The organism is Mesobacillus sp. S13 (assembly GCF_020422885.1).
Lineage (GTDB): Bacteria > Bacillota > Bacilli > Bacillales > Cytobacillaceae > Mesobacillus > Mesobacillus selenatarsenatis_A.
This window is the reverse complement of record NZ_CP084622.1, coordinates 1-115,343: the sequence shown is the minus strand read 5'-3', so window position 1 is coordinate 115,343 and position 115,343 is coordinate 1. Positions and strand designations below refer to the sequence as shown.

The following is a 115,343-nucleotide window of genomic DNA, read 5'->3' as shown; positions in this document are numbered from 1 at the left end:
GCCAAAACGTTTGATCAAATTCTCCGTGATGATCATCGGCAGACGCGGAATCTTATTCAGCATCCGATAACCTCTAGGACAGATAAACTCATCCATATGCACATATCCCTGATGGCCGAGCAGCTTGAGGATGGCTGAATCCTCGATGACTCCGGCTTTTGAAAGTTCCTGGAACCGGGCCATCACAACATCTGCCCTTACTTCCTGTTCCGCAGAATAATCTTTGATGACAAGCAATGCTTCCCTTTCCATTTCGGATAACAGTTCCTGCATTTGCAGACGGATCAGCCGCCCTTCTAATCCAAGTTCACTCAAATACGTCAAAAGCTCCGTTTTGATTCTCAGCACCATTTCAAAGCGATGGATCACCTGAAGCAAGTCATTATAGGTTACAAGATCTTCAAACTCGAGGATTCCCAGGTTGGTGATGCTTTGTTCAAGCACGACCTTATACTTTTCCAACGTCTGGATGGCCTGGTTCGCCTTCGTTAGGATAACCCCGATTTCCTGCATGGCATAACGAAGGTTCCCCTGATACAGGGTGATGACATTCCTTCGCTGGGAAATCGCGATGACGAGTGCTTTTGTTTGCCTCGCCACCCGTTCCGCTGTCCTGTGCCTCATCCCTGTCTCAGTCGAGGGTACTCCCGTATCCGGCGCTAACTGGGCGTTGGCGAATAATATTTTGCTGCCAGTCTCGTTTAAGATGATCGCGCCATCCATCTTCGCCAGTTCATAAAGATAGCTGGGACTGAACCTGCAGTTGATTTCAAATCCGCCATCCACCAGGTTTTTGACCTTTTCATTGTATCCAAACACAATCAATCCGCCTGTCTTGGCCCGGAGCACATTATCGATTCCAGCCCTTAGAGGTGTACCTGGAGCGATAAATTGAAGGATTTCACCTAACTCTTGTTCCTCAAGCTCTCTATGTTCCAATCCATCAACCCCCTAAGGTGACTTTTAATGCATGGCTGACCGATGATACCCCGATAAGCTCCACTCCCCTTGGCGGTGTCCATCCACCAAGATTATTCTCCGGTAAAATAATTCTTTCAAAGCCAAGCTTCGCGGCTTCCTGGACGCGCTGTTCAATCCTAGAGACCCTCCTGACTTCACCTGTCAGGCCTACCTCGCCGATGATGCAGTCCGAAGCGCGAGTCGGTTTATCCCTGAAGCTTGAAGCAATGCTGACTGCCACCGCAAGGTCAATCGCCGGTTCATCCAGCTTCACTCCGCCGGCGACCTTCAAATAAGCATCCTGATTAGCCAGCAGCAAACCGACACGCTTCTCCAGCACGGCCATCAGCAGCGATACACGATTATGGTCGATACCGGTAGCCATTCGCCTCGGATTCCCAAAGCTCGTTGGCGAAATCAGCGCCTGGATTTCAACCAATACAGGCCGCGTTCCTTCCATAGAAGCCACAACCGTTGAACCGGAAGCTCCCTGGGATCTTTCCTCTAAAAAAATCTCTGATGGGTTTGCCACTTCTTCCAGTCCGACTTCCTTCATTTCAAAAATACCCATTTCATTTGTCGACCCAAATCGGTTTTTTACAGCCCGGAGGATTCGATACGTATGGTGCCTCTCGCCTTCAAAATAAAGTACGGTGTCGACCATATGCTCCAGAAGTCTTGGTCCTGCAATGGACCCTTCCTTCGTAACATGCCCGACAATAAAAATCGCAATTCCCTTTGTTTTTGCAATCCTCATTAACTCTGCTGTACATTCCCTTACTTGTGACACGCTCCCTGGAGCGGAGGTCACTTCCGGATGGAAAATGGTTTGGATTGAATCCACAATAACAAAGTCAGGATTGCTGTTTTCGATCGTAAGACTGATTTCATGCAGGTTTGTTTCCGAATATACAAGCAGATTATCCGATGTTACACCAAGCCGATCCGCGCGCAGTTTCGTTTGCCTCATCGACTCCTCACCAGAAATATAAAGGACTGAATGAGCCTTTTTAGCCAGCTGGTAAGAGACCTGCAGCAATAAGGTCGATTTCCCAATACCCGGGTCCCCGCCAATCAGCACAAGTGACCCTCTGACTACCCCGCCTCCAAGTACACGGTTCAACTCATTCAAGTCTGTTGTAATGCGCGGCTCGCTTACTGTTTCAATACTGGTGATAGGAGTGGCCTTTGCGGCAACACCCGTATTTCCTGTATTGGCAAACGCACCTCTTCTTGTCGATCCAGTGCTTTCCACTTCCTCGACCATCTTATTCCATTGCCCGCAACCCGGACATTTTCCCATCCATTTCGGAGATTCATAGCCACATTCCTGGCACATGAATTTTGTTTTTCTTTTTGCCATTTTCTTAGCCTCTCAATAAAAAAAGTTATTATCTTTATAATAAAGCCAAACAAGTAATAAAAGAAATGATAGCGACTGATGTGGGTATGTAATTTTTTGCAGCACATTGTTTACTTAAAATTATGTTCATATCCAGATGATGCGATTCCAACTATTTTAGAATGAAGATTTGGGCTTTACGAATACGAAATTGCATCCGGCATTTTTATGCAATGTGGCAAATTTTTGAGGGGGATATTGATAATATTCTCTTTTAGTAAAAAAGGGGTACACGTATTTGTACGTATACCCCTTTTGTTTACTTGTTAAGCCATTTTAAGCTTTTGCCGTTTTTTCTGGAGCCTTGACAACGAATTCGCCATTTTCAACATCTATTACGACATTTTGTCCAGTGAGGACGGTTCCCTTGAGCAATTCTTCAGACAGCTGGTCTTCGATATGCTTTTGGATCGCCCTGCGTAACGGACGTGCGCCGTATTCCGGATCATAACCTTCCTCCGAAATCTTCTCTTTAGCCGCATCTGTCAGCTCTAGCGTGATTTCCTGCTCCTTCAAGCGCTTCACAAGCTGGTCGGACATCAATGTAACGATTTCTTTCAGATGTGGCTTTTCAAGCGCATGGAAGACAATAATCTCATCGATACGGTTCAGGAACTCAGGACGGAATGCTTTTTTCAGCTCCTCCATCACTTTGCCCTTCATATCTTTGTAATCCTGTTCTCCATCCTGGATATTGAAGCCGACATATTTATTCCGCTTCAACGCCTCTGCTCCTACATTGGACGTCAGGATCATGATGGTATTGCGGAAATCGACTGTCCGGCCTTTAGAGTCAGTCAAACGGCCATCCTCAAGCACCTGCAGCAGAATATTGAACACGTCTGGATGCGCTTTTTCAATCTCATCCAGCAGAATAACGGAATATGGCTTTCTGCGTACCTTTTCAGTCAATTGGCCGCCTTCATCGTATCCAACATAGCCCGGAGGTGAACCAACAAGACGTGAAGTTGAATGCTTTTCCATGTACTCTGACATATCGACGCGGATCATCGCATCTTCATCGCCAAACATGGACTCCGCAAGCGCTCTCGCTAATTCCGTTTTACCTACACCTGTTGGTCCAAGGAAGATGAAAGAACCAATTGGACGTTTCGGATCCTTCAGGCCTGCACGAGCACGTCTTACTGCCTTGGATACAGCTTTTACAGCTTCGTCCTGGCCGATGACACGTGAGTGTAGGATTTCTTCCAGGTTCAGAAGTTTATCTGTTTCTGTTTGCGCTAGCTTGGATACAGGGATATTCGTCCAGCTTGATACCACATGCGCGATATCTTCCACTGTCACTTCACTGTTCTCCTTGCCCTGCTTTTCTTTCCACGACTTCTTCGTATTTTCCAGCTGTTCACGGAGACGCTGTTCTGTATCCCTTAATGAAGCAGCCTTTTCAAACTCCTGGCTTTGTACAGAAGCGTCCTTCTCCTTGCGAACTTCCTCCAGCTTCACCTCAAGCTCCTTAAGGTTTGGCGGAGTTGTATAGGAACGCAGGCGAACCTTCGAACCAGCTTCATCAATTAAGTCAATTGCTTTATCCGGCAGGAACCGGTCAGAAATGTAACGATCTGATAATTTTACTGCTGCTTCAATTGCTTCATCCGTAATGGATACCCTGTGGTGAGCCTCATAGCGGTCACGAAGCCCTTTTAAAATTTGTACGGACTCCTCAGCCGTTGGCTCATCTACAGTGATTGGCTGGAAGCGTCGTTCAAGTGCAGCATCTTTTTCGATGTATTTACGGTATTCATCCAATGTTGTCGCACCGATACACTGCAGTTCACCGCGAGCCAATGAAGGCTTCAGGATATTGGACGCGTCGATCGCACCCTCCGCGCCACCAGCACCGATCAGTGTATGAAGCTCATCGATGAAAAGAATGATATTTCCGGCCTGACGAATTTCGTCCATGACCTTTTTCAAGCGGTCCTCAAATTCTCCGCGATATTTAGTTCCTGCAACCACCGTTCCCATATCAAGCGTCATGACACGCTTATCACGCAGGATTTCCGGCACCTCATTATTGACGATTTGCTGTGCCAATCCTTCCGCAATCGCTGTTTTACCAACCCCTGGCTCCCCAATCAATACCGGGTTGTTCTTCGTCCGGCGGCTTAGCACTTCAATGACACGCTGGATTTCCTTGCTTCGGCCGATGACCGGGTCAAGGCTGCCTTCCCTGGCGATTGCCGTTAAGTCTCTTGCCAGGCTATCAAGTGTCGGCGTATTGGCATTAGCCGTTCCGCCTCCCTGATGTCCGGAAGTTTCATTGCTGCCTAGAAGCTGAAGAACTTGCTGGCGTGCTTTGTTGAGGCTGACACCAAGATTGTTCAATACTCTTGCAGCCACGCCCTCTCCCTCACGAATCAATCCAAGGAGGATATGTTCTGTGCCAACATAGGAATGGCCCAACTTCCTTGCCTCATCCATAGAAAGCTCGATGACCTTCTTTGCTCTAGGTGTATAGTGAATCGTCTGGGAAGTTTCCTGTCCGCGGCCAATCAGATTCTCAACTTCCTTCTGGATTTTCTCCGCTCCTAGACCAAGTCCGTAAAGTGCCTTTGCCGCAATGCCCTCACCTTCACGCACCAGGCCAAGTAAGATGTGTTCTGTGCCGATATTGTTATGTCCAAGGCGGATTGCCTCTTCCTGTGCGAGTGCCAATACTTTTTGTGCTCTCTCGGTAAATCGTCCAAACATCATAAGATCATCCTCCTGACTCATCTTTTGTTTCCATTTTCAAACGTTCTCTTATTAAAGCAGCCCTGCGGATATCCCGCTCATTTGGTCTTAACGGCCCTCCTGCATATTGCTGTAAAAACCCAGGCTGAGTTAATATCATCAATTCATTCAAAATCGATTTTGATATATCTTTTATGAAACCCATATCTATACCAAGCCTTAAATCAGACAGGCAACGGGCGGCTTCCTTCGTTTCGATGATTCTGCTGTTAGAAAGTGTTCCATATGATCGAAACACTCTGTCTTCTAATTGTATGTTCGAAGTCTTCGCTAATGCTTCCCGCGCTGACCTTTCCTGAGATATAATCTGGCTTACAACACTTTTTAAATCGTCAACGATGTCCTCTTCCGATTTCCCGAGCGTTATTTGGTTCGATATTTGAAAAATATTGCCGAGCGCTTCACTGCCCTCTCCGTAAATACCTCTTACCACCAAACCAAGCTGGTTAATCGCCGGAACAATCCGGTTCATTTGCTGAGTTAAAACAAGGCCAGGCAGGTGCATCATTACCGATGCCCTAAGGCCGGTGCCCACATTCGTAGGACAGCTGGACAAGTATCCAAATTCCTCATCGAATGCATAATTGACATACTCCTCGAGCCAATCATCGATCTCATTAGCAGCCTGTAAAGCTTCACTTAACTGGAATCCTGGGAATAAACATTGAATCCTGATATGGTCTTCCTCATTGATCATGATGCTGACTTCTTCATTATCTGATAATAGGACGGCACCATGAACGGAGTTTTCTGCAAGATTTGGACTGATTAAATGCTTCTCGACCAACACCCTCTTCTGCAAAGGCGGAATATCATCCATCTTGATCGTTTCCAACTGACCAAATGCAGCTGCTGATGAATTGCTGGCACGTTCCATGATCGTACCAATCACCGCCTCTGCCTCTCCATCAGTGAATAGCGTTGGAAAATTATATTCATCAAGGTTCCTTGCAAAGCGAATGCGGGAGCTAAGGACGATATCCGAATCAGGTCCATCATCACTCATCCAGGAGCTGACAGCCTGATTGATGAACTTCTCCAATGACAAGGCTACTCCCCTCCCTCTTGGCCTTTTGATAATTTCCTTTCAAGTTCCCTGATTTGGTCCCTTGTCTCAGCAGCTTTCTCAAACTCCTCCGCTGTAATGAGGTTTTTCAAGGTTTGCTTAAGCTGATCAACTGTCTTTCTTAAATGAAGGTCGCCACCGATTCTTTTAGGGATTTTTCCATTATGGACGGAATTCCCGCTATGGAGTCTCCTGACAATCGGGATCAGCTGTTCGCGAAAAGCATCATAACAAGTCGCACAGCCAAACCTGCCTACCTTTACAAACTGCGGAAACGTCATTGAGCATTGCGGGCACTGTGCAACCTGCTCCGCTTCAAAAGCTTCCTTTTTCTTCTCCGTAAATGCAGGTTCCATATTCAGCAAACCAGCAAGCAAGCTATTGATTGAAAAAGCAGGGCCGTTGTTCATCATAAACAAATCGCCTTTTTCCTGTGCGCATATCTCACACAAGTGCAATTCTGATTTTTCTCCATTTGAATAATTCGTGAAGTGCAGCGTTGCCGGCCTTTGATTACACTCTTGGCAGATCATGCCCTCACCTCTTTATCTGCTTTGATATTATTTATACTTCAATGCCATAAGCATTGCCTTCAGCATCCTCGCACGCAGCTCATCACGCTGCGGAAGCTCTATATACAGGACGGACCTGTCAAGCACACTCAGCATGATCTTTGCCTCACGGTCAGTGACTACATCCTCCTCAACAAGACGGAAGATCACATGCTCAGCGCTGCTTTGCGAAATTCGTGTTTGAATCAAAGACAGTAAATCATCAATCAAATGTGCATGATCATATGCCTGGACCTTGATAATCCGGATGTAGCCGCCGCCACCCCGTTTGCTCTCAACAAGATAACCCCGTTCAATCGTGAACCTTGTATTGATGACATAATTGATCTGGGACGGCACGCACTGAAATTTATCGGCGATTTCACTTCGCTTGATCTCAACGATGTCCTTATCGCTCATTTCTAAAACCTGCTTGAGGTAATGTTCTATGATGTCCGATATATTCCTCACTAAACCTCCCCCAATCTGACTTTGACTATATTTGACATTAATTATACAAAAAATTTTTTCTCGACGCAATGAATGCATCCTGAACTCACTTCTCCAAAAATTATGTATGCCAAAAGATGTTATTAAGGGGATTGTTGGTTATTATACCCATTTTGAGGCAAGTGGAAACTTATATAAGGGTACATCTACGAAAAATTTGTAATCAGGAACAGGTTAGAAATGCAGCTGGCAGAGTACAGATTGAAACTGTTTTTGGAAGGGCTAAATGTATAATGGGTAAATTGATATGAAAATGGTTGATATATCTTATTGTCTGGGAATCTCACCTGTGCCTGTATCCACTAACTTGCTAACTTACCAAAGAAGATAATGAAAGCTAAAAATGCTGATAGCCCCAGAGTCAGGAAGATTGTTGAAAAACTTCTTGCCGCGCTCTTCCAATCTTTCATACCGGAAAGTCCGATGAGCCCAATAAGTAAAGTCAGTAGAGAAGCAACTAAAAGCAGGACGTGTGGATGTAATCCAAAGATGGTGTAAACATTTGGGCCTGTAGAGGAAATTACGAAAAATAGTAATACCCAGATTGTCGATAAAACGAATGACCAATAATTCAATTGTTTTGTCATTGATTCCTCCTATAGGTTTGTTAGATATTTGACCGAGGATGTTTTATTATTGGGTGACGGTTGCTTATGAATTTATAAATTCAACAAAAGATTCATTTATCCTTCCAGGACTATAAAGAAGCGGGATTAATTGTATTTTCACTATGTATAAATAACGCTCGGGTATTTGCCAACTTTAAGCCCATTTTGCCTTTTTGGACAGGAAGTGGATCTAATTTCGGATAGCTTTTTATGTTCGTGCTCCAAACTTATTCCGGAGTAGTATTAGGTTCGGATAAGTTTTTATTGTTTTCCTCTGGACTTGTCTGAAGGTGTTTCTGCTTCGGCTAACTTTTTGTTGTTTATCCCTAAACCTGTCTGAAGTTAGCTCTTCTTTTGACAGCTTTTTGTGTTTTACCTTCTAACCTGTCTTAAGTTAGCTCTTCTTTTGACAGCTTTTCGTGTTTTTCCTTCTAACCTGTCTAAAATTAGCTCTTCTTTTGACAACTTTTCGTGTTTTTCCTTCTAACCTGTCTTAAGTTAGCTCTTCTTTTGACAGCTTTTCCTGTTTTTCCTCCAAACCTGTCTGAAGTTGACTCTTCTTCTGACACCTTTTTGTGTTTTACCTCCAAACCTGTCTGAAGTTGGTTCTTCTTTTGACAGCTTTTCCTATTTTACCTTCAAACCTGGCTTAAGATGACTCTACTTCAGACAGATTTGTCTGCTTTGCCTCCAAACCTGTCTGAAGCCATTGGCATACAATCAGTTGGTGCTATATTCAGCACCTTTTATAAATCAGAACACAAAAAAAGAACAGCCATTACAGCTGTTCTTTCGCGTGCCCGGCGGCGTCCTACTCTCACAGGGGGAAACCCCCAACTACCATCGGCGCTGAGAAGCTTAACTTCCGTGTTCGGTATGGGAACGGGTGTGACCTTCTCGCCATCGCCACCAGACTATTTGGTTTGAGGTTTTAGTTATTTTGCTACCGCAAAAAACTTTATTCCCTCAAAACTAGATAATGTGTAAGAAGAATTTCAAGAAGAACGAATGATCAATTGGTTAAGTCCTCGAACGATTAGTATCAGTCAGCTCCACACGTCACCGCGCTTCCACCTCTGACCTATCAACCTGATCATCTTTCAGGGTTCTTACTAGCTTGCGCTATGGGAAATCTCATCTTGAGGGGGGCTTCATGCTTAGATGCTTTCAGCACTTATCCCGTCCGCACATAGCTACCCAGCGATGCCTTTGGCAAGACAACTGGTACACCAGCGGTGCGTCCATCCCGGTCCTCTCGTACTAAGGACAGCTCCTCTCAAATTTCCTGCGCCCACGACGGATAGGGACCGAACTGTCTCACGACGTTCTGAACCCAGCTCGCGTACCGCTTTAATGGGCGAACAGCCCAACCCTTGGGACCGACTACAGCCCCAGGATGCGATGAGCCGACATCGAGGTGCCAAACCTCCCCGTCGATGTGGACTCTTGGGGGAGATAAGCCTGTTATCCCCGGGGTAGCTTTTATCCGTTGAGCGATGGCCCTTCCATGCGGAACCACCGGATCACTAAGCCCGACTTTCGTCCCTGCTCGACTTGTAGGTCTCGCAGTCAAGCTCCCTTGTGCCTTTACACTCTGCGAATGATTTCCAACCATTCTGAGGGAACCTTTGGGCGCCTCCGTTACTCTTTAGGAGGCGACCGCCCCAGTCAAACTGCCCACCTGACACTGTCTCCCGCCCCGATCAGGGGCGTGGGTTAGAATTTCAATACAGCCAGGGTAGTATCCCACCGACGCCTCCACCGAAGCTGGCGCTCCGGTTTCTCAGGCTCCTACCTATCCTGTACAAGCTGTACCAAAATTCAATATCAGGCTACAGTAAAGCTCCACGGGGTCTTTCCGTCCTGTCGCGGGTAACCTGCATCTTCACAGGTACTATAATTTCACCGAGTCTCTCGTTGAGACAGTGCCCAGATCGTTACGCCTTTCGTGCGGGTCGGAACTTACCCGACAAGGAATTTCGCTACCTTAGGACCGTTATAGTTACGGCCGCCGTTTACTGGGGCTTCGATTCAGAGCTTCGCGTGAGCTAACCCCTCCTCTTAACCTTCCAGCACCGGGCAGGCGTCAGCCCCTATACTTCGCCTTGCGGCTTCGCAGAGACCTGTGTTTTTGCTAAACAGTCGCCTGGGCCTATTCACTGCGGCTCATCCGGGCTATTCACCCAAATGAGCACCCCTTCTCCCGAAGTTACGGGGTCATTTTGCCGAGTTCCTTAACGAGAGTTCTCTCGCTCACCTTAGGATTCTCTCCTCGCCTACCTGTGTCGGTTTGCGGTACGGGCACCTTTTATCTCGCTAGAGGCTTTTCTTGGCAGTGTGGAATCAGGAACTTCGGTACTATATTTCCCTCGCTGTCACAGCTCAGCCTTCACGCAAGCGGGATTTGCCTCACTTGCAGCCTAACTGCTTAGACGCGCATATCCAACAGCGCGCTTACCCTATCCTCCTGCGTCCCCCCGTCGCTCAAACGATAAAGAGGTGGTACAGGAATATCAACCTGTTGTCCATCGCCTACGCCTTTCGGCCTCGGCTTAGGTCCCGACTAACCCTGAGAGGACGAGCCTTCCTCAGGAAACCTTAGGCATTCGGTGGATGGGATTCTCACCCATCTTTCGCTACTCATACCGGCATTCTCACTTCTAAGCGCTCCACCAGTCCTTACGGTCTGACTTCAACGCCCTTAGAACGCTCTCCTACCACTGACATCTAAGATGTCAATCCACAGCTTCGGTGATACGTTTAGCCCCGGTACATTTTCGGCGCAGAGTCACTCGACCAGTGAGCTATTACGCACTCTTTAAATGGTGGCTGCTTCTAAGCCAACATCCTGGTTGTCTAAGCAACTCCACATCCTTTTCCACTTAACGTATACTTTGGGACCTTAGCTGGTGGTCTGGGCTGTTTCCCTTTTGACTACGGATCTTATCACTCGCAGTCTGACTCCCACGGATAAGTCTTTGGCATTCGGAGTTTGTCTGAATTCGGTAACCCGATGAGGGCCCCTAGTCCAAACAGTGCTCTACCTCCAAGACTCTTACAACGTGAGGCTAGCCCTAAAGCTATTTCGGAGAGAACCAGCTATCTCCAAGTTCGATTGGAATTTCTCCGCTACCCACACCTCATCCCCGCACTTTTCAACGTGCGTGGGTTCGGGCCTCCAGTTGGTGTTACCCAACCTTCACCCTGGACATGGGTAGATCACCTGGTTTCGGGTCTACGACCACATACTCATTCGCCCTATTCAGACTCGCTTTCGCTGCGGCTCCGTCTTCTCAACTTAACCTTGCATGTAATCGTAACTCGCCGGTTCATTCTACAAAAGGCACGCCATCACCCATGAACGGGCTCTGACTACTTGTAGGCACACGGTTTCAGGATCTCTTTCACTCCCCTTCCGGGGTGCTTTTCACCTTTCCCTCACGGTACTGGTTCACTATCGGTCACTAGGGAGTATTTAGCCTTGGGAGATGGTCCTCCCAGCTTCCGACGGGATTTCTCGTGTCCCGCCGTACTCAGGATCCACTCAGGAGGGAACGAAGTTTCAACTACAGGGTTTTTACCTTCTCTGACGGGCCTTTCCAGACCACTTCATCTACCCCGTTCCTTTGTAACTCCATGTAGAGTGTCCTACAACCCCAAGAGGCAAGCCTCTTGGTTTGGGCTATGTCCCGTTTCGCTCGCCGCTACTCAGGGAATCGCGTTTGCTTTCTCTTCCTCCGGGTACTTAGATGTTTCAGTTCCCCGGGTCTGCCTTCAATACCCTATGTATTCAGGTAAAGATACTGTTCCATTACGAACAGTGGGTTTCCCCATTCGGAAATCTCCGGATCAAAGCTTACTTACAGCTCCCCGAAGCATATCGGTGTTAGTCCCGTCCTTCATCGGCTCCTAGTGCCAAGGCATCCACCGTGCGCCCTTTCTAACTTAACCTAAAAGGTCATTTCTCTAATTGAATAGAGAGAAAACTAAAATGGCGATCACTCGGTTTTTCTTGGTTCTTCTTACTTACGATTATCTAGTTTTCAAGGAACAAAAAAGCTTTGAGAGAATTGCTCCCTCAAAACTAAACAAACAAGCAGTCAACAGTACGAACCAGAAGGTTCGCATTCCGATTGCCATTACGGCAATATCCTTAGAAAGGAGGTGATCCAGCCGCACCTTCCGATACGGCTACCTTGTTACGACTTCACCCCAATCATCTGTCCCACCTTAGGCGGCTGGCTCCAAAAGGTTACCCCACCGACTTCGGGTGTTACAAACTCTCGTGGTGTGACGGGCGGTGTGTACAAGGCCCGGGAACGTATTCACCGCGGCATGCTGATCCGCGATTACTAGCGATTCCGGCTTCATGCAGGCGAGTTGCAGCCTGCAATCCGAACTGAGAATGGATTTATGGGATTGGCTCGACCTCGCGGTTTTGCAGCCCTTTGTTCCATCCATTGTAGCACGTGTGTAGCCCAGGTCATAAGGGGCATGATGATTTGACGTCATCCCCACCTTCCTCCGGTTTGTCACCGGCAGTCACCTTAGAGTGCCCAACTGAATGCTGGCAACTAAGATCAAGGGTTGCGCTCGTTGCGGGACTTAACCCAACATCTCACGACACGAGCTGACGACAACCATGCACCACCTGTCACTCTGTCCCCCGAAGGGGAACGCCCTATCTCTAGGGTTGTCAGAGGATGTCAAGACCTGGTAAGGTTCTTCGCGTTGCTTCGAATTAAACCACATGCTCCACCGCTTGTGCGGGCCCCCGTCAATTCCTTTGAGTTTCAGCCTTGCGGCCGTACTCCCCAGGCGGAGTGCTTAATGCGTTTGCTGCAGCACTAAAGGGCGGAAACCCTCTAACACTTAGCACTCATCGTTTACGGCGTGGACTACCAGGGTATCTAATCCTGTTCGCTCCCCACGCTTTCGCGCCTCAGCGTCAGTTACAGACCAGAGAGCCGCCTTCGCCACTGGTGTTCCTCCACATCTCTACGCATTTCACCGCTACACGTGGAATTCCGCTCTCCTCTTCTGCACTCAAGTTCCCCAGTTTCCAATGACCCTCCCCGGTTGAGCCGGGGGCTTTCACATCAGACTTAAGGAACCGCCTGCGCGCGCTTTACGCCCAATAATTCCGGACAACGCTTGCCACCTACGTATTACCGCGGCTGCTGGCACGTAGTTAGCCGTGGCTTTCTGGTCAGGTACCGTCAAGGTACCGGCAGTTACTCCGGTACTTGTTCTTCCCTGACAACAGAGCTTTACGACCCGAAGGCCTTCATCGCTCACGCGGCGTTGCTCCGTCAGACTTTCGTCCATTGCGGAAGATTCCCTACTGCTGCCTCCCGTAGGAGTCTGGGCCGTGTCTCAGTCCCAGTGTGGCCGATCACCCTCTCAGGTCGGCTACGCATCGTTGCCTTGGTGAGCCGTTACCTCACCAACTAGCTAATGCGCCGCGGGCCCATCTGTAAGTGACAGCCGAAACCGTCTTTCAGCTTTCCCTCATGTGAGGGAAAGGATTATCCGGTATTAGCTCCGGTTTCCCGAAGTTATCCCAGTCTTACAGGCAGGTTGCCCACGTGTTACTCACCCGTCCGCCGCTGATCTTCAAAAGCAAGCTAATGAAGATCCGCTCGACTTGCATGTATTAGGCACGCCGCCAGCGTTCGTCCTGAGCCAGGATCAAACTCTCCAAGAAAGAGTTATGAGTTAGCTCATAAAGTTAAAACGTTGGCTCATGTTCTTCTATAATAGAAGCCATGATAATTTATTGTTTGTTGACGCTTGTTTGTTTAGTTTTCAAAGAACAATTCACCGACCAACTCATCACGTCAGCTTTAATATACTAACATGTATGTTTTATATGGTCAAATGTTTTTTTTGGTGGAGCCTAGCGGGATCGAACCGCTGACCTCCTGCGTGCAAGGCAGGCGCTCTCCCAGCTGAGCTAAGGCCCCGTGTTTTGTAAATGAAAATGGTCGGGAAGACAGGATTCGAACCTGCGACCCCTTGGTCCCAAACCAAGTGCTCTACCAAGCTGAGCTACTCCCCGTTAAATGAGAAAAATAATGGCGCGCCCGAAAGGAGTCGAACCCATAACCTTCTGATCCGTAGTCAGACGCTCTATCCAATTGAGCTACGGGCGCATATATAAAATTTTAAGCTTGCTTGGTGCCGAGGACCGGAATCGAACCGGTACGGTAGTCACCTACCGCAGGATTTTAAGTCCTGTGCGTCTGCCAGTTCCGCCACCCCGGCTAAGGAACTATGGAGCGGAAGACGGGATTCGAACCCGCGACCCCAACCTTGGCAAGGTTGTATTCTACCACTGAACTACTTCCGCATTATATTTTTTTAAAAGAAATGGTGCGGGTGAAGGGAGTCGAACCCCCACGCCTTGCGGCGCCAGATCCTAAGTCTGGTGCGTCTGCCAATTCCGCCACACCCGCATGCTATTTCAATAAAAATGGTGAGCCATGAAGGACTCGAACCTTCGACCCTCTGATTAAAAGTCAGATGCTCTACCGACTGAGCTAATGGCTCGTACAAAAGGTGCCGGCAAGAGGACTTGAACCCCCAACCTACTGATTACAAGTCAGTTGCTCTACCAATTGAGCTACACCGGCATATTTGATTTAAAGCAGAAAATATATGGTGGAGGATGACGGGATCGAACCGCCGACCCTCTGCTTGTAAGGCAGATGCTCTCCCAGCTGAGCTAATCCTCCATATATATGCCCGGCGGCGTCCTACTCTCACAGGGGGAAACCCCCAACTACCATCGGCGCTGAGAAGCTTAACTTCCGTGTTCGGTATGGGAACGGGTGTGACCTTCTCGCCATCGCCACCAGACTATTTAATTGAAAGAAAGTATTTATTCCTTCAAAACTAGATAATGTTGTAAGAAGAATTCAAGAAGAATGAATGATCAATTTGGTTAAGTCCTCGAACGATTAGTATCAGTCAGCTCCACACGTCACCGCGCTTCCACCTCTGACCTATCAACCTGATCATCTTTCAGGGTTCTTACTAGCTTGCGCTATGGGAAATCTCATCTTGAGGGGGGCTTCATGCTTAGATGCTTTCAGCACTTATCCCGTCCGCACATAGCTACCCAGCGATGCCTTTGGCAAGACAACTGGTACACCAGCGGTGCGTCCATCCCGGTCCTCTCGTACTAAGGACAGCTCCTCTCAAATTTCCTGCGCCCACGACGGATAGGGACCGAACTGTCTCACGACGTTCTGAACCCAGCTCGCGTACCGCTTTAATGGGCGAACAGCCCAACCCTTGGGACCGACTACAGCCCCAGGATGCGATGAGCCGACATCGAGGTGCCAAACCTCCCCGTCGATGTGGACTCTTGGGGGAGATAAGCCTGTTATCCCCGGGGTAGCTTTTATCCGTTGAGCGATGGCCCTTCCATGCGGAACCACCGGATCACTAAGCCCGACTTTCGTCCCTGCTCGACTTGTAGGTCTCGCAGTCAAGCTCCCTTGTGCCTTTACACTCTGCGAATGATTTCCAACCATTCTGAGGGAACCTTTGGGCGCCTCCGTTACTCTTTAGGAGGCGACCGCCCCAGTCAAACTGCCCACCTGACACTGTCTCCCGCCCCGATCAGGGGCGTGGGTTAGAATTTCAATACAGCCAGGGTAGTATCCCACCGACGCCTCCACCGAAGCTGGCGCTCCGGTTTCTCAGGCTCCTACCTATCCTGTACAAGCTGTACCAAAATTCAATATCAGGCTACAGTAAAGCTCCACGGGGTCTTTCCGTCCTGTCGCGGGTAACCTGCATCTTCACAGGTACTATAATTTCACCGAGTCTCTCGTTGAGACAGTGCCCAGATCGTTACGCCTTTCGTGCGGGTCGGAACTTACCCGACAAGGAATTTCGCTACCTTAGGACCGTTATAGTTACGGCCGCCGTTTACTGGGGCTTCGATTCAGAGCTTCGCGTGAGCTAACCCCTCCTCTTAACCTTCCAGCACCGGGCAGGCGTCAGCCCCTATACTTCGCCTTGCGGCTTCGCAGAGACCTGTGTTTTTGCTAAACAGTCGCCTGGGCCTATTCACTGCGGCTCATCCGGGCTATTCACCCAAATGAGCACCCCTTCTCCCGAAGTTACGGGGTCATTTTGCCGAGTTCCTTAACGAGAGTTCTCTCGCTCACCTTAGGATTCTCTCCTCGCCTACCTGTGTCGGTTTGCGGTACGGGCACCTTTTATCTCGCTAGAGGCTTTTCTTGGCAGTGTGGAATCAGGAACTTCGGTACTATATTTCCCTCGCTGTCACAGCTCAGCCTTCACGCAAGCGGGATTTGCCTCACTTGCAGCCTAACTGCTTAGACGCGCATATCCAACAGCGCGCTTACCCTATCCTCCTGCGTCCCCCCGTCGCTCAAACGATAAAGAGGTGGTACAGGAATATCAACCTGTTGTCCATCGCCTACGCCTTTCGGCCTCGGCTTAGGTCCCGACTAACCCTGAGAGGACGAGCCTTCCTCAGGAAACCTTAGGCATTCGGTGGATGGGATTCTCACCCATCTTTCGCTACTCATACCGGCATTCTCACTTCTAAGCGCTCCACCAGTCCTTACGGTCTGACTTCAACGCCCTTAGAACGCTCTCCTACCACTGACATCTAAGATGTCAATCCACAGCTTCGGTGATACGTTTAGCCCCGGTACATTTTCGGCGCAGAGTCACTCGACCAGTGAGCTATTACGCACTCTTTAAATGGTGGCTGCTTCTAAGCCAACATCCTGGTTGTCTAAGCAACTCCACATCCTTTTCCACTTAACGTATACTTTGGGACCTTAGCTGGTGGTCTGGGCTGTTTCCCTTTTGACTACGGATCTTATCACTCGCAGTCTGACTCCCACGGATAAGTCTTTGGCATTCGGAGTTTGTCTGAATTCGGTAACCCGATGAGGGCCCCTAGTCCAAACAGTGCTCTACCTCCAAGACTCTTACAACGTGAGGCTAGCCCTAAAGCTATTTCGGAGAGAACCAGCTATCTCCAAGTTCGATTGGAATTTCTCCGCTACCCACACCTCATCCCCGCACTTTTCAACGTGCGTGGGTTCGGGCCTCCAGTTGGTGTTACCCAACCTTCACCCTGGACATGGGTAGATCACCTGGTTTCGGGTCTACGACCACATACTCATTCGCCCTATTCAGACTCGCTTTCGCTGCGGCTCCGTCTTCTCAACTTAACCTTGCATGTAATCGTAACTCGCCGGTTCATTCTACAAAAGGCACGCCATCACCCATGAACGGGCTCTGACTACTTGTAGGCACACGGTTTCAGGATCTCTTTCACTCCCCTTCCGGGGTGCTTTTCACCTTTCCCTCACGGTACTGGTTCACTATCGGTCACTAGGGAGTATTTAGCCTTGGGAGATGGTCCTCCCAGCTTCCGACGGGATTTCTCGTGTCCCGCCGTACTCAGGATCCACTCAGGAGGGAACGAAGTTTCAACTACAGGGTTTTTACCTTCTCTGACGGGCCTTTCCAGACCACTTCATCTACCCCGTTCCTTTGTAACTCCATGTAGAGTGTCCTACAACCCCAAGAGGCAAGCCTCTTGGTTTGGGCTATGTCCCGTTTCGCTCGCCGCTACTCAGGGAATCGCGTTTGCTTTCTCTTCCTCCGGGTACTTAGATGTTTCAGTTCCCCGGGTCTGCCTTCAATACCCTATGTATTCAGGTAAAGATACTGTTCCATTACGAACAGTGGGTTTCCCCATTCGGAAATCTCCGGATCAAAGCTTACTTACAGCTCCCCGAAGCATATCGGTGTTAGTCCCGTCCTTCATCGGCTCCTAGTGCCAAGGCATCCACCGTGCGCCCTTTCTAACTTAACCTAAAAGGTCATTTCTCTAATTGAATAGAGAGAAAACTAAAATGGCGATCACTCGGTTTTTCTTGGTTCTTCTTACTTACGATTATCTAGTTTTCAAGGAACAAAAAAGCTTTGAGAGAATTGCTCCCTCAAAACTAAACAAACAAGCAGTCAACAGTACGAACCAGAAGGTTCGCATTCCGATTGCCATTACGGCAATATCCTTAGAAAGGAGGTGATCCAGCCGCACCTTCCGATACGGCTACCTTGTTACGACTTCACCCCAATCATCTGTCCCACCTTAGGCGGCTGGCTCCAAAAGGTTACCCCACCGACTTCGGGTGTTACAAACTCTCGTGGTGTGACGGGCGGTGTGTACAAGGCCCGGGAACGTATTCACCGCGGCATGCTGATCCGCGATTACTAGCGATTCCGGCTTCATGCAGGCGAGTTGCAGCCTGCAATCCGAACTGAGAATGGATTTATGGGATTGGCTCGACCTCGCGGTTTTGCAGCCCTTTGTTCCATCCATTGTAGCACGTGTGTAGCCCAGGTCATAAGGGGCATGATGATTTGACGTCATCCCCACCTTCCTCCGGTTTGTCACCGGCAGTCACCTTAGAGTGCCCAACTGAATGCTGGCAACTAAGATCAAGGGTTGCGCTCGTTGCGGGACTTAACCCAACATCTCACGACACGAGCTGACGACAACCATGCACCACCTGTCACTCTGTCCCCCGAAGGGGAACGCCCTATCTCTAGGGTTGTCAGAGGATGTCAAGACCTGGTAAGGTTCTTCGCGTTGCTTCGAATTAAACCACATGCTCCACCGCTTGTGCGGGCCCCCGTCAATTCCTTTGAGTTTCAGCCTTGCGGCCGTACTCCCCAGGCGGAGTGCTTAATGCGTTTGCTGCAGCACTAAAGGGCGGAAACCCTCTAACACTTAGCACTCATCGTTTACGGCGTGGACTACCAGGGTATCTAATCCTGTTCGCTCCCCACGCTTTCGCGCCTCAGCGTCAGTTACAGACCAGAGAGCCGCCTTCGCCACTGGTGTTCCTCCACATCTCTACGCATTTCACCGCTACACGTGGAATTCCGCTCTCCTCTTCTGCACTCAAGTTCCCCAGTTTCCAATGACCCTCCCCGGTTGAGCCGGGGGCTTTCACATCAGACTTAAGGAACCGCCTGCGCGCGCTTTACGCCCAATAATTCCGGACAACGCTTGCCACCTACGTATTACCGCGGCTGCTGGCACGTAGTTAGCCGTGGCTTTCTGGTCAGGTACCGTCAAGGTACCGGCAGTTACTCCGGTACTTGTTCTTCCCTGACAACAGAGCTTTACGACCCGAAGGCCTTCATCGCTCACGCGGCGTTGCTCCGTCAGACTTTCGTCCATTGCGGAAGATTCCCTACTGCTGCCTCCCGTAGGAGTCTGGGCCGTGTCTCAGTCCCAGTGTGGCCGATCACCCTCTCAGGTCGGCTACGCATCGTTGCCTTGGTGAGCCGTTACCTCACCAACTAGCTAATGCGCCGCGGGCCCATCTGTAAGTGACAGCCGAAACCGTCTTTCAGCTTTCCCTCATGTGAGGGAAAGGATTATCCGGTATTAGCTCCGGTTTCCCGAAGTTATCCCAGTCTTACAGGCAGGTTGCCCACGTGTTACTCACCCGTCCGCCGCTGATCTTCAAAAGCAAGCTAATGAAGATCCGCTCGACTTGCATGTATTAGGCACGCCGCCAGCGTTCGTCCTGAGCCAGGATCAAACTCTCCAAGAAAGAGTTATGAGTTAGCTCATAAAGTTAAAACGTTGGCTCATGTTCTTCTATAATAGAAGTCATGATAATTTATTGTTTGTTGACGCTTGTTTGTTTAGTTTTCAAAGAACAATTTGTTTTGCCGCTCCATTAGAAGCAACTCTTATATATTATCAGGTTGAAAACCCGATGTCAATAAGTTTTTTTATTTTCTTTGTTGCTAACTAAGTAGCTCGTAGCAACAGATATAAATATAGCACCTTTATTCTGCAATAGCAATATCTTTTTGCTATTTTTATTCGCATAATTAAAAGAAAGATAATTCATATTTCTGTGGCCAAATGTGTAAGAGAGTTTACTCTTGTTTAAGAATGATCTCAATAGCTACATAAAAGAAAAAGGCAAACCGACTTCAGCCGTTTTGCCTTTACTTCTATCTATTAACGGTGACGCATCAACGGGAATAATAGTACATCCCTGATGGATGGTGAATTAGTCAGTAGCATAACCAGTCGGTCAATTCCGATCCCCAGTCCGCCTGTTGGAGGCATACCATATTCTAAAGCTTCGATGAAATCATCATCCATTTCGTGTGCTTCATCGTTTCCTTGTTCTTTTTCTTTTAACTGTGCTTCAAATCGCTCTCTTTGGTCGATTGGATCGTTCAGCTCGGTAAATGCATTTGCATGCTCCCTTGCTACGATGAATAATTCAAAACGGTCAGTGAAGCGAGAATCATCATCATTCTTTTTAGCCAAAGGAGAAATATCAACCGGATGGCCGTAGATGAATGTTGGCTGGATTAGATGCTCTTCTACCTTTTGCTCGAAGAATTCATTGACGATGTGGCCATATTGCATATGCTCGGTGATTTCCACTCCGTGTTCCTTCGCAAGCGCACGAGCTTCTTCAGTGCTCATTTGCGGCCAGAAGTCCACTCCTGTATATTCCTTGATTGCATCTACCATATGGACTCTCTTCCACTCTGGCTTAAGATCGATTTCATACTCGCCATAATGGATTGTTGTTGTTCCGAGAACATCCTGAGCGATGTACGCAACCATGTTCTCAGTAAGGGACATGATGTCTCTCCAATCAGCATATGCCTCATAAAGCTCAAGCATGGTGAATTCCGGATTGTGTCTTGTCGATACACCTTCATTACGGAATACACGGCCGATCTCATATACTTTTTCTAGACCGCCGACAATCAGGCGCTTTAAGTGTAGTTCGATTGCGATTCGCATGTATAGCTGCATATCAAGCGCGTTATGATGCGTGATGAACGGACGTGCAGAAGCTCCGCCAGCGATGGAGTGCATCAATGGCGTTTCAACTTCTAGATAACCCTGTCCATCAAGATAGCGGCGCATCGATTGGATGATACGGCTTCGGTTGATGAAAGTCGTCTTGCTGTCGTTGCTTGTAATCAGGTCAAGGTAACGCTGGCGATAGCGCTGCTCGACATCCTTCAGTCCGTGGAACTTTTCAGGAAGCGGGCGCAGTGCCTTTGTTAAGAACACAAATTCTTGAGCCTTGATTGAAAGCTCGCCAACCTTTGTTTTGAATAGCGTTCCTTCGACACCGATAATGTCACCGAGGTCAGCTGAATCAAATACTTCGTATTGTTCTTCACCGACTGCATCCTGGCGTACATAAATCTGGATCTGGCCAGCAAGGTCTTGGATATGCGCGAATCCAGCTTTTCCTTTTCCACGCTTCGTCATGATCCGTCCAGCTATCTTCACCGAAACGCTCTTCGCTTCGATCTCTTCCTTTTCCAGTTCGCCATATTCACTAATTAGTTCTTCTGTCAGATGAGTACGCTCAAAACGTTTTCCGAATGGATCCATGCCTTTGTCACGCAATGAATTCATCTTGTCCCTTCTGACTCTGAGCTGGTCATTCAATTCTTCATGACTCATGTCGCTTTCACTCCAATATATAAAATAAATTTCTTATGTAATCCTGAGTATGTTGATGGATACTTTTATTATTTTACACAAACTATCGTATTCACACATTAAAAATCTCTATTTAATCGTCAAATAGATAAAAAACTGCCAGTTTGACCACTGGCAGTTACATTTAAGGTTAAAGGTATTATAGGAAAAGTGACGATTAATGTCAATTTTTATCCAACCTGGTTGGCTAATTGCTCTTTTGCTTCCACTTCATCCGCAAAGTTTTTCAGCAAGCTGACTAGTTCGTCTCTTTTAGAGCATTCATTGATGCCGTTACGGACAGTTGCGTTGCCGCGGATTCCCTTCAGGTACCACGCAGCATGCTTGCGCATTTCGCGGACGGCAATGTGTTCATTCTTTAAAGCAATCAAGCGGTCAAGGTGCAGGATGCTGACATCGATTTTTTCGCGTGCGCTTGGTTCACCCATTAATTCACCTGTTTCCAGGTAGTTTACCGTACGGTAGATCATCCATGGATTACCGAGTGCAGCTCGTCCGATCATGACTCCATCCGCACCTGTTTCTTCAAGCATTCTCCTGGCATCCTGAGGAGTCTGTACATCCCCATTCCCAATCACAGGAATATTGACTGCCTGCTTCACATCCCGAATGATATCCCAGTTCGCTGTTCCTTCATACATCTGAATACGTGTACGGCCGTGAAGGGCTACTGCACTTCCTCCTGCACGTTCTACAGCTCGGGCATTCTCGATGGCGAAAATATGTTCGTCATCCCAGCCCATGCGCATTTTCACCGTAACTGGCTTATCAACTGCATCTACGACTGCTGCTACCATTTCATAGATTTTGTTGGGGTCAAGCAACCATTTCGCACCTGCGTCACATTTTGTGATCTTCGGTACTGGACATCCCATATTGATATCAATGATATCGGCATTCGTATTTTTGTCTACGTATTGCGCCGCCTGGACAAGCATTTCTTTTTCACCGCCAAAAATCTGCAGGCTGAGCGGCTTTTCCCGTTCATCTATATATAACATGTCGAGTGTTCGATTGTTTTGAGAAACAATGCCTTTGTCGCTGACCATTTCAGCACATACAAGTCCTGCGCCGAATTCTTTGACGGTCAGGCGGAACGCTGAGTTACAGATGCCGGCCATTGGCGCAAGGACAACCTGGTTCTTCATTTCAATATCGCCAATCTTAAGCATGTCTGCCTCCTTTGAGTTAATCTATCTTTAAACCCTACTGCGGGGTTAATTCATCTATTTCGACACCCAGGAATTCTGCAATATTGACAATCATTCTTTCATCAGGCATCCTGTTGCCTCGTTCAATTTCTCCAAGGATGGAAACCGATACACCTAGCTCTTTAGCGAAGCGTTCCTGTGTAAAACCCTTCAGCTTTCGATAAGCGCGAATACGTCTTCCCCATTTTTCTGCTTCCATATTCGTACTCCTTCTCTATCCGGTATACTTCGTAAACAATCTTTCAGCGGCTCCTTCATGGTCGGGAGCATGAGATTCGGTTCCATTTCTAGCAATGGAAGGATTACAAATGCACGTTGTGCCATCCGAGGGTGCGGAATTGTAAGCTTCTCTGTTTCAATATTCTCGTGATTGAACAGCAAAATGTCAAGGTCCAAAGTTCTGGGACCCCATTTTATTTCCCTTTTTCTCCCAAGTTTCAACTCAATCTCCAGGCATGTATCTAGCAGTTCAACAGAGGAAAGGCTTGTCTCTACCTGAATGGCCATATTCAAAAACTGATCCTGGTCAGTATATCCTACCGGGTCTGTCTCATAGACAGAAGAAGTATTTACCACTGAAATCTTCTCATGGCTTTCCAGGAGGATGATAGCCTGTGTCAAATATCCGAACCGGTCACCCATATTGGAGCCTAGCGCAATATATGCTTTGTTTTCCACTGTCATCTACTCCTTGTGATTTCGACTGCGACCGATTTATAGTGTCCAGGAATCGGCGGGTCTGGCTTAATGACCTTTACATGGCAGAGTTCAACGAGCGAAAAGCTTTCCAGAATGGTGCTGGCGATTTTCTCAGCAATAGCTTCCACAAGCTTAAACGGTTTCCCTTCCACAATGTCCTTGCAGACTTGATACAACTCCGCATAGTTAATGGAATGCTCCAGTTCATCACTTTTTCCCGCTTTCGAAAGGTCCAGTTCCACCGTCAGATCGACTGCAAAGCGCTGACCCAGTCTTGTTTCTTCAGGAAAAACACCATGGTACCCGTAAAACTCCATTTGGTTAACATGTATTTTATCCACGATATTCACCCTTTCCCATCATCGCGTCCATCATTTTTGCCATGCGCGACATTTCTTTTACATCATGGATCCTAACAATCTGGCAGCCTTTCTGTATTCCATAACATACGGTCGCTCCTGTACCCTCTGTCCGTTCCGATACCGGAAGATCGAGGACCCCGCCGATCATAGACTTTTTCGATGTGCCAAGGAGAACCGGATATCCTAATGATACAAGTGTATCAAGGTGACGCATCATCTCTAGGTTTTCCTTAAGGTCTTTCGCAAACCCGATCCCCGGGTCAAGGATGATTTGCTCGTCGCTTACCCCTGCTTTTTTCGCGATCGAGATACTTTCATACAAATCATTCAATACGTCACGGATGAAGTTCGAATAATTGCGGTCATTGCGATTGTGCATCAAGATGATCGGAACCCCAGTTTCCGCTGCGACATCAGCGATTTCCGGATCTTCCTTCGCTCCCCAGATATCATTGATAATGGCCGCACCAGCATCGACGGCACTTTTGGCCACCTTGGATTTATAGGTATCAATCGAAATAGGAACACGTATCTCCCTTGAAATGGCTTCTATCGCTGGCACAACCCTGCTGATTTCCTCTTCGTCAGAAATCCGTTCATGCCCCGGCCTTGTCGATTCACCGCCGATGTCCAGGATGTTCGCTCCGTCTGCAATCATTTGCTTAGCATGCGTAACGGCATTTTCAAGGTGGTTGTATTTTCCGCCGTCTGAAAAAGAATCAGGTGTGACATTCAAAATTCCCATGATCAATGTTTTATCAGTAAAGTCCAGTGTATACGGACCAGCCTTTATCACGGTATTCATATTCGAGCTCCTCCATCCAATGTTGTTCTGCTCCATAATGTCTCCCGGTAAGCTTCATATTCAACAAAAAGAAGATTCGCCAGCTCTCCTGATTTCCCGGGAAACCTTCTCCCCTCGAACTCAGAAGCCGGAACGATTTCCTGAATCGAGTTTGTCAGGAATATTTCATCTGCGGCTTCTGCTTCTTCCTTTTTGTAAAAGCCTTCACGAACCTCGATGCCTGCTTTGCGGGCAAGTGCAATGACGAACCTGCGGGTGATTCCATTTAAAATTCCTGTCTCGACTGCAGGCGTAAAAAGAATGTCTTCCTTGTACCAAAAAATATTCGAGACAATTCCTTCAGCCAAAAAGCCGTCATTAGTCAGGAAAACTCCTTCTGTATCCATTGCAGGGCCTGCCTCACGCTTGGCTAGTACATTGTTGAGATAGTGATGTGACTTGAGCCGCTCTGTTCCCTCGGGTGTGTTTCTCCTCAAACCGAGCAGCATGGCTTTTTTCTCACTCATTTCTCCAGCCTGCGGCAGAGGTTTTGCAAAAACAATTATATTCGGCTCCAGGTATCTGTCCGTCTGCAAACCGATTTCGCCATTCCCCGCTGAAACATTGAAACGAATATAAGCATCCCGAAGGTTATTTTTTGCTAATAACCCATCGAGGATCTTAACACTTTGTTCCCTGGTGAAATCGGCTTCGATGTTCATAACACGCAGGCTGGCATTCAGCCTCTCCAGGTGGTCATCCAGCAAAAAAGGATGGCCATTATAGATTCTGAACGTTTCAAAGACACCTAAACCATAGAGGAATCCATGGTCAAAAGGAGAGATGCTGACCTCTTCCTTTTTCGTGAATGCTCCATTCATATATACATACATTATAAACTTACTTCCCTTGCAGTCTTGTAATGAGCAATGAAATTGCGAAGCAGCTGCTTTCCTGGCGTCGTTAAAATCGATTCTGGATGGAATTGAACACCTTCGACCGGCAGCGTTTTATGGCGGATTGCCATGATTTCGCCTTCTTCTGTCCACGCAGAAACCTCCAGGCAGTCAGGGAGGGTTTCTTTTTTTACAATGAGCGAATGGTAGCGTGCCGCGGGGAATGGATTCTCCAACCCTTCGAAAATCGTCTTACCGTCATGATAGACCATGGACGTTTTCCCATGCATGAGTCGCTCCGCACGAACCACATCGCCGCCAAATACCTGGGCGATGGACTGATGGCCGAGACACACACCAAAAACAGGCGTCTTTCCTGAAAAATTCTTGATTGCCTCCAGGCTGATGCCCGCTTCATTCGGGCTGCATGGTCCCGGTGAGATCATCAGGAACTGCGGGTCAAGCTCTGTGATTCCCTTAATGGACGTCTGGTCATTGCGGATGACTTTAAGCTCTTCGCCCATTTCGCCTAAATACTGAACAAGGTTATATGTGAATGAATCATAATTATCAATCATCAAAATCATGCTTTACCCTCCGCAAGCTCTTTCGCCTTCCAAAGAGCAATTGCTTTCTTTAAGGATTCTTTGTATTCATTGGCTGGGATGGAGTCGATGACGACACCTGCTCCTGCCTGGACATGAGCCATCCCATCCTTAATGAGCATCGTCCGGATGATGATGTTCAGTTCCATATTTCCATTAAAGCCGAACCAGCCAAGCGAACCAGTATATGGTCCACGCCTTACCGGCTCGAGTTCTTCGATGATTTCCATCGTCCTCACCTTCGGGGCACCAGTAATCGTGCCGCCCGGGAAGGTCGCATTGACAACATCGAACCATGTTTCCCCCTCTGCCAGCTCCCCTCTGACATTGGAGACGATATGCATGACATGCGAATACTTCTCAATGACCATGAACTCATTGACTTCGACACTACCGTACTTGCACACCCTTCCGAGATCATTCCTTTCAAGGTCGACAAGCATGACGTGCTCGGCACGTTCTTTTTCATTGTTGATCAGTTCATTGGCAAGCTGTAAATCTTCTTCATCTGTCCTGCCCCTCGATCTTGTGCCGGCAATTGGCCTTGTGCTGACCTCTGACCCTTTCACTTTCGCTAAAAGCTCAGGCGAACCGCTTACGAGCTGAAAATCTTCCGTATGCAGATACCCCATATAAGGAGATGGATTCAGCTTACGCAGCTGGCGATATACCTCAAGCGCTTCTGTCTCAATTGGTTTGGACTGCCTGACAGACAGATTCACCTGGAAGACGTCCCCCTGGGCAATGTATTGCTGTACCTTCTTTACTGCTTCCATGAATTCAGCTTCATCCATGGAGACTTGCAGTTCATCGGTTGCAGGTTTGTGTTCAGCTTCAACTGCAGGTACATCAGCCTCCCACTGCATTAACCAGCCAGCAAGCTTGTCCTCTGACTGCTTTTCCTGGCCCTTTTCCGTCAGGGCCATCAGCCAAAGCTTCTCTGTTTGGTGGTCAAAGACAAACCATTCTTTGAATAGCTGGAAGTAGACCTCAGGAATTCCCGAATCATCCTTTGCCAGCGCCGGAAGCTTTTCGATATAGCGAGCATAATCATAGCTCAGGTAGCCGATTGCACCACCCTGGAAATCAGGCAAGCCTTCCACTTCAGGCACCTGATACTTTTCCATTTGATTCTTCATTAACTCTAGAGGATTTCCCTCAAGGATATTTGAGGACCCGTCCTGAGTGATTGTCAGCTGATTATTTTTTCCCGAAAAAACAATCCAGGGATTAAAAGCGGAGATACTGTAACGCCCGCCTCTCCCGCTTTCGAGGATGACATGCTCTTTATATTGTTGTGCTATATGATCATATTGATGAAAAAAACGTGAAGCTGTATATGGAATTGTCTTTGATTGAATGCTATAGTCCGGCAAGTTTTTCACCTCGAATTTTTTCTCTTTATCCATCATACATTATGAAGGGCGCGCTTTCATTTTTAAAATGATGGTTTTTTAGAGAAAATTGTCGTTTTTAGTTTTTCCCGGCATATAAAAAAGAGACATGCTATTCAAAGCCTGCCTCTTCATCGATCTATTCTTCAAATTGGTAAAGCGGGGTGCTCAGGTATCGTTCACCGTTACTAGGAATGACTGCCAGAACCTTTTTGCCTTTGCCCAGCTTTTTCGCTGTTTCCAGTGCTGCATAGATGGCTGCACCTGATGAGATTCCGCCAAGGATGCCTGCTTCTTTTGCTGCACGGCGGGCATATTCAAATGCCTGCTCATTCTCAACCTTTATGATTTCATCATACACATTTGTATCAAGTACACCTGGGACGAACCCGGCGCCGATTCCCTGGATCTTGTGCGGTCCTGGTTTTCCGCCAGATAATACTGGGGAGTCCGTCGGCTCTACGGCAATAATCTTGATATCCTTATATTTTTCACGAAGTACTTTTCCTGCTCCTGTGATCGTTCCGCCTGTGCCGATGCCAGAGATGAACGCATCAAGCTGGTCACCCATCTGCTCGACGATTTCCGGACCTGTCGTTCTTTCGTGGACGCTTGGGTTTGCTCCATTCTCGAATTGTTGAGGCATGAAGTATCCCTTTTCCTTTGCCAGTTCCGACGCTTTGCGGATGGCACCGCCCATTCCTTCTGGTCCAGGAGTCAATACAAGTTCGGCACCATAGGCACGCAAAAGATTCCTTCGCTCCATGCTCATCGTTTCTGGCATGACGAGGATCGCCTTGTATCCTTTGGCTGCTGCCACCATTGCCAGGCCGATTCCTGTATTGCCGCTCGTTGGCTCAATGATTGTATCGCCTTGTTTCAGGACTCCGTTTGCTTCTGCATCCTCGATCATCGCCAATGCGATACGATCCTTGACGCTGCTGCCAGGGTTCATGTATTCAAGCTTTAAATAAACATCCGCACTTTGGTCATCACCAAGTCCGTTCAGCTTCACAATTGGTGTCTGGCCGATCAACTCTGTAATTGAATTTGCAATACGTACCAAATTACCCACCCCTTAATCCGACTATTTTAATTGGTTTTATTAAAATTTACCAGTACTTTAAGTCTATGTCAATCAGTATGCTTCGACAAAAACTGAAATCCGTCTTTAGCCTAGACTCTTTTACATAAAATCATCCTACCCGGTTCAAAAGCATGATCGTAAAGAAATCTATCCCTTTTAAACTAACCTATTTTGAATCTCTCTAAACAAAAAAGCACCGGTCGACGCCAACCCGTGCTTCTCCATTATTTCTTCCCGTTGTCTCCATAAAACCAGCTGACATCTGCATCATTCCAGAATGCCCGAGCTGAAACAGGGATATCCATTTGTTCAAGTGCAATTTGCCTGCGAATCTGATTCTCGACTTCTTTGTAGGCATACTTTTTTCCTTCGAGTTTCTCATGAAGATAGACGATCGCATAGCCATTTTCTACTTTTACAGGTCCGGTCCATTCTCCGGATTTCAGCGTTTTGGCTGCATCAATGACCTCAGGGGAAACAAGCTCATCTTCTTCCGTAACAAAGCCGATGTCTCCACCTGCATTCGCCGAAAATTCATCGAGCGACCGCTCCATCGCTAGAGCAGCGAAACTGGAGCCATTCTTCAGCTCCTTCACAGCTGAATCTGCTTCTTCTTTCGTTTCGACAACGATTTGGGACAGATGATAAGAGGCAGGAATATCAAAAAGACTATTATTCTGTTCGTAAAAGGACTTCATATCCTCTTCCGATACTTTAACATCCTTTGTTAAAATTTCTTCGAGCAGCAGACTGTACTTAATCTGCTCCTTCCATTTATCCTCTGTTTTCGGCTCGTTGCCTGCTGTGGAATACAAGGCCTTATAAATAGTCAATTCTCGTTCGACGGCTTGATCGGACAGCTTGATATCATATTGATCAGCCATCTGTTTGACCACTTCCTGGTCAATCAAGTCCCTTAATGTTTCTTGGCCGTATCGTTCTTCAAGCTCAGTGAGCCATTCCTGGCGGGAGATTGACTCCTTGCCAATCTTCGCAACGGATTCCTTGTTCCCTTCAAGGATCGCAGGCTTGGCTAGCAGCATCACAAGAGTTATTGCGTTCAATATGGCTAACCCGGCAATAATATACCAAAGCTGCTTCTTTTCCACTTCTCATCCCCCAGATATCGCTTATTTTGCTTCTCTCTCTATCTCTTCCAGTTCTTCTTTAGTGAACATATATTTCTCATTGCAGAAATGGCAGTGTGCTTCTGCCTGACCCTCTGTCTCGATCATATCGCGAATCTCCTCTGCACCAAGGCTCACCAAGGCATTGCTGAATCGATCCTTCGAGCAGTTGCATTCAAAATTCACTGGCATTGTATCAAGGAATTTCACATTCTCTTTACCAAGCAACTCTTCCAGCAACTCTTCCGGAGATAACCCTTTTTCAATCAACTTTGATACTGGCGGAATCGATTGCAATCGTTGTTCAATCGCCGTAATCGTTTCTTCTGTTGTCCCAGGCATCAACTGGATGATGAATCCTCCCGCAGCCTTGATGGAGTTATCAGGGTTAACCAGTACACCTACACCAACTGAAGAATTGACCTGTTCAGATGTTGCGAAATAATAAGTGAAGTCTTCACCAAGCTCACCTGATACAATCGGCACCTGTCCTGTAAAATAGTCGCGCAGCCCCAAATCCTTCACGACTGTAAGCGTTCCGTCTGTACCGACGCCTTGTCTTACATCAAGCTTGCCATGCTCGTTCAAGTCGAAGTGGACATGGGGATTTGATACATAGCCCCTTACCTGTCCCTTGGCATTGCTGTCCACAAGAATAAGTCCTAGCGGTCCACCGCCTTCAATTTTAATCGTCAATTTATCATCGCCCTTGAGCATCGCACCCATCATTAAGCCAGCTGTCATGGTCCGGCCAAGTGCGGCAGATGCTACAGGCCATGTATAATGGCGGCGCTGTGCCTCTCCAACGGTTTCGGTTGTTTTTGCTGCATATGCCCTGACCTGTCCGTCAAAAGCAAGTGCCTTTACTAAATAATCGCTCATTTTTCTACTCCCTTCGTGCTGTAAAGTTGTATGCATCCCTTTTGCAAGGAAGCTTTAATTGTTTTTATCCATATTACGCTTATAGATAAGCTGCAGTCCCTTTAATGTCAAAAATGGATCGACTGCATCGATGATATTCGATTCCTGGGCAATCAAGTTTGCCAGGCCTCCAGTTGCGATTACTTTTGGAGGGACTTTACTCTTATCTTTCATCCGTTTAACTATTCCCTCTACTTGTCCAACATATCCATACAGAATGCCAGCCTGCATGGCCGAAACTGTGTTTTTCCCCACCACGTCATCTGGTCTGCTGATTTCTATCCGAGGAAGCTTGGCTGCCCTTGAATAAAGGGCCTCAGTGGAGATGCCGATTCCCGGCGCAATCGCTCCGCCCATATATTGATTATGCTCATTGATATAGCAATAGGTTGTCGCCGTCCCGAAATCGACAATGACCAGAGGGCTGCCATACTCATGGATCGCCGCGACCGCATTGACGATCCGGTCCGCTCCGACTTCCCTTGGATTTTCATATTTAATGTCCAGTCCTGTCTTGATGCCAGGTCCCACGACCAACGGTTTGATGTGGAAGTACTTCTGGCACATTCGCTCAAGCGAGAACATAATCGGCGGCACAACAGACGAGATAATGATTCCATCTATATCTGAAAAAGAAAGATCGACATGGTCAAATAGGTTTTTGACGATCATCCCAAATTCATCTTCCGTTCTATGGCGGTTCGTTTCTATTCTCCAATGGTGCTTCAACTCTTCCTGATCATAAACACCTAACACGATATTTGTATTCCCGACGTCAAAAACAAAAATCAAGCTATTCACCAACTTATAATAGTTTTCTGAATCAATACTGAAAATATCATATCATAATCGCTGGGAATTCACTAAAAAAAGTCGCCAAGAATGCGAAAGCGACATAAGCTGCTCAATTCTGGCAAGGACTCTTTGTTAAGCACTATCGGGAAAGAAAACAAGCAGGTGCTCCGTTAAGAGCACCTGCTTGATAATTTCTATTCTTTAGGATTTTCATCGATGGCCTTTGGATCTTCGATAACTGAATCGATTTTCTTGTCAGTTTCTTCGATTGCAGGCATCTCATCTTTTTTCTTGTTGATCGTTACTTTCATGTCGTCGTTATCAACGCTGACTTTGCGGTCAGGAAGACGGCCATGGTCGATCAAATGCTTAATTTGGTCTGCGTCAAGAGTTTCTACCTCTAACAATGTGTTCGCAATGATATCAAGCTTATCACGATGCTCTGTTAACAGGTTTTTCGCTCTCGCATAGCAATCCTTGATGATTGTCTGGATTTCCACATCGATTTCATATGCGATCTTGTCAGAATAGTTTTGTTCATTGTTCAGGTCACGGCCTAAGAATACCTGGCCCTGTGCCTGGCCGAATTGCAATGGTCCGAGCTTATCACTCATACCGAATTCAGTAACCATTCTTCTCGCAATGCCAGTAGCACGCTGGAAGTCATTGTGTGCACCTGTGCTTACTTCGCCAAAGACGATTTCTTCAGCTACACGGCCGCCAAGGAGGCCAGTGATTTTATCAAGAAGCTCTGGCTTTGTCATGAAGTAACGGTCTTCTTTTGGAAGCATGACAGCATAACCGCCTGCCTGCCCGCGAGGAACAATCGTTACCTTATGGACCATTTCCGCTTCATCGAGAACAACCCCAATGACCGTGTGGCCAGCTTCATGGAATGCAACAATATTTCTTTCTTTCTTCGAGATGACACGGGTCTTCTTGGCAGGACCGGCAATAACGCGGTCTGTTGCTTCATCCAAGTCCAGCATGTCAATCTTCTTCTTATTTCTTCTGGCTGCAACAAGCGCAGCTTCGTTCAGTAGGTTTTCAAGGTCCGCTCCAGAGAAGCCTGGAGTGCGGGCCGCGATACTTTTCAAGTTAACTGACTCATCCAGAGGCTTATTTCTAGCGTGTACCTTCAATACCGCTTCACGTCCTGTTACATCTGGACGGTCAACAGTGATCTGGCGGTCAAAACGTCCTGGACGCAGCAATGCCGGATCAAGAATATCAGGTCTGTTCGTCGCTGCAACGATGATGATTCCTTCGTTGGCTCCGAATCCATCCATTTCTACAAGCAACTGGTTAAGCGTTTGTTCACGCTCGTCATGCCCTCCGCCGAGTCCAGCGCCACGCTGGCGGCCGACTGCATCGATTTCATCAATGAAAATGATACATGGAGCATTCTTTTTAGCTGTTTCAAATAAGTCACGCACACGAGATGCACCGACACCGACAAACATTTCTACGAAGTCGGAACCACTGATGGAGAAGAATGGCACTCCAGCTTCCCCGGCAACAGCACGGGCTAGCAAGGTCTTACCAGTACCCGGAGGTCCTACCAAAAGAATTCCCTTTGGAATGCGAGCCCCAAGGTCAGCAAATTTGCGAGGGTCTTTCAGGAACTCGACAACCTCGACAAGTTCTTGCTTTTCTTCATCCGCACCCGCTACATCCTTGAAGCGGACTTTCTTCTTTTCTTCGTTATAAAGCTTCGCTTTGCTCTTGCCGAAGTTCATGACACGGCTTCCGCCGCCCTGAGCCTGATTCAGCAAGAAGAAGAAGAGAATGAAAATGATGATAAATGGAATGATCGACGTAAAGAACGTCACCCATCCACTCGTTTCCTTAGCAGGTAAAATTTCAACATCCGCAGCTTGTGCTGCCTGTTCAATCCTGTTTAAGGTATCTGGATTGCTCCAGACATATGTGATGAAGCCTTTGCCTTCCTCCTGGCCTTTCATCTGGCCTCTTACTTCATACACACCACGTTCAGGCTGCAGTGTCAAATCACCATCAACATTGCCTGCCTCAAGTTCCTGCATGAATTTATCGTAAGAGATTGGTTCAGTTGGCTGGTTATTGCCATTAAAGAAACTCACAACTCCGATAATGACTAAAAATATCAATAAATAAAAGATGGTATTACGGAAGATCCGATTCATCCCTTACCTCCTCCCACGGTAGACAAACTATACTAAATAGTATCATAGCAAATTATGCTAATACAAGAAATTAACATTCAGAATATTTGCTTCTTAATCAAAATGTAGAATTTCATTCACTAAATCGTAACCGTTTTATTTTGTGTACACTTCTGGCTTCAAAACTCCGATATATGGCAGGTTGCGGTATTTTTCCGCATAATCAAGACCATATCCGACAACGAACTCATCAGGTACGATGAATCCTACATAGTCAGCTGTAATATCTGCCTTTCTTCCTGTAGGTTTGTCGAGCAGTGTGACAATTTTGATTGATTTTGCCTTGCGGTATCTGAAAAGCTCAACCAAATAGCTGAGTGTCAAACCGCTGTCGATGATGTCCTCGATGATCAGGATATCTCTTCCTTCTACAGAGGTATCAAGGTCTTTAAGGATTTTCACCTCTCCGGAAGAAACCATCGCATTCCCATAGCTGGAAACATCCATGAAGTCCATTTCAAGGTACGCATCCACACGCTTGAGCAGGTCGCCCATAAATGGCATCGCACCTTTTAAAACACCAATGGCCAGCGGAAAACGGTCCTTGTATTCATCTGTTAATTGAGCCGCTAGCTGCCTTGTCTTTTCCTGAATTTCCTCTTCTGTAAATAATACCTTTTCAATATCATTTTTCATCATGATCCTTGTGCCCCCTGGAAGATATCAATACTTTATATAAGTTAATAGTAATAACCTGTTTCCTTTTGTTGCTTCACTGTTCGATTTTTTCAGGCTCGGAAGCCATAGGATCCTGTCTTCACTGTCTGTCACAATCGGCCATTCATCTCTTTTGTCCAGTGGGATTTTCATATCGATGAAAATATCCTTCACCTTTCTTGTACCCTCCATCCCCTTTAATGACATCCGGTCGCCATTTTGCCTTGTCCGGATAATCAGCGGAGTCCCTGCTTGTTCCAGGTCTACGATAAAGCAATCATTGGAAAGTTCCCGTTCATGAGAATCATTGAGCAATTGAGCCTCGATGACATCACCATTCGGCAAAATCAGCTGATCTGGTCCTGATAATTCAAAACGATAGCTTTGCCTTTTTGGCGGATTCAATTCAAAGTGGCAATTTCCATACGATCGTATAATTCTTAAACCGCCGGGGAAATCAAGAGTACCTGATGGATGGGGATTGCGAATTATTGAAAAAATCTTTTCAATATGTATAGCGGAAAGAGAAGCAGGTCGATCATTGTAAAGATAATTTAATATTAGTTTAATCCCTCTTCTTTGTAAAGGCATTGGCATTTCCTGAAAAGAACGGATACTAATACTTATCCTTTTGTCCTCTTTCTTCATTACTTTATTCAATTCTTCGCTAGTTAATTCAATAAGATACTCTTCATCCATCTGCAGCTCCTCGCTGAAACGCTGGAAGTGCTCATGGACCGCAGGATTCTCTTCTTTTAAAAAAGGGAGAACATTTTTCCTAAATCGATTCCTGCTATAGTATTCCTTTTCATTGCTGGGATCGATTCTTGGCTCCAAGGAATTAATGGAGCAGTACATTTCCAGATCTTCTTTTGTCAGGCATAAAAAAGGCCTGAAAATCATGAACGAACCGAATTGCCTTGAAAAAGGCATCCCTGCCCTGGCTTTTCCGGAACTTCCTCTGGTGAGCCTCATCAGTACCGTTTCGACCTGGTCATCACCATGATGCCCCAATGCAAGGTAATGAAGTTGGTGCTGCTCCATTACTTGCTGAAAAAATTCGTATCGGCATGCACGGGCAGCCTGCTGGGAGCTTAACCCTGTCTCGCGCATAAAGGCCGGCACATCCACCCTTTTCATTTCAAAGGGAATGTTGCGCTCTTCACAAAAAGCTTTGACAAATAGCGCATCCTGATAGGACTCATCACCCCGGAACATATGGTCCACGTGGACTGCTACAATTTTGAGTGAGTTCCTTACCCGCTGCTCAGATAAAAAGTGGAGCAGTGCGAGCGAGTCAGGGCCTCCCGAAACCCCAACTGCAATTGACTTATTATTCAGCTGAAAATCATGCTTTTCAAGAAAGGCATTTACCTTTGTCTCAATCATCTTGTTCTTCCTTACTAGGATTGCCGGTTTAAGACTATACCCATGCGGGCAACCCATTAATCTTCTAATAAAACATATTTGTTATTTTTCAGCTTAACACTTTCAGGTCTCTTTTTTCAAAGAACAGAGCTTTAATCCCTTATGTACGGACGAGAGTGCAAAAGGTTTCAAAAAATCAGGTAATCTGGCTATAAATATAGAAAAAATATAATAAAGAGATAATCAAAATGATGGTGACTGTTTCAAGCGCAGTAGATTTCTTCTTATTCTTGTTGTATCCCTTCCGTGTTTGCCGGGAGGCTGCGTTTGAATTGGTCCTCGCTGGATTTGCCTTTGTATGTGATTGCGTTTGTTTGGGCGGTGCAGTCTTTTGCTGCCGAGTGTTTCTTTTCGGCTCCACAGCTGGCTGATGGACTTGCAGCAGCTCGGACCTCATCTCCATGGCGGATTGATATTTACCTGCAAGTGACTTGTAGATGACCTTTTCATAGATCTTCAAATCTCGGCTTTGTTTTACTTTTTCCATGATTTCATTTAATCCGCCAGACTTCTTCGTAAATCTTTTTGGATATGCGGTGTTGACCATGATCATGCCGACAGCAAATAAATCATAGCTTGGTTCTGCTTTCCGGCTTCCGAGACCCCAATAGCCTCGGTCAAAGAATTCAGTGAACTCTTTTATCGACCGTCCTTGCATTGTCGTACCGCCGACATCTATGCAGCGAATCCTTGCAGGCGGCCCAGTCACAATTAGATTATCCGGCTTCAGATCGCCAAATACCCATCCATTTTCATGAAGCAGCTGCAAATCTGCAAGCAACTGAAGGATCATCACTCCGGTCCAGTCCGGGCCTTTTTGCTGCAGGAAAGCCAGGAAATCAGGTCCCTTAATGAATTCCATTGCATAAAAGCTCACCTTTTTTCCAGGACGTTCCCAGTCATCCACATCCAGCAAAGAAGGTCCGAGGGCAGATCCCTGGACCTTGGCAAAAGATTTCAGCACATTGACCTCAGAAGTGATCGACATTCCATTATCACTCATCTTCAACGCGACTTGTTTGTTATTGTACCTTGCCAGATAAACAATCCCATTCGCTCCAAAGCCAAGCTCTTTTATGATTGTATATCGATTGTGATGCCATTTCCCTTCAATGATCGTACCAGGAATGACTTTACACAGATTCTTCAAAGAAGGATTCATCATCACCGGACAATAGGCTCCTTAAAGATCGTTTTTTATTAAAATGGGAAAGTGCCTCGCGAATGGCAGGACCTGTCGGCGTAATCCCTCCAGTTGTCAGCTTGGCAAAAATACTCGTGAGTGACTCAAGTTTCGGCGTCCAATCCAGCAGTTTTTCGACATCTTTTCGTTTCCCGGGAAATACAAACACCGAAAAGCGGTTATCTCCTGACCTTGCATTCAAGCTTAAACTCAAGTCCAGCAAGGCTTCTTTCACTGTAGGAAGCTTGTGCTTCATGCTCGCGCTCGTATCGACAAGAATCAACACATCCAGCTCAACTGTTTCCCCAAGCTCGTCCACAACCTCCATCACCTCACCGCGCTGCTCCGGCGGAAGGTCTTCCACTGTACGGCCGCCTCCAAGGATTTGCTGGAGTTCCTTGTTCACTACACCTTGAAGTGTCTGGGTCATCGCCTTCCTCGTCACCATCTGGACAGTCTGCGATAATTGCTGCGCGTACACGATCTGGCTGACACCGCCGCCCGACATAGCGATTCCCTCGATTTCCGTCATGCCCTGTTCATCTATAACATCCTGTTCCATCACACCAATGACATTGACTGTTATCCCCTGCTCCTTGGCCAGTGCAGCCATCGCAATCGGATCTTCACCCTGGTTCGAACAGCCATCCGTAATGAGCAATACTTGTCTGATTGTACCTGTTTTCATGCAATCCCCTCACTTCCAGGCTCTAATTTTACAATCTAGTAAAAGATAGAAGCCTATAATAAATTTGTTACCATTTTCGACGAAGCCGAGGGGAAATATACATAAAGGAAGAGTATATTGCTCAAAATAAACCGTTAAGCTCTCTTTTGATAATTGGTGACCGGGATAGAAGCCCATTTCGGGATATTGTGATCGATTTTGGCGACGACCACGGTCATGTCATCTTCGATAGATCCGTCCCGTGAACGGATGACCTCCTCCATAATCAAGTCGGCGATTGCCTGCGGATCTTCTGTCTGAAGCTCCGTGATTTTCCTTTTCATCCATAAATCATAATTCTCGACATGCTTAGGCCCTTCGAATACGCCATCACTCATCATCACCAGCAGATCGCCTGCCTTAAGCTGTTCGCTCACGACATCCACCTCGAATTCCTGAAGGATGCCCATCGGCAAGTTGCTCGCCTGGACCTTCATCACCTTTCCGCCACGCTTGATGAAGCTCGGCGTCGAGCCAATTTTCAAGAATCGGGCAGATGCGTTTTGCAGATCGATCATGACCAAGTCCAGGGTGGAGAAAATTTCATCGGTTGTCCTTAATGACAAAATGGAGTTCACGGACTTGATCGCTACTTTTTCTTCGATTCCAGATTGCAAGATTTGCTGAAGCAGCAATAAAGTATCCCGGCTTTCGGAATGCGCCCTTTCGCCATTGCCCATGCCATCACTGATGGCAATGGCATACTTCCCTCCGCTCAGCTCAATGGTGGAGTAACTGTCACCCGAAATGAGGTCTCCATCCTTTGCGGCATGTGCCACTCCTGTCGCTACAGCAAATGCCTTTGCAGAACGGAATGTCACATGGCAAAAACCATTCGGGAATGTAGAACATTCCTCAGAGTTGACTACGATATTTTCTTGCAGGATATCCGAAAGCATCGGTGCGATCAGCTTTTCGCATTCACCATGTCCCTGGCAATATGGAATGGTCATATCGATATCTACATTGCCTTGCTCAAGGCTGTAAATCTCCACATGCTCGATATGAATGCCAAAGTCCTGGAGCGCCTCCAGAATTTGTTCCTCTTGCTTTGAGTGATTTTCACGCTCACGCTGGATTTCCTTAGCGAAATCGCCCATGACTTCTGATACACCAAGCAATTGGTCTGCCACGAGACGCCTGCTTTCCTGAACCTGTTTCTTTAGCTTTTTATTTGCCTGATAATAGTTAAGCTGCTGCTGCATGATTTCCATGACCTTTTTCGACCTGGTGCAATGCTTGTCCCATTCGCGTGAAAGTTTTTGCGGTACGGCACCAGAATTTTGATCCATCTCTTGCATAATCTCACTCATATAGTCATAGGTTGTATTAAAGTTCCTTGTCCAGCAATGGTCTTTTTTAAAGCATGTCTGGCATGTCTTTTCTGTGACATTGCTCAAGAAATAATCCATATCGCGGTCACTTTCCAGTGTTTCATCCTGCACCTGCAGGGTAGTAAAGCTTTTCGACAGAGCCTCGAATACATTTGAGAACTGGACGACACGCTGCGCAGTCACATCTCTCATTTTTCTCATATATTGTTGCTGTTCTGCTGAATACTCCGCTGTACCCGGAATATGTTTGGCGATTTTTGACGTAAGCAATTGCGGCGTCAGGAAGAACAACAGGACAGCTGCAGCCGATTCGGTCAGCGTCTGGCTCAGCGCACCGCCTCCCTCGCCATACATGCCAATCAACAGTGTGGCAATGAAAAGACCGAGTGCCACCCCTGGCTTCTTTCCTTCTTTTAGCAATCCGCCAAGCAATCCGGAGAAAGCCAGCAGACTCATATGGTAAAAACTCGACACATTCGCAAGACTGAAGATCAGTCCAGTGACGACCCCAACTGTGGAGCCAACTGTAGCACCAGCGACAAATGAAAAAATGAGAACCAGATACCGGGACATGATGTGCTCTACAGACAAATCATAGACTGTCCACCCAATAGTTCCCGTCATCACAGATGCAAGCATGATGATCAAACAAACAATTTCCTCCGTTTTCAATGACTGCTTCCGCTTGCTGGCTGTCAACAAAGGAATGCTTTGCAAGAAGATGAATGTCAACACAAGACCTAGCCCAGCTTCGACTCCAGTCATCATTCCTTCATACATCGTGATATTTCCTGACAAAATTAGCGCTTTTAACATTTTGCCTATTAAAATAGTAAAAAATATATAAACCGGAAGGACTTTCATCGAGTTCTGAATCCATTTTCCTGTCAGCTTGAATAACAGTAAAAATAGGAAGACAGAAGCGAAGGTGAAGACGGCGTCAGTAAAAGACAAGGTTGCAGCCCCGGCAACCAGACCAAACAGCGCAATAGGCGCACGGTCTTTCCGGATCAAATACACAGCCGCAAAAAATGGAAGGCTAAAAGGGGTTAACTTTGCCAGTATCAAGGCACGGCCAAGCAAGAATCCAATAATCAAGAAGATATAGCCTTTTTTCAAGAAAAGGTTTTCAATTTTGGATTGCAGCTTCGACATGCCTTTTGCAAACCTGAATCGTGATTCCTCGAGATGAACTTCACCGATCGGTTCCATCATGTTCCTTTCTACCTTTTGCATTTAATACACTCCCCGTTTTTTTATCGTTGCTGATTATTATAAAAGGGAGCAATCCAGAAGTTTGTCAAAAATAAGGACAAGCACCAAAGTTTCGTTCGACGCATTTCCCCGTAAATAATGCAATTCCTCGAAATACCACGGAATATTTTCATCTTCATGCCAAACACCGCTAAATTTTACCTATGAATATTTTTCGCTTTTCTTTTAAAAATGCATTGACACTATTTTAATATCTATGTATTATATTTCTTGTGCCTCAAAACACAATTTTAATATGGCGGTGTAGCTCAGCTGGCTAGAGCGTACGGTTCATACCCGTAAGGTCGGGGGTTCGATCCCCTCCGCCGCTACCAATTTCCATTTCCTAACTTAATATGGCCCCTTGGTCAAGCGGTTAAGACACCGCCCTTTCACGGCGGTAACACGGGTTCGAATCCCGTAGGGGTCATCATCTTGCGAAAGCCTCGTTCCTTTATGGAGCGAGGTTTTTTGTTTACAGGACGATTTGCTTTTACCGAAATTCAATTCCTCATTGGTTTTTGGGTAATGCAAATGCTCTCCTTTTACCCAAATTCACTTCGGCACCATTTTTCGGGCAATGCAACGCCTCTCCTTTTACCCAAACTCGCTTCCACACTACTTTTCGGGCAATACAGCTCCTCTCCTTTTACCCAAATTCACTTCGACAGCACTTTTCGGGCAATGCAGCTCCTCTCCTTTTACCCAAATTTACTTCGACAGCATTTTTCGGGTAATGCAGCTCCTCTCCTTTTACCTATGTTCAATCCTGAACTGATTTTCAAGAAACCCAGCCCCGAAAAACAAAAAGACAAGCCCGATTAAAGACTTGTCTTGGTATAGCATGATTCCTGCTATTATATATATTCACTTAGCAGCAAGTTAGCCCCTTCTAGCTCCTCTTCCGCCGCGCTTAGATTCGGTAGCGCGTTTTAGAGTGGACAGGCGGTCTTCACTGTCCTTCAAGAATTTCGCCATTTTTGATTCGAAATTTTCCGGACGAGCATTGCGATTATCGTTTCCTCTGCCGCCGCCGCCGCGTGGACGCTGTGAGTAAGGTCTTGATTCAGATCTTTCTGGTCTTGCAGGTCGTTCAGGTCTATCAACAGCCTTCTTGATAGATAAACCGATTTTACCGTCTTTCTCAACATTGATAACCTTTACTTCAACCTGGTCGCCAACTTTCAGGTGGTCATTGATATCCTTGACATAGTTGTCTGCAACCTCACTGATGTGAACAAGTCCTGTTGAGCCACCCGGCAGCTCGACGAACGCCCCGAAATTTGTAATACCTGTTACCTTTCCCTGTAACTTGCTGCCTACTTCGATTGACATAAAAAAGTTTTGCCTCCTTAAAGATATAAAAAATCAAACTTACATTATATTATACAGAATATGAAAAAAGAGTGTCAATAAGGCGAATCTTGGGAGTCCTTTTTCTCTTTAGGAAGGTTGAAGATAATTTCATTCTTTTCGGACAGGAAGTATTCCTTGCGGGCAAGCTTTGCTATGTACTCATCATCGTTCAATTTGACGATTTCCTCATCCAGAATTTCCTGCTCTTTTTGAAGGTTTGCTAACTTTTGTTCTAGTTGTTCCTTATCTTCTTGCTTCTTTTCAAGGGCTGAAGTCTGAGAGATGTAGGTTGAGATCATCAAATATGAAATGACCGATGCGAATAGGGCAAAGACTGCGAGGCGCCTGAAAAGCAGCTTTCGCTTCCTGCTTTCTGCTATTCCTGCTTTTTCACGCTGCTGTACATACTGATTTTCAATCTTGGCTATGTTCTTTTTCCTGATGGCACTCATTCCCCGCAGTCCTCCTTATAATTTATTTGCTGTTTATTTCCATTTATTACTTGCGTTTATACAGCCTACTTTTTGGATTTCTTTATCCATTTTATCGGCTTAATAGAATAATTCTTTACTATTATTAGAAATCCTGCCAATTTATTATATAACTTCTCGACGCTTTTTTTAACTGTTTTCGGCAAAAGTTTCCAAAAAAGTAGGAATATTAACTTAATCGGCTTCCAGATTAAGTGATTGAGCAACCATAACAAAACGGCAAGAAGCCATTTTAAAAGAGAATAAAGGCCTCTTCCCGTCAAAATCAATAGTGACAGAGCAGTTGCGGCCAAAAACTGAAGAGGCCTGACAATCAGCAGTCTGACAGCCTTCACTATGAATACATATACATTGATCGTATAGGTGATAGCCCGCTCCAGCATCTTAAGATAGAGTTTCTTGAAAAGGCTCTGATAGGCCGCAAAGCCGCATAATAAAGCAAGGAAGATATAAAAACGCAATTCTCCCATATTCACTGAAAACAAAACATAGAAAATCGACAGACCTTGGAATACCCAGAACAGGACGTCATTGATAAAGACAATCCAGGATTTTCGTTTAGATCTTTTTAAAAATCGATTATGTGTATCTAGTGAAGCTCCGAATAGAGTACCCATCCATATCATGGCGAGCATCGTCAAAAATTGAGTCGAAAGCGTCATCGGAATAACTTGCTAAAGAAGCCTTTAGCCTTCTCCCCATGCTGGTCATCCAGATAGACCAGGTCAAAGATTTTCCCTTTGATCGATACAATTCCTTTGTCGACGTCCAGATTCTTCATCTGGAGGTTCTGACCCTTGATCGCCAGGAATCCCATGACCGTCTCTAACAAAAACTCTTCATTATCGAAGCTTTCAACCTGCTTTACTCCTGTGATCTCCAGTGTCCGTCTGCCTCTCATCACTAAATCGTGGTCTGGCAAATTGCTCTTCGCTTGATTCGTTTCGTAATATTGGCTCATTAATACCCCTCACAATCATAATGCACTTTTGTACATGTTTATGATTGAAGATGGGAGAATAGAACAAGCCTTCACACGAAGCCCGTCTTACTCTTCATCGTCCCCAGGAATCCGCTCTTCCCCAAGAAGGGTATACATTCCCGCCGCTTCATCCTTGCGGGATGTTTCCTGGATTCGCTCTATTTTTGCAGAAACGACTTTTTGTCCGAAGCGGATCGCCAATTCATCGCCCACTTTTACATTCGTACTCGCTTTCGCCGGCACACCATTGATGGAGATCCTTCCTTGATCGGAAACTTCTTTCGCCAATGTTCTTCTTTTGATCAATCTTGATACTTTTAAAAATTTATCCAGCCTCATCGTATTTAAACCCCTTTTTCCATATTGGTTTCTTTTACCTGCGCACTTTTCGTAAAATTATTGCTTCTGAGAAAACAGCATTGAGCTATAAACCTTGCGTCTTCGCTTCCTCCCAGAAAGCATCCAATTCATCCAGCGTGTACTCTTTAACAGCTTGGCCATTTTCCGCTGCTTTTTGTTCAATATACGCAAAGCGGCGCATGAACTTCCGGTTCGTCTTGTTCAGTGCCTCTTCCGGGTTGATACCGTAATGCCTTGCGAAATTCACAAGTGCAAATAAAAGGTCTCCGTACTCCAACTCGATATCTTCCTGGATGCCTTTTTCAGTGATTTCTTCTGAGAGCTCGTCGATTTCTTCTTTTACTTTATCAAGGATGGGTGCTGCTGTCTTCCAGTCAAATCCAACTTTAGCGGCTTCCTTTTGCAGTTCATAAGCCTTAAGCAGATTCGGCAGTCCTTTTCCAGCGCCCTCCAGCAAAGACTTTATGGCACCGTCTTTTTCCTGCTCCTTGATCTCCTGCCAATTTTTCAGCACATCTTCTTCATTTTCTGCCGTTACGTCCCCGAACACATGGGGATGCCTGCGGACCATTTTTGCCGAGATGCCTTCGATGACATCATCAATCGTAAAATAGCCCTCGTCCTCACCGATTTGGGCATGGAGCATGACTTGAAGCAGCACATCACCCAGTTCTTCTATCATATGATCGATATCTTCATTGTCGATTGCCTCCAGCAATTCATATGCCTCTTCGATCAAATATTTCTTGAGCGACTGGTGGGTCTGCTTCTTATCCCACGGGCAGCCATTCGGACCGCGCAGTTCTGATATAATTCCACGCAGCTTCAAAAAATCCTTGTATAAAATTTTCTCATCTATAACAGGCGGTACATAAACAGATGTCAGATTGCTAAGCTCCATCTCTCTGTCTAACTCGAATAATGGGACCTTTTTGATGACTTCATCGCTGCTTCCCGCTGCTGTCACAATGAAAACTTCATAATCATCTGGAAGTTTTTCCATCAGCGTCAGCTTGACGTCAGAGGCAACAAAGGCATCATAAACCTGTCCAATGATGGTGTGGCTCTTCAACAGCAGATCTTCCTTTGACAGCGCTGTGCCATCAAGCAGCTGGAAACCGTCAATTGGATCAATCGCCAGGGACTGGAACATCGCGTCCAGAAAACTCTGGCCGCCGCCGATTTCAATTTCCGTATCCCGCTTTGGTCCTCGTTCGAGTAAAAGCTGAACCGTTCGTTCTGCAATCAAAGGATGGCCTGGAACGGCATAGGTGACAGGGGCCTTAGCTGCTTCAGTGAGCAGAAACTCCGTGATTTCCTCATAAACATCCTCAAACTGGTCATGCTTCTCATACACTTCATCGAAGGATTGAAACTGCAATCCTTCCTTCTCAAGATCCGTTACGACCGGATGCTCTTTCGTCCGCAAAAACAGGTTTTTCTCCTGCTTCAATTTTTTATATACACCAAGCGGCAGCTGGTCAAGGTCACCCGCACCAAGCCCGATAATCAATATCTTATTTGTCATAGCCTGCTTCCTCCTTCTGTTTAACATCTTTTTATCAGGGATTACCTGGAGAATAGCTGGACAATCCTGCTGCCGAATGGCAATGTCGCCAGTTCCTCTTCCTTCAATGCCCTTGTTTTAATCAATATTAAAAAATATACAAGTGCTCCCAGTGCCACCGCGCTTAATGCCTGGAAGACAGCACCGAGTCTGTCTGGTTCAATATAGTCATAACCGAAATCTGTTATATATAAAAAGAATTGTAAAAAAATAGCCATCACTACTGATGAAAACAGGATTTTTCCAATGAATAGAAGCGATAAAACAGGATGACCGAGCTCACGCCTTAATTTTATAATAAGGATGAACATGACCACCAGCATCGCAGCCAATGTGGCATAAGCGGCCCCCATTGTTCCGTTATTCGGAATCAGCATCAGGTTCAATATGTATTTCAAGCCAAATCCGCCAAGTATGACTGCTGCCGGAAAGATGGACTTATCAAGACCCTGCAAAATGCTCATGATCGTCAGGATGATTGAGCCAAATAAAATCATCAGGCTGAGCACTCCGAGCACATTAGATCCGTCAGCATTCTCAAACAGCATGATATTAACTGGGACGATGATGCTATATAGCCCAACCGCAGCAGCAGCGCCAAAAATCAGGCTTGTCTGAAGTGCGAGCCTCACTTTGGGCAGGATTTTCTCGTGGCGATTACTCGATTTGTCACCTGATATTGCCGGTACAAGGCTTAATGACATGGAAGTCGCGACAACTGTCCCAAGCTGGATCAGCGGCTGGCCTCTGTCAAAGATGCCTTTCGCCGATTTTGCTTCTTCCGTTGACAATCCCATCGTCAGCAATGAAGCGTACATATTCAAGGAATCTGCCAGCTGTAGCAATATTAACAGCATGCCACTAATGCTGATCGCAAATCCTTGAATGATCAGCGCTTTTACGACCCAAGCGGCATCCTGGAATAAATCCTTTATTTGAAAATAAGTGAAGGGATTGTTTCCTCCATTTTTCAGATAAAAGAATCCCAGTATTAAAACGGATATTACCCCACCTGTGATCGATCCGAAAACAGCTCCCGCTCCGGTGACATAAAGAGAGAATCCCTGTTGCACAAGTACGGCCGACAAAACGAGAATGGTCGCGACGCGGATGAACTGTTCTGAAACCTGTGAAATAGCTGTCGGTACCATGTTGCCCTTTCCCTGGAAATATCCCCTGAACACAGAGGTGAATGGGAAGAGCAGGAATGGCACTGACACAACCTTAAATAAAGGCTTTAGTTCCGGATCCCCGATTTTATCAGCAATCCATCCAGAGCCAATAAAGAAGAATAAAAAAAGAAGCAAGCCAACCATACCGAGAAAAACAAGCGAAATGGCCAAAAGACGATCAGCCCTGCCCCTATTCCCTGCAGCCTGCTGCTCCGTATAAAGCTTCGATATGACAACCGGAAATCCGTATGTAGATAAGACCATGACAATCCCAAAGAAGGGATATACCTGCTGATATATGTAAAAACCAATGTCCCCAACGATATTCTGAAATGGGACACGGTAAACAGCGCTTAAAATTTTCGTCACAAGGGCGGCCAGGGTAAGAATCATGGCTCCCTTCATCAATTCCTTTGAATCTGCAACGGGCTTCATCGCCCATCTCCTTCCAATTTCAGTTTCAAACGTATTATATCACAAGGGCCTAACTGGCGGCCGCAAGCGTAACAGGCAACACGAATTTGTTAGCTGCCTGTAACAAAGAAAAGCGCAAGCGTCTTGATCAGCCCCGACAAGCGCTGGAACTGGGAACCATTATTTTCGCAAGAAGTTTATACTTCTAAACACGAAAAGAGGCAGCCTCGTCAGCTGCCCTTTCAAGTAAGATCATAATTTGGTGAAGTTAATTATTGCTCCATCTGTCTTGCCAGGAAGCCTGCAGCTGTTTCTACAGCTTTTTGTTCGACATCTCCTAAAGATCCTTCTTTAGAGAAGATGATGACTGCTCCAATCGGGTCACCGTTTGCAATGATTGGCCCAATTGTATAAGAAGAAGCTGGCTCTTCATTTCCTTCAACTAGCGAGATGTTAGTCTGCTGGTTCACAAGGGATGAAGTACGATCCTCCATCGTCTTCTCAACAAGTTCACTGATGTTTTTATCCAAGTAGTCCTTTTTGGAACCACCAGCAACTGCGATATACGTATCTCTATCGCAAATCAATACCGGGTTGCCTAAGCTATCATATAGCGCTTCTGCATACTCCTTCGCAAAATCGCTCAGCTCACTGATAGGGGAATATTTCTTTAAAATAACCTCACCATCACGGTCCACAAAAATCTCAAGTGGATCCCCTTCACGAATACGAAGTGTTCTTCTTATTTCCTTAGGAATTACGACACGACCTAAATCATCGATTCGACGAACAATACCAGTTGCTTTCATCCAACGTTGCCTCACTTTCATCTGATGATTATTTTTTTAGATAAGGTTGTTTTTCAATAATTGCTGCTATTCGTATAAGTTCTGACTATAATTGATCGAAAGTTTACGAAAAGAGCATGCGGTAAAAATAATGCCTTAATTAATCAACCTTACCAAGATTTGAACTTAGTATCTTTCATATGGAAAGTTCTATACACTTCTCATTATTTTTTTCATTGAAGTGATAAAGGTGCCAAAAACGGATAAACCTTCCAGCTAATAATTGCGTACACACAAAAATTACCCTTGTCTATCTTTTTTGAAACACCTTCTCGTTTTACATTTAGATTACAAAATATTTCCACATGATTACGATACGGTATTTTCCTGTTCTTTTTGGGAGTCGTGAAGTCCCTTAATCATCTCGAAAGTAATCTCGAACCAGCGGTCATTTTTCATTCCTCTAGTATGGACGACCATTTTAAGCTTATTGCCTTCCATGCCAAGTCCTACCGCATTCCTGTACTGACTGCTCAGCTTGAATACCTTTTGTCCGTCAATCCGGCTGCTTCCATCCTCTGTTAAAAGAATCGTCACATCCTGCTTAGCCATTTTAATCGATTCGACGCCTGCGGTGATGGCAAATACTTTGAGTTCCGCCACTTTAAATAATGTTTCGACTTCTGCTGGATAATCTCCGAATCTGTCGATGATTTCTTCTTTTAGTTCGTCAACATCCCTCAGTGACTCGATACCGCGGAAGCGTTTATACATCTCGATTTTCTGATGTCCATCAGAGATATAACTATCAGGGATATAAGCATCAAGCTCAAGATCGATTTCAATCGAAGGTTTTCGGACTTGGTCTTTTTCCGGTTTCCGCTCTTCAATCGCTTCCTTCAGCATCTGTGAATACAGATCGAAACCGACAGAATCTATAAATCCATGCTGCTGGGCGCCTAACAGGTTACCGGCTCCGCGAATCGATAGGTCACGCATCGCAATTTTGAATCCTGAGCCCAGCTCCGTGAATTCCTTGATGGCCTGGAGACGTTTTTCAGCAACCTCGGTGAGCACTTTGTCTTTCCGGTAGGTAAAATAAGCATACGCAACCCTGTTGGAGCGGCCAACCCTCCCTCTAAGCTGGTAGAGCTGGGAAAGGCCCATTTTATCGGCATCATAAACAATCAATGTATTGACGTTCGGAATATCCACACCTGTTTCAATGATTGTGGTGCTGACAAGGACATCATATTCTCCTTCAAGGAATCCAAGCATCACCGATTCCAATTCATTTTCGGTCATGCGGCCATGGGCAAAAGTGACACGCGCATCCGGCACAAGCATCGAAATTTCTTCTGCCTTCCGCTCGATATCCTCCACACGGTTATAAAGGAAATATACTTGTCCGTCCCTGGCAAGTTCTCGTTCAATCGCCTCGCGGACAAGCCCGCCATTGTATTCCATGACATATGTCTGGACAGGGAATCGGTTCTCAGGAGGTGTCTCGATGACGGATAGATCCCGGACACCGAGCATCGACATATGCAGTGTTCTTGGAATCGGTGTCGCTGTCAATGTCAGGACATCGACATTTGTTTTCAGTTTCTTTATTTTTTCCTTATGGGTAACCCCAAAACGCTGCTCTTCATCTATAATCAGCAGCCCAAGGTCTCTATAGGTGATTTCCTTTGATAACAGCCTGTGGGTACCGACGACAATATCCACACTTCCCGCTTTAAGCCCCTTGATCGTCTCCGTTTGCTGCTTACGGGTACGAAATCTGCTCAACAAGCCGATGTTAATCGGGAAGTCCTGGAACCTTTCCCTGAGTGTCTCATAATGCTGCTGCGCAAGGATGGTGGTTGGCACAAGGAAAGCTACTTGTTTACCATCGGCAATCGCCTTGAAAGCCGCCCTGATTGCGACCTCTGTTTTCCCATAGCCAACATCTCCGCACAGCAGGCGGTCCATCGGGCGCTCCCGTTCCATGTCACGCTTGATTTCATGGATGGATCTCTCCTGATCTTCTGTTTCCTGATATGGGAAGGAAGATTCAAAGTCGCGCTGCATTTCGCCATCCGGAGAAAAAGCATGGCCGACACTTGCTTCACGCTCTGCGTAGAGCTTGATCAAATCATCCGCAATATCCTGGACAGAGGATTGGACCTTGCTCTTGACACGCTTCCAATCGCTTCCGCCCAGCTTATAGACCTTAGGCTCTTTGCCTTCCGAGCCGACGTATTTCTGGACAAGGTCAATCTGCTCGACAGGGACGTAAAGCTTATCTGTACCCTGGTAGCGGATATGGAGATAATCCTTATGGATACCATTGATCACGAGCGTTTCAATGCCCAGGTATTTACCGATACCATGGTTTACATGAACAACATAATCTCCGATCTTAAGTTCAGAATAACTCTTGATCCTCTCTGCATTGGAAAGCTTTTGCCTTCTTGCAGGTTTTTTCGTTTTTTTATTAAAAAGTTCTTCTTCCGTGATTACAGCAATCTTCTGGATCGGGAATTCAAAACCCGTATTCAGGCTGCCCTGGATGATTTGGACTTTCCCTGGAAGCAGCTCCTGCTTGCCGCTCATTTTGACCGCATCAATTTCATAGTCTTCCAGAACCCGCTCGAGCTTTTTGACTCTTTCAGCATCCGGCCCAAGAAATACGACTGCATAGTTTCCTTTTCGCCAGCGATCGACTTCCCCTTTTAGGACATGCATCTGCCCGTGGAAGTTCTGCATCTGTTTGCAGGATATATTGATGATGTTTTGCGGGCTCGTGTTAGGAACATGCCTTAAAAATAATGATAGATACACAATTGGCTTTCCAGCTTTACTCATCAAGTCAGGAAGCTGGTGTGAAATTTTCACGTCATGAATGATCTGGCCTTCACCAAGGAGACTCGTATACCATTCCGCTTCTTCCTTGCCGAGCGACTCATTCATTTCCTGTACCCTGCTTATTTCATCAATGAACAGGAAACCCTTTGACGGCAAGTAATCTATTAAACTTTGAGGCTTTTCGTAGGCTATAGATAAGTACTTGAAAAGTTGATCAGGTATTTGCCCGTTGCGGAGCTGTTCCAATTCATAGCCAATATTCTGTGACAACAAGGTTTTTGCTTTATCATCCTTAAGCTTCTTTAAACTGCTTGAGAGCCCACTTTCCAGGCCCGTGACCAAACGGTCCAGCTGCTCACTCTCGATGGGGTTTTCTGTCGCCGGCCCGATTGCGACCGTCTTCATTTTTTCCTTCGAACGCTGATCCTCAAGCGAGAATGTCCTGATGGAATCAACCTCCGCATCAAAAAGCTCAATCCTGATTGGATCTGCGGATGTCAGCGGGTAGATATCAATAATTCCGCCGCGGACGCTGAACTCACCAGGGGCCGATACCATCCCTGCCCTGTCATATCCCATACTGACAAAACGGTTGAGGACCGAGTCGAGATCGATTTCTTCGCCGAGCTTGAACGTCAACTGAAATTTCGACCAAAGATCCTTCGGCGGAAGCAGCTTCCTTAAGCCGGCCATTGGGACAATCACGATACCCGAATTCTTTTTACTCCAATGATTCAGGGCTTCTATCCTCTGTGCCTTAAGCTCTGGACTTGAAATACTTATTTCAGCGGCAATCAACTCATTGGCCGGGTATAGATAGACATCATTTTCCCCTATTAAATTAACAAGATCATCATATTGTTTTTGCGCTTGCAATAAATTGTGTGTCACGATCAGGACGGGGCGCTTCGTCTGTTCGTAAATCGCGGCCAAGAAGACCGTCCTTGCTGAACCAGACAAACCTGCGACGAGCTGTTCTCTGAGCCCCTCATCTAATCCGGAAATAACAGATTGGACATCATCCTGATGACTAAATAGAGCTTTCAGCCCCTGCATCCAAACCTCTCCCTCTCTATAAAAAAATGCTAATCTTTACTTTTTTAAAAAATACGGCCAATATACAAACAGAAAAACGCTTTGGATATGAAATCCAAAGCTTTTCAGTGAATCAGGTAGTCATGCTGGTGGAAGTCCGGGTTGCGTTCCAGGGCTTCCTGACAGTCTTCACAGATCGATTTTATATGGATGTCACCGTTCCCTGCGTAAGATACCATCTCCTGGCGCTCTTCCTCGGTCAGCTTATGCAGCCCTAAACTTTCACTGTGGACAGACAATCTGTCCAATGAGCCGATATTCGTGCCGCAATGACGGCATTGATAATGTATAGCCATGCCCGTCCCTCCCAAATTAAGTCATTATTCATTATTGACCCTTTGGCAGGAACTTATGCACTTAGCCTATTGTATGATTCATCTTTTACATTATATTACTTGATCAAGAGATTGGCATGTTTGGATGCCATTTTTCCTGAATTCATCATTGATTGAATGTATTCATCACTTCTAAGAAAGGCTTTTTCATCCATTCTTCGCAAGCATCGGCAGATTTCATGACTGCCTCGCCCATCTGTTCATTTTCTTCGGTTGTAAAACGGCCAAGTACCCAATCGGTGATTGCCATTCCATTTGTCGGCCGGCTGATTCCTACCCTGATTCGCTTGAATTCCTGTGTTCCAGTATGGGCAATTGTCGACTTAATTCCATTATGGCCGCCTGCACTGCCTTTTTGGCGCAATCTAATCCTGCCGGTAGGCATATCAAGATCGTCATAGATCACAACCAAATCCTCGAGATCGATATCATAGAAATCCATAACAGCCCTGATTGATTCACCAGAAAGGTTCATATACGTTAAAGGTTTGAGCAAGATGACCTTTTCACCGCCAACAAAACCCTTCCCATATAAGCCTTTATGCTTTGCCTGATCCAAGGGGATATTCCAGCGTTTTGATAACTCATCAATGACTTCAAAGCCGATATTATGCCTTGTTTTGTCATATTGTCTCCCTGGATTCCCTAGTCCAACAAATAACTTCACTTTCCACACCCCTAACCAAACACATATCATTTCTTTCCATAGGTTTCCTCCCTTGTCGGGACCCAGAAAGAACATCTATTTCTAATGTACATGAAAACCGCAAAAGACGTAACCTTTTTCAGGCTACGTCCATTACCGCTTTATTCTTCACTTGCTTCTGTTTCTCTTCCTTCTTCATTTTCGGGCTCTCCTGGTTCCTGTTCTTCACCGGAGTTAATTTCTTCTTCCACTTTAGGAGGAAGGATCGAAACGACTACCGTGTTTTCATCATCATTTATTTCGTAATTTCCTGTTTTGATATCAGCAAGTGTCAGGTTTTCATTAACTTGCAGGTTCGTCACATCCACATCAATGCCTTCAGGGATGTTTCCTGGAGTCGCTGTAATGTTTACTTCGTGGATCGGCTGCTGTAGGACGCCGCCATCCTTGACACCCGCTGCCTCGCCAACAATGTTCAACCGAACACTAGCATGTACCTTGGAGCTTTTATCAACAACAAGGAAATCAGCATGAAGAATTTCATTCTTGATATGGTCTGCCTGATAATCTGTCAGCATGACACTATGCTGGCTGCCGCCAACATCAAGAGAAATGATTCCATTACGACCATTTTCACGGATGGTCTTCACAAACTCAATGCTGTCCACATAGATGGACTTGCTGTCAGTCTTCCTTCCGTAGACCACTGCCGGAATATTGCCCTCCTGGCGTAATTTCCTCAAGGTAGAACGTTGAGTACCTGTTCGCTCATTTGCTTTCAATGTTGCACTCATGGTTTTGTCCCCTTCCTATTTCGTAAGTTCTTGTCTATATAAAAAATGCCCCAAAATAGGAAGGTCTAAACGTTTTACTTTTTGAGCCTTTTAAACATGGCTGTTGATTTTCGTTCCAGGCCATTGCTTTCCGGGGGACATTGCAACAGGTTCTTGACAGCTTTGGCCCTTTTTCCTTGAAACCTGTCACAATAACTAGCTTTTCTTGACAGCTTTACCCCTGTTTCCTTGAAACCTGTCACAATAAACAGCTTTTCTTGACAGCTTTGAACCCGTATCCTTTAAACCTGTCACAATAAACAGCTTTTCTTGACAGCTTCGGCCTTGTTTCCTTGAAACCTGTCACAATAATCAGCTTTTCTTGACAACTTTGGCCTTGTTTCCTTGAAACCTGTCACAATAAACAGCTTTTCTTGACAGCTTTGACCCTGTTTCCTTGAAACCTGTCACAATAACTAGCTTTTTTTGACAGCTTTGATCCTGTTTCCTTGAAACCTGTCACAATAACTAGCTTTTCTTGACAGCTTTGGCCCTGTTCTCTTGAAACCTGTCACAATTACTGGCTTTTCTTGACAGCGCCAGCCTCCCCTAAGGTAATGATGAAAAAAGCACAAGCGCCTTGGTCAGCCCAGACCTTAAAAAAAGCAATCAGAAACAAGAGTAGGCTTGCCGCATGGCAAGCCTGTTATTCCTTATAAAATCAATCAAATAGAGTGCTGACAGATTGCTCTTCATGGACGCGGATGATGGCTTCCCCAATCAGTGGTGCAACTGACAGCTGGTGGATTTTTTCAACGCGCTTTTCTTCAGCAAGCGCGATTGAATTTGTCACAACCAGTTCTTTAATCTTGGAGTTTTCAATACGCTCGATAGCCGGACCTGACAATACAGGGTGCGTACAGCAAGCGTATACTTCTAGTGCGCCATTTTCTACCAATGCATTGGCAGCCAATGTAATCGTTCCTGCAGTATCAATAATATCGTCAATCAAAATGGCAACCTTGCCTTCAATATTACCAACGATATTCATGACTTCAGCCACATTTGGCTTCGGACGGCGCTTATCGATGATCGCGATTGGTGCTTTCAATCTTTCCGCCATCTTCCTTGCACGAGTAACACCGCCATGGTCAGGAGATACAATGACAACGTCTCCGTTCAATTCCTTGCTCTTGAAGTGGTCAGCAAGAATTGGCACACCCATCAAGTGGTCGATCGGAATATCAAAGAATCCTTGAATTTGTGGAGCGTGAAGGTCAAGCGTGATCACGCGGGTAGCGCCTGCAGTCTCAAGCAGGTTTGCCACAAGCTTGGCAGTGATAGGCTCACGAGCGCGTGCTTTGCGGTCCTGTCTTGCATAGCCGTAATAAGGCATAACAATATTGATTGTTTTAGCAGATGCGCGCTTCAATGCATCGATCATGATCAGCAATTCCATGATGTTTTCATTAACTGGAGAGCTAGTCGACTGGATGACATACACATCACAGCCACGGATGCTTTCTTCAATGTTAATCTGGATTTCTCCGTCACTGAACTGGGATACAGAGCATTTCCCTAACTCGACACCGATTACCTTTGCGATTTCCTGGGCAAGTTCAACGTTTGAGTTAAGTGAAAAAACCTTTAAATTTGGATCAAGATACTGGTTTGACATTTCGGACCTCCAAGACTCTTATTTCTTTACGTTCATTTTCCCTACATAATCTTCTTTGTTGACTTGACGAGCACGTGCAAGCGCCAGGGCCTCACCTGGAACATCTTCAGTGATTGTGGAACCGGCTGCTACATACGCGCCTTTTCCAATCGTCACAGGTGCAACAAGATTCGAATTACAGCCAATGAATACGCCGTCTTCAATCTTGGTCAGGAACTTGTTTTTGCCATCATAATTCACTGTGATCGAACCGCAGCCGATATTCACATCAGCACCGACTTCTGCATCACCGATATAGCTAAGGTGGGAAGCTTTGCTTCCTTTGCCAAATACCGCTTTCTTAATCTCGACAAAATTGCCGATCTTTACTTCATCATCAATATCAGAATCAGGCCTGATATGCGCGAAAGGCCCAATATTGACTTCGGAGCCAATCTTGCTGTCAAAAGCCGCTGATTGGCGGATAACTGTATTATTGCCAATCTCGCAGTTGCTGATTTCAGTATTAGGTCCAATCTGGCAATCTGAACCGATGGTTGTGCCGCCAGAAAGAGTTGTTCCCGGGAAAATAACCGTATCCTGTCCAACCTTCACGTCTGGTCCAATATACGTGTTATCAGGGTCAATGAATGATACGCCATTGCGCATATGATACTCATTGATCCGGTTTTTCATCGTGCGTTCTGCTTGTGCAAGAGCAACCCGGTCATTGACACCAAGTGTCTCTGCAAAGTTATCTGTCACATAGGCAGATACGATCTCGCCCTGATTTTTCAGGATTTCGATGACGTCCGGAAGATAGTATTCTCCCTGAACATTATCGTTCGACACATTCTGGATCGCCTCGAATAACATTTTATTGTCGAAGCAATATGTACCTGTATTGATTTCATTAATGTTTCTTTCCTGCTCATTTGCATCCTTATGTTCGACGATTTTCTCGACAAAGCCTTCTGAGTTCCGCACGATACGGCCGTAACCCGTCGGGTCTTCAGCTCTTGCAGTGAGGATGGTCGCTTTGGCGCTTGTCTCTTCATGATGCTTGAAAAGGGCTTCCATTGTTTCACCCTTGATTAAAGGAGTATCACCGCAGACTACGATTGTGACACCTTCTTTATCAGCAAGCATGTCTCCTGCCTGCTGCACAGCATGAGCTGTTCCCAGCTGTTCCGCCTGCAGCGCATACTGGCTCACCTCACCAAGCTGCTCTTTCACTTTTTCTGCTCCATGACCAACAATGGTCACGATTTCGTTTATATCAAGACTTTTCACCTGGTCAATTACATGCTGTACCATTGGCTTGCCGCAAACAGGGTGAAGAACTTTATACAATTTGGACTTCATTCTTGTTCCCTGACCGGCTGCTAAAATGATTGCATAACGATTAGACATTAGCAGGCCTCCAATTTACCTTTTTATCCATTACGAATATATCTTAAATAGCCGGCCATTTCAAGAATAGAAGAACAAGTACAATTATTTGTCAGTTTAGGGGGGAAGGTATATCACAAAATAAATGGAGAAAATTTCATATTAATAGGTTTATCAAGCGGACAAACCGGGGAAATAAAAAAGAGCCTAACTTATGCAGCAGGCTCTTGTTGTTATGCAATTATATATCCTAGGAAGCGCCAGCTTCTTCGAATTCAACTTCTAATTCACCTAAACGGTGGTACTCTGCCAAAACAGCGTCCTGGATTTTTCCGCGTGTACCCGAATTGATCGGATGCGCAATATCACGGAACTCGCCATCAGGAGTGCGTTTACTTGGCATTGCAACAAATAGGCCGTTGTTTCCATCAATCACCCTGATATCATGGACAACAAACTCGTTGTCAAGCGTGATGGAAGCGATCGCTCTCATCCGTCCATCTGTATTAACGCGGCGTAATCTTACGTCAGTTACTTCCATTCTGTTCACCACCTTTACAAATAGATAAAATTCTAGTTAAATAATTCCACGTAGAAATCAAATCTCCTTCTTTTACAAGAAAATTTTTTTGAAAAAATAGGGCGAAATTGTGAACTTTTTTATATTGAAAGCCTTTTCTTTTTAAAAAAGCCTGTAAAATAGGCTTTTTTGGCTATTGACGCATCGAAAAACGGCTCTGAAATTTTCAAGGGCTTTTAGACTTCCTTAAAATTCTATACAGGAAAAACTTTTTGATGATGTCTTTTCTTTTAACCGTCTTCCTTCACAGCGGTGGAGGCACGAAACGGAGCTAATTCCGAAAAAAGCGCTATCCGTAGCGACCATGGAGACACATAAATGAGCCTTCTCTGAAAAAAGCGCCATCCTTAACGGGCATAAGTTTAACAGATTTAAGATTTATTTCGTTTTCCCCTCCAGATGTTTACTACTCTTTCAATATAAAAAAAACGCCCGTTATTTAACGAGCGCTACTACTTCGATTTCCACCAGGGCATCCTTTGGCAGCCTTGCCACTTCTACTGTTGAGCGAGCTGGCTTATGCACATTGAAATACTCTGCATATACTTCATTCAATTGAGCGAATTCATCCATGTTTTTGATGAATACTGTTGCTTTTACGACTGTTTCAAGTGATGCACCTGCAGCCTCTAGTACTGCTTTCAAGTTTTGGAATACCTGATGTGTCTGGGCCTGGATATCTCCCTCTACCATTACACCCTCTGGAGTCAGAGGAATCTGGCCAGAGCTGTAGAAAAGATTGTTCACAACCACACCTTGTGAATATGGACCGATTGCGGCTGGCGCGTTTGAAGTCTGTACAATATTCATATTGTCACCCCATCTATTGTTTATATGAACAACTATTCTCTGCGAGCGAAGTAATTTCCTTCACTCACGGTAATTTTACGTTCTTTTACGTCGACATCTGATAGGCGTACAAGTGATAGATACTCATCGACAAGTCTTTCTTCTATATTCTCCGATTCAACCAGTACGGCTATCCCTGCTAATTCAGCATTAAATTCCTCTAGCAAGTTGATCATGCCATTCACGGTACCGCCCGCTTTCATGAAGTCATCGACAATCAGTACCTTCGACCCCTCTGCAAGGCTGCGTTTTGATAGCACCATTGTCTGGATTCTTTTTAATGAACCTGAAACGTAATTTATGCTAACAGTCGATCCTTCAGTCACTTTGCTATCTCTTCTGACAATGACTACAGGTACATTCAATTGGCTTGCGACTGCATACGCAATTGGTATTCCCTTAGTTGCCACGGTCATGACCACTTCAATATCCTTTTCAGCAAAAGCAGAAGCAAGCAGCCTGCCTACTTCCTGCACAATTGCAGGATTGCCGAGGATATCGTTCATGAAAAGGTAGCCGCCTGGCAGCAACCGGTCAGGACTTGCCATGATGGTACAAAGTTCATCGATTGCCTTCCGTGCTTTTTCCTCACTGACATGAACGTGGAACTTGACTCCGCCCGCTGCGCCTGGCACAGTCTGCAAAACACCTATTCCCCGCTGTTCAAATGTTTCTTTGATGATTCCGAGATCTTCACTGATCGAGGACTTAGCTGAACCATACTTCTCGGCAAAATAGGTTAACGGTACCAATTGGCGCGGATGTTCAAGTAAATAAGTCGTCATATCGATCAAACGCTCGCTGCGTCGAAATTTCATTCAAGAACCTCCAAAATCCGAATATTTAAGGTTAATATACCACCATTATACGGATTTAATCAAGGGTATGTCGCTCTCCAAGCATCCTTACTGCAAATACCTGGTCACAAAATCCTCGAAGACCGTTATAAATGCGATGCATTCGTGAATCATGTGCCACAAGGCTGAATACGGTCGGGCCGCTTCCGCTCATCAAGACAGCATCGGCACCGAATCTCTTCATTTGGTCCTTTATTTGCGCTACTTCAGGATATAGCGAAAGCGTTACATCTTCCAAAACGTTTCCGACACTATTGCAGACTTCATTGAAATCTCCATTTTCAATAGCGGAAATCATTTGCTTTGTAGGCGGATGCTGAACCTTTTCCACATTAAGGCGGCGATATACCTCCGCAGTCGATACACCGATAAACGGTTTCGCTAATACAACCCAGCACGTCGGCGGTGCTGGCAGCTGCTCGATTATTTCCCCTCTGCCTGTAGCAAGCGCCGTTCCTCCGTACACACAGAAAGATACATCTGAGCCAATTTCCGCGCCCAGCACTGCCAGCTCGTCCATTGACAGACCAAGCTTCCATAGCTTATTCAACCCTCTTAATGTAGCTGCTGCATCACTGCTGCCGCCTGCAAGACCTGCTGCCACCGGAATGGTCTTCTCAATGCCAATAAGAACGCCTTGCTTCACCTGGTACCTTTCCTTCAACAGATGCGCTGCCTGGTAAGCAAGGTTCCGCTGGTCATCCGGAACAAAACGATTATGGGAATGGATAACAATCCTGTCTTCTTCTAATAAACTAAGTTCAATGCGATCAGCCAAATCAATCGTCGTCATGACCATTTCCACCTCATGGTAACCGTCCGGACGTTTGTGCAAAACATCCAATGACAAATTGATCTTTGCCGGCGCCTTCACTAAAACCTTCACAACTTCCACCTACTTTAACGAATTCCACATTTTGTCCTATTTTACCACAAAAAGAAAAGAAAAGCGCAAGCGCCTTGGTCAGCCCCGAAAAGCGATTCGAAGGGCTTGACACTAGAGTTGGACAATCGCCGTAATCCACCCATTCTTCCGTGTAAAATAAGCAAGGCCTCCCTGCTAAACATTCCTTTATTTTATCATTTGCCTATTAGCGAATACAGTGATTTCACAAAGAATTAAAAATGCAAGGAGCTACTTGAAAGCTGCTCTCCATTTTCGGCCATTAAAAAAGCCGGAGCATTAGCCCCGGCACCGCGATGGATCTGAATTTTATTGGCAACTGTAGGAAAACAGCTGTGTGGCAGTCTCTAAAGAATTCTTATCTGGGTCAGCGGTTCTGGTTCGCAAGCTGCTGTTCTGCCAGCTCAATTGCTCGCTTAACCATATTACCTGCATCCTTAGCCTTTATGCCGCCCCATCCCTCATTCTGGACAACATCATAGAAGCCAAGCTCTTTCGCAAGCTCTTCCTTCAACCGTTCAGACATAATCCCTCTTCTTCTGCCCATTACTACCATCTCCTTTCACCATCGCGGTTACCTTAGTATTTTTGAAAAAAGAGATTTTCATGTGCACCTTATTTATCCTGTAATTTTAAAAAAAGGCAAAATAAAAAGCAGCTAACCCGAGAGTTCACTGCCTGTACTTCATTGAGCCAAAAATTAGCTCAAAGCTATTGATCCTGTTGTATCTTCAAAGAAGGTAATTTCCACTGTTTCAGTTAAAACATCTGCGTAGCTGTACGAAACACGTTCAAAAGCATTTTCATCCTGGTCAAGCTCGATGACGAAAACTGAAGGATAAGTTTCCGCTAACACGCCAGAACGTTCAATCGTCTTTCTCCGTCCTCCGTTGGCCTTTAGCATGAGTCTTTTTCCTAAGTTTGAATCAAGCGCTTTTTTGATATCCGATAATGTTTTTGGCATTCGGTCCACCTCACTGTGTAAAGTATAACACGCTGACACTATTTAGTCAAACAAAAACATAAATTATAACAGTACTTAAATTTAAAAGTCAATATATTTCGGTCTTCTTTTTCCTCTAAATTTCAACAATTTTAGAGTGGCCTTTAATGCGTTAAAATATGTACCAAAATAATAAAAAAACGCCAGACCGTATTTTATTCAGTCTGACGAATTTTTATTATATGGCATTCCTGTCCTTAATACACCTTTTGTTTCTATGCCGCCAAGCCCCTTATCCCCAGTCAATGTATTGCGAAGTACATCCCACACGTTTATCCGCTCCATGAAAGGCGTAAAGCTGATTTTAGCGACGATATAGACTGGATCTAGTGCATGGATATTCACCCTTGAAGGGGAGCTGGCGAAGTTCGCCCCGGCATGGATCAATGACTCAAAATGGGATTGGCAGGCTCCGGCAAAAATGACCAACTGGTCCAGATGGGGAACTTTCTTTCGAGCTTCCCTCACTGTCTGGACGAAATGCTTGGAGTGTCGATATGCGTTGATATCATCCATAGTCCCTTTTGACTTCGAGTAAGCATCGTGCCCGGTGATCACTAAAATATCAGGCCGGTAATAATCAAGCAGCATCCCGACTTTTTCTGGCATTTCCTTTTCATTACAATGGAATCCATACACCGGGACCCCGACTTTCTCATATAGGGTCAAGCATTTTTTCAAATAATTCGGATCTCCATCAATATGGAGTACCTTCCCAGGCATCTGAAAGTAGTTGTACGACTTGCTGTACCCTTCAGTCGCTTCATATTCCTGTTTTTGCTGCAATAAATCAACATCCTGCCTGAAAAGCTTATATGACTGTTCTTCAAGTGACCGGAATTCCTGTGTCAGCCTCATGCGCATACTCGGATCGATTTTGATTAAATCTTCATAGGGCGCATCCGCAATCAATCGGAAATCCTCACCATATAATATCGCAATTTTTTTGCCATGTTTCTCTCTGATATCGATAACCCGGAACATTATATCGCATTGATGCGAAACCCTGCCGACGATATCCATGAGGTTAATATTCATCATCCTCACTCCAATTGCCCCGCACACAGGCTGCGCTGAATGGTATTCTTACATAAAATATGCAGATACCCATAGACATGTGCTTTTTTGAACTATGGAGGATTCAATAAGCAAGGATATTCCTGGTTTGTGCCGATAGATTGCTTAAATTCTCTATTCCTGAATCTGAGAGCTACTGCCTGAAAATCAATTTAATAGCCATTAATAATGGATTTCCTTCCAGAATCAAAAAAAGCCCGGAATCTCCGGACTTTAATGACAGCTGTGTTTGTATGAAATCGTTGCTTATTCATGAAAATGAGCGTTAATGAAAATACGGATACAGCGCATTGCTCAATTGCGCGAATTCCTCAATCGTCAGAGTTTCTCCCCTGCGCGATTCCTCCACTCCTGCCTGTAGAAGTGCTGCTTGTATACTTTCTTTCTTTTGCTTTCCATCCGGCAGCTGGCTGGTCAGGTTATTCAGTATCGTCTTCCTGCGCTGGGCAAAACTTGATCTGGTCACATGGAAGAAGAACTTCTCATCCGTCACTTTTACTGGCGGCTCATCATGCAATGTCAATCGAATGACAGCTGAGTCCACATTTGGCTGTGGCATGAACACTGTTTTCGGAACAATCATCACGGTTTCCGCTTTCGTATAATACTGGACCGCGATCGACAATGAACCATATTCCTTCGTTCCCGGCTTGGCCGAAATCCTGTCGCCAACTTCCTTTTGAAGCATGCAGACAATCCCTCTGATTGGCAGCCTTTCCTCAAGCAGCTTCATCAAGATAGGTGTTGTGACGTAATAGGGCAGGTTGGCCACGACCATGACGTCCTCTTGCTCCCCAAACTCCTCTTTCATAACTGCTTGTACATCTGCTTTTAACACATCACTATGGATGACATTAACATTTGTGTAGGGGGACAGCGTATCCTCCAATATCGGCAGCAAACGCTGGTCAATTTCAAAGGCAACAACCTTTTCCGCTCTCTTCGCAAGCTGCTCTGTCAACGCACCGATTCCAGGCCCGATTTCGATGGCACCACTATGGTCGGTCAGTTCCGCATGGTCGACGATGCGATTCAGGATATTGGTATCGATCAAGAAGTTCTGTCCGAGGCTCTTTTTAAAAGAAAAGCCGTATTTATCAAGTATTTCCTTCGTTCTCACCGGGGTCGCGATATCTTTATGCATTTTGTTCCTCCTTAAGGATTTCTGCCAGTGCCGCTGCAAAATCCTGTCTTTTCACCTGAAACATCATCAGGCGCTTGTGCAGCTGCTTGCCATTTGTGTATCCGATCTTCAGCAGCCTTCCAAGCTTTTCTCGTCTTTCCTTCGATCCGGGACCACCAATGAGCCCTGCAACAAGCAAGTCCTCCTGGGTAATCTCCTCGACCGCCTCTGCATCCATTACCTGGGCATCCTTCAGAGCTTCACGGATCACCTCAGGAGATGCATGCTCCACGCCAAGACCTCTGCCGGATTTAGGCTTAGCCAATTCTTTTGGGATAAAAGCGTGCTTGCAGCCAGCAATCTGCTCTGAAATCGTTTTGCGAATTTTTTCACCGGGAAAATCGGGATCGGTAAAAATGATGACTCCCCGCTTTTCATGAGCATTCCGAATCTTTTCAATGGTTTCAGCATTAATCGCCGACCCATTCGTTTCAATTGTATCCGCATCAACGGCACGCCTAATAGCCGTCGTATCATCCTTACCTTCAACAACAATAATTTCCTTTAATTTCATGGTTCCTCCAATTGAAAGCGCAAGCGCCTTGATCAGCCCCGACAAGCGCTGGAGGGCCGACAGGTGAAGTCGTTCTTTGACTTCATCGGGCGGACCGAAGCGACTCGAGCTGCTCAAAGCTAACGCTTCTCGCAAGATACTCGAGGAAGTTATGTCGGGATGAAAACTGGCTAGGCGCTTAGCTGGACACTTCTCGAAGTATGATGGTTAAAATTCTTTCCTTAATCTAAACGTGCTGGCCAATCAAAAAAGAAATAAATTTTCTTTGAAATAAATGAAACATTTTTGAAATATAATCGTCTATATAGGTGTAAACTTTTTTAGCGATTATGCTTTCTTATTATACCTTAAACGTAAAATGAAAAAACAAAAATGCAGAGGAAGGTTCCCCTGCATTCATAAATTAATTCAGGATTTTGATTTTAACGCGTTTACGGCCCCATCGATAGGCATCCGATTTAGATGCGAAAAAGACATCGATCTTATTGCCTTTGATAGCTGATCCTTTATCGGCAGCAATTGCATAGCCATAGCCTTCAACATAGACCTTTGTACCTAAAGGAATGACACTTGGGTCCACCGCGATGACCTTTACGTTAGGATTCGCTCTTAGATTGATGCCTGTTGCTGTATAACCGGAGCAGCCGTTGCAGTTAGCGGTGTAGGCTGTGGATGAAACATAGAATTCCTTGCCTGCCGGTTCACTTGAGCCACGGGAAACTTGAGCTACGATGACCTTCGTTCCCATTGCTACGACTTTATCCTGTTTTTCTTTCAATTTCTTTTCAGAGATCAGTTTTCTTGAGACTTCCTTGCCGTTTTCAAGGACCACTTCATACTCCTTGGAAAGTAAGCCTTCCTGACCTTCTGTTACGACTTTCTGTTTCCCTTTTTCCAGTTTGCTGTCATTTTTTGTAACGACTGCATAGCTAATTGGTTCTTCCACTACATCGGTGACTTTTTCAACGCGAATGACATTAATCATGGCATCTTTTGTGACTGTCTGCTTTAACTCAGGCTCAACACGGTCCAATTCGTTCAGTGTGATTCCTTGCTGTGATAAAAAGTCAGCGACCGTAGTCGAAGTCGACCATACATCTTGCTCTTTTCCGCCTACTACAAGCTTAAGCGGGAAAGCTCTTTGAATGGCAATCTTCAAATCTTGCTTTAGTTTAGCGTCTGGGTTTGGGTTTAATTTGTCGTGTTCATTTATAACGATATTCTGTTCTTTCAGGAACTCCTCTACCGTATCGGCTGCTGTCCAATACGTTTTCTTTTCCTGATCTTGTATCAATTCTACCTGTTTTGCCGGCTTCCACACGATTGATAGGTTGTTCTTCACCTCTGTGTCTACCGCCAGCGATAAATAATCCTCTGAGCGCAATGAAATTTTGAGATCATTAAATATATCTTGGATTGTATTTGCATGCGTTTTAATGACTCTTTCTTCGCCATCCAGCGTCAATGCGACTGTCTTTTTGGTCCCTTCATACATGAAGAACCCAAGAGCAGCGGCAAAAACTAGGAAACTAGCAGAAAAAATCACCAGTTTCTTCTTACTCAAAGTCTTGGAAAACAGGTTTTTCATACTATTAATCACGATGAAAAACGCCTCCTCTTCTCGGAGTGATTATAAAGATATTGTTGCCGACTTGTCAACCCAGACACCCTTGCCAAACGTAGTCCCTATTATGCAAGATGCTCCATAAAAAGAAAAGCAAGAGTTATCGACACGGTTATCCTATGTCGCTGGAGAGACATGTAGAACTTTTTAGAAACATAAAAAGTTTGGACAACCTTGCTGATAAATCGACAACATTCTTTATCACTTTATGCCGAATAATTTTTTTGCATTTTTGGCTGTTTCGCCTGCAACTTCTTCGAGTGTTAACCCTTTCAGTTCTGCAATCTGTTCGGCCACCAATTTTACATAAGCTGGTTCATTTCTCTTACCGCGATAAGGATGCGGTGTCAGGTAAGGGCAATCTGTTTCGACCAACAGCCTTTCCATTGGAATCGACTCTGCCACTTCCTTCGGTTTTTTTGCATTTTTGAAGGTAACCGGTCCGCCAAGCGAAATATAGAAGTTCATATCGATGCATTCAAGCGCGGTTTCCACACTGCCGCTGTAACAATGCATAATGCCGCCTACTTCACTGGCATTTTCCTCTTTTAAAATTTCTACTATGTCTGCAGTTGCCTCTCGATTATGTATGATGATAGGAAGCTGTACTTCTTTTGCCAGTTTGATCTGCTTGCGGAAGACTTCTTTCTGGATTTCCTTCGGTGACTTGTCCCAGTAGTAATCAAGGCCCATTTCGCCGAGTGCCACCACCTTCGGATGACCTGCCAGTTCCCTCAGCCATTCCAGATGCTCCTCTGTCATATCAATCGCATCGACTGGATGCCATCCTACGCTTGCATAGATAAAATCATAGCCTTCAGCGAGTTCAATCGCTTTTTTGATCGTTACCTCATCGAATCCGACAACGACCATATTTGTCACACCCTCAGCAAGCGCCCGGTCAATGACCTCCTGGAGATCTTCATTGAATTGTTCTGCATTTAAGTGTACATGTGTATCAAAAAGCATTTCAAAACTCCTTTGCTGGTGCCTGCAGTTTCATTCTATTCCTCCATTTCGAGGATTTGAATAGACCCACTGCGATATTCTTATTATTGCGATAAAGTTGTGTCGATATCATAACTTTTTTTCAATGTCCAGGTCAAATTTTTGAATTCGGTTTCACGAAAACCCGTCAAGTGTCGGGAGTGCTTGCTAACTGACTCTCTTTTCTATCATAAATCACTCTTTTAAAAAAATTGCTTTTTTAACACAAAAAACCTGAAAATGTTACACATGAAACATTTCCAGGTTCTTATTTGTATTATTTTACTTTTGCTCCGATTGAAAGTGAATCATCAACTGTTGCCAATGACATGACGCCATCCTTTTCACCTGCAAGAATCATTCCCTCGGATAGCTCTCCGCGGAGTTTGACAGGCTTAAGATTTGTCACGCAAATTACCTTTTTGCCGATAAGGTCCTCCGGTTTGTAATATTTGGCAATCCCGGAAACGACCTGGCGCTTTTCATAACCAAGATCCAATTGAAGCTTCAGCAGCTTATCAGCCTTTTTGACCGGCTCCGCGTGTACAACTTGTGCTACTCGCAGATCAACTTTCATGAAGTCGTCAATCGTAATCTCTTCCTGGACTTCAGGTTTTTCTTCTTCCACAGGTGCAGCGGCTGGAGCCGACCCTTGCATTTTTTCCTTGATGAATTCCACTTCATCCTTCAATTCAAGGCGAGGGAAAATCGGTTCACCCTGAACGACCTTCGTTCCGGCTGGAATCTGGCCGAATTCTTCAAGGCTTTCCCATGTTTGCAGCGCTTCAGAAGTGACATTCAGCTGAGCAAAGATTTTATCTGGTGTTCTTGTTAAAAATGGTTTTAGAAGGACAGCCACTCTTCTCAATGATTCAGCAAGATGTACCATGACGTCTGCCAAAACTGCTTTCTTTTCTTCATCCTTCGCCAGCACCCAAGGCTGTGTCTCATCGATGAACTTATTGCAGCGGCTGATCAGCTGCCATACTGACGTAAGCGCCACGGAAAACTCCATCTTCTCCATTGCGTCTTCGTACTTCTGGACCGTCTCTTTGTTCATTTCAAGCAGCTGTTTCTCAAATTCACCTTCAGAGCCATTGTAAGCAGGGATTTCGCCGCCGAAATACTTATTGATCATCGCAACCGTTCTGTTCAGCAAGTTGCCAAGGTCATTCGCAAGGTCAAAATTGATCCTTTCGACAAATCCCTCAGGTGTGAATACACCATCAGAACCAAATGGAACTTCACGAAGCAGGTAGTAGCGAAGAGCGTCAAGACCATAACCGTCAATCAGCGTTACAGGGTCGACAACATTCCCCTTGGACTTAGACATTTTTCCATCCTTCATTAAAAGCCAGCCATGGGCGAATACCTTCTTTGGAAGCGGAAGGTCAAGAGCCATCAGCATGATTGGCCAATAAATAGTATGGAATCTGACGATTTCTTTTCCAACAAGATGGACATCAGCCGGCCAATAGTTCAAGTACTTGGAATCATCATCCGTTCCATATCCAAGCGCTGTAATATAGTTAGATAGCGCATCAATCCATACATAAATGACATGCTTCGGGTCACCAGGGACCTTCACACCCCAGTCAAACGTTGTCCGTGAAACGGCTAAATCTTCAAGTCCAGGCTTGATGAAGTTATTGATCATTTCATTCTTGCGTGATTCTGGCTGGATGAATTCAGGATTTTCTTCATAATACTTCAGCAGCCTGTCTGCGTATTTACTCATTTTGAAGAAATAGGACTCTTCCTTCACTTTTTCGACAGGTCGGCCACAGTCAGGGCAATTGCCATCTTCAAGCTGTCTGTCTGTGTAGAAGGATTCACATGGGGTACAATACCAGCCTTCATATTGATCAAGATAGATATCCCCCTGCTCCAAAAGCTGAGCGAAAATCTTTTCGACAATTTGCTTATGGCGATCCTGGGTCGTACGGATAAAATCATTGTAGGAAATATCCAGCTTGCCCCATAGCTCCTGAATGCCATCAACGATTTCATCTACATATTGCTGCGGAGTGATGCCCTTTGCCTCAGCATTGCGCTGGATTTTTTGACCATGCTCATCCGTACCTGTCAAATACATGACATCATAGCCGCGCAGTCTCTTGTAGCGTGCCATTGCATCGCCAGCTACTGTCGTATAAGCATGGCCGATATGTAAATTGCCGCTCGGATAATAAATCGGGGTTGTAAGATAAAAGGTTTTCAATTTCTCTTCCATGAAGATCCTCCTTAACTAATACTGCTAGTTCATACTAATAGTAGTTATTATACCAGCTAATGCCCTTTGTTTCATAACACTTTAACGACGCTTATAGATGGTTTTGGCCTTTGTCTTTTAACATCATTCATTTTAAAAGCAATGAAATAAGAAATCTCTTAAAAAATATCCCCAACAACGGACATTCTCCCTATAAAGTTTACGTATTTTGTCAGTAGGGAATTTAATTGGCTTATGTCCTAACAGAATTTTTAATATGGGCAGCTACGAAGGAACCTTATCAAAAAAGCCCTGCCTTAGGTTTTGGCAGGAGCGGCGATATATGTGGGAAAGTTTTAAATCTACTTAATAAAATGATAACCAAACTTATCGATAGAATATACCTCTTCACAAAATAATGGGCAGCTGTCTTGAATTTGTCGAATTTGTGACGTTTTGTCGAATGAAAATGTAGAAATTTGTCGAATTATGTGCAGTTTGCTATTCTACGATAATGATTTCCTCGTTTCTTCTTTTAGAAAAAAACGCAACACTACATATCCTCCCTTGTTTTTTTCGTCCATAAAGCTTGATATGAAAAGGTTTTCTCTTTATGCTAAAATTTGTTAACAATAGAAAAATAAAATAATTGACGGTTATTGGAATCGCTGGTATTATAAAACCAATAAGAGAAAAATGTCGAATAATGACGAACTAAATAGATGGGAAAATGAGAGGAGATTTGTTTATTATGAAATCTACAGGTATTGTACGTAAAGTTGATGAGCTTGGCCGTGTGGTAATTCCAATCGAACTTAGAAGGACTCTTGGCATCGCAGAAAAGGATGCTTTGGAAATTTATGTTGATGATGATCGCATCATCCTTAAAAAATACAAGCCGAACATGACTTGCCACATCACTGGTGAAGTTTCTGATAACAACATCACATTGGCAGGCGGCAAGTTGATCCTTAGCCGTGAAGGTGCTGAACAGCTTCTTAAAGAAATCCAGGGAAGCTTCGAACCTGTAAAAGCTTAATATAAATACTCAAGGCCGTGGAGAAATCCACGGCCTTTTTTTAATAATTTATTGATTAATATGATAGGCCTGGTAAACTTCCCGCTTTTGCAAGCCTCTATCCTTCGCTGCTTGTTTGATTGCATCCTTGGAGTTCATTTGTTCCTTGGAAATATAATGTTCAACATGTTCCTCAATGCTTAATTTTTCCCACCATTGATTCTTTTCTTCAGCAATCGCATCATGGGAAGCTCCTTCGATGACCAATACAAATTCCCCGCGGACTTCTTCTGCCTCTGCCCATGCCAATGCCTCAGAGATCGTTCCTCTCAGGAACTCCTCATATTTTTTCGTCAGCTCACGACAAAGGACTATTTGCCGGTCCCCAAGACCCTCAAGCATTAACGACAGTGTTTCTTTCAGACGGTGAGGAGACTCATAGAGAACAATCGTTGCAGTTTGCCTTGCCAGCATTTCAAGTTCCCTTTTCTTATCCTTTTTTCCCCTTTGGAGAAATCCATAATAGTAAAACGGCTGAGGCAGAATGCCAGAAGCAATCAAAGCCGTCAAAGCTGCATTTGCCCCTGGAAGTGGAACGACCGTCAGTCCCTCGGCGATTGCTTCGGCCACCAGTTCCGTGCCTGGATCAGAAATGGTAGGCATTCCCGCATCGCTGACAAGCGCTACTTTAGCACCATCCCTGATTCTTTCAATCAGTTTATAGCCGCTGCTTTCCTTATTATGTTCATGATAGCTGGTTACAGGCGTTTCAATCTCAAAATAATTACATAGCTTTTTCGTGTTCCTTGTATCCTCCGCTGCAATCAAATCCGCTTCCTTCATCATCCTGATTGCCCTGAATGTCATATCCTCAAGGTTCCCGATCGGCGTAGGTACTAGATAAAGAATTCCCTTTTCATGTTCCCGTTCGAAGCTTTTCTGCTGTTGCATGCCACATCACCCGTTTCTGTGCTTATTTGCTTCCATATAACATCTCTTTAATCACTGGGGTATACTCATTATTTTCATCATAAACCGTCAACGGCTCTAGAATTTTAAGGTCAGGACTTCCGTCTTTGATCGCCTCTACCAATAGTGTATTTGCTTCCTTTCCAGCCTTAGGATACACAAACTGGATTCGCTTAGGCTCAAGCCGGTATTTCCTCATGATTTCAATGATATCGATTAGCCTTCCTGGACGGTGGACAAATGCCACCTTTCCGCCTTGCTTGACTAGCTGGCTCGAGGACTTGATGGCATCCTCTAGTGTGCAGAGGATTTCGTGACGAGCAATCGCCAGGTGTTCATTCGCATTTATTTCTTCATTTGATGGTGTAGGAAAATAAGGAGGGTTGCAGGTGACGACATCATACTTCTCGTAGCCAAGCTCTTTCGGCACGTCCTTAAGATCGCCATGAATCATATGTAATCGTTCTTCCAGATTATTATATTCAATACTCCGGACAGCCATATCGTATAGCCGCTCCTGGATTTCCACTCCGGTGATTGTCCCCTTTGTCCGCGCACTTAAAAATAGTGGAATGACCCCATTCCCGCTGCAAAGGTCGACAATCTTTCCTTTTTGGATCGGCACCCAGACAAACCTGGCCAGCAATACAGCATCCAGCGAAAATGAAAACACATTCGGGCTTTGGATGATCCTTAAATCCTCTGCCAATAAGTAATCCAATCGTTCGTCTTCCCGTAAGTTAACCATTATAGAACGTTCCTCCAAGCCTTTATGTTCACTGCCTCTGCCTCTGTGGCTTTTTCATCTTATAAAAATAGCCTTCCCTATTAAAGGAAGGCTGCCAATTATTTTTTATTAAGAAAGGATAGGCAGAACAGACAATCCTCTTTGCGCGGGCTTCCGAAATGCAGGTTGCAGATATGGAAGCCTTCCTGGTACAGACGGGCAAGATTATCGTAGCCTTCACCGATATCGACCACGTTTTTATCGCCCTGGGGCTGATTGCTGTTTCCCTTACCTCTATTCTTAATGGTTGGATCCTTTTTACCGATAGTTTGATCCAGACGGCGTCTTATATGCTCATTTTCCAGCTTTAATGCATTATTCTCTTCCAGAACCTCTGCTAAATGCTGTTTTAACTCACCAAGCTGACGGTATAAATCACCGATCTGCGATTCCATATTACTTACTGAGTCAAAGATATCTTTTTTATCCACCTGTTCCACCTCATTAATCTGTGGATGATTGCAACGATACAGCTCCTGCTTCCTGTATTTCCTCAAGTGTATATTCCAGCACGCGTTCCTGTCCAGGTATATTGACTTGCATGACTCGTTCCAGGATGTTCAGCCCGACAACCTTTCCAGGTCCTTCAGGCGTCACAATCGTTTCACCCAGGTCAGGCAGCTGTTCTTTCGCTGTTTCATATTCGTCGTTCTCATATTTCAAACAGCACATCAGCCTACCGCAAAGGCCAGAAATCTTCGTTGGATTAAGGGAGAGGTTTTGATCCTTGGCCATCTTGATTGAAACTGGATCAAAGTCCCCGAGGAACGTTGAACAGCAAAGCATTCTGCCGCATGGTCCTATCCCGCCAAGCATTTTTGCTTCATCCCTCACGCCAATCTGACGCAGTTCGATCCTTGTCCGGAAAATAGAGGCCAAGTCCTTGACCAGTTCCCGGAAATCAACGCGGCCATCAGCCGTGAAGTAGAAAATGACTTTATTGCGGTCAAATGTATATTCAACATCAACCAGCTTCATATCCAGCTGATGTTCATTCACTTTTTCACTGCAAACATCATATGCTTCTTTTGCAGCCGTTTTGTTCTCTTCGACAATGAGACGATCCTTCTGATCTGCAATTCTGACTACCTTTTTCAGAGGCAGGACAACATCCTTCTCGCCAACTTGTTTACGGGGAGTCACCACTCTGCCGTACTCAACGCCCCTTACAGTTTCGACAATGACGAATTCGTCCTTTTGAATTGAGAGATCGCCGGGATCAAAATAATAAATCTTTCCCGCTTTCTTGAAGCGGACACCTACTACATCATACAAGTGTAGATCCCTCCTGCAATTTTAACACCAGCTCTTCCATGAGCAGCTGGGGATTCATATTGGCATGCAGCTTCCTCTTCGCCTCCAGAATGGCTGCCATTTGTTCGGTAAGACGCCGTCCGGATGTCTGTAGTGCAAACTGTTCTAAACGTGAGCTTTCGTTTAGATATACAACCTGGTCTTTCTTGCCAAGCTGAATGTATAGTAAATCCTTAAAAATAAGAAGTAATAAATCCAAACCTCGATCGATTTGTTCTTTCTCTTTAAAGTGCATGAACCAGTTCTCCTGAAGCGCGACCATAGCTTCAAGCGGATTCTTCTTCAGCACTTCATATAATTTTAACACTATTTTTTGTGCTTGTGCAAACCAATCATCATGACTTATCTCTAAAGCTTCTTCCAAATTATTGGTTAGCTGTGCCAGAAGCGGTGCCATTTGTGGTTGTATCCCATTGGCGATCAGTTGTTCAGCCATATTTTTCGGAGATAATGGCGTAAAATTGATCAGCTGGCATCTGGATAAAATCGTCGGCAGCATTTGCTGTGCCTGCTCGGTAATCAACACGGCAACAGTACCCGCATGCGGTTCCTCGAGGAACTTCAGCAAGCTATTTGCAGCGTTTGTCGTCATTCGATCAGCATGGACAATCATGTAAAGCTTATTTTTTGACTCAACACCTGTTTTTGAAAACTCCTCCTGCAGCAGCTGAATCTGGCCCTTTTTGATCGACAGGCCATCAGGTTCGACAAGGTGGATATCAGGATGGTTGCCATGATTGATCCTTTTGCAGTTCAAGCAGCTTTCACAAGGTTTATAGCCGTCAACCGGCGCCTGGCAATTGATGCTCTTAGCAAGGAGAATACTAATCTCCTTTTTGCCAGTGCCCCTCATTCCTTCAAATAAATAGGCATGGGCGATTCGATTTTTCTGGATGCTGTTTTTAATCATCTTCAAAACATTGGGCTGAAGTCTCTCCAGCTCATCCCACGTCTTTGCCAATGGTATCACTCACTTACGTATATAAATTGATCAACAAGCCTTTGATTTCCCCTACTCTGCCAAGGATATCAATCTGTTCATCTTTGTTATCCATCAACTCTTCTGTCAACTGTACGAGCTTTTCATCAATGGTTTCTACAAGCTTCAAAGACCTGCCTTCGCCATATTGGTTCCAGCTATGCGAGTGCTTCAGTTCCATTCCGAAGTTGACTGTTTCTTTTACAAATTGCTTAACCAGTGTCTTGAACTTGGCCAGGTCCTTGAACGTCCTCGACCGGGCAAGCCTCTCACCGGCAGACTCAACTTGCTTCATTAATTGCTGAAGCTGTCCGAGCTGCAATTTATGTTCTTGTTTCTCCACGAGTTCATTGAACCTGATTCCGCCCCCAGGCTGTTGCTTCTGATCCTGGCGAACTTTATCTATGTTAAGGCGCATATCTTGATTAATTTTCATCTCTTGCTAGACCTCCGGGCATTCCCCGTTAAAATTGATGAAACTGCTCAACAGGCAATACGAATACAGTCGCCCCGCCAACCTCTACTTCCACCGGGTAAGGAACATACGAATCCGCATTCCCACCCATAGGAGAAACAGGCGCAACAAGCTGGTCACGTGACTTACAGTTATCCCTGATGACCTCCAATGCCTTTTCTACCCTGATGTCTTCTGTTCCTATGATAAAAGTGGTATTTCCTGACTTCAGGAATCCACCCGTACTAGCCATCTTCGTTGCGCGGAAATTATGGTCGACCAATGCATTGGATAGACGGTTGCTATCCTGGTCCTGGACCACAGCTAATATTAACTTCATTCATTTTCCCCCTATACTTTTTTAGACTTGCTGATATAACAGCAGAGGTTCATTCCGTAGCTTTTGTATTTTCATTATAACAGGATTCATCTGACAAGACATGATATAAACGTAAAATTCCATAGGCTTCCAATTGGATTTACTTGCTCCTACTATACTAAAAAACAAGCCTGATCGAAATCAAGGCTTGTATGGGAATCATCATGTATTGATTAACTTTCTAATTTGAGCTTCAGCTTGTTCGTAAACTGTATCAAGGTCCTTTGAAGCATCCACTTTAACGATCCGGTCTGAGAACCGATCGGCCAGGATTGTATAGCCTTCTCTCACTTTTTGATGGAATTCGAGTTTCTCAAGGTCCAGTCGATTGACTTCGCGTCCCTTGTTTTTGTTGATTCTTTCCAGCCCGATCTCCGGTGCGACATCAAAGTATAGAGTCATCGCCGGCATCATATTTTCAATCGCAAATTCATTGATTGAGTATACTTCATCAATACCAAGGCCTCGCGCATATCCCTGGTAGGCAAGTGAACTATCGACAAAACGGTCACATATGACAATCTTCCCTTCTTCCAGAGCAGGCTTCACTTTTTCCGCAAGATGCTGCCTTCTCGCCGCTGCGTATAAAAGTGCTTCTGTACGCGGGTCCATCGCTGTATTTTCAGGATCTAGAATGACTTTCCTGATTTGTTCAGCAATCTCGATGCCTCCAGGCTCCCTTGTGGCCACTACTTCATATCCTTCATTTACGAGATTTTCAGCAAGCATCTGAAGAATCGTTGTCTTGCCAGAGCCATCCGGGCCTTCTATTGTAATAAAAATCCCCTTTTTCAATTTAAATCCTCCAACTCTTGAACACTTTTATTTTACCAGCATGCAGATGTTCTCCACCCTGGATTTTTGCTTCTTTTCCCTTTAAAAATTGAATCGTATTGATATCATCTTCTGTCAGGACTTCACCAGGGAGACTAAGCGGAATTCCCGGCGGATAAGGGATGATTTGCTCGGCACAGACTCTTCCCACAGCATCCTGCAACAAGACAGATTCTGTCTGCTGTTTCTCCATCTCCCTAAAACTGACTTCCAACGTAGAAATCGTTTTTTTGATGACCTTGGACCCAGGTTTATTTTTTCCCTCAGGCATGGTCCTTACTGCCTCAGCAATCATTTCTGCCGCCTCCAGCAATCGATGCTTCATGCCATTCTTCAACAATGGAAGAACAAGCAGCACATTATGAGGATCTGCCAATTCCGTGTAGATTCCTTTTGACTCAAGTCTTGCTTGCAGTTCGAAGCCGGATGAGGATTGAATCGTTAGCTTCAACGGATCATCCCCAGACAAAATTCGAAGGGATTCTATTTCCTCGAGTTTTTCTTTGAATTTTTTCAGTTCTGATTTCAAATATATTAAGTCTTCCTGATTATAGGTACCCAGATAGCTCCTAGCCAAATCCAGCGATGCCATCAAAGGATAGGAAGGGCTGCTTGACTGCAGAGCCTGCAAGTAGAACTTAAGCTTGCTAAGCGATACCGAACTTGAATGATAATGAAGAAACGCCCCCATTGTCATAGCCGGCAAGGTTTTATGAGCAGACTGGACGACTAGATCAGCCCCAAGTTCCACAGCTGAAGCGGGAAAATAATCCCCTGAGATAAAATGGACCCCATGAGCCTCGTCTACCAATACAGGAATATAATGATCATGAGCCAAATCTATAATTTCCTTTAAATCATAAGCCAAGCCATAATAATTCGGGTACGTTAAAATAAGTGCCTTTGCATCAGGATGCTGGCTAATTGCTGATTTAACACTATCCCGGTTTAATCCAGCAGCCACTCCGAACTCATCATTATATTCCGGGCAAATGAATACAGGCTTTGCCTTTGCGAGTTTTAAAGCATTCATGATTGACTTATGACAGTTACGCTGGACAAGCACCACATCATCTTCTTCAACCGCAGCCAGAATCATCGCAAGATTCCCCACAGTTGATCCACCTATTAAAAAAAAGCTTTTATCTGTTCTATATAAATCCTTAAGTAGTTCTTCGGCTTCAAGAATAACGCCCTCGGGTGAATGAAGATCATCCAATCCCGTTATTTCAGTTCCATCCAATTTTAAAATTTGCTCAAAGAAAGCTCGTCCCTCTTCAGGAAAAAAAGCACCATTTTTATGCCCCGGTACATGGAAGGACAGAGGATTTCCGGTTGAGTGCTTCACCAATTGAGAGTACAAGGGTGTTTTCGATTGTTCCATAGTCTCACCTATATATATAAATTCACACCTATCCATTCTAACACTGTTTTTGAGCAAAAAAAATAAAAGCTCAAAATGAGCTTTTAACTGTAAATGCCGGGTTTCGTTACTTTCCTTAACTTTTCTACGTAATATTTATATTTAGGATCACTCGTATCGGTCTTGATCATGATGCTCTCACAGTCTGCACATATAAAAGAAGTATACAGGTGTATGCCAGCCTTTTTCGTCTGTTCGCAAATCACACAGTTCTCTCCAATTTGATTCTTAGCTAAAAGCGAACCCAAATTCTCCACCTCCGTACACCTATTGTTGCCAGGAGCGTTTTTTTGTATACAATTTTCCGAATAATATTTTCGAAAGTTTAGTTGTTTTATATTTTATGATTGACATACGGTTTCCTTGTATGTCTTATAACAATTTAGGTTGGTTTATTATATAAAATACTTTTGAAGAGATGCTAATAAGTATCTTTAAGCTGGCTGAAGTAGGATGCTTAAGGCATTCAGGCAGTCTTATTGAGTTTTTTTGCATATATGCGGAAGTGCTGCTGGGGCATACAGCTTAGTTGTGCTTTTCTTCTAAGCTTGTACGAAGTTGCACTAGGTTCGGACAGGTTTTTGTTGTTTTCCTATAAACCTGTCTTAAGTTGGCTCTTCTTTTGACAGCTTTTTGTGTTTTACCTTCAAACCTGGCTTAAGTTGCCTCTTCTTTTGACAGCTTTTCCTGTTTTTCCTCCAAACCTGTCTTAAGTTGCCTCTTCTTCTGACAGCTTTTTGTGTTTTACCTTCAAACCTGTCTTAAGTTAGCTCTTCTTTTGACAGCCTTTCGTATTTTCCCTTCAAACCTGTCTTAAGTTGGCTCTTCTTTTGACAGCTTTTCCTGTTTTTCCTCCAAACCTGTCTTAAGTTGCCTCTTCTTCTGACAGCTTTTCCTGTTTTCACTTCAAACCTGTCTTAAGTTAGCTCTTCTTTTGACAGCCTTTCGTATTTTCCCTTCAAACCTGTCTTAAGTTGGCTCTTCTTTTGACAGCTTTTCGTGTTTTTCCTTCTAACCTGTCTTAAGTTAGCTCTTCTTTTGACAGCTTTTTGTGTTTTACCTTCTAACCTGTCTTAAGTTGGCTCTTCTTCAGACAACTTTTCACTGTTTTACCCTAAACCTGTCTTAAGTTGCCTTTACTTGGGACAACCCTTCTGTCTTTCCATCTCATCTTGTCCGAAGTCGGCTCTTTTTCTGATAGATTTCACAAGCTTTTCCACCTAACCTGCCCGAAGCCCATCCCGCAGGTAGGATCAGTTACTGCTGCATCTTTAGCACCTTTGATAAATCAACACAAAAAAAGAACAGCCATTACAGCTGTTCTTTCGTGTGCCCGGCGGCGTCCTACTCTCACAGGGGGAAACCCCCAACTACCATCGGCGCTGAGAAGCTTAACTTCCGTGTTCGGTATGGGAACGGGTGTGACCTTCTCGCCATCGCCACCAGACTATTTGGTTTGAGGTTTTAGTTATTTTGCTACCGCAAAAAACTTTATTCCCTCAAAACTAGATAATGTTGTAAGAAGAATTCAAGAAGAATGAATGATCAATTTGGTTAAGTCCTCGAACGATTAGTATCAGTCAGCTCCACACGTCACCGCGCTTCCACCTCTGACCTATCAACCTGATCATCTTTCAGGGTTCTTACTAGCTTGCGCTATGGGAAATCTCATCTTGAGGGGGGCTTCATGCTTAGATGCTTTCAGCACTTATCCCGTCCGCACATAGCTACCCAGCGATGCCTTTGGCAAGACAACTGGTACACCAGCGGTGCGTCCATCCCGGTCCTCTCGTACTAAGGACAGCTCCTCTCAAATTTCCTGCGCCCACGACGGATAGGGACCGAACTGTCTCACGACGTTCTGAACCCAGCTCGCGTACCGCTTTAATGGGCGAACAGCCCAACCCTTGGGACCGACTACAGCCCCAGGATGCGATGAGCCGACATCGAGGTGCCAAACCTCCCCGTCGATGTGGACTCTTGGGGGAGATAAGCCTGTTATCCCCGGGGTAGCTTTTATCCGTTGAGCGATGGCCCTTCCATGCGGAACCACCGGATCACTAAGCCCGACTTTCGTCCCTGCTCGACTTGTAGGTCTCGCAGTCAAGCTCCCTTGTGCCTTTACACTCTGCGAATGATTTCCAACCATTCTGAGGGAACCTTTGGGCGCCTCCGTTACTCTTTAGGAGGCGACCGCCCCAGTCAAACTGCCCACCTGACACTGTCTCCCGCCCCGATCAGGGGCGTGGGTTAGAATTTCAATACAGCCAGGGTAGTATCCCACCGACGCCTCCACCGAAGCTGGCGCTCCGGTTTCTCAGGCTCCTACCTATCCTGTACAAGCTGTACCAAAATTCAATATCAGGCTACAGTAAAGCTCCACGGGGTCTTTCCGTCCTGTCGCGGGTAACCTGCATCTTCACAGGTACTATAATTTCACCGAGTCTCTCGTTGAGACAGTGCCCAGATCGTTACGCCTTTCGTGCGGGTCGGAACTTACCCGACAAGGAATTTCGCTACCTTAGGACCGTTATAGTTACGGCCGCCGTTTACTGGGGCTTCGATTCAGAGCTTCGCGTGAGCTAACCCCTCCTCTTAACCTTCCAGCACCGGGCAGGCGTCAGCCCCTATACTTCGCCTTGCGGCTTCGCAGAGACCTGTGTTTTTGCTAAACAGTCGCCTGGGCCTATTCACTGCGGCTCATCCGGGCTATTCACCCAAATGAGCACCCCTTCTCCCGAAGTTACGGGGTCATTTTGCCGAGTTCCTTAACGAGAGTTCTCTCGCTCACCTTAGGATTCTCTCCTCGCCTACCTGTGTCGGTTTGCGGTACGGGCACCTTTTATCTCGCTAGAGGCTTTTCTTGGCAGTGTGGAATCAGGAACTTCGGTACTATATTTCCCTCGCTGTCACAGCTCAGCCTTCACGCAAGCGGGATTTGCCTCACTTGCAGCCTAACTGCTTAGACGCGCATATCCAACAGCGCGCTTACCCTATCCTCCTGCGTCCCCCCGTCGCTCAAACGATAAAGAGGTGGTACAGGAATATCAACCTGTTGTCCATCGCCTACGCCTTTCGGCCTCGGCTTAGGTCCCGACTAACCCTGAGAGGACGAGCCTTCCTCAGGAAACCTTAGGCATTCGGTGGATGGGATTCTCACCCATCTTTCGCTACTCATACCGGCATTCTCACTTCTAAGCGCTCCACCAGTCCTTACGGTCTGACTTCAACGCCCTTAGAACGCTCTCCTACCACTGACATCTAAGATGTCAATCCACAGCTTCGGTGATACGTTTAGCCCCGGTACATTTTCGGCGCAGAGTCACTCGACCAGTGAGCTATTACGCACTCTTTAAATGGTGGCTGCTTCTAAGCCAACATCCTGGTTGTCTAAGCAACTCCACATCCTTTTCCACTTAACGTATACTTTGGGACCTTAGCTGGTGGTCTGGGCTGTTTCCCTTTTGACTACGGATCTTATCACTCGCAGTCTGACTCCCACGGATAAGTCTTTGGCATTCGGAGTTTGTCTGAATTCGGTAACCCGATGAGGGCCCCTAGTCCAAACAGTGCTCTACCTCCAAGACTCTTACAACGTGAGGCTAGCCCTAAAGCTATTTCGGAGAGAACCAGCTATCTCCAAGTTCGATTGGAATTTCTCCGCTACCCACACCTCATCCCCGCACTTTTCAACGTGCGTGGGTTCGGGCCTCCAGTTGGTGTTACCCAACCTTCACCCTGGACATGGGTAGATCACCTGGTTTCGGGTCTACGACCACATACTCATTCGCCCTATTCAGACTCGCTTTCGCTGCGGCTCCGTCTTCTCAACTTAACCTTGCATGTAATCGTAACTCGCCGGTTCATTCTACAAAAGGCACGCCATCACCCATGAACGGGCTCTGACTACTTGTAGGCACACGGTTTCAGGATCTCTTTCACTCCCCTTCCGGGGTGCTTTTCACCTTTCCCTCACGGTACTGGTTCACTATCGGTCACTAGGGAGTATTTAGCCTTGGGAGATGGTCCTCCCAGCTTCCGACGGGATTTCTCGTGTCCCGCCGTACTCAGGATCCACTCAGGAGGGAACGAAGTTTCAACTACAGGGTTTTTACCTTCTCTGACGGGCCTTTCCAGACCACTTCATCTACCCCGTTCCTTTGTAACTCCATGTAGAGTGTCCTACAACCCCAAGAGGCAAGCCTCTTGGTTTGGGCTATGTCCCGTTTCGCTCGCCGCTACTCAGGGAATCGCGTTTGCTTTCTCTTCCTCCGGGTACTTAGATGTTTCAGTTCCCCGGGTCTGCCTTCAATACCCTATGTATTCAGGTAAAGATACTGTTCCATTACGAACAGTGGGTTTCCCCATTCGGAAATCTCCGGATCAAAGCTTACTTACAGCTCCCCGAAGCATATCGGTGTTAGTCCCGTCCTTCATCGGCTCCTAGTGCCAAGGCATCCACCGTGCGCCCTTTCTAACTTAACCTAAAAGGTCATTTCTCTAATTGAATAGAGAGAAAACTAAAATGGCGATCACTCGGTTTTTCTTGGTTCTTCTTACTTACGATTATCTAGTTTTCAAGGAACAAATGCATGTGCTATAAAAGCGACATGGTGGAGCCTAGCGGGATCGAACCGCTGACCTCCTGCGTGCAAGGCAGGCGCTCTCCCAGCTGAGCTAAGGCCCCATTATGAAAGATATATGGTGGGCCTAAGTGGACTCGAACCACCGACCTCACGCTTATCAGGCGTGCGCTCTAACCAGCTGAGCTATAGGCCCATATATCATATAGAGAGGAATTACTCCCTCAAAACTAAACAAACAAGCAGTCAACAGTACGAACCAGAAGGTTCGCATTCCGATTGCCATTACGGCAATATCCTTAGAAAGGAGGTGATCCAGCCGCACCTTCCGATACGGCTACCTTGTTACGACTTCACCCCAATCATCTGTCCCACCTTAGGCGGCTGGCTCCAAAAGGTTACCCCACCGACTTCGGGTGTTACAAACTCTCGTGGTGTGACGGGCGGTGTGTACAAGGCCCGGGAACGTATTCACCGCGGCATGCTGATCCGCGATTACTAGCGATTCCGGCTTCATGCAGGCGAGTTGCAGCCTGCAATCCGAACTGAGAATGGATTTATGGGATTGGCTCGACCTCGCGGTTTTGCAGCCCTTTGTTCCATCCATTGTAGCACGTGTGTAGCCCAGGTCATAAGGGGCATGATGATTTGACGTCATCCCCACCTTCCTCCGGTTTGTCACCGGCAGTCACCTTAGAGTGCCCAACTGAATGCTGGCAACTAAGATCAAGGGTTGCGCTCGTTGCGGGACTTAACCCAACATCTCACGACACGAGCTGACGACAACCATGCACCACCTGTCACTCTGTCCCCCGAAGGGGAACGCCCTATCTCTAGGGTTGTCAGAGGATGTCAAGACCTGGTAAGGTTCTTCGCGTTGCTTCGAATTAAACCACATGCTCCACCGCTTGTGCGGGCCCCCGTCAATTCCTTTGAGTTTCAGCCTTGCGGCCGTACTCCCCAGGCGGAGTGCTTAATGCGTTTGCTGCAGCACTAAAGGGCGGAAACCCTCTAACACTTAGCACTCATCGTTTACGGCGTGGACTACCAGGGTATCTAATCCTGTTCGCTCCCCACGCTTTCGCGCCTCAGCGTCAGTTACAGACCAGAGAGCCGCCTTCGCCACTGGTGTTCCTCCACATCTCTACGCATTTCACCGCTACACGTGGAATTCCGCTCTCCTCTTCTGCACTCAAGTTCCCCAGTTTCCAATGACCCTCCCCGGTTGAGCCGGGGGCTTTCACATCAGACTTAAGGAACCGCCTGCGCGCGCTTTACGCCCAATAATTCCGGACAACGCTTGCCACCTACGTATTACCGCGGCTGCTGGCACGTAGTTAGCCGTGGCTTTCTGGTCAGGTACCGTCAAGGTACCGGCAGTTACTCCGGTACTTGTTCTTCCCTGACAACAGAGCTTTACGACCCGAAGGCCTTCATCGCTCACGCGGCGTTGCTCCGTCAGACTTTCGTCCATTGCGGAAGATTCCCTACTGCTGCCTCCCGTAGGAGTCTGGGCCGTGTCTCAGTCCCAGTGTGGCCGATCACCCTCTCAGGTCGGCTACGCATCGTTGCCTTGGTGAGCCGTTACCTCACCAACTAGCTAATGCGCCGCGGGCCCATCTGTAAGTGACAGCCGAAACCGTCTTTCAGCTTTCCCTCATGTGAGGGAAAGGATTATCCGGTATTAGCTCCGGTTTCCCGAAGTTATCCCAGTCTTACAGGCAGGTTGCCCACGTGTTACTCACCCGTCCGCCGCTGATCTTCAAAAGCAAGCTAATGAAGATCCGCTCGACTTGCATGTATTAGGCACGCCGCCAGCGTTCGTCCTGAGCCAGGATCAAACTCTCCAAGAAAGAGTTATGAGTTAGCTCATAAAGTTAAAACGTTGGCTCATGTTCTTCTATAATAGAAGCCATGAAAATTTATTGTTTGTTGACGCTTGTTTGTTTAGTTTTCAAAGAGCAATTTTTCCGCGTCACCCTTAGGCGACTTAAATAATATATCATGTTGTCGTTGTTTCGTCAACACCTTTTTTCAAAGTCATTAACAGCTGTCCAACAGCAACGTTTAATATAATAACAACTTATGCTTGCTTGGTCAATAGCTTTTTAGAAAAAATATAAAACGCCGCTTCAAAAGCGGCGTTCTTTCATTCTTTATATAATCCACATCTGGACGGCAACCAATGCAAACACACCAGGAATCCCCAATAGTCCGGAGACAGCGGCGGTTGCGATGTTGATCGGTACGTAAATTCCGAAACTGGTTCCGAAGGCGTTTAGAAAAAATAAAAAGATGGCCCCAATCAAAATCTTCACAGCACTCTGGCCGATAAAACGGAGCGGTTTTGTCGGCGCACCTATGATGAGCAGCAGAAAAATCAATCCGCCAAGAATCGATATGACAACTATAGGATCCATACTCTTCCTCCTTACTTCAATGTCTTGTACATTTTTATGTACAAGTTATCGAAATAAGACCTTTCTGTATGGAAAAAACATCACTTCGTCTTAATCGTGATTTTCCTGTGCTTGGCTTCCTTAAAAAGAAAGAAGTACTTAGCTTCAGCAATTTTTGCTTCTGTGATGAACTCTTCTGATGGATCGAAGCTTCTTTCAACCAATAGCTTTTGATTATTCCAGTTCCTCTTCATGCTGTCCAGCTGTTCCAATAGTTTATGGTCGAATTCTTTTCTAAGCCATTTCTTTTTACGAAATAACATGACTTTCCTCCAGTAGAGTTTCTTCTTATATAATGGAGTTAAACTTCCCTGCGGCCTTCCAGCGCTTTAGACAGCGTGACTTCATCCGCATATTCAAGATCCCCGCCGACCGGGAGACCGTGCGCGATCCTTGTAATCTTGATTCCTGACGGCTTCAACAGCCTTGAGATATACATGGCCGTTGCTTCCCCTTCAATATTGGGGTTAGTCGCAAGAATGACCTCCTGGACCGTTTCATCCTGAAGCCTCTTCAATAGATCTGGGATATTGATATCTTCCGGGCCGATTCCATCCATAGGAGAAATCGCACCATGGAGGACATGATAAAGGCCATTGAATTCCTTCATTTTCTCCATCGCGATAACATCCTTGGGATCCTGTACAACGCACACCACACTGCGGTCGCGACGCTGATCTTCACATATATAGCAAGGATCCTGGTCGGTTATATGGCCGCAGACAGAGCAATATGTCAGGTTTCGTTTTGCGTTGACCAAAGCCTTAGCGAAATCCAATACAGTTTCTTCCTTCATGCTTAGAACGAAAAAAGCCAGACGAGCGGCCGTTTTCGGGCCGATACCTGGCAATTTCATAAAGCTGTCGATCAGCTTTGATATTGGTTCAGGATAATGCATTCTGTTATATTCCTCCTAGAACATTCCCCCAGGAAGGTTCATGCCCTTTGTAAATTGGCCCATCGTCTTATTAGTTAATTCGTCTGCTTTTTTCAACGCATCATTCGTTGCAGCAAGTACTAAGTCCTGTAGCATTTCGACATCATCAGGATCAACAACTTCCTGCTTGATTTGAACGTCGACAACTTCTTTATGGCCAGTCACGATGACCGTTACCATACCGCCGCCAGCAGTGCCTTCGATTTTCTCTTCTCCTAATTGTACTTGAGCTTCTTCCATCTTCTTTTGCATTTTTTGCATTTGCTTCATCATATTTTGCATATTACCATTTCCTCGCATCATGTAAACGTACCTCCAAATTTAATCTTGTATTTGTATTAATTCATCGCCAAATAATTTCTTAGCTTCAGCAATCAGCGGGTCTTCTGCTGCTGCATCTTGCCCCTCCGATGCTCCATCGCCTCTTTGGCTGATAAAGTTTTCCCTTATTTTAAGCCACTGTTCTTCGGGCACACCAATTACCTGCATTCTTTTACCGGTGTAGTCATTCATCGCACCGCTGACCGTTTCAGTGAATCTGGTGTTTTCCATTGCCATCTGACAGTGAATTTCATATTTGAATTTTATCACTACTACCTCATCCGATGCAGCTACCGGTTCCGCTTCATTCAACAATGCAGCCTGCGAACGCATTTGGTTTGCAGCCAGCATTTCAAGAAGATCTCCCCAGCGTCCCTTAATTGTATGGAGATTTGTCTTGGTAGCACTTTTCAGTACCTCGTTGATTTTGCCGGTAGGAGCCTGGAATCCTTTCCGGTTGGTACGAGGCGCTTTTTTAGCAGCTGCAGCCGGTTCACTTGCTGCAGCCATACCAGGATTCTGCTGTACCTGTGCCAGTTTTTCCTCGAGTTGCTCAATCCTTCTAAGTAAAGGTTCAACCTGTACATTGCTGGACGGTTGTTGATTTTCCAACTGACACAGCTTGACGATTGCTACCTCTAGGAAGATACGAGGATGGTTTGTCCAACGCATCTCTTGCTGTGCTTTATTCAAAACTTCGATCAATTCATAGATTTGAGCAGGCTCAATTTGATTGGCAAGCTCCTGGAAATCCTCATCCAGCATCACTCGCTCCATCGATTCTTCCAATGCCGGCGCTGCCTTATACAGGAGCATATCGCGGTAAAAGAAAATCAGATCCTCTATGAATCTTGCTGGATCCTTTCCTTGTAAAAGAAGTTCTTCTAAAGCTTCGAGCCCAGCTGCCGCATTCCTCTCATGAATCGCCCTGGCCAGTTGGTTCAGGAAATTCTGTGAGACGGTACCCGTGACCGTTAGTGCATCTTCAATCGTCACGGTATCCTGGCTGAATGAGATAGCCTGATCAAGCAGACTTAAGGCGTCACGCATTCCGCCTTCCGCAGCCCTGGAAATGATCTGCAGGGCTTTATCATCGCAATCCACTCCAGATTCCTCAACAATTTGTTTCATCCTGCCAACGATTGCCTGAGCAGTGATCCTCTTAAAATCAAATCGCTGGCATCGTGAAATGATTGTGAGTGGAATCTTATGGGGCTCGGTCGTAGCGAGGATAAAGATGACATGCTTTGGAGGCTCTTCAAGGGTTTTGAGCAAAGCGTTGAACGCTCCGATGGAAAGCATATGCACTTCATCAATGATATATACTTTATACTTCACGACGTTCGGTGCGTATTTCACCTTGTCACGAATATCCCGGATTTCTTCGACACCGTTATTGGAAGCAGCATCGATTTCAATGACATCAGGGATCGATCCATCGGTTATCCCGCGGCAAGCGTCGCATTCATTGCAAGGCTCGGCCGTTGGAGCTTTTTCACAGTTAACCGCTTTTGCCAAAATTTTTGCAGCACTGGTTTTTCCAGTTCCCCTTGGGCCGGAAAAAAGATAGGCATGTGATATTTTTTGTTGAAGCAGAGCGTTTTGCAGTGTCGTTGTGACATGTTCCTGCCCGACCACATCAATGAACTGCTGTGGACGCCAGACACGATATAAAGCTTGGTAGGCCAATGACACCGCTCCCTTCGGTTATATGATCCTTCCTATTATAACGCAAATATCTTTCAATTTCACTTTTACAAGAGGAAGTTTTTATAGTATTAAACGACAAAAAACTCATCTCCATGAAGAGATGAGTTGAGTGTATCATATTTAACTGCCGCGCACCTTCCATCGACTGATTACCATAAGCGTTACTTAAGCAGTTAGCTCGGCCCAGGCAACCCTGCGGCACATGGGAGCGTCCACTTAATGCTGCTTCCTTCCGGACCTGACATGGTTCATGGATTCCCATTGCGCAGGACCCGGGCGTCAACACCACTTACTTAAGGCAGACCCTACAGTAAATCAGCCTCAGGAAGGGATTCATCCCCGCTAGAGCGGATTGCGGGTACAGGGCACCGCTACCTCCCCGACTAGCACGGCAAAATTGAAACCTTATTTAGGTGTGTCTCAAGGACACATACATAGTATACTAACTCACGAACCAAAAAGCAATGCTTATCCCCTGTCAATTCCTGTATGTTGTTCCAATTCCTCTTTTGCCTGCTTCTTTTTCAGCTTCTTTTTCTCCCGCAGATTCCTGAAAAAATCGGACAATAGTGCTCCGCATTCTTCTTCCAGTACGCCTGTCACCACTTCACTTTGATGATTGAATCGCTCATCCTGGAGAATGTTCATGAATGTACCGGCACAGCCGCCTTTCGGATCCTTTGCTCCATAAACCACTTTTTTCACCCGCGAAAGCATGATTGCGCCTGCACACATTGGACATGGTTCGAGGGTTACGTATAATATAGCATCCTCCAGCCTCCATGTACCGAGTTTCTTGCAGGCCTCATCGATTGCCAGCACCTCTGCGTGGGCGATGGAGCTTTGCTTCGTTTCGCGGAGATTATGGGCACGGGCAATGATCTCACCATCCAGGACAATTACAGCACCAATCGGCACCTCATCCATCTGCCCAGCTTTTTTCGCTTCTTCAATTGCCACTAACATAAATTGTTCGTCCTGGGTAAGTTGAGCTTCCATCTTTCCCTCCGCTAAAAATAATAATAGTTATTTCCAATTGGTTTAATAATCCCCCGCCGGTAAAAATATAAAGGGAAAAGGAGAGGATGTATCTTGGTAAAAGCTGCTCTGTTGATCATCGATATGATCAATGATTTTAATTTTGATGCAGGGGAAGCCCTTGCAAGAAATACAGAAGAAATCATCGATCCAATTTTAAAGGTAAAAAAATCTTTCAACGAAAAGGACATGCCTGTTATCTATATTAATGACCATTATAATCTATGGCAGGCCGATTTTGAAAAAATCATGGAATTTTGCTCAAATGAAACGAGCGATGAACTCATTAAAAAAATTGCACCTGAAAAAAACCAGGATTATTTTTTAATCAAACCAAAGCATTCCGCTTTTTATGGAACAGCCCTTCATACTCTGCTGCAGCAATTAAAGGTCGATACATTGATTCTGTCGGGAATCGCGGGCAATATTTGTGTGCTTTTCACCGCAAATGATGCGTATATGCGTGAATACAACCTGATCATTCCGGAAGACTTCATTGCCTCCAATGATGAACAAGATAATAAATACGCACTGACGATGATGAAAAACGTCCTGTCCGCCGATACAAGGCCTTCCAGGGAGCTTGATTTATAACATACTGTAATTTCTTCCTTCATACAATGGTTGTAGCGCTAAAAATGCCAGGGAGGGAAGAACATGCAGATTCATGTGGTACAGCAAGGACAGAATTTAACACAGATTGCTCAAATTTACGGGTCTTCTGTTGCGGATATAACCGAGGCGAATGAACTGCCAAATCCTAATAATTTAGTGGTCGGCCAGGCGATGGTCATTCCGATTGTCGGAAGCTTTTATTTTGTCCAGCCAGGCGACAGCCTTTGGGCTATTTCAAGAAGGTTTGGGACCACTCCGCAAGAACTCGCGAGGATCAACGGAATCTCAGTCAATCAGCCATTATCCGTCGGCTTCCGCTTATATATTCCGCAGCGGCCTAAAACAAATGCGGAATTCAATGCCTATGTTGAACCGCGAGGAAATACAGTTGCACCTGCTCTGGAAACGGCTGCCCGTGAAGCTGCTCCTTATTTAACTTATCTCGCACCATTCAGCTTCCAGGCCTTGCGCGATGGATCGTTGAAGGAGCCGCTGCTGAACAACTTTCCTGCTATTGCAGAAGCAAATAACAATATATTAATGATGGTTATCACCAACCAGGAGAACGACCAGTTCAGTGATGAACTAGGGCGTATCCTCTTGAATGACATGGCAATTCAGGACAAATTCCTGAACAATATCGTTGCCACTGCCAAAAAATATGGATTCCGGGATATTCATTTTGATTTTGAATTCCTGCGTCCAGCTGACCGCGAAGCCTATAACACTTTCCTGCGAAAAGCGAGGGATCGTTTTAAACAGGAAGGCTGGTTCATTTCCACTGCACTTGCACCTAAAACAAGTGCTGCACAGACTGGTGCCTGGTATACGGCGCATGACTACAAGGCACATGGGGAAATAGTCGATTTCGTTGTGATCATGACTTATGAATGGGGTTATAGCGGCGGACCTGCACAGGCAGTCTCCCCAATCGGTCCTGTTCGTCAAGTGCTGGAGTACGCGGTCAGTGAAATGCCATCACAAAAAGTCATGATGGGCCAGAATCTTTATGGCTATGATTGGACCCTTCCATTTGTGGAAGGATCCATCGCAAGAGCCGTCAGCCCTCAGCAGGCGATCCAGATTGCAGCCAATAATAATGTCGCAATCCAGTACAACATAAAATCCCAGGCGCCGACTTTCCGATATACAGCGCAAGATGGGAAACAGCATGAAGTCTGGTTTGAAGATGCAAGGTCCATCCAGGCAAAATTCGATTTGATAAAAGAATTGAACCTGAGAGGAATGAGCTACTGGAAGCTCGGACTTTCCTTCCCGCAAAACTGGCTGCTCATCCAGGATAATTTCAATGTGGTAAAAAGATAAAATTTTCTGTTAAAATAATTTTACAAATTCCGATAATATATGACAGGCGCAGTATTTCTGCGGCTGTCTCTTTTTTTTGCTAAAATTGCCTCTTAATATTCCATACCCATACCATACTGTGTGTGATAAAATGGACTTTGCGTGATTTAACTGACAGAAATGTAAAAAAGAGATAGATACAACAGAGAGGGAGGACATGTTGTGGAAGGAACACCTTTTATAACGGTTGAAGGACCAATCGGTATTGGGAAAACGTCATTAGCACGTGCTATTTCCGAGCGGTTTCAATTTGCACTTTTAAAGGAAATTGTCGATGAAAATCCATTTTTGGGGAAGTTTTACGATAACATAGAAGAATGGAGTTTCCAGACAGAAATGTTTTTCCTCTGCAATCGATACAAGCAGCTTGGAGATATTAATGAACACTACCTCAGCAAAGACAAATCAGTCGTAGCTGATTACCATATCATGAAAAACCTCATTTTCGCCCAGCGCACATTAAATGAACAGGAATATAGAAAATACCTAGATATTTATCAAATCCTGACAAAAGATATGCCTAAGCCGAATGTCATCATTTACTTGAATGCAAGTCTTGATACATTGCTGAAGCGGATCAAAATGCGCGGCCGCGAAGTCGAAAAAAATATCAGCCCTTTATATTTAGAGCAATTATCTCTTGATTATGAACAAGCCATGCTTCAATTCGAGAAAGACCACCCTGAAATCCCTGTTCTTCGTTTTAGCGGCGACGATCTGGATTTTGTTAAAAATGAAGAAGATCTTCAGTTGATCATCGACCAGCTAACCGCATCATTAAGAAAAAGGAGCGTACAACCATGAATCTGAGAACAAAATATGACATCCCGGCTAATGCAGTCATCACGATTGCCGGAACAGTTGGAGTCGGCAAATCGACAATGACGAATGCCCTGGCGGATGCCCTTCGGTTCCGTACATCCTTTGAAAAAGTAGATACAAACCCTTATCTTGATAAGTTCTATGCTGATTTCGAACGCTGGAGCTTCCACTTGCAAATCTACTTCCTTGCAGAGCGCTTCAAGGAACAGAAAAGGATTTTTGAATACGGCGGCGGCTTCATCCAGGACCGTTCCATTTATGAAGATACAGGCATCTTCGCAAAAATGCATTACGAAAAAGGCACAATGTCCCCAGTGGATTACGAAACATACAAAAGCCTATTCGAAGCAATGGTGATGACTCCATACTTCCCGCATCCAGATTTGCTGATCTACCTTGAGGGTTCAATTGACGATATTCTTGAACGCATCAAGCTAAGAGGACGTCCGATGGAACAGCAAACACCGATTACGTATTGGGAAGAAATGCATGCACGTTATGAAAATTGGATCAATAACTTCAACGCATGCCCTGTCCTGCGTTTGAACATCAATGATTACGACTTGTTCAATAACCCTGAATCAATTGAACCGATCGTGGAAAAAATCGCTACACATATTAGACAAACTCAATTATTGAAAAAATAAAACCGCCATTTGGCGGTTTTTTTGTTATCTATAGGCTTTAGTCTGGTTCACTATCAATACATAAAATGATTCTATAAGCCCTAATTGGGTGGGAAACCCTCCGCTGGGTACATGGAATTCTTCTATAAGACAAAATTAAGCCGGATGCTATCAAAAGGGCACATAGAACCTTTCTATAAGACCAAATCGAGACGGATGTTATCAAAAGGGCACATAGATTAGCTTTGCTCTCTTTTTAAAAGAAAACATAAAAAAACCCGCTACGTCCGTAACGGGTTTCTTTACACAATCTCCAAATTGTTTTTATGCGTTAATGCTTTAATATTAAAAATTATGGAGGAGGTAGAGGGATTCGAACCCCCGCGCGGTGTTACCCGCCTGTCGGTTTTCAAGACCGATCCCTTCAGCCGGACTTGGGTATACCTCCGAGACAAGAAATATAATATCATGTATTTAAAAACGAGTCAACACTTCTTTAAAAGTTTTTTTCGGACAGGAACGAATCCTGTCCGAAAAGAACAGCGGAAACGCATTGATCAGCTCCGACAAGCGCTGGAGGGCCGACCAGTGAAGTCGTTCTTTGACTTCATTGGCAGGACCGAAATCGAAAAGTATAGCCAACTGCCCAGAAACGCAGAAACTGGAGACTCCGACAAAGAAGCGTTTTTTGCTTCTGCGGGCGGAGTTGAAGTTTCGGAGTTTCTAGGAGGCGACACTGGACAATTCGAAAAGCGGAGGCGACTGCCCAACTCCGACAAGCGTTGGAGGGCCTGCCAGTGAAGTCGCTCTTTGACTTCATTGGCAGGACCGAAACGTCTCGAGGAGTTAGGAGCCGCAGCTAGACAAGCGACTCGAGGAGCTAGGCGTTGGAGCTAGACACTAATCAAAATTTAAACCGCTTATAAATGACACTTATTCGGGAGCAATTACTTCCCTATTGCCCATGTACGGACGCAATACCTCTGGAATGATGACACTTCCGTCAGCCTGCTGGTAGTTCTCGAGAATGGCGGCAACCGTACGGCCGATCGCAAGGCCAGATCCGTTCAGTGTATGCACATGCTCTGGCTTTGCCTTTGCTTCGCGGCGGAAACGAATGTTCGCACGTCTTGCCTGGAAGCCTTCAAAGTTACTGCAAGAAGAGATTTCTCTGAAAGTGCCATAACTTGGGATCCAGACTTCAATGTCATATTTCTTCGCAGCTGTGAAGCCGAGGTCTGCAGAGCACATGCTCAACACTCGGTATGGCAGACCTAATAGCTGAAGCACTTTCTCAGCATGTCCAGTCAGTCTTTCAAGCTCCTCATAAGAATCTTCAGGCTTCACGAACTTCACTAATTCTACTTTGTTGAACTGGTGCTGGCGGATCAAACCGCGCGTATCGCGTCCCGCAGACCCCGCCTCAGAACGGAAACATGCGCTGTATGCTGCATAATTGATCGGAAGCTCGTCTGCAGTCAGGATTTCATCACGGTGCATATTCGTAACAGGTACTTCCGCAGTCGGAATCAAGAAGTAATCTTCACTCTCAATTCGGAATGCATCCTCCTCAAACTTAGGAAGTTGTCCTGTCCCAGTCATGCTTGCACGATTGACCATGTACGGAGGAAGGACTTCCTTGTAGCCATGCTCATCAACATGAAGATCAAGCATGAAGCTGATCAATGCGCGCTCAAGACGTGCTCCCAAGCCTTTGTAAAAAACAAAGCGGCTGCCGGTTACCTTACCAGCACGCTCAAAATCAAGGATTTTCAAATGGTCTGCAACATCCCAATGCGGCTTCGCTTCGAATTCAAAATCACGGATTTCGCCCCATTTGCGAACTTCCACATTATCGTCTTCCGTTTCACCAATCGGCACGCTTTCATGTGGGATATTCGGAATGCTCAGCATCAGGTTTTCTAGCTCTTCTTCTACTTCACGAAGCTGGTCATCCAAAACTTTGATTTTGTCGCCTACCTCCCGCATTTCAGCGATCAAGTGGTCTGCATCCTGCTTTTCGCGCTTCAGCTGCGCAACTTGCTGGGACACTTCATTCCTTCTGCTCTTCAGCTGTTCAGCCTCAAGGATCAATTCCCTGCGCTTCACATCCAGGTCCTCAAACTTGCCGAAATCAGTCATGTCTTCGCCACGGTGCTGCAGCTTCTGTTTTACATCTTCAAAATTCGCTCTTAAATACTTTACGTCTAACACTGCGATTTCCTCCTTTTGATATACAGTAAAAAGCCCTGGATAAAATAAAAAACTCCCGTCCCCAAAAAGGGACGAGAGTTAACCCGCGTTGCCACCCTAGTTGAAAGCAAAAAATGCTTTCCACTCATAAAATAACGGTTTTTACCGAAAGTATTTACTGGCCATTCCTGGCGTTCCATACTCTGCTCGAGGGCGGATTCATTTGCTCCAGACACCGGTTCACACCAACCACCGGTTCTCTTTGGAATGGATACAAGCTACTATTCCCTCTCATCGCTTTTTTACTATCGAATTTTAATTCATAATTTACTACAATTATGTTCACCATGCAAGCAGTTTATGCAAAATTTTCACTCTTAGTCTCCTCGACCATTTTCACAAAGTAGCTCATGAGTCGATAATCATCTGTCAACTCTGGATGGAAGGAACAGCCGAGGAACTGCCCATCACGCGCTGCAACAATCCGGTCATTATGCTTCGCCAGCACTTCGACATTCTCTCCTGCTTCTACAATATGAGGTGCCCTGATAAACACAGCCGAGAAACTTTCAGCAACTCCTGAAATAGCAATGTCAGCTTCAAAGCTTTCGCGCTGGCGTCCGAATGAATTTCGTTCAACCTTTACATCCATGACACCGAGATGCGGCGCATCGTAGCCAACCAAATCATTCGCAAGCAGAATCAGGCCGGCACAAGTCCCAAACATCGCCTTGCCATCCGCGGCAAACTTCTTCAATTCTTCCATAAAACTGTATTTATCAATCAGGCGGCGGATTGTGGTGCTTTCTCCCCCAGGGATAATCAGTCCATCCACTTCAGCGAGCTGTTCAGGACGCTTAATGACAATACCTTCTGCCCCGGATGCCTCAATTGCCCATATATGCTCCCGTACGGCACCCTGAAGGCCAAGTACTCCAATTTTCACCATAGACATTCCCCTTACCAGCCGCGATCCTGCATGCGGGCTTCAGGTGCCAATGATGAAATCTCCATGCCCTTCATCGGAATGCCGAGGCCTTTCGAAATGTTCGCAATCAGTTCGTAATCCTGATAGTGAGTAGTCGCTTCGACGATTGCTTTTGCAAACTTCGCTGGATTATCAGATTTGAAGATACCGGAGCCCACGAATACTCCGTCAGCACCAAGCTGCATCATCAATGCCGCGTCTGCTGGTGTAGCGACACCACCTGCTGCAAAATTCACGACAGGAAGGCGTCCAAGCTGCTTGATTTCAAGCAGAAGCTCATATGGTGCTCCTAGAAGCTTAGCTTCTGTCATTAGTTCTTCCATGTCCATTGCGACGACCTTGCGCACCTGGGCATTAACCTTGCGGATATGACGGACAGCTTCTACGATGTTGCCAGTGCCCGGCTCTCCCTTTGTACGAAGCATGGAGGCTCCTTCTCCGATTCTTCTCGCTGCCTCGCCAAGGTCACGGCATCCGCACACGAAAGGAACTGTATAATCTCTTTTATTCAGGTGAAATTCTTCATCCGCTGGAGTCAGAACTTCACTTTCATCGATATAATCAACGCCCATCGCTTCGAGCACGCGCGCTTCTACGATGTGGCCAATTCGTGCTTTTGCCATAACGGGAATTGTGACAGCACCCATTACCTCTTCAACGATCCTAGGGTCAGCCATTCTTGCTACACCGCCCGCAGCACGTATATCTGAAGGAACACGTTCCAGTGCCATTACGGCCACTGCACCAGCTTCTTCAGCAATCTTAGCCTGCTCGGCATTGACAACATCCATAATGACGCCGCCCTTTTGCATTTCTGCCATACCACGTTTAACACGATCAGTACCTGTCTTCATTCCTTTTCCCCCTTGTCCCTTTTAAAGGATTACTATGTAAGCACTTGCAAATAACTGGAAAATCAGACTTTTTTAGTCGGAATTCAGTTATCCCTATTGAAAATAAACAATAAAAAAGGTTTCCTGTCAAGACAGGAAACCAAACATTATTTAAAACCAGCCCTTGACTGTATCAGCTACTCCACCGAACAAATCTCCGAAGAAACCGCCGATTCCGCGCATCATCAGCACGAACCAGTTTGCCTTTTCGACACTTTCAGCAGCGACAACTGGTACCTGAACTTGCTTTTGTCCTTCTTCTGTTAAAAAGCTGATGTTTTCATCCTTCTTGGACTTAACAGTCATATAGCCAACTTGTTCGCCTTTCTTGATTGGAGCAGTCAGTTCGCCATTTTCATTCAGCTTCTTTTTATCCAGTACAAGTACCGGTTCATATTGTTCCTTTTCACCATTCCTGATTGTCATCGTAATGGCTTTTTTAGATTGAATCTTAACACTGTCTTCCTTTCCTTTTGTTACAGGAAGGGTTTTCTTGCCTTTAATCTGGTGATTCTTTTTCACAAGCTCTTCTTCTGTAAAATTACTGAAAGCAAAGTCGAGGATTTTGCGCGTTTCAGAAAAACGGCTATCCTTGGAGTCTGCCTTCATGATTACAGAAATGAATCTTTGGCCATTTTTCATAGCAGTCGCAGTAAAACCATAGCCTGCAAAATCAGTCGAACCTGTTTTCAAACCGTCTACACCATCATATTGGTAGATAAGACCTGGAAGCATCCAATTAAAGTTCTTGTATTCACGTCCGTCACGGAACTTCAATGCCGGCACACTTGCTGTATCCAGTACCTCTGGATAATCCTTCAGAAGAAGGTAGGCAAGCCTAGCCAGGGAACGTGCTGACATCACATTCTCTTCCTCAGGACCGCCAGCAGGATGTTGTCCTAATAGGTCCCTATTGTTCAAGCCTGAAGAGTTCACGAATTTGTAATCCTTCAATCCTAGTTCAGCAGCTTTTTTATTCATTTTTTCCACATGGTTCTTCTCTGTTCCAGAAAGAACCTCTGCTAGAGCGACGGTTGCTGCATTACCAGAATGGATCGCCATCGCTTCATATAATTCTTTAACTGTATAGTCTTCACCCTGGGTTAATCCTACATTGGATAGGCCTGGTGCAGCAGACAGCTTATGAACATATTCATTGATTTTTACTTTTTGGTCCCATTTTAGCTTTCCTTCTTTTACTGCTTCCAGGACCATATATTCTGTCATCATTTTAGACATGGATGCTACGCCAAGGACGACATCAGAATTTTTCTCGTATAATACTCTTCCAGTATCTGCATCAATCAGCATAGCAGCTTCAGCATCGATACCTAATTGTCCCTCTGCTGCTTCTGCCTTCGGTGAGAATCCGGAAAACATAGTGGTGATCGTTAAGATGAATGCTGCAAAGAACATTGATAGCTGTTTCTGTTTACGATTCAAGACGACTTTCCCTCCAAATTTTTCAATGTAATGGCTGTTTCGCATTAATTGATACTTTCAGACACGCCCTTGCAGCTTACTGGCAAGGAAAGCCTGTGTCGTGCAAGCAGCAACTTTCACGAAAATAACCTAAATAATCTATAAAACTTACATATTTTTTATGCTCAAAAAATCACACCCGTATAGTTTAACATAAAAAAAATGAAAAAAATAGACAGAGAATAGTCACTCTGTCTAATGTAAAATCAGGAAAAAACGACTGGCATACAGGTAAAAAGTCGTAGTTCCTTCTATATTTAACTATAAAATCAGCTCATGGAGTAATTCGGTGCTTCCTTCGTGATCTGGACGTCATGCGGGTGACTTTCCCTTAAACCTGCTCCAGTCATCTTAATGAATTGGGCATTCTCCCTTAATTCCTCGAGATTAGCTGTTCCGCAGTATCCCATGCCTGAACGAATGCCGCCAACAAGTTGATAGATTGTATCTGTAAGCGGCCCTTTATACGGAATCCGGCCTTCTATACCCTCTGGAACGAACTTCTTATTGTCTTCTTGGAAGTAACGATCTTTAGATCCCTTTTCCATCGCTCCAACAGATCCCATTCCGCGATATACTTTGAAGCGTCTTCCTTGATAGATTTCAGTTTCTCCCGGACTTTCACTGACACCCGCAAGCAAACTTCCGAGCATAACAGCATGGCCGCCAGCTGCAAGTGCCTTAACAATATCTCCTGAATATTTGATTCCGCCGTCCGCAATGATTGCCTTGCCGTGCTTTCGAGCTTCTGTCGCACAATCATACACTGCAGTAATTTGCGGAACACCAACACCTGCCACAACCCTCGTTGTACAAATTGAACCTGGTCCGATGCCAACCTTAACGATATCAGCACCTGCTTCTATTAAGTCTCTTGTCGCTTCTGCTGTAGCGACATTTCCAGCAATGATATTCAATTCCGGATAGCTTTCACGGATCTGCCTTACCGTATCAATAACACCCTTTGAGTGACCATGAGCGGTATCGACAACAATCACATCTACATGAGATTTCACAAGCAATTCAACACGTTTCATCGTATCGCCTGTTACACCAACTGCTGCACCGCACAACAAGCGGCCTTGTGAATCCTTCGAAGAGTTCGGAAACTCAATCACTTTTTCAATATCTTTGATGGTGATGAGCCCTTTCAATACGCCTTCGTCATTTACTAGTGGGAGTTTTTCAATCTTATGGCGCTGAAGGATCTTCTCTGCTTCTTCAAGAGTCGTTCCCACTGAAGCTGTCACCAGTTCAGTCTTCGTCATGACATTTTCAATTTTAATGGAGTAATCCTGGATAAAACGCATATCACGGTTGGTGATGATTCCAACAAGCTTCTGTTCTTCTTCATTGTTGACGATTGGGACACCTGAAATTCGGTATTTACCCATCAAATGTTCAGCATCAAATACTTGATGCTCAGGAGTTAGAAAGAATGGATCCGTTATGACTCCACTTTCAGAACGCTTTACTTTATCGACCTGGTCTGCCTGCTGCTCAATCGACATGTTTTTATGTATGACCCCAAGGCCGCCCTGTCTAGCAATCGAAATGGCTAGTTCAGATTCTGTTACAGTATCCATGCCGGCACTGATGATTGGTATATTCAATTTCAGAGTCTCAGTCAGATTGACCTTCAAGCTCACATCCTTTGGCAATACCTCGGATTTGGCAGGCACCAACAGCACATCATCAAACGTTAATCCTTCTTTTGCAAATTTACTTTCCCACATAGTAAATGACCCCCTTTAAGAAAATATTATTTGTAGGTTATCAATTGGTTAAAATACTGTCAAGAAGGTTATTATTTGTTAGACTTTTCAAATAACTTGGAGGTTTTTCATGTGTCTAAGCCTTATAAAGAATGGAACAGCTATACTCTCTTCTTTTCAGCAGAGTATGCACAAGCCTACTTAAAAAAATGCTATCGAAAAATCAACATCGAACAGCCTGACATGAAAAGCTTCGAAAACTGTTATCCCTTTATGTATTATCTCGAACATGGGAAGCTTTACTATGAACAGGCAGAAAAATCTCCGCTGGCTATCCAGCCTATCCTGCTCTTTTATGGACTTGTCCATCTTATAAAAGCATGCATCCTGACAGTTGAACCTGATTACCCTGAAACCACATCTGTGCTAGCGCATGGTGTCTCTACAAGGAAAAGGAAAAAACAACAATACAGCTTCACAGAAGATGAAGTGAAATTCCAAAAGAATGGATTGTTCTCCCTAATGGCAGAAAAGATGTTCCACATGAAACAATTGGAAGGTGAAAAAGCCACAATGGGAGATGTGATGGAGCTGATTCCAGAATTGTCCGGCATTTATTCTGACTTGAGAGGAAAACAAAATTTTGAAATCGTCACAGCTGCCGATTCTGGTTTTGCTATGCCTAAATCAATCATTGACCATTTCCATATGACAGAGAATCGCTTTAAAGAATTCTTTCAAACGAAATTCGCTGCTCCGGTTACATTTATAGACGATTCTAGCGTAATCGAATTTCAAGCGAACCTGAAGGGTATAACTGAACCCATAAAGTACAATCTAGAAGAACAGCATTACGTATTCCCTTTGAAAAAAAGTGACCTATTTCTATTCCCAGAACTGCTGCTGCACTATCTATTGTTATACAATCTTGGAATGATCGCCCGTTATGAAACAGAATGGTGGAGTGAGTTAATCAAGATGATGCCCAATGAAGACTATCCATTGATTCAGTCTTTTTTAAAATCGACACTTAAAAAAGGGCCTTACTTAATTTACCAGTATCTAATGAATAAGTAATAGGATCAAGGTGTTGAGGCTTTAATGAGATTCTTGAAGAAGAGAAAATGTTTAGCTAAGCCGGCATCGGGAATTCATAAACACGGATCCCATTAACCGAGGAGGTTTTAATATGGATAGAAAAAAACTAATGATGACTACAGTGGCTCTAGGAACAGCATACTTGTTAAAAGATCGAAAGTCACGCGCGAAGGTCATGGACCAATTACAATCTCTGGGTAAGAAAAAGAAATAATCTATATCAAGACCCTCTGAACTGGTCAGAGGGTTTTTGTTGTATGGAGTTAATGAGAAGAAGGTAGTGGTTAGTTATAGGCATGTAGTTCGGACAGCTTTTAGGTGGTTTCTTCTAAACCTGTATTAAGTTGCCTTTTCTTTTGACAGCTTTTCCTGAACTTTCTCTAAACCTGTCTGAAGTTGCCTATACTTCGGACAGATTTCTGTCTTTCTATCTCATCTTGTCCGAAGTCAGCTCTTTTTCTGATAGATTCACAAGCTTTTCTACCTAACCTGGCCGAAGCCCATCCCGCAGGTAGGGTCAGTTACTGCTATATCTTTGGCATCTTTGGTAAATCAACACAAAAAAAGAACAGCCATTATAGCTGTTCTTTCGCGTGCCCGGCGGCGTCCTACTCTCACAGGGGGAAACCCCCAACTACCATCGGCGCTGAGAAGCTTAACTTCCGTGTTCGGTATGGGAACGGGTGTGACCTTCTCGCCATCGCCACCAGACTATTTAATTGAAAGAAAGTATTTATTCCTTCAAAACTAGATAATGTGTAAGAAGAATTTCAAGAAGAACGAATGATCATTTTGGTTAAGTCCTCGAACGATTAGTATCAGTCAGCTCCACACGTCACCGCGCTTCCACCTCTGACCTATCAACCTGATCATCTTTCAGGGTTCTTACTAGCTTGCGCTATGGGAAATCTCATCTTGAGGGGGGCTTCATGCTTAGATGCTTTCAGCACTTATCCCGTCCGCACATAGCTACCCAGCGATGCCTTTGGCAAGACAACTGGTACACCAGCGGTGCGTCCATCCCGGTCCTCTCGTACTAAGGACAGCTCCTCTCAAATTTCCTGCGCCCACGACGGATAGGGACCGAACTGTCTCACGACGTTCTGAACCCAGCTCGCGTACCGCTTTAATGGGCGAACAGCCCAACCCTTGGGACCGACTACAGCCCCAGGATGCGATGAGCCGACATCGAGGTGCCAAACCTCCCCGTCGATGTGGACTCTTGGGGGAGATAAGCCTGTTATCCCCGGGGTAGCTTTTATCCGTTGAGCGATGGCCCTTCCATGCGGAACCACCGGATCACTAAGCCCGACTTTCGTCCCTGCTCGACTTGTAGGTCTCGCAGTCAAGCTCCCTTGTGCCTTTACACTCTGCGAATGATTTCCAACCATTCTGAGGGAACCTTTGGGCGCCTCCGTTACTCTTTAGGAGGCGACCGCCCCAGTCAAACTGCCCACCTGACACTGTCTCCCGCCCCGATCAGGGGCGTGGGTTAGAATTTCAATACAGCCAGGGTAGTATCCCACCGACGCCTCCACCGAAGCTGGCGCTCCGGTTTCTCAGGCTCCTACCTATCCTGTACAAGCTGTACCAAAATTCAATATCAGGCTACAGTAAAGCTCCACGGGGTCTTTCCGTCCTGTCGCGGGTAACCTGCATCTTCACAGGTACTATAATTTCACCGAGTCTCTCGTTGAGACAGTGCCCAGATCGTTACGCCTTTCGTGCGGGTCGGAACTTACCCGACAAGGAATTTCGCTACCTTAGGACCGTTATAGTTACGGCCGCCGTTTACTGGGGCTTCGATTCAGAGCTTCGCGTGAGCTAACCCCTCCTCTTAACCTTCCAGCACCGGGCAGGCGTCAGCCCCTATACTTCGCCTTGCGGCTTCGCAGAGACCTGTGTTTTTGCTAAACAGTCGCCTGGGCCTATTCACTGCGGCTCATCCGGGCTATTCACCCAAATGAGCACCCCTTCTCCCGAAGTTACGGGGTCATTTTGCCGAGTTCCTTAACGAGAGTTCTCTCGCTCACCTTAGGATTCTCTCCTCGCCTACCTGTGTCGGTTTGCGGTACGGGCACCTTTTATCTCGCTAGAGGCTTTTCTTGGCAGTGTGGAATCAGGAACTTCGGTACTATATTTCCCTCGCTGTCACAGCTCAGCCTTCACGCAAGCGGGATTTGCCTCACTTGCAGCCTAACTGCTTAGACGCGCATATCCAACAGCGCGCTTACCCTATCCTCCTGCGTCCCCCCGTCGCTCAAACGATAAAGAGGTGGTACAGGAATATCAACCTGTTGTCCATCGCCTACGCCTTTCGGCCTCGGCTTAGGTCCCGACTAACCCTGAGAGGACGAGCCTTCCTCAGGAAACCTTAGGCATTCGGTGGATGGGATTCTCACCCATCTTTCGCTACTCATACCGGCATTCTCACTTCTAAGCGCTCCACCAGTCCTTACGGTCTGACTTCAACGCCCTTAGAACGCTCTCCTACCACTGACATCTAAGATGTCAATCCACAGCTTCGGTGATACGTTTAGCCCCGGTACATTTTCGGCGCAGAGTCACTCGACCAGTGAGCTATTACGCACTCTTTAAATGGTGGCTGCTTCTAAGCCAACATCCTGGTTGTCTAAGCAACTCCACATCCTTTTCCACTTAACGTATACTTTGGGACCTTAGCTGGTGGTCTGGGCTGTTTCCCTTTTGACTACGGATCTTATCACTCGCAGTCTGACTCCCACGGATAAGTCTTTGGCATTCGGAGTTTGTCTGAATTCGGTAACCCGATGAGGGCCCCTAGTCCAAACAGTGCTCTACCTCCAAGACTCTTACAACGTGAGGCTAGCCCTAAAGCTATTTCGGAGAGAACCAGCTATCTCCAAGTTCGATTGGAATTTCTCCGCTACCCACACCTCATCCCCGCACTTTTCAACGTGCGTGGGTTCGGGCCTCCAGTTGGTGTTACCCAACCTTCACCCTGGACATGGGTAGATCACCTGGTTTCGGGTCTACGACCACATACTCATTCGCCCTATTCAGACTCGCTTTCGCTGCGGCTCCGTCTTCTCAACTTAACCTTGCATGTAATCGTAACTCGCCGGTTCATTCTACAAAAGGCACGCCATCACCCATGAACGGGCTCTGACTACTTGTAGGCACACGGTTTCAGGATCTCTTTCACTCCCCTTCCGGGGTGCTTTTCACCTTTCCCTCACGGTACTGGTTCACTATCGGTCACTAGGGAGTATTTAGCCTTGGGAGATGGTCCTCCCAGCTTCCGACGGGATTTCTCGTGTCCCGCCGTACTCAGGATCCACTCAGGAGGGAACGAAGTTTCAACTACAGGGTTTTTACCTTCTCTGACGGGCCTTTCCAGACCACTTCATCTACCCCGTTCCTTTGTAACTCCATGTAGAGTGTCCTACAACCCCAAGAGGCAAGCCTCTTGGTTTGGGCTATGTCCCGTTTCGCTCGCCGCTACTCAGGGAATCGCGTTTGCTTTCTCTTCCTCCGGGTACTTAGATGTTTCAGTTCCCCGGGTCTGCCTTCAATACCCTATGTATTCAGGTAAAGATACTGTTCCATTACGAACAGTGGGTTTCCCCATTCGGAAATCTCCGGATCAAAGCTTACTTACAGCTCCCCGAAGCATATCGGTGTTAGTCCCGTCCTTCATCGGCTCCTAGTGCCAAGGCATCCACCGTGCGCCCTTTCTAACTTAACCTAAAAGGTCATTTCTCTAATTGAATAGAGAGAAAACTAAAATGGCGATCACTCGGTTTTTCTTGGTTCTTCTTACTTACGATTATCTAGTTTTCAAGGAACAAATGCATGTGCTATAAAAGCGACATGGTGGAGCCTAGCGGGATCGAACCGCTGACCTCCTGCGTGCAAGGCAGGCGCTCTCCCAGCTGAGCTAAGGCCCCATTATGAAAGATATATGGTGGGCCTAAGTGGACTCGAACCACCGACCTCACGCTTATCAGGCGTGCGCTCTAACCAGCTGAGCTATAGGCCCATATATCATATAGAGAGGAATTACTCCCTCAAAACTAAACAAACAAGCAGTCAACAGTACGAACCAGAAGGTTCGCATTCCGATTGCCATTACGGCAATATCCTTAGAAAGGAGGTGATCCAGCCGCACCTTCCGATACGGCTACCTTGTTACGACTTCACCCCAATCATCTGTCCCACCTTAGGCGGCTGGCTCCAAAAGGTTACCCCACCGACTTCGGGTGTTACAAACTCTCGTGGTGTGACGGGCGGTGTGTACAAGGCCCGGGAACGTATTCACCGCGGCATGCTGATCCGCGATTACTAGCGATTCCGGCTTCATGCAGGCGAGTTGCAGCCTGCAATCCGAACTGAGAATGGATTTATGGGATTGGCTCGACCTCGCGGTTTTGCAGCCCTTTGTTCCATCCATTGTAGCACGTGTGTAGCCCAGGTCATAAGGGGCATGATGATTTGACGTCATCCCCACCTTCCTCCGGTTTGTCACCGGCAGTCACCTTAGAGTGCCCAACTGAATGCTGGCAACTAAGATCAAGGGTTGCGCTCGTTGCGGGACTTAACCCAACATCTCACGACACGAGCTGACGACAACCATGCACCACCTGTCACTCTGTCCCCCGAAGGGGAACGCCCTATCTCTAGGGTTGTCAGAGGATGTCAAGACCTGGTAAGGTTCTTCGCGTTGCTTCGAATTAAACCACATGCTCCACCGCTTGTGCGGGCCCCCGTCAATTCCTTTGAGTTTCAGCCTTGCGGCCGTACTCCCCAGGCGGAGTGCTTAATGCGTTTGCTGCAGCACTAAAGGGCGGAAACCCTCTAACACTTAGCACTCATCGTTTACGGCGTGGACTACCAGGGTATCTAATCCTGTTCGCTCCCCACGCTTTCGCGCCTCAGCGTCAGTTACAGACCAGAGAGCCGCCTTCGCCACTGGTGTTCCTCCACATCTCTACGCATTTCACCGCTACACGTGGAATTCCGCTCTCCTCTTCTGCACTCAAGTTCCCCAGTTTCCAATGACCCTCCCCGGTTGAGCCGGGGGCTTTCACATCAGACTTAAGGAACCGCCTGCGCGCGCTTTACGCCCAATAATTCCGGACAACGCTTGCCACCTACGTATTACCGCGGCTGCTGGCACGTAGTTAGCCGTGGCTTTCTGGTCAGGTACCGTCAAGGTACCGGCAGTTACTCCGGTACTTGTTCTTCCCTGACAACAGAGCTTTACGACCCGAAGGCCTTCATCGCTCACGCGGCGTTGCTCCGTCAGACTTTCGTCCATTGCGGAAGATTCCCTACTGCTGCCTCCCGTAGGAGTCTGGGCCGTGTCTCAGTCCCAGTGTGGCCGATCACCCTCTCAGGTCGGCTACGCATCGTTGCCTTGGTGAGCCGTTACCTCACCAACTAGCTAATGCGCCGCGGGCCCATCTGTAAGTGACAGCCGAAACCGTCTTTCAGCTTTCCCTCATGTGAGGGAAAGGATTATCCGGTATTAGCTCCGGTTTCCCGAAGTTATCCCAGTCTTACAGGCAGGTTGCCCACGTGTTACTCACCCGTCCGCCGCTGATCTTCAAAAGCAAGCTAATGAAGATCCGCTCGACTTGCATGTATTAGGCACGCCGCCAGCGTTCGTCCTGAGCCAGGATCAAACTCTCCAAGAAAGAGTTATGAGTTAGCTCATAAAGTTAAAACGTTGGCTCATGTTCTTCTATAATAGAAGCCATGAAAATTTATTGTTTGTTGACGCTTGTTTGTTTAGTTTTCAAAGAGCAATTTCTTGCTGCGCCGCTCAGAAGCGACTTTAATAATATAACACTTAGTAGCTGTATAAGTCAATAACTTTTTTCAAAAACTATTGAATTGATGTTATTGTCTCGTTACTGACTTTGAAGATTATATCAGTCAATTTATTTGAATGCAATACTTTTAAACAACTTTATTAAAATTTTCGAGTGTACCCAGGATTGCCATGAAATATTAAGAGAAAAACAAAAAGCCAGCTTGTAAAAAGCCAGCTACTTAATGAACTCCTCAATATGCAGGTATCTATTCTTTTCCAGTGCAAGAATCTGATCTGTCTCCAGTAATTTAACCATTGGCCTTGCTGGATTCTTTTCTTCCACAAAGATGATTTCAGCTGCCTGTCCATCAGAAAGGCGAATCTTAGTGCCAACTGAAAAATTCATAATTGCAGAACTCAATGCTTTCAAGGCGGTAATATCAAACTCCCCAAATAGCTCTTCATTGATCATCTCTAGCACTTTAAATGGAGAGTGTTTAGGCTTATAAATCCTTTCTGAAGTCATCGCATGGAAAGAATCGGCTACGGCAAGGATTTTTGCAAAAGGGTGAATCCTGTTAGCCTTTTCGCCAAATGGATAGCCGCTGCCATCCATTCTTTCATGATGTTGAAGAATAGCAACTTTCGTACCGTCCTTAAGCAAGGGACTGTTTTTTACCATCTGATAGCTATATGTAGGATGTTTTTTAATCTCTTCAAATTCATCTACTGTTAAGGTTGTATTTTTATTTAATAGAGTAGGACTTATTTTTGCCATCCCGCAATCGGATAAAATGCCTGCAAGTGCGATTTGTGTGGTATCCCCTTTGCTGTAATTCAGCTTTTTTGCGATGAAGGCACTGATAATTCCTACAGCCAGTGGATGATCGTATATGTACTCAGTCTTGGTCGAATAATGATGAAGATTGAATATATCCGAAGAAGTCATCTCTGCCTGCTCGATCAGTGGGACAATGATTGTTCTTAGTTTAGCAATATCTATCTGCATGCCTGATTGCCAGGAGATAAATTCTTTCTTGAAGCTCTGCTTGGCCTGTAAGAACAAGTCGATAAAAGCTTCTCCGCCTTCAATGGAATTCAAGCCCGCTTTTTTATCGCTGCCTAATGATGGTCCCTGAAAAGGCAATCCATTAACCATTGTTTTCTCAACATCCACTTCTTTTATCAGGAAAACATTTAAAATATCTATTAGGTATTCTGACAAAACTGTTTTTTTGTTCATGATGGGTCTATTTGTTTTACTTAGAACATCTTCAGCAAGGATACAGCCCTCTTTGAGGTTGTCTGTTAATACGCGCAAGGCTATCCACCCCAGAATTTTAATTTTCTTACAATTTATTTTACTTTATTTTGCCAAAAAAGAGGAACACATTTTTGTGTTCCTCTCAAAAAGTTTATTCTTCATCCTCTTCAGCTGGCGCTACATCTTCACTGCCTATTTCTTCAGGATCAACTGGTGCTTCTGCATTCCCACTAATTGCTTCTTCAGAATCAACTGTAGCCTCTGCATTCTCATCCAGTTCGAAGTCTTCTGGCTTTTCTTCTTCTTTATCGACCTTAGCCACTGTCGCAACATATTCATTTTCTGCTTTGTTAAGGCTGATTAATTTTACCCCTTGCGTGTTACGTCCTGTCATGGAGATAGAGCTTACAGGAATACGGATCAAAACACCGCCTGTAGTAATCAGCATGAGGTCTTCTTCACCAGTGACAACTTTCATCGTCACAAGGTCGCCGTTTTTATCGGTGATGTTACATGTCTTGATTCCTTTACCGCCGCGTCCTTGTCTTCTGTATTCTTCGGAAGGTGTTCTTTTGCCGTACCCGTTCTTCGTAACAACAAGAATTTCGGCACTTTCTTCAAGAACTTCCATTCCGACAACTTCATCGTCATCAGAAAGCGTGATTCCCTTTACTCCAGTGGCAGTACGGCCCATAGAGCGGACATCGGTTTCAGGGAAACGGATCAATAAGCCATTCTTCGTGCCGATGATCATTTCTTTGCTGCCGTCTGTCAGGCGGACAGAGATCAACTCATCTCCTTCACGCAGGTTCAAGGCAATCAGTCCATTGTTGCGGATATTCGCAAATGAAGAAAGTGGTGAACGTTTTGAAATCCCTTCTTTCGTTGTGAAGAAGAGGGACCAGTCATCCACAAATTCCGATACAGGAATAATGGCGTTGACCCATTCGCCCTTTTCGATTTCCAATAGATTGATGATTGGAATTCCCTTCGCGGTACGGCTGAATTCAGGGATTTCGTAACCCTTCGAACGATATACCTTCCCTTTGTTTGTGAAGAACAGGATGGTATCGTGCGTTGAAGTGGTGATCAAATGTTCAACGAAATCATCTTCATTCGTTCCCATACCCTGTATGCCACGGCCGCCGCGACGCTGTGCTCTGTATGTAGATACAGGCAGGCGTTTAACGTAGCCGTTGTGTGTCAGGGTGATAACGATGTTTTCACGAGGAATCAAGTCTTCATCCTCAATCATTTCCAAACCACCTGAAACGATTTCAGTACGGCGCTCATCGTTAAAACGTTCTTTGATTTCAGTTAGCTCTTCACGAATGATTTCCAGAACTTTTTCATTATCAGCAAGAATCGCTTTTAATTCTGCGATCAGCTGCATAAGGTTTTGGAATTCCTCTTCGATCTTTTCGCGCTCCAAGCCTGTAAGCCTCTGCAGACGCATATCAAGGATAGCCTGTGCTTGCTTTTCAGATAGCTTGAATTGTGTCATCAATCCTTCTCGTGCGATATCCGTTGTACGTGAGCTTCTGATCAGGCTGATGACGGCATCAAGGTTATCAAGAGCAATTCGCAGTCCTTCGAGAATATGGGCACGAGCTTCTGCCTTCTTAAGCTCAAACTCTGTACGGCGTCTAATGACGACTACCTGATGGTCAAGGTAGTAGGTTAGACATTGTTTGAGGTTAAGGACCTTCGGCTGGCCATCGACTAATGCCAGAAGGTTGATACCGAAGCTTGTCTGCAATGCCGTTTGCTTATATAAATTATTTAAAAGGACATTTGCATTTGCATCCTTGCGAACTTCAATGACGATCCTCATACCCTTACGGTCAGATTCATCCCGCAGGTCAGTGATGCCATCAAGCTTCTTGTCGCGGACCAATTCAGCGATTTTCTCGATGAGCTTAGCCTTATTCACTTGGTAAGGAAGTTCCCTGACGATAATGACTTCCTTGCCATTTGATTTCTGTTCAATTTCTACCTTCGCTCGCAAGGTAATCGACCCGCGGCCAGTCTCATAAGCTTTGCGAATGCCGCTGCGGCCCAAGATCAATCCAGCAGTAGGGAAGTCAGGTCCTGTGATGATTTCCATCAATTCCATGATGGTCATGTCTGGGTCCTTACTGATAGCTAATACGCCATCTATAACCTCGCCAAGCTGGTGGGGAGGAATATTCGTCGCCATACCGACCGCGATACCGGAAGTACCGTTGACAAGTAGGTTTGGAAACCTTGAAGGCATGACAATCGGTTCTCTTTCAGAACCGTCATAGTTATCCTGATAGTCAATTGTATCTTTATTGATGTCACGCAGAAGCTCCATCGAAATTTTCGACATACGTGCTTCTGTATAACGCATGGCAGCTGCAGCGTCGCCATCGACAGAACCGAAGTTTCCATGTCCATCAACAAGCATATAGCGGTAGTTAAAATCCTGTGCCATACGAACCATTGTGTCGTAAACAGCAGAGTCACCGTGCGGGTGATACTTACCGATAACTTCACCGACGATCCTCGCCGATTTTTTATAGGCCTTGTCTGAATGCATGCCAAGGTCATGCATCGCGTATAGGATCCTTCTATGTACCGGCTTCAAGCCGTCACGGACATCCGGTAACGCACGTGCCACGATAACACTCATGGCGTAATCCAGGAAGGATGAACGCATTTCCTGGCTAATATTAATCTCTTTTACACGTGGATTTGGTGTTTCAGCCATTTAAGAGAGACCTCCTTTAGGAACTCTGTTCAGCACGGCCATACCGGGGCGAGGCGCTCTGCGCAGCCCCTTGGCCATTTCAGAAAAAGCAGGATAGAGGCAAAACCTTCTATCCTGAGCATATATTATTAAATATCCAGGTTCTTAACATACTGCGCATTCTCTTCGATGAAATTACGTCGAGGTTCAACCTTATCCCCCATCAGGATTTCAAAGGTTTCATCCGATTCGATTGCATCTTCAAGGCTAACCTGGAGCAGTGTCCTTGTTTCAGGGTTCATCGTTGTTTCCCAAAGCTGCTCAGGATTCATCTCACCTAGACCCTTATAGCGCTGGATGCCTGGCTTCGGCTGCTGTGGAAGCTCCGCGAGGATTTGTTCGAGCTGCTTGTCGTTATAAGCATACTCGATTTTTTTGCCCTGCTGGATTTTGTATAAAGGCGGCTGGGCAATATAAATGTATCCTGCTTCTAGAATCTTTCTCATATATCGGTAGAAGAACGTCAATAATAAAGTACGGATATGGGCGCCGTCGACATCGGCATCGGTCATGATGACGATTTTCTGGTAACGGGCTTTTGCAAGGTCGAAGTCTTCACCGATTCCTGTACCAATCGCAGTTATGATCGCTCTTACCTCGTTATTGGATAAAATTTTATCCAGACGTGATTTTTCAACATTCAGGATTTTACCGCGTAATGGCAGGATCGCCTGGAAGTGGCGGTCACGGCCCTGCTTGGCAGATCCGCCCGCAGAGTCACCCTCAACGACATATATTTCACTGATGGCCGGGTCCTTTGAAGAACAGTCAGCCAGTTTGCCCGGCAAGCTTGAAATCTCAAGTGCACTCTTCCTTCTAGTCAGCTCACGCGCCTTTTTCGCCGCAAGTCTTGCTCTTGCTGCCATGAGTCCTTTGTCGACAATCTTTCTCGCGACATTAGGATTTTCGAGCATGAATTTTTCAAAGTGGTCGGAAAACAGTGTATCAGTTACCGTACGGACCTCGGAATTTCCGAGCTTTGTTTTCGTTTGGCCTTCGAACTGTGGATCTGGATGCTTAATTGACACGATTGCCGTCAAACCTTCACGAACGTCATCTCCCGAGAGATTTGAATCACTTTCCTTGAAGATCCCGTGCTTACGGGCATAATCATTAATCACACGCGTCAAAGCTGTTTTAAAGCCAAATTCGTGTGTACCACCTTCATAGGTATGGATATTGTTAGCGAATGAATAGATGTTGCCTGTATAGCTGTCGTTATATTGAAGAGCCACCTCAATCGTAATGCCTTCTTTTTCACCCTCAATATAAATTGGTTCTTCGTGAAGGACTTCTCTCGTACGGTTTAAATGCTCCACATAGGATTTAATTCCGCCCTCGTAATAATACTCATTCTTTTTTCCTTCTCCACGCTTATCTTCGATCGTGATCTTGATTGCTCTGTTCAGGAAGGCAAGCTCACGAAGGCGATTTGCGAGTGTATCGTAATCATATTCCAATGTCTCGGTGAAAATTTCTCCGTCAGGCTTAAAGTGGACAGTCGTTCCCGTCCGGTCGGTTTCACCAATCACTTTTAACGGATCTCCGACAGCGCCACGTTCGAATTTTTGGTAATGGACTTTCCCATCACGGTGGACGAATACTTCAAGATACGTTGACAGGGCATTAACAACAGATGCACCAACCCCATGCAGACCTCCGGAAACCTTATAGCCTCCGCCGCCAAACTTTCCGCCTGCATGAAGTACTGTCATGATGACCTCAACCGCTGGCCTTCCCATCTTTTCATGGATACCAACCGGGATTCCGCGGCCATTATCCTGAACAGTGATACTGTTGTCTTCTTCGATAATGACATTAATTTCGTCACAGTAGCCGGCAAGTGCTTCATCTATACTATTATCAACGATTTCCCATACAAGATGGTGCAAGCCTTTTCCACTCGTTGATCCGATATACATCCCTGGACGTTTGCGTACAGCCTCCAGGCCCTCAAGAACTTGTATCTGATTTTCATCATACGCTTGTCCTTGCATGGATTGTTCTTCCGTAGCCATATCGATCACCTACACTTTCATTTTCACTCAACTTTTTAAAACTTATCTATTTGCTATTTTCGCATATATCGTTGTTTTTCGACATTTTTTGCGAATACGCTGATCTATTAAAATTCCTGAACGGATAGTTTTTGGGAGCGTTTCTTTAATGTTCCTGATGCTAATGGGGAATAGTAAATATGATTTCCTGTTACCACGATTGACTTGACTGTTCCTTTGGCCAAATGGATAATCTCCTGATCTTGGCGCGTTATGAATTCCTCCATGAATGGGGAAGAACTGGCGCTTTCAATGTCTAATATCGCAATAATATCTTTTGTCCTCACTAGGACTTCTTCACCAACATGCAAATACATGTAATCCACCTCATTGGATTCTTGTCATTTCTCCGGTTTTCACTTTATAAGTGGCCGCTTCTCTTAATGTCTGATGGTCGATTCCATCCACACTAGTGGTCGTGACGAAGGTTTGAACTTTCCCCTGGATGGTATTCAATAAGTGGGATTGGCGATAATCATCTAACTCAGACAGGACATCATCAAGTAACAGGATTGGATACTCACCAATCTCTGAATTGATCAATTCAATTTCTGCCAATTTTACCGACAGTGCTGTTGTCCGCTGCTGACCTTGTGATCCGAATGTCTGGACATCACGGCCATTCACGAAAAATTGCAGATCATCCCGGTGCGGCCCAAACATGGTGGTCCCCCGGTCAATCTCTCTTGTCTTTATTTTAGCAAATTTTTCTTCATACACTGCTATCATTTTCGACAAATCATCATCTTCTGATACCTCTGCTGAAGGTTTATAGACTATTTTTAAGTTCTCCAGCCCTCTGGATATTCCCTGATGGATCGGCAATGCCCACTGTTCGAGCAAATGGAGAAATTCGAATCGCTTCACAATGATCCTGGCAGCCGCCTGGATAAATTGTTCGGTCAGGATATCGAGCATGGTATGGTCTGATGCCTTTTTGATCTGAAGCTGTTTCAGATAATGATTCCTTTGCTGGAGAATTTTATTGTACTGGCTGATATCATGCAGATAAACCGCCGATACCTGCCCTATCTCCATATCGACAAATCTTCTTCTTACCTGAGGGCTCCCTTTCACAAGGTTAAGATCCTCAGGGGCAAACATGACGACATTCATATTGCCGACATATTGGCTTAGCTTCCTCTGTTCAAGATGATTGACTTTAGCCTTCTTGCCCTTTTTTGAAATGACAAGCTGCATTGGCAATGATCCATTACTTTTTTTAATCCGTCCCTCTATTTTAGCATATTCCTCGTCCCAGCGAATTAAATCTTTATCATTGGAGGTCCGATGTGATTTTGCCATCGCAAGCACATAGATGGACTCCATGACATTCGTTTTCCCCTGGGCATTTTCACCAAGGATGACATTGACCTTGTTTTCAAATGTTGCCTCTAACCCCTGGTAATTGCGATAATTCCTTAATTGCAGTTCCTCTATATACATGAACAGTTCATCCTCTGGGTTATTGCGTTATGCTGAACTCGCCAAAACCAGGAATTGATACCTGATCTCCGGAACGAAGCTTCCTTCCTCTTCGCTGGTCTTGTTCACCATTGATAAAAACATCATGTTCACTTAAAAACCACTTCGCCATTCCGCCTGATTGAATTACATCGGCAAGTTTCAGGAATTGGCCAAGCGTGATATATTCCGTATCAATTTTTATTTCCTCATTCACGTTTCTCACACCCTTTTCTTCCAAAAGGACTTAATACTTTATTTTACTAAATTTTTTCCATAGAAACAAATTTTCTTATATTGAGTTGGATTTTCGCTCCAGGCACTTCGCTTTCCGCGGGGCTGGCGGTGAGCCTCCTCGGAGCAAGCTCCTGTGGGGTCTCACCTGTCCAGCTGATCCCGCAGGACTTTGAATAGCTTCCCAGAACGTGCCCACGCACGCAGGAAATGCGTTAGCATTTTCGAGGAGTCTTCGTGCCTTCCGCTACAATCCAATTAGTATACATTTTCAACTTATAAGTAAAAAGCCACCAGCGTAGAACTGGTGGCAATAAATCATCTTAGTACGTCCTAACCGGCAGGATTAGCTGCAGGATGGAATCGTCGTGGAGCGGTCTAATGACGAATGGTCTCATTGCGCCTGTAAAGCTGATTTGGATTTCTGTCCCTTCCAGTGCTTTTAGGGCATCCATCATATACTTCGCGCTGAATGAAATTTTCAGGTCCTCGCCATCGATGGATTGGCTTTGGATTTCTTCGACAACTGTCCCGATTTCCGGTGTGTTGGATGAAACCTCGATTGCGCCGCCTTCGATTGTGGAGAACTTAACGACGTTGTTTCTTCCTTCTCTGGCAAGCAGGGATGCACGATCGATCGCATGAAGGAATTCCTTCGTGTTTACGACTACATCTGTTTTGCTCTCAGTCGGAATCAAACGGCCTGTGTCAGGATAATTTCCTTCCAACAGTCTTGAGAAAAACAGTAAATGCTTTGCTTTAAACAATACCTGGTTTTCGGTAATGACGATATCCACTGATTCTGAACTGTCATCAAGAATTTTGCTCAATTCTGTCAAACTTTTACCAGGGATGACTACATTGTAGCTGCCAGTGTTCTCTGCTTCGAGCTTCGCTTTCCTCAACGCAAGTCTGTGGCTATCTGTTGCAATACAGATTAACTCATTGTTTTCGACCTTCCAGTTTACACCTGTCAAGATGGGGCGTGTTTCTGAGGTGGACACTGAAAAGACAGTCTGGCGAATAAGGCCTTTTAATAGGTCTGTAGGAATTTTGAATACATGTTCTTCTGAAATTTGCGGAAGATGCGGATATTCTTCAGCATCCAGGCCATTCAGGTTGAATTCTGATCTACCAGAACGGATAACCGTTTGCAGATTGTTATGGACTTCGATTTCTACTGAGTCTGTAGGAAGCTTTTTAACGATTTCACTAAAGAAACGCGCCTGCAAAACAATGGAACCTGGCTGTTTGATTTCAACGATTTCATCCCCAGCTTCTTCTTTAGGAATGAAAGATTCGATGGAGATATCAGAATCGCTGCCTGTAAGAGTTACTCCCTCTTCATTCGCAACAATCTTAATACCTGTCAAAATAGGAATTGTTGTTCTGCTTGTCACTGCCTTCATTACGTCCTGAACGCTTTGAAGCAATGAATCACGCTGGATAATAAATCTCATTTTTTAGCCTCCGTTTAGGAATAATTTTTTTCTTATTGCATATACTAATATGTTTTAAAAAAATAGTAGAAGTACTAGTAGGGCCTGTGGATTTGTGGATAAGTAGGTTTCTTCAAAGGAAACACAGCCTATCCACATGTGGACAGACTGTGCGTAACCAATGGAGAGTTATTCACACTTTCCTAAACCCTTAATTGTTCATTTATATCTTTCAGCTGCTTTTGCAGACTTGCGTCAACGGAAATCATCTTAGATATTTTTTCATGTGCATGGATGACCGTTGTATGGTCACGGCCTCCGAATTCCTCGCCGATTTTAGGAAGAGAGAAATCAGTCAGCTCTCTGGACAAGTACATAGCGATTTGCCTAGGGAAGGCGACGGATTTAGTCCGTTTCTTCGCTTTAAAATCCTCCAGCTTTACATTGAAATGCTGTCCGACAACCCTTTGGATGTCGAGAATGGTAATTACCTTCGGCTTGGAGCTAGGAATAATATCCTTTAGTGCCTCAGCTGCCAGGTCCGCATTGATATCCTTATTGATCAGTGAAGAATAAGCGACGACACGAATCAAAGCTCCTTCCAATTCACGGATGTTGGAGTCGATTTGATTCGCAATATAAAGCATAACCTCATTCGGAATATCAAGGCCTTCTGCTTTCGCCTTTTTACGAAGAATCGCAATCCTCGTCTCGAGATCTGGTGGAGTGATATCCGTGATCAATCCCCATTCAAAGCGAGATCTTAACCTGTCTTCAAGCGTAGGTATCTCTTTTGGCGGACGGTCACTGGAGATGACAATCTGCTTGCTTTCCTCATGCAAGGTATTGAAAGTATGAAAGAATTCTTCCTGAGTTTGTTCTTTTCCAGCCAAAAATTGAATATCATCAATGAGCAGAACATCGACATTGCGGTATTTATTGCGGAAATCGCCCGCTTTATTATCCCTGATCGAATTGATGAACTCATTCGTGAATTTTTCAGATGACAAATAAACCACTTTCGCATTCGGATTATGATCCTGGACATAGTGACCGATTGCATGCATCAAGTGGGTTTTACCAAGACCTACGCCCCCGTATATGAATAACGGGTTATAGGCTTTTGCTGGCGCTTCGGCTACTGCGAGCGATGCAGCATGGGCGAAACGGTTGCCTGAACCAATGACAAAAGTATCGAATGTGTATTTTGGATTCAGCATGCTGACAGGCAAATCCGGAATATCGTCTTCCTTCTTTACTCGCTTAGGCGGCAATGGAATGTCGAGATCTTCTTCGTTCTGGTTTTGGGGAATGATGAATTTTACAGAAAGTTCTTCACCAGTGATCTCATACAAAATACCGCTGATTAACTGGGAATAACGTTCCTCCAGCCAGTCACGGGCAAACTCATTCGGGGCTGTAATCGTAAGGACATCACCCTGCAAGGTGTGTGCCTTCGTTGATTTGAGCCATGTGTCGAAACTTGGCTTGCTGATCTTTTTCTCGATTTTAGCGAGAGCGTTGTTCCAGAGATCTGCAATGTTCTCCAA

Annotated in this window: 90 protein-coding genes, 16 tRNA genes, 12 rRNA genes, 1 other RNA gene and 1 other annotated feature (1 of these 120 running past the window's edge); of the genes, 11 read left to right on the top strand and 108 right to left on the bottom strand. The window is 45.5% G+C overall.

Going from position 1 to position 115,343, the window contains the following annotated elements:
- From disA to spoIIE, 41 genes are all read right to left on the bottom strand, one after another.
- Positions 1-939 carry the 5' portion of a DNA integrity scanning diadenylate cyclase DisA gene (gene disA, locus LGO15_RS00590; RefSeq protein WP_226086347.1) on the bottom strand. It extends 135 nt beyond the left edge of the window, so 939 of the gene's 1,074 nt are visible here — the first part of the coding sequence; its start codon is at positions 937-939; its stop codon lies beyond the left edge, outside the window.
- 4 nt (positions 940-943) lie between these two features.
- Complete coding sequence (gene radA / locus LGO15_RS00585; protein WP_167834076.1) at positions 944-2,323, bottom strand: DNA repair protein RadA; 1,380 nt, start codon at positions 2,321-2,323, stop codon at positions 944-946.
- 315 nt (positions 2,324-2,638) lie between these two features.
- Positions 2,639-5,077 (bottom strand): ATP-dependent protease ATP-binding subunit ClpC, encoded by a 2,439-nt coding sequence (gene clpC / locus LGO15_RS00580; protein ID WP_167834075.1) that lies wholly within the window; start codon positions 5,075-5,077, stop codon positions 2,639-2,641.
- 4 nt (positions 5,078-5,081) lie between these two features.
- Complete coding sequence (locus LGO15_RS00575) at positions 5,082-6,164, bottom strand: protein-arginine kinase McsB (RefSeq protein WP_167834074.1); 1,083 nt, start codon at positions 6,162-6,164, stop codon at positions 5,082-5,084.
- A 2-nt stretch (positions 6,165-6,166) separates the two neighbouring features.
- Complete coding sequence (locus tag LGO15_RS00570; RefSeq protein ID WP_226086346.1) at positions 6,167-6,715, bottom strand: protein-arginine kinase activator protein McsA; 549 nt, start codon at positions 6,713-6,715, stop codon at positions 6,167-6,169.
- A 27-nt stretch (positions 6,716-6,742) separates the two neighbouring features.
- Positions 6,743-7,204, bottom strand: coding sequence for a CtsR family transcriptional regulator (locus tag LGO15_RS00565; RefSeq protein WP_167834072.1), 462 nt, complete (start codon positions 7,202-7,204; stop codon positions 6,743-6,745).
- Between the two features lie 341 nt (positions 7,205-7,545).
- Positions 7,546-7,830 (bottom strand): hypothetical protein, encoded by a 285-nt coding sequence (locus LGO15_RS00560; protein ID WP_167834071.1) that lies wholly within the window; start codon positions 7,828-7,830, stop codon positions 7,546-7,548.
- A gap of 819 nt (positions 7,831-8,649) precedes the next feature.
- Positions 8,650-8,765, bottom strand: a 5S ribosomal RNA gene (gene rrf, locus LGO15_RS00555).
- Between the two features lie 102 nt (positions 8,766-8,867).
- Positions 8,868-11,802, bottom strand: a 23S ribosomal RNA gene (locus LGO15_RS00550).
- A 206-nt stretch (positions 11,803-12,008) separates the two neighbouring features.
- Positions 12,009-13,558 (bottom strand): 16S ribosomal RNA (locus LGO15_RS00545).
- Between the two features lie 183 nt (positions 13,559-13,741).
- Positions 13,742-13,817, bottom strand: a tRNA-Ala gene (locus LGO15_RS00540).
- A gap of 18 nt (positions 13,818-13,835) precedes the next feature.
- Positions 13,836-13,912, bottom strand: a tRNA-Pro gene (locus LGO15_RS00535).
- A gap of 17 nt (positions 13,913-13,929) precedes the next feature.
- Positions 13,930-14,006, bottom strand: a tRNA-Arg gene (locus tag LGO15_RS00530).
- A gap of 23 nt (positions 14,007-14,029) precedes the next feature.
- Positions 14,030-14,118, bottom strand: a tRNA-Leu gene (locus LGO15_RS00525).
- A gap of 10 nt (positions 14,119-14,128) precedes the next feature.
- Positions 14,129-14,203 (bottom strand) — tRNA-Gly (locus tag LGO15_RS00520).
- Positions 14,204-14,224: 21 nt separating this feature from the next.
- Positions 14,225-14,309: transfer RNA gene (locus tag LGO15_RS00515), tRNA-Leu, on the bottom strand.
- Between the two features lie 18 nt (positions 14,310-14,327).
- A tRNA-Lys gene (locus tag LGO15_RS00510) sits at positions 14,328-14,403 on the bottom strand.
- 10 nt (positions 14,404-14,413) lie between these two features.
- Positions 14,414-14,486, bottom strand: a tRNA-Thr gene (locus LGO15_RS00505).
- Positions 14,487-14,512: 26 nt separating this feature from the next.
- Positions 14,513-14,588, bottom strand: a tRNA-Val gene (locus LGO15_RS00500).
- An 8-nt stretch (positions 14,589-14,596) separates the two neighbouring features.
- A 5S ribosomal RNA gene (gene rrf / locus LGO15_RS00495) occupies positions 14,597-14,712 on the bottom strand.
- An 81-nt stretch (positions 14,713-14,793) separates the two neighbouring features.
- A 23S ribosomal RNA gene (locus LGO15_RS00490) occupies positions 14,794-17,728 on the bottom strand.
- Between the two features lie 206 nt (positions 17,729-17,934).
- A 16S ribosomal RNA gene (locus LGO15_RS00485) occupies positions 17,935-19,484 on the bottom strand.
- Together the 16S, 23S and 5S rRNA genes with 9 tRNA genes alongside form the textbook arrangement of a ribosomal RNA operon.
- Before the next feature lie 419 nt (positions 19,485-19,903).
- Positions 19,904-21,388 (bottom strand): lysine--tRNA ligase, encoded by a 1,485-nt coding sequence (lysS, locus tag LGO15_RS00480; protein WP_226086345.1) that lies wholly within the window; start codon positions 21,386-21,388, stop codon positions 19,904-19,906.
- A gap of 209 nt (positions 21,389-21,597) precedes the next feature.
- A complete protein-coding gene (dusB, locus tag LGO15_RS00475; protein WP_226086344.1) occupies positions 21,598-22,599 on the bottom strand; it encodes a tRNA dihydrouridine synthase DusB in 1,002 nt (333 codons plus the stop codon).
- Between the two features lie 34 nt (positions 22,600-22,633).
- Positions 22,634-22,837, bottom strand: a complete 204-nt coding sequence (locus tag LGO15_RS00470; RefSeq protein ID WP_167834243.1) for a helix-turn-helix domain-containing protein — start codon at positions 22,835-22,837, stop codon at positions 22,634-22,636.
- Entirely contained in the window at positions 22,789-23,316 is a 528-nt protein-coding gene (gene folK / locus LGO15_RS00465) for a 2-amino-4-hydroxy-6-hydroxymethyldihydropteridine diphosphokinase (protein WP_226086343.1), read from the bottom strand. Before folK ends, LGO15_RS00470 begins: the two co-directional genes overlap by 49 nt.
- Positions 23,317-23,318: 2 nt before the next feature.
- Positions 23,319-23,678 (bottom strand): dihydroneopterin aldolase, encoded by a 360-nt coding sequence (folB, locus tag LGO15_RS00460; protein WP_226086342.1) that lies wholly within the window; start codon positions 23,676-23,678, stop codon positions 23,319-23,321.
- Complete coding sequence (gene folP / locus LGO15_RS00455) at positions 23,671-24,504, bottom strand: dihydropteroate synthase (RefSeq protein WP_226086341.1); 834 nt, start codon at positions 24,502-24,504, stop codon at positions 23,671-23,673. The genes folB and folP overlap by 8 nt, the downstream gene beginning before the upstream one ends.
- Complete coding sequence (gene pabC / locus LGO15_RS00450; protein ID WP_226086340.1) at positions 24,501-25,376, bottom strand: aminodeoxychorismate lyase; 876 nt, start codon at positions 25,374-25,376, stop codon at positions 24,501-24,503. Before pabC ends, folP begins: the two co-directional genes overlap by 4 nt.
- Positions 25,376-25,966, bottom strand: a complete 591-nt coding sequence (gene pabA / locus LGO15_RS00445) for an aminodeoxychorismate/anthranilate synthase component II (RefSeq protein WP_167834238.1) — start codon at positions 25,964-25,966, stop codon at positions 25,376-25,378. Before pabA ends, pabC begins: the two co-directional genes overlap by 1 nt.
- On the bottom strand, positions 25,963-27,360 hold the full coding sequence (gene pabB, locus LGO15_RS00440) for an aminodeoxychorismate synthase, component I (protein ID WP_226086339.1): 1,398 nt from the start codon (positions 27,358-27,360) through the stop codon (positions 25,963-25,965). Before pabB ends, pabA begins: the two co-directional genes overlap by 4 nt.
- Before the next feature lie 157 nt (positions 27,361-27,517).
- Complete coding sequence (gene cysK / locus LGO15_RS00435; RefSeq protein ID WP_226086338.1) at positions 27,518-28,444, bottom strand: cysteine synthase A; 927 nt, start codon at positions 28,442-28,444, stop codon at positions 27,518-27,520.
- A 245-nt stretch (positions 28,445-28,689) separates the two neighbouring features.
- A complete protein-coding gene (locus tag LGO15_RS00430) occupies positions 28,690-29,574 on the bottom strand; it encodes a peptidyl-prolyl cis-trans isomerase (RefSeq protein ID WP_226086337.1) in 885 nt (294 codons plus the stop codon).
- A gap of 21 nt (positions 29,575-29,595) precedes the next feature.
- The gene (gene hslO / locus LGO15_RS00425) at positions 29,596-30,474 is read right to left on the bottom strand and encodes an Hsp33 family molecular chaperone HslO (protein ID WP_167834236.1); all 879 of its coding nucleotides are present in this window, start codon (positions 30,472-30,474) and stop codon (positions 29,596-29,598) included.
- A 54-nt stretch (positions 30,475-30,528) separates the two neighbouring features.
- Positions 30,529-31,305 carry a type III pantothenate kinase gene (locus tag LGO15_RS00420; RefSeq protein WP_226086336.1) on the bottom strand — a complete coding sequence of 259 codons (777 nt, stop codon included), beginning with the start codon at positions 31,303-31,305 and terminating at the stop codon, positions 30,529-30,531.
- Positions 31,306-31,502: 197 nt separating this feature from the next.
- Positions 31,503-33,473, bottom strand: a complete 1,971-nt coding sequence (gene ftsH / locus LGO15_RS00415) for an ATP-dependent zinc metalloprotease FtsH (RefSeq protein ID WP_167834234.1) — start codon at positions 33,471-33,473, stop codon at positions 31,503-31,505.
- Between the two features lie 135 nt (positions 33,474-33,608).
- Positions 33,609-34,148 (bottom strand): hypoxanthine phosphoribosyltransferase, encoded by a 540-nt coding sequence (gene hpt / locus LGO15_RS00410; protein ID WP_209438078.1) that lies wholly within the window; start codon positions 34,146-34,148, stop codon positions 33,609-33,611.
- A 27-nt stretch (positions 34,149-34,175) separates the two neighbouring features.
- The gene (gene tilS, locus LGO15_RS00405) at positions 34,176-35,558 is read right to left on the bottom strand and encodes a tRNA lysidine(34) synthetase TilS (RefSeq protein WP_226086335.1); all 1,383 of its coding nucleotides are present in this window, start codon (positions 35,556-35,558) and stop codon (positions 34,176-34,178) included.
- Between the two features lie 175 nt (positions 35,559-35,733).
- Positions 35,734-36,762: a protein kinase domain-containing protein gene (locus LGO15_RS00400; protein WP_167834248.1), complete on the bottom strand. Its 1,029-nt coding sequence runs from the start codon at positions 36,760-36,762 to the stop codon at positions 35,734-35,736.
- Positions 36,731-37,468 (bottom strand): vWA domain-containing protein, encoded by a 738-nt coding sequence (locus LGO15_RS00395; RefSeq protein WP_226086334.1) that lies wholly within the window; start codon positions 37,466-37,468, stop codon positions 36,731-36,733. Before LGO15_RS00395 ends, LGO15_RS00400 begins: the two co-directional genes overlap by 32 nt.
- Positions 37,469-37,602: 134 nt before the next feature.
- Complete coding sequence (spoIIE, locus tag LGO15_RS00390; protein ID WP_226086333.1) at positions 37,603-40,077, bottom strand: stage II sporulation protein E; 2,475 nt, start codon at positions 40,075-40,077, stop codon at positions 37,603-37,605.
- A gap of 276 nt (positions 40,078-40,353) precedes the next feature.
- Between spoIIE and LGO15_RS00385 the strand changes: the two genes are divergently transcribed.
- The 3 genes from LGO15_RS00385 to LGO15_RS00375 all read left to right on the top strand — a co-directional run bounded on the left by LGO15_RS00385 (position 40,354) and on the right by LGO15_RS00375 (position 40,920).
- Positions 40,354-40,430 (top strand) — tRNA-Met (locus LGO15_RS00385).
- A 23-nt stretch (positions 40,431-40,453) separates the two neighbouring features.
- A tRNA-Glu gene (locus tag LGO15_RS00380) sits at positions 40,454-40,525 on the top strand.
- Positions 40,526-40,530: 5 nt separating this feature from the next.
- Entirely contained in the window at positions 40,531-40,920 is a 390-nt protein-coding gene (locus tag LGO15_RS00375) for a hypothetical protein (RefSeq protein WP_226086332.1), read from the top strand.
- A gap of 57 nt (positions 40,921-40,977) precedes the next feature.
- Here the strand turns inward: LGO15_RS00375 and LGO15_RS00370 are convergent, their stop codons facing one another.
- From LGO15_RS00370 to metG, 26 genes are all read right to left on the bottom strand, one after another.
- Positions 40,978-41,430 carry a S1 domain-containing RNA-binding protein gene (locus LGO15_RS00370; protein WP_041963897.1) on the bottom strand — a complete coding sequence of 151 codons (453 nt, stop codon included), beginning with the start codon at positions 41,428-41,430 and terminating at the stop codon, positions 40,978-40,980.
- Positions 41,431-41,504: 74 nt separating this feature from the next.
- Entirely contained in the window at positions 41,505-41,903 is a 399-nt protein-coding gene (locus LGO15_RS00365) for an FtsB family cell division protein (protein WP_167834228.1), read from the bottom strand.
- A gap of 65 nt (positions 41,904-41,968) precedes the next feature.
- Positions 41,969-42,604 carry a spore cortex biosynthesis protein YabQ gene (yabQ, locus tag LGO15_RS00360; RefSeq protein WP_226086331.1) on the bottom strand — a complete coding sequence of 212 codons (636 nt, stop codon included), beginning with the start codon at positions 42,602-42,604 and terminating at the stop codon, positions 41,969-41,971.
- Positions 42,601-42,903 (bottom strand): sporulation protein YabP, encoded by a 303-nt coding sequence (yabP, locus tag LGO15_RS00355; protein ID WP_167834226.1) that lies wholly within the window; start codon positions 42,901-42,903, stop codon positions 42,601-42,603. The genes yabQ and yabP overlap by 4 nt, the downstream gene beginning before the upstream one ends.
- An 87-nt stretch (positions 42,904-42,990) precedes the next feature.
- Complete coding sequence (locus LGO15_RS00350) at positions 42,991-43,263, bottom strand: RNA-binding S4 domain-containing protein (protein WP_167834225.1); 273 nt, start codon at positions 43,261-43,263, stop codon at positions 42,991-42,993.
- A gap of 85 nt (positions 43,264-43,348) precedes the next feature.
- The gene (gene mazG, locus LGO15_RS00345) at positions 43,349-44,812 is read right to left on the bottom strand and encodes a bifunctional methyltransferase/pyrophosphohydrolase YabN (protein ID WP_226086330.1); all 1,464 of its coding nucleotides are present in this window, start codon (positions 44,810-44,812) and stop codon (positions 43,349-43,351) included.
- A gap of 41 nt (positions 44,813-44,853) precedes the next feature.
- Positions 44,854-46,458 carry a putative polysaccharide biosynthesis protein gene (locus LGO15_RS00340; protein ID WP_226086329.1) on the bottom strand — a complete coding sequence of 535 codons (1,605 nt, stop codon included), beginning with the start codon at positions 46,456-46,458 and terminating at the stop codon, positions 44,854-44,856.
- A gap of 251 nt (positions 46,459-46,709) precedes the next feature.
- Entirely contained in the window at positions 46,710-47,246 is a 537-nt protein-coding gene (gene spoVT / locus LGO15_RS00335) for a stage V sporulation protein T (RefSeq protein ID WP_226086328.1), read from the bottom strand.
- A gap of 348 nt (positions 47,247-47,594) precedes the next feature.
- Positions 47,595-51,131, bottom strand: coding sequence for a transcription-repair coupling factor (gene mfd, locus LGO15_RS00330; RefSeq protein ID WP_167834221.1), 3,537 nt, complete (start codon positions 51,129-51,131; stop codon positions 47,595-47,597).
- A 104-nt stretch (positions 51,132-51,235) separates the two neighbouring features.
- The gene (locus LGO15_RS00325; RefSeq protein ID WP_167834220.1) at positions 51,236-51,466 is read right to left on the bottom strand and encodes an anti-sigma-F factor Fin; all 231 of its coding nucleotides are present in this window, start codon (positions 51,464-51,466) and stop codon (positions 51,236-51,238) included.
- Between the two features lie 145 nt (positions 51,467-51,611).
- Complete coding sequence (pth, locus tag LGO15_RS00320) at positions 51,612-52,172, bottom strand: aminoacyl-tRNA hydrolase (protein ID WP_167834219.1); 561 nt, start codon at positions 52,170-52,172, stop codon at positions 51,612-51,614.
- A 140-nt stretch (positions 52,173-52,312) separates the two neighbouring features.
- Positions 52,313-52,945 carry a 50S ribosomal protein L25/general stress protein Ctc gene (locus tag LGO15_RS00315; protein WP_167834218.1) on the bottom strand — a complete coding sequence of 211 codons (633 nt, stop codon included), beginning with the start codon at positions 52,943-52,945 and terminating at the stop codon, positions 52,313-52,315.
- A gap of 700 nt (positions 52,946-53,645) precedes the next feature.
- On the bottom strand, positions 53,646-54,602 hold the full coding sequence (locus LGO15_RS00310; RefSeq protein WP_102264801.1) for a ribose-phosphate diphosphokinase: 957 nt from the start codon (positions 54,600-54,602) through the stop codon (positions 53,646-53,648).
- 18 nt (positions 54,603-54,620) lie between these two features.
- Positions 54,621-55,994 carry a bifunctional UDP-N-acetylglucosamine diphosphorylase/glucosamine-1-phosphate N-acetyltransferase GlmU gene (gene glmU, locus LGO15_RS00305; protein ID WP_226086327.1) on the bottom strand — a complete coding sequence of 458 codons (1,374 nt, stop codon included), beginning with the start codon at positions 55,992-55,994 and terminating at the stop codon, positions 54,621-54,623.
- A gap of 229 nt (positions 55,995-56,223) precedes the next feature.
- Positions 56,224-56,514, bottom strand: a complete 291-nt coding sequence (spoVG, locus tag LGO15_RS00300; RefSeq protein WP_023613316.1) for a septation regulator SpoVG — start codon at positions 56,512-56,514, stop codon at positions 56,224-56,226.
- Between the two features lie 474 nt (positions 56,515-56,988).
- Positions 56,989-57,363: a RidA family protein gene (locus tag LGO15_RS00295; RefSeq protein WP_167834216.1), complete on the bottom strand. Its 375-nt coding sequence runs from the start codon at positions 57,361-57,363 to the stop codon at positions 56,989-56,991.
- Between the two features lie 32 nt (positions 57,364-57,395).
- On the bottom strand, positions 57,396-58,220 hold the full coding sequence (gene purR, locus LGO15_RS00290; protein WP_167834215.1) for a pur operon repressor: 825 nt from the start codon (positions 58,218-58,220) through the stop codon (positions 57,396-57,398).
- A 55-nt stretch (positions 58,221-58,275) separates the two neighbouring features.
- Positions 58,276-59,145, bottom strand: coding sequence for a 4-(cytidine 5'-diphospho)-2-C-methyl-D-erythritol kinase (gene ispE, locus LGO15_RS00285; protein WP_226086326.1), 870 nt, complete (start codon positions 59,143-59,145; stop codon positions 58,276-58,278).
- A gap of 385 nt (positions 59,146-59,530) precedes the next feature.
- Positions 59,531-59,710: a small, acid-soluble spore protein, alpha/beta type gene (locus LGO15_RS00280; protein WP_041967995.1), complete on the bottom strand. Its 180-nt coding sequence runs from the start codon at positions 59,708-59,710 to the stop codon at positions 59,531-59,533.
- 153 nt (positions 59,711-59,863) lie between these two features.
- Positions 59,864-60,127: a biofilm formation stimulator Veg gene (gene veg, locus LGO15_RS00275; protein WP_023613322.1), complete on the bottom strand. Its 264-nt coding sequence runs from the start codon at positions 60,125-60,127 to the stop codon at positions 59,864-59,866.
- 198 nt (positions 60,128-60,325) lie between these two features.
- The gene (gene yabG, locus LGO15_RS00270; RefSeq protein ID WP_167834247.1) at positions 60,326-61,204 is read right to left on the bottom strand and encodes a sporulation peptidase YabG; all 879 of its coding nucleotides are present in this window, start codon (positions 61,202-61,204) and stop codon (positions 60,326-60,328) included.
- A 304-nt stretch (positions 61,205-61,508) separates the two neighbouring features.
- A complete protein-coding gene (gene rsmA / locus LGO15_RS00265) occupies positions 61,509-62,387 on the bottom strand; it encodes a 16S rRNA (adenine(1518)-N(6)/adenine(1519)-N(6))-dimethyltransferase RsmA (protein ID WP_226086325.1) in 879 nt (292 codons plus the stop codon).
- Positions 62,380-62,940: a ribonuclease M5 gene (gene rnmV, locus LGO15_RS00260; RefSeq protein WP_167834246.1), complete on the bottom strand. Its 561-nt coding sequence runs from the start codon at positions 62,938-62,940 to the stop codon at positions 62,380-62,382. Before rnmV ends, rsmA begins: the two co-directional genes overlap by 8 nt.
- 403 nt (positions 62,941-63,343) lie before the next feature.
- On the bottom strand, positions 63,344-64,528 hold the full coding sequence (locus tag LGO15_RS00255; RefSeq protein WP_226087786.1) for a resuscitation-promoting factor: 1,185 nt from the start codon (positions 64,526-64,528) through the stop codon (positions 63,344-63,346).
- Between the two features lie 237 nt (positions 64,529-64,765).
- On the bottom strand, positions 64,766-65,533 hold the full coding sequence (locus LGO15_RS00250; RefSeq protein WP_167834212.1) for a TatD family hydrolase: 768 nt from the start codon (positions 65,531-65,533) through the stop codon (positions 64,766-64,768).
- A 295-nt stretch (positions 65,534-65,828) separates the two neighbouring features.
- Positions 65,829-67,784 (bottom strand): methionine--tRNA ligase, encoded by a 1,956-nt coding sequence (gene metG / locus LGO15_RS00245; RefSeq protein WP_226086324.1) that lies wholly within the window; start codon positions 67,782-67,784, stop codon positions 65,829-65,831.
- 730 nt (positions 67,785-68,514) lie between these two features.
- Between metG and LGO15_RS00240 the strand changes: the two genes are divergently transcribed.
- Positions 68,515-68,802 (top strand): transition state genes transcriptional regulator AbrB, encoded by a 288-nt coding sequence (locus LGO15_RS00240; protein WP_079504177.1) that lies wholly within the window; start codon positions 68,515-68,517, stop codon positions 68,800-68,802.
- A 48-nt stretch (positions 68,803-68,850) separates the two neighbouring features.
- Here the strand turns inward: LGO15_RS00240 and rsmI are convergent, their stop codons facing one another.
- The 22 genes from rsmI to tadA all read right to left on the bottom strand — a co-directional run bounded on the left by rsmI (position 68,851) and on the right by tadA (position 86,929).
- Entirely contained in the window at positions 68,851-69,732 is an 882-nt protein-coding gene (gene rsmI, locus LGO15_RS00235) for a 16S rRNA (cytidine(1402)-2'-O)-methyltransferase (protein WP_226086323.1), read from the bottom strand.
- 22 nt (positions 69,733-69,754) lie between these two features.
- Positions 69,755-70,498, bottom strand: a complete 744-nt coding sequence (locus tag LGO15_RS00230; RefSeq protein ID WP_226086322.1) for a tRNA1(Val) (adenine(37)-N6)-methyltransferase — start codon at positions 70,496-70,498, stop codon at positions 69,755-69,757.
- A 98-nt stretch (positions 70,499-70,596) separates the two neighbouring features.
- Positions 70,597-70,968 (bottom strand): DNA replication initiation control protein YabA, encoded by a 372-nt coding sequence (gene yabA / locus LGO15_RS00225; protein ID WP_167834209.1) that lies wholly within the window; start codon positions 70,966-70,968, stop codon positions 70,597-70,599.
- A gap of 13 nt (positions 70,969-70,981) precedes the next feature.
- Positions 70,982-71,812, bottom strand: coding sequence for a PSP1 domain-containing protein (locus tag LGO15_RS00220; RefSeq protein WP_167834208.1), 831 nt, complete (start codon positions 71,810-71,812; stop codon positions 70,982-70,984).
- Positions 71,805-72,812, bottom strand: a complete 1,008-nt coding sequence (gene holB / locus LGO15_RS00215; protein ID WP_167834207.1) for a DNA polymerase III subunit delta' — start codon at positions 72,810-72,812, stop codon at positions 71,805-71,807. The genes LGO15_RS00220 and holB overlap by 8 nt, the downstream gene beginning before the upstream one ends.
- A 13-nt stretch (positions 72,813-72,825) precedes the next feature.
- Positions 72,826-73,266, bottom strand: coding sequence for a YaaR family protein (locus tag LGO15_RS00210; protein WP_167834206.1), 441 nt, complete (start codon positions 73,264-73,266; stop codon positions 72,826-72,828).
- 28 nt (positions 73,267-73,294) lie between these two features.
- Complete coding sequence (locus LGO15_RS00205; RefSeq protein ID WP_023613337.1) at positions 73,295-73,624, bottom strand: cyclic-di-AMP receptor; 330 nt, start codon at positions 73,622-73,624, stop codon at positions 73,295-73,297.
- A gap of 201 nt (positions 73,625-73,825) precedes the next feature.
- Positions 73,826-74,458, bottom strand: coding sequence for a dTMP kinase (gene tmk, locus LGO15_RS00200; RefSeq protein ID WP_226086321.1), 633 nt, complete (start codon positions 74,456-74,458; stop codon positions 73,826-73,828).
- A 1-nt stretch (position 74,459) separates the two neighbouring features.
- Positions 74,460-75,881 (bottom strand): aminotransferase class I/II-fold pyridoxal phosphate-dependent enzyme, encoded by a 1,422-nt coding sequence (locus tag LGO15_RS00195; protein WP_226086320.1) that lies wholly within the window; start codon positions 75,879-75,881, stop codon positions 74,460-74,462.
- Between the two features lie 83 nt (positions 75,882-75,964).
- Entirely contained in the window at positions 75,965-76,126 is a 162-nt protein-coding gene (locus LGO15_RS00190) for a sigma factor G inhibitor Gin (protein ID WP_396654878.1), read from the bottom strand.
- Positions 76,127-77,251: 1,125 nt separating this feature from the next.
- Positions 77,252-77,367, bottom strand: a 5S ribosomal RNA gene (gene rrf / locus LGO15_RS00185).
- 103 nt (positions 77,368-77,470) lie between these two features.
- Positions 77,471-80,405 (bottom strand): 23S ribosomal RNA (locus LGO15_RS00180).
- A 126-nt stretch (positions 80,406-80,531) separates the two neighbouring features.
- Positions 80,532-80,607, bottom strand: a tRNA-Ala gene (locus LGO15_RS00175).
- A gap of 15 nt (positions 80,608-80,622) precedes the next feature.
- A tRNA-Ile gene (locus tag LGO15_RS00170) sits at positions 80,623-80,699 on the bottom strand.
- Positions 80,700-80,806: 107 nt separating this feature from the next.
- A 16S ribosomal RNA gene (locus tag LGO15_RS00165) occupies positions 80,807-82,356 on the bottom strand.
- 303 nt (positions 82,357-82,659) lie between these two features.
- Entirely contained in the window at positions 82,660-82,923 is a 264-nt protein-coding gene (locus tag LGO15_RS00160) for a pro-sigmaK processing inhibitor BofA family protein (protein WP_167834691.1), read from the bottom strand.
- A gap of 80 nt (positions 82,924-83,003) precedes the next feature.
- The gene (locus tag LGO15_RS00155) at positions 83,004-83,225 is read right to left on the bottom strand and encodes a YaaL family protein (RefSeq protein WP_102264773.1); all 222 of its coding nucleotides are present in this window, start codon (positions 83,223-83,225) and stop codon (positions 83,004-83,006) included.
- A 38-nt stretch (positions 83,226-83,263) separates the two neighbouring features.
- On the bottom strand, positions 83,264-83,860 hold the full coding sequence (gene recR, locus LGO15_RS00150) for a recombination mediator RecR (protein WP_041968096.1): 597 nt from the start codon (positions 83,858-83,860) through the stop codon (positions 83,264-83,266).
- Between the two features lie 15 nt (positions 83,861-83,875).
- Positions 83,876-84,202, bottom strand: coding sequence for a YbaB/EbfC family nucleoid-associated protein (locus tag LGO15_RS00145; protein WP_167834690.1), 327 nt, complete (start codon positions 84,200-84,202; stop codon positions 83,876-83,878).
- A gap of 18 nt (positions 84,203-84,220) precedes the next feature.
- Positions 84,221-85,909, bottom strand: coding sequence for a DNA polymerase III subunit gamma/tau (gene dnaX, locus LGO15_RS00140; protein ID WP_226086319.1), 1,689 nt, complete (start codon positions 85,907-85,909; stop codon positions 84,221-84,223).
- Positions 85,910-86,057: 148 nt separating this feature from the next.
- An RNA gene (ffs, locus tag LGO15_RS00135) (signal recognition particle sRNA large type) lies at positions 86,058-86,322 on the bottom strand.
- Positions 86,323-86,398: 76 nt separating this feature from the next.
- The gene (gene tadA, locus LGO15_RS00130; RefSeq protein ID WP_167834688.1) at positions 86,399-86,929 is read right to left on the bottom strand and encodes a tRNA adenosine(34) deaminase TadA; all 531 of its coding nucleotides are present in this window, start codon (positions 86,927-86,929) and stop codon (positions 86,399-86,401) included.
- A gap of 93 nt (positions 86,930-87,022) precedes the next feature.
- Between tadA and LGO15_RS00125 the strand changes: the two genes are divergently transcribed.
- The 4 genes from LGO15_RS00125 to LGO15_RS00110 all read left to right on the top strand — a co-directional run bounded on the left by LGO15_RS00125 (position 87,023) and on the right by LGO15_RS00110 (position 90,417).
- Positions 87,023-87,562: a cysteine hydrolase family protein gene (locus LGO15_RS00125; protein ID WP_226086318.1), complete on the top strand. Its 540-nt coding sequence runs from the start codon at positions 87,023-87,025 to the stop codon at positions 87,560-87,562.
- A gap of 63 nt (positions 87,563-87,625) precedes the next feature.
- Positions 87,626-88,909, top strand: a complete 1,284-nt coding sequence (locus LGO15_RS00120) for a glycoside hydrolase family 18 protein (RefSeq protein ID WP_226086317.1) — start codon at positions 87,626-87,628, stop codon at positions 88,907-88,909.
- Between the two features lie 201 nt (positions 88,910-89,110).
- Complete coding sequence (locus LGO15_RS00115) at positions 89,111-89,752, top strand: deoxynucleoside kinase (RefSeq protein ID WP_167834685.1); 642 nt, start codon at positions 89,111-89,113, stop codon at positions 89,750-89,752.
- The gene (locus LGO15_RS00110) at positions 89,749-90,417 is read left to right on the top strand and encodes a deoxynucleoside kinase (protein WP_102264767.1); all 669 of its coding nucleotides are present in this window, start codon (positions 89,749-89,751) and stop codon (positions 90,415-90,417) included. The genes LGO15_RS00115 and LGO15_RS00110 overlap by 4 nt, the downstream gene beginning before the upstream one ends.
- A gap of 334 nt (positions 90,418-90,751) precedes the next feature.
- On the opposite strand, the gene LGO15_RS00105 is transcribed toward LGO15_RS00110, so the two are convergent.
- A tRNA-Ser gene (locus LGO15_RS00105) sits at positions 90,752-90,844 on the bottom strand.
- A 140-nt stretch (positions 90,845-90,984) separates the two neighbouring features.
- Here LGO15_RS00105 and LGO15_RS00100 point away from each other — a divergent pair.
- Positions 90,985-91,197: a hypothetical protein gene (locus LGO15_RS00100; RefSeq protein ID WP_226086316.1), complete on the top strand. Its 213-nt coding sequence runs from the start codon at positions 90,985-90,987 to the stop codon at positions 91,195-91,197.
- Positions 91,198-91,329: 132 nt separating this feature from the next.
- Here the strand turns inward: LGO15_RS00100 and serS are convergent, their stop codons facing one another.
- The 5 genes from serS to guaB form a co-directional block, all read right to left on the bottom strand.
- Positions 91,330-92,610 carry a serine--tRNA ligase gene (gene serS / locus LGO15_RS00095; protein WP_226086315.1) on the bottom strand — a complete coding sequence of 427 codons (1,281 nt, stop codon included), beginning with the start codon at positions 92,608-92,610 and terminating at the stop codon, positions 91,330-91,332.
- A gap of 64 nt (positions 92,611-92,674) precedes the next feature.
- Positions 92,675-92,893, bottom strand: a binding site (T-box leader).
- 54 nt (positions 92,894-92,947) lie between these two features.
- Entirely contained in the window at positions 92,948-93,538 is a 591-nt protein-coding gene (gene pdxT / locus LGO15_RS00090; RefSeq protein WP_167834693.1) for a pyridoxal 5'-phosphate synthase glutaminase subunit PdxT, read from the bottom strand.
- 11 nt (positions 93,539-93,549) lie between these two features.
- Positions 93,550-94,431, bottom strand: coding sequence for a pyridoxal 5'-phosphate synthase lyase subunit PdxS (gene pdxS, locus LGO15_RS00085; protein ID WP_226086314.1), 882 nt, complete (start codon positions 94,429-94,431; stop codon positions 93,550-93,552).
- Positions 94,432-94,581: 150 nt separating this feature from the next.
- Positions 94,582-95,886: a serine hydrolase gene (locus tag LGO15_RS00080; RefSeq protein WP_413231388.1), complete on the bottom strand. Its 1,305-nt coding sequence runs from the start codon at positions 95,884-95,886 to the stop codon at positions 94,582-94,584.
- 335 nt (positions 95,887-96,221) lie between these two features.
- Positions 96,222-97,688, bottom strand: coding sequence for an IMP dehydrogenase (gene guaB / locus LGO15_RS00075; RefSeq protein WP_226086313.1), 1,467 nt, complete (start codon positions 97,686-97,688; stop codon positions 96,222-96,224).
- A 111-nt stretch (positions 97,689-97,799) separates the two neighbouring features.
- Between guaB and LGO15_RS00070 the strand changes: the two genes are divergently transcribed.
- Together LGO15_RS00070 and LGO15_RS24115 are read left to right on the top strand one after the other, a co-directional pair.
- On the top strand, positions 97,800-98,744 hold the full coding sequence (locus LGO15_RS00070) for a YaaC family protein (RefSeq protein WP_226086312.1): 945 nt from the start codon (positions 97,800-97,802) through the stop codon (positions 98,742-98,744).
- Between the two features lie 112 nt (positions 98,745-98,856).
- The gene (locus LGO15_RS24115) at positions 98,857-98,979 is read left to right on the top strand and encodes a hypothetical protein (protein WP_264163838.1); all 123 of its coding nucleotides are present in this window, start codon (positions 98,857-98,859) and stop codon (positions 98,977-98,979) included.
- A 381-nt stretch (positions 98,980-99,360) separates the two neighbouring features.
- Here LGO15_RS24115 and rrf (LGO15_RS00065) read toward each other — a convergent pair.
- From rrf (LGO15_RS00065) to dnaA, 13 genes are all read right to left on the bottom strand, one after another.
- A 5S ribosomal RNA gene (gene rrf, locus LGO15_RS00065) occupies positions 99,361-99,476 on the bottom strand.
- Positions 99,477-99,557: 81 nt separating this feature from the next.
- Positions 99,558-102,492, bottom strand: a 23S ribosomal RNA gene (locus LGO15_RS00060).
- A gap of 126 nt (positions 102,493-102,618) precedes the next feature.
- A tRNA-Ala gene (locus tag LGO15_RS00055) sits at positions 102,619-102,694 on the bottom strand.
- 15 nt (positions 102,695-102,709) lie between these two features.
- A tRNA-Ile gene (locus LGO15_RS00050) sits at positions 102,710-102,786 on the bottom strand.
- 107 nt (positions 102,787-102,893) lie between these two features.
- Positions 102,894-104,443 (bottom strand): 16S ribosomal RNA (locus LGO15_RS00045).
- Positions 104,444-104,797: 354 nt separating this feature from the next.
- Complete coding sequence (locus LGO15_RS00040) at positions 104,798-105,883, bottom strand: HD-GYP domain-containing protein (RefSeq protein ID WP_226086311.1); 1,086 nt, start codon at positions 105,881-105,883, stop codon at positions 104,798-104,800.
- Between the two features lie 94 nt (positions 105,884-105,977).
- Positions 105,978-108,560, bottom strand: coding sequence for a DNA gyrase subunit A (gyrA, locus tag LGO15_RS00035; protein ID WP_226086310.1), 2,583 nt, complete (start codon positions 108,558-108,560; stop codon positions 105,978-105,980).
- A gap of 128 nt (positions 108,561-108,688) precedes the next feature.
- Entirely contained in the window at positions 108,689-110,596 is a 1,908-nt protein-coding gene (gyrB, locus tag LGO15_RS00030; protein WP_413231414.1) for a DNA topoisomerase (ATP-hydrolyzing) subunit B, read from the bottom strand.
- 128 nt (positions 110,597-110,724) lie between these two features.
- On the bottom strand, positions 110,725-110,973 hold the full coding sequence (remB, locus tag LGO15_RS00025; RefSeq protein ID WP_167830950.1) for an extracellular matrix regulator RemB: 249 nt from the start codon (positions 110,971-110,973) through the stop codon (positions 110,725-110,727).
- A gap of 10 nt (positions 110,974-110,983) precedes the next feature.
- A complete protein-coding gene (gene recF / locus LGO15_RS00020) occupies positions 110,984-112,102 on the bottom strand; it encodes a DNA replication/repair protein RecF (protein WP_226086308.1) in 1,119 nt (372 codons plus the stop codon).
- A 19-nt stretch (positions 112,103-112,121) separates the two neighbouring features.
- Positions 112,122-112,337: a S4 domain-containing protein YaaA gene (yaaA, locus tag LGO15_RS00015; protein ID WP_023613365.1), complete on the bottom strand. Its 216-nt coding sequence runs from the start codon at positions 112,335-112,337 to the stop codon at positions 112,122-112,124.
- 340 nt (positions 112,338-112,677) lie between these two features.
- On the bottom strand, positions 112,678-113,814 hold the full coding sequence (gene dnaN / locus LGO15_RS00010; RefSeq protein ID WP_167830951.1) for a DNA polymerase III subunit beta: 1,137 nt from the start codon (positions 113,812-113,814) through the stop codon (positions 112,678-112,680).
- Positions 113,815-113,996: 182 nt separating this feature from the next.
- Complete coding sequence (gene dnaA / locus LGO15_RS00005) at positions 113,997-115,343, bottom strand: chromosomal replication initiator protein DnaA (protein ID WP_167830952.1); 1,347 nt, start codon at positions 115,341-115,343, stop codon at positions 113,997-113,999.

Coding starts and splice junctions, on each gene's coding strand:
- radA (WP_167834076.1), bottom strand. CDS start 2,323: ATGGCAAAAAGAAAAACAAAATTCATGTGCCAGGAATGTGGCTATGAA.
- clpC (WP_167834075.1), bottom strand. CDS start 5,077: ATGATGTTTGGACGATTTACCGAGAGAGCACAAAAAGTATTGGCACTC.
- LGO15_RS00570 (WP_226086346.1), bottom strand. CDS start 6,715: ATGATCTGCCAAGAGTGTAATCAAAGGCCGGCAACGCTGCACTTCACG.
- LGO15_RS00560 (WP_167834071.1), bottom strand. CDS start 7,830: ATGACAAAACAATTGAATTATTGGTCATTCGTTTTATCGACAATCTGG.
- lysS (WP_226086345.1), bottom strand. CDS start 21,388: ATGAGTCATGAAGAATTGAATGACCAGCTCAGAGTCAGAAGGGACAAG.
- dusB (WP_226086344.1), bottom strand. CDS start 22,599: ATGCTTAAGATTGGCGATATTGAAATGAAGAACCAGGTTGTCCTTGCG.
- LGO15_RS00470 (WP_167834243.1), bottom strand. CDS start 22,837: ATGGAAGCAGAAAAATGGGGAAGACGTATTCGCGCTTATCGAAAGCTG.
- folP (WP_226086341.1), bottom strand. CDS start 24,504: ATGAATACCGTGATAAAGGCTGGTCCGTATACACTGGACTTTACTGAT.
- pabC (WP_226086340.1), bottom strand. CDS start 25,376: ATGTATGTATATATGAATGGAGCATTCACGAAAAAGGAAGAGGTCAGC.
- pabA (WP_167834238.1), bottom strand. CDS start 25,966: ATGATTTTGATGATTGATAATTATGATTCATTCACATATAACCTTGTT.
- hslO (WP_167834236.1), bottom strand. CDS start 30,474: ATGAGCGATTATTTAGTAAAGGCACTTGCTTTTGACGGACAGGTCAGG.
- ftsH (WP_167834234.1), bottom strand. CDS start 33,473: ATGAATCGGATCTTCCGTAATACCATCTTTTATTTATTGATATTTTTA.
- hpt (WP_209438078.1), bottom strand. CDS start 34,148: ATGAAAAATGATATTGAAAAGGTATTATTTACAGAAGAGGAAATTCAG.
- tilS (WP_226086335.1), bottom strand. CDS start 35,558: ATGATTGAGACAAAGGTAAATGCCTTTCTTGAAAAGCATGATTTTCAG.
- LGO15_RS00400 (WP_167834248.1), bottom strand. CDS start 36,762: ATGATGAATCCTTCTTTGAAGAATCTGTGTAAAGTCATTCCTGGTACG.
- LGO15_RS00395 (WP_226086334.1), bottom strand. CDS start 37,468: ATGAAAACAGGTACAATCAGACAAGTATTGCTCATTACGGATGGCTGT.
- spoIIE (WP_226086333.1), bottom strand. CDS start 40,077: ATGCAAAAGGTAGAAAGGAACATGATGGAACCGATCGGTGAAGTTCAT.
- LGO15_RS00370 (WP_041963897.1), bottom strand. CDS start 41,430: ATGTCAATCGAAGTAGGCAGCAAGTTACAGGGAAAGGTAACAGGTATT.
- LGO15_RS00365 (WP_167834228.1), bottom strand. CDS start 41,903: ATGAGTGCCATCAGGAAAAAGAACATAGCCAAGATTGAAAATCAGTAT.
- yabQ (WP_226086331.1), bottom strand. CDS start 42,604: ATGACGCTTTCGACTCAATTTTTGACGATGCTCGCCATGATATGGATG.
- yabP (WP_167834226.1), bottom strand. CDS start 42,903: ATGAGCCAATATTACGAAACGAATCAAGCGAAGAGCAATTTGCCAGAC.
- LGO15_RS00350 (WP_167834225.1), bottom strand. CDS start 43,263: ATGAGGCTGGATAAATTTTTAAAAGTATCAAGATTGATCAAAAGAAGA.
- mazG (WP_226086330.1), bottom strand. CDS start 44,812: ATGACAAATAAGATATTGATTATCGGGCTTGGTGCGGGTGACCTTGAC.
- LGO15_RS00340 (WP_226086329.1), bottom strand. CDS start 46,458: ATGAAGCCCGTTGCAGATTCAAAGGAATTGATGAAGGGAGCCATGATT.
- spoVT (WP_226086328.1), bottom strand. CDS start 47,246: ATGAAAGCAACTGGTATTGTTCGTCGAATCGATGATTTAGGTCGTGTC.
- mfd (WP_167834221.1), bottom strand. CDS start 51,131: ATGCAGGGGCTGAAAGCTCTATTTAGTCATCAGGATGATGTCCAATCT.
- LGO15_RS00325 (WP_167834220.1), bottom strand. CDS start 51,466: ATGGCTATACATTATCAATGCCGTCATTGCGGCACGAATATCGGCTCA.
- LGO15_RS00315 (WP_167834218.1), bottom strand. CDS start 52,945: ATGAGTGCAACATTGAAAGCAAATGAGCGAACAGGTACTCAACGTTCT.
- LGO15_RS00310 (WP_102264801.1), bottom strand. CDS start 54,602: ATGTCAAACCAGTATCTTGATCCAAATTTAAAGGTTTTTTCACTTAAC.
- glmU (WP_226086327.1), bottom strand. CDS start 55,994: ATGTCTAATCGTTATGCAATCATTTTAGCAGCCGGTCAGGGAACAAGA.
- spoVG (WP_023613316.1), bottom strand. CDS start 56,514: ATGGAAGTAACTGACGTAAGATTACGCCGCGTTAATACAGATGGACGG.
- LGO15_RS00295 (WP_167834216.1), bottom strand. CDS start 57,363: ATGAATATTGTACAGACTTCAAACGCGCCAGCCGCAATCGGTCCATAT.
- purR (WP_167834215.1), bottom strand. CDS start 58,220: ATGAAATTTCGACGCAGCGAGCGTTTGATCGATATGACGACTTATTTA.
- LGO15_RS00280 (WP_041967995.1), bottom strand. CDS start 59,710: ATGGGCAGAAGAAGAGGGATTATGTCTGAACGGTTGAAGGAAGAGCTT.
- veg (WP_023613322.1), bottom strand. CDS start 60,127: ATGCCAAAAACATTATCGGATATCAAAAAAGCGCTTGATTCAAACTTA.
- yabG (WP_167834247.1), bottom strand. CDS start 61,204: ATGAATATTAACCTCATGGATATCGTCGGCAGGGTTTCGCATCAATGC.
- rsmA (WP_226086325.1), bottom strand. CDS start 62,387: ATGCATAAAGATATCGCGACCCCGGTGAGAACGAAGGAAATACTTGAT.
- rnmV (WP_167834246.1), bottom strand. CDS start 62,940: ATGAAATTAAAGGAAATTATTGTTGTTGAAGGTAAGGATGATACGACG.
- LGO15_RS00255 (WP_226087786.1), bottom strand. CDS start 64,528: ATGAAAAACCTGTTTTCCAAGACTTTGAGTAAGAAGAAACTGGTGATT.
- LGO15_RS00250 (WP_167834212.1), bottom strand. CDS start 65,533: ATGCTTTTTGATACACATGTACACTTAAATGCAGAACAATTCAATGAA.
- metG (WP_226086324.1), bottom strand. CDS start 67,784: ATGGAAGAGAAATTGAAAACCTTTTATCTTACAACCCCGATTTATTAT.
- LGO15_RS00240 (WP_079504177.1), top strand. CDS start 68,515: ATGAAATCTACAGGTATTGTACGTAAAGTTGATGAGCTTGGCCGTGTG.
- rsmI (WP_226086323.1), bottom strand. CDS start 69,732: ATGCAACAGCAGAAAAGCTTCGAACGGGAACATGAAAAGGGAATTCTT.
- LGO15_RS00230 (WP_226086322.1), bottom strand. CDS start 70,498: ATGGTTAACTTACGGGAAGACGAACGATTGGATTACTTATTGGCAGAG.
- LGO15_RS00210 (WP_167834206.1), bottom strand. CDS start 73,266: ATGAAAATTAATCAAGATATGCGCCTTAACATAGATAAAGTTCGCCAG.
- LGO15_RS00205 (WP_023613337.1), bottom strand. CDS start 73,624: ATGAAGTTAATATTAGCTGTGGTCCAGGACCAGGATAGCAACCGTCTA.
- LGO15_RS00195 (WP_226086320.1), bottom strand. CDS start 75,881: ATGGAACAATCGAAAACACCCTTGTACTCTCAATTGGTGAAGCACTCA.
- LGO15_RS00160 (WP_167834691.1), bottom strand. CDS start 82,923: ATGGATCCTATAGTTGTCATATCGATTCTTGGCGGATTGATTTTTCTG.
- LGO15_RS00155 (WP_102264773.1), bottom strand. CDS start 83,225: ATGTTATTTCGTAAAAAGAAATGGCTTAGAAAAGAATTCGACCATAAA.
- recR (WP_041968096.1), bottom strand. CDS start 83,860: ATGCATTATCCTGAACCAATATCAAAGCTGATCGACAGCTTTATGAAA.
- LGO15_RS00145 (WP_167834690.1), bottom strand. CDS start 84,202: ATGATGCGAGGAAATGGTAATATGCAAAATATGATGAAGCAAATGCAA.
- tadA (WP_167834688.1), bottom strand. CDS start 86,929: ATGGAAGCTCAACTTACCCAGGACGAACAATTTATGTTAGTGGCAATT.
- LGO15_RS00120 (WP_226086317.1), top strand. CDS start 87,626: ATGCAGATTCATGTGGTACAGCAAGGACAGAATTTAACACAGATTGCT.
- LGO15_RS00110 (WP_102264767.1), top strand. CDS start 89,749: ATGAATCTGAGAACAAAATATGACATCCCGGCTAATGCAGTCATCACG.
- pdxT (WP_167834693.1), bottom strand. CDS start 93,538: ATGGTGAAAATTGGAGTACTTGGCCTTCAGGGTGCCGTACGGGAGCAT.
- pdxS (WP_226086314.1), bottom strand. CDS start 94,431: ATGAAGACAGGTACTGATCGTGTTAAACGTGGTATGGCAGAAATGCAA.
- LGO15_RS00080 (WP_413231388.1), bottom strand. CDS start 95,886: ATGTTCTTTGCAGCATTCATCTTAACGATCACCACTATGTTTTCCGGA.
- guaB (WP_226086313.1), bottom strand. CDS start 97,688: ATGTGGGAAAGTAAATTTGCAAAAGAAGGATTAACGTTTGATGATGTG.
- LGO15_RS24115 (WP_264163838.1), top strand. CDS start 98,857: ATGGATAGAAAAAAACTAATGATGACTACAGTGGCTCTAGGAACAGCA.
- gyrA (WP_226086310.1), bottom strand. CDS start 108,560: ATGGCTGAAACACCAAATCCACGTGTAAAAGAGATTAATATTAGCCAG.
- gyrB (WP_413231414.1), bottom strand. CDS start 110,596: ATGCAAGGACAAGCGTATGATGAAAATCAGATACAAGTTCTTGAGGGC.
- remB (WP_167830950.1), bottom strand. CDS start 110,973: ATGTATTTGCATGTTGGTGAAGAAGTCCTAGTGAGGACAAAAGATATT.
- recF (WP_226086308.1), bottom strand. CDS start 112,102: ATGTATATAGAGGAACTGCAATTAAGGAATTATCGCAATTACCAGGGG.
- dnaN (WP_167830951.1), bottom strand. CDS start 113,814: ATGAGATTTATTATCCAGCGTGATTCATTGCTTCAAAGCGTTCAGGAC.